The 108839-nt window shown below is 72.6% G+C and carries 108 protein-coding genes, 1 tRNA gene, 1 pseudogene and 2 riboswitches (2 of these 112 running past the window's edge); of the genes and pseudogenes, 60 read left to right on the top strand and 50 right to left on the bottom strand.

Annotation, left to right across the window (positions count from 1 at the left end):
• From JJI54_RS21790 to JJI54_RS21760, 7 genes are all read left to right on the top strand, one after another.
• Positions 1–314, top strand: the 3' portion of a protein-coding gene (locus tag JJI54_RS21790; protein WP_203075171.1) for a 2-aminoethylphosphonate--pyruvate transaminase. The gene continues 802 nt to the left of window position 1, outside the view; the window shows 314 of its 1116 coding nt (coding positions 803–1116); the start codon falls outside the window, past its left edge; it ends in the stop codon at positions 312–314.
• A 140-nt stretch (positions 315–454) separates the two neighbouring features.
• The gene (locus JJI54_RS21785) at positions 455–1477 is read left to right on the top strand and encodes an extracellular solute-binding protein (protein WP_203075170.1); all 1023 of its coding nucleotides are present in this window, start codon (positions 455–457) and stop codon (positions 1475–1477) included.
• 5 nt (positions 1478–1482) lie between these two features.
• Positions 1483–2319, top strand: coding sequence for an ABC transporter permease (locus tag JJI54_RS21780; RefSeq protein WP_203075169.1), 837 nt, complete (start codon positions 1483–1485; stop codon positions 2317–2319).
• The gene (locus JJI54_RS21775) at positions 2316–3101 is read left to right on the top strand and encodes an ABC transporter permease (protein ID WP_164697240.1); all 786 of its coding nucleotides are present in this window, start codon (positions 2316–2318) and stop codon (positions 3099–3101) included. Before JJI54_RS21780 ends, JJI54_RS21775 begins: the two co-directional genes overlap by 4 nt.
• 145 nt (positions 3102–3246) lie before the next feature.
• Positions 3247–4284 carry an ABC transporter ATP-binding protein gene (locus tag JJI54_RS21770; RefSeq protein WP_318987551.1) on the top strand — a complete coding sequence of 346 codons (1038 nt, stop codon included), beginning with the start codon at positions 3247–3249 and terminating at the stop codon, positions 4282–4284.
• Positions 4284–5252, top strand: coding sequence for a succinylglutamate desuccinylase/aspartoacylase family protein (locus JJI54_RS21765; protein WP_203075167.1), 969 nt, complete (start codon positions 4284–4286; stop codon positions 5250–5252). Before JJI54_RS21770 ends, JJI54_RS21765 begins: the two co-directional genes overlap by 1 nt.
• A 144-nt stretch (positions 5253–5396) precedes the next feature.
• On the top strand, positions 5397–6374 hold the full coding sequence (locus JJI54_RS21760; protein WP_203075166.1) for a Bug family tripartite tricarboxylate transporter substrate binding protein: 978 nt from the start codon (positions 5397–5399) through the stop codon (positions 6372–6374).
• 71 nt (positions 6375–6445) lie between these two features.
• On the opposite strand, the gene JJI54_RS21755 is transcribed toward JJI54_RS21760, so the two are convergent.
• On the bottom strand, positions 6446–6922 hold the full coding sequence (locus tag JJI54_RS21755; RefSeq protein WP_203075165.1) for a DUF3830 family protein: 477 nt from the start codon (positions 6920–6922) through the stop codon (positions 6446–6448).
• Positions 6923–7050: 128 nt separating this feature from the next.
• Here JJI54_RS21755 and JJI54_RS21750 point away from each other — a divergent pair, with 128 nt between their 5' ends.
• Positions 7051–7929 carry a LysR family transcriptional regulator gene (locus JJI54_RS21750; protein ID WP_203075164.1) on the top strand — a complete coding sequence of 293 codons (879 nt, stop codon included), beginning with the start codon at positions 7051–7053 and terminating at the stop codon, positions 7927–7929.
• Between the two features lie 124 nt (positions 7930–8053).
• Positions 8054–8401 (top strand): hypothetical protein, encoded by a 348-nt coding sequence (locus JJI54_RS21745; protein WP_203075163.1) that lies wholly within the window; start codon positions 8054–8056, stop codon positions 8399–8401.
• 45 nt (positions 8402–8446) lie between these two features.
• On the opposite strand, the gene JJI54_RS21740 is transcribed toward JJI54_RS21745, so the two are convergent.
• Positions 8447–9082, bottom strand: a complete 636-nt coding sequence (locus JJI54_RS21740; RefSeq protein WP_226381980.1) for an OmpW/AlkL family protein — start codon at positions 9080–9082, stop codon at positions 8447–8449.
• Between the two features lie 110 nt (positions 9083–9192).
• Positions 9193–10170 (bottom strand): Bug family tripartite tricarboxylate transporter substrate binding protein, encoded by a 978-nt coding sequence (locus tag JJI54_RS21735; protein WP_203075161.1) that lies wholly within the window; start codon positions 10168–10170, stop codon positions 9193–9195.
• A gap of 173 nt (positions 10171–10343) precedes the next feature.
• Here JJI54_RS21735 and JJI54_RS21730 point away from each other — a divergent pair, with 173 nt between their 5' ends.
• Positions 10344–11333, top strand: coding sequence for a Bug family tripartite tricarboxylate transporter substrate binding protein (locus JJI54_RS21730; protein ID WP_203075160.1), 990 nt, complete (start codon positions 10344–10346; stop codon positions 11331–11333).
• Between the two features lie 4 nt (positions 11334–11337).
• Positions 11338–12489 carry a M24 family metallopeptidase gene (locus JJI54_RS21725; protein WP_203075159.1) on the top strand — a complete coding sequence of 384 codons (1152 nt, stop codon included), beginning with the start codon at positions 11338–11340 and terminating at the stop codon, positions 12487–12489.
• Between the two features lies 1 nt (position 12490).
• Here JJI54_RS21725 and JJI54_RS21720 read toward each other — a convergent pair whose 3' ends face one another.
• Positions 12491–12700, bottom strand: a complete 210-nt coding sequence (locus JJI54_RS21720) for a DUF1289 domain-containing protein (protein WP_203075158.1) — start codon at positions 12698–12700, stop codon at positions 12491–12493.
• Between the two features lie 91 nt (positions 12701–12791).
• Between JJI54_RS21720 and JJI54_RS21715 the strand changes: the two genes are divergently transcribed.
• A complete protein-coding gene (locus JJI54_RS21715) occupies positions 12792–14462 on the top strand; it encodes a formate--tetrahydrofolate ligase (protein ID WP_203075157.1) in 1671 nt (556 codons plus the stop codon).
• A 118-nt stretch (positions 14463–14580) separates the two neighbouring features.
• Positions 14581–15081, top strand: coding sequence for an RNA polymerase sigma factor (locus JJI54_RS21710; RefSeq protein ID WP_318987550.1), 501 nt, complete (start codon positions 14581–14583; stop codon positions 15079–15081).
• A 3-nt stretch (positions 15082–15084) separates the two neighbouring features.
• Here JJI54_RS21710 and JJI54_RS21705 read toward each other — a convergent pair whose 3' ends face one another.
• Genes JJI54_RS21705 through JJI54_RS21690 form a run of 4 tightly spaced genes read right to left on the bottom strand, consistent with a single transcriptional unit; the run spans position 15085 to position 18047 of the window.
• On the bottom strand, positions 15085–15267 hold the full coding sequence (locus tag JJI54_RS21705; protein WP_203075345.1) for a hypothetical protein: 183 nt from the start codon (positions 15265–15267) through the stop codon (positions 15085–15087).
• Positions 15268–15325: 58 nt separating this feature from the next.
• Positions 15326–16075 (bottom strand): sigma factor-like helix-turn-helix DNA-binding protein, encoded by a 750-nt coding sequence (locus JJI54_RS21700; RefSeq protein ID WP_203075156.1) that lies wholly within the window; start codon positions 16073–16075, stop codon positions 15326–15328.
• The gene (locus JJI54_RS21695) at positions 16072–16872 is read right to left on the bottom strand and encodes an SGNH/GDSL hydrolase family protein (RefSeq protein ID WP_226382004.1); all 801 of its coding nucleotides are present in this window, start codon (positions 16870–16872) and stop codon (positions 16072–16074) included. The genes JJI54_RS21700 and JJI54_RS21695 overlap by 4 nt, the downstream gene beginning before the upstream one ends.
• 5 nt (positions 16873–16877) lie before the next feature.
• Positions 16878–18047, bottom strand: coding sequence for an OpgC family protein (locus tag JJI54_RS21690; protein ID WP_203075154.1), 1170 nt, complete (start codon positions 18045–18047; stop codon positions 16878–16880).
• A gap of 29 nt (positions 18048–18076) precedes the next feature.
• Between JJI54_RS21690 and JJI54_RS21685 the strand changes: the two genes are divergently transcribed.
• Positions 18077–19273: a tetratricopeptide repeat protein gene (locus JJI54_RS21685; RefSeq protein WP_203075153.1), complete on the top strand. Its 1197-nt coding sequence runs from the start codon at positions 18077–18079 to the stop codon at positions 19271–19273.
• 215 nt (positions 19274–19488) lie between these two features.
• Positions 19489–21480, top strand: a complete 1992-nt coding sequence (locus JJI54_RS21680) for a TonB-dependent receptor domain-containing protein (protein WP_203075152.1) — start codon at positions 19489–19491, stop codon at positions 21478–21480.
• 16 nt (positions 21481–21496) lie between these two features.
• On the opposite strand, the gene JJI54_RS21675 is transcribed toward JJI54_RS21680, so the two are convergent.
• The 9 genes from JJI54_RS21675 to JJI54_RS21635 all read right to left on the bottom strand — a co-directional run bounded on the left by JJI54_RS21675 (position 21497) and on the right by JJI54_RS21635 (position 30897).
• Positions 21497–22249: a nucleotide-binding protein gene (locus JJI54_RS21675; protein ID WP_203075151.1), complete on the bottom strand. Its 753-nt coding sequence runs from the start codon at positions 22247–22249 to the stop codon at positions 21497–21499.
• Entirely contained in the window at positions 22246–23145 is a 900-nt protein-coding gene (locus JJI54_RS21670; protein WP_203075150.1) for a flagellar biosynthesis protein FlhF, read from the bottom strand. Before JJI54_RS21670 ends, JJI54_RS21675 begins: the two co-directional genes overlap by 4 nt.
• A complete protein-coding gene (gene flhA / locus JJI54_RS21665; RefSeq protein ID WP_318987549.1) occupies positions 23142–25220 on the bottom strand; it encodes a flagellar biosynthesis protein FlhA in 2079 nt (692 codons plus the stop codon). Before flhA ends, JJI54_RS21670 begins: the two co-directional genes overlap by 4 nt.
• 3 nt (positions 25221–25223) lie before the next feature.
• On the bottom strand, positions 25224–26627 hold the full coding sequence (locus JJI54_RS21660) for a sigma-54-dependent transcriptional regulator (RefSeq protein ID WP_203075149.1): 1404 nt from the start codon (positions 26625–26627) through the stop codon (positions 25224–25226).
• 4 nt (positions 26628–26631) lie between these two features.
• Positions 26632–26955: a flagellar motor switch protein FliN gene (fliN, locus tag JJI54_RS21655; protein WP_226381979.1), complete on the bottom strand. Its 324-nt coding sequence runs from the start codon at positions 26953–26955 to the stop codon at positions 26632–26634.
• On the bottom strand, positions 26952–27575 hold the full coding sequence (locus tag JJI54_RS21650; protein ID WP_203075148.1) for a FliH/SctL family protein: 624 nt from the start codon (positions 27573–27575) through the stop codon (positions 26952–26954). The genes fliN and JJI54_RS21650 overlap by 4 nt, the downstream gene beginning before the upstream one ends.
• Positions 27575–28561, bottom strand: coding sequence for a flagellar motor switch protein FliG (gene fliG, locus JJI54_RS21645; RefSeq protein ID WP_203075147.1), 987 nt, complete (start codon positions 28559–28561; stop codon positions 27575–27577). The genes JJI54_RS21650 and fliG overlap by 1 nt, the downstream gene beginning before the upstream one ends.
• A gap of 8 nt (positions 28562–28569) precedes the next feature.
• Positions 28570–30258: a flagellar basal-body MS-ring/collar protein FliF gene (gene fliF, locus JJI54_RS21640; RefSeq protein ID WP_203075146.1), complete on the bottom strand. Its 1689-nt coding sequence runs from the start codon at positions 30256–30258 to the stop codon at positions 28570–28572.
• Positions 30259–30501: 243 nt separating this feature from the next.
• Positions 30502–30897 carry a metallopeptidase family protein gene (locus JJI54_RS21635; protein ID WP_203075145.1) on the bottom strand — a complete coding sequence of 132 codons (396 nt, stop codon included), beginning with the start codon at positions 30895–30897 and terminating at the stop codon, positions 30502–30504.
• Between the two features lie 55 nt (positions 30898–30952).
• On the opposite strand from JJI54_RS21635, the gene JJI54_RS21630 reads away from it, so the two are divergent.
• Both JJI54_RS21630 and JJI54_RS21625 read left to right on the top strand, forming a co-directional pair.
• Complete coding sequence (locus tag JJI54_RS21630; RefSeq protein WP_203075144.1) at positions 30953–31270, top strand: 4a-hydroxytetrahydrobiopterin dehydratase; 318 nt, start codon at positions 30953–30955, stop codon at positions 31268–31270.
• A gap of 128 nt (positions 31271–31398) precedes the next feature.
• Positions 31399–32517: a branched-chain amino acid ABC transporter substrate-binding protein gene (locus JJI54_RS21625; RefSeq protein WP_203075143.1), complete on the top strand. Its 1119-nt coding sequence runs from the start codon at positions 31399–31401 to the stop codon at positions 32515–32517.
• A gap of 52 nt (positions 32518–32569) precedes the next feature.
• On the opposite strand, the gene JJI54_RS21620 is transcribed toward JJI54_RS21625, so the two are convergent.
• Genes JJI54_RS21620 through JJI54_RS21610 form a run of 3 tightly spaced genes read right to left on the bottom strand, consistent with a single transcriptional unit; the run spans position 32570 to position 35225 of the window.
• Positions 32570–33226, bottom strand: a complete 657-nt coding sequence (locus JJI54_RS21620) for a LysE family transporter (RefSeq protein ID WP_203075142.1) — start codon at positions 33224–33226, stop codon at positions 32570–32572.
• Positions 33223–34473 carry an MFS transporter gene (locus JJI54_RS21615; protein WP_203075141.1) on the bottom strand — a complete coding sequence of 417 codons (1251 nt, stop codon included), beginning with the start codon at positions 34471–34473 and terminating at the stop codon, positions 33223–33225. Before JJI54_RS21615 ends, JJI54_RS21620 begins: the two co-directional genes overlap by 4 nt.
• Complete coding sequence (locus tag JJI54_RS21610; RefSeq protein WP_203075140.1) at positions 34470–35225, bottom strand: hypothetical protein; 756 nt, start codon at positions 35223–35225, stop codon at positions 34470–34472. Before JJI54_RS21610 ends, JJI54_RS21615 begins: the two co-directional genes overlap by 4 nt.
• A gap of 208 nt (positions 35226–35433) precedes the next feature.
• On the opposite strand from JJI54_RS21610, the gene JJI54_RS21605 reads away from it, so the two are divergent.
• On the top strand, positions 35434–36810 hold the full coding sequence (locus JJI54_RS21605) for a winged helix-turn-helix domain-containing protein (RefSeq protein ID WP_203075139.1): 1377 nt from the start codon (positions 35434–35436) through the stop codon (positions 36808–36810).
• On the opposite strand, the gene JJI54_RS21600 is transcribed toward JJI54_RS21605, so the two are convergent.
• Positions 36811–37143, bottom strand: coding sequence for a hypothetical protein (locus tag JJI54_RS21600; RefSeq protein ID WP_203075138.1), 333 nt, complete (start codon positions 37141–37143; stop codon positions 36811–36813).
• A 138-nt stretch (positions 37144–37281) separates the two neighbouring features.
• Between JJI54_RS21600 and JJI54_RS21595 the strand changes: the two genes are divergently transcribed.
• Positions 37282–38844 carry a sulfatase-like hydrolase/transferase gene (locus JJI54_RS21595; protein WP_203075137.1) on the top strand — a complete coding sequence of 521 codons (1563 nt, stop codon included), beginning with the start codon at positions 37282–37284 and terminating at the stop codon, positions 38842–38844.
• Between the two features lie 63 nt (positions 38845–38907).
• Here JJI54_RS21595 and JJI54_RS21590 read toward each other — a convergent pair whose 3' ends face one another.
• A complete protein-coding gene (locus tag JJI54_RS21590) occupies positions 38908–41235 on the bottom strand; it encodes a xanthine dehydrogenase family protein molybdopterin-binding subunit (protein WP_203075136.1) in 2328 nt (775 codons plus the stop codon).
• A gap of 119 nt (positions 41236–41354) precedes the next feature.
• Here JJI54_RS21590 and JJI54_RS21585 point away from each other — a divergent pair, with 119 nt between their 5' ends.
• Positions 41355–41774, top strand: coding sequence for a hypothetical protein (locus tag JJI54_RS21585; RefSeq protein ID WP_203075135.1), 420 nt, complete (start codon positions 41355–41357; stop codon positions 41772–41774).
• A gap of 38 nt (positions 41775–41812) precedes the next feature.
• Positions 41813–42166 (top strand): hypothetical protein, encoded by a 354-nt coding sequence (locus JJI54_RS21580; protein WP_203075134.1) that lies wholly within the window; start codon positions 41813–41815, stop codon positions 42164–42166.
• Positions 42167–42578: 412 nt separating this feature from the next.
• Here the strand turns inward: JJI54_RS21580 and JJI54_RS21575 are convergent, their stop codons facing one another.
• Positions 42579–43088 (bottom strand): cupin domain-containing protein, encoded by a 510-nt coding sequence (locus JJI54_RS21575; RefSeq protein ID WP_203075133.1) that lies wholly within the window; start codon positions 43086–43088, stop codon positions 42579–42581.
• Between the two features lie 86 nt (positions 43089–43174).
• On the opposite strand from JJI54_RS21575, the gene JJI54_RS21570 reads away from it, so the two are divergent.
• Both JJI54_RS21570 and JJI54_RS21565 read left to right on the top strand, forming a co-directional pair.
• On the top strand, positions 43175–43810 hold the full coding sequence (locus JJI54_RS21570; RefSeq protein WP_203075132.1) for a ribonuclease HII: 636 nt from the start codon (positions 43175–43177) through the stop codon (positions 43808–43810).
• Positions 43811–43872: 62 nt separating this feature from the next.
• Entirely contained in the window at positions 43873–44961 is a 1089-nt protein-coding gene (locus JJI54_RS21565) for a site-specific DNA-methyltransferase (protein WP_203075131.1), read from the top strand.
• A 73-nt stretch (positions 44962–45034) separates the two neighbouring features.
• Here JJI54_RS21565 and JJI54_RS21560 read toward each other — a convergent pair whose 3' ends face one another.
• On the bottom strand, positions 45035–46903 hold the full coding sequence (locus JJI54_RS21560) for an ABC transporter ATP-binding protein (RefSeq protein WP_203075130.1): 1869 nt from the start codon (positions 46901–46903) through the stop codon (positions 45035–45037).
• Positions 46904–47099: 196 nt separating this feature from the next.
• Between JJI54_RS21560 and nhaA the strand changes: the two genes are divergently transcribed.
• On the top strand, positions 47100–48278 hold the full coding sequence (gene nhaA, locus JJI54_RS21555; RefSeq protein ID WP_203075129.1) for a Na+/H+ antiporter NhaA: 1179 nt from the start codon (positions 47100–47102) through the stop codon (positions 48276–48278).
• A 61-nt stretch (positions 48279–48339) separates the two neighbouring features.
• On the opposite strand, the gene JJI54_RS21550 is transcribed toward nhaA, so the two are convergent.
• The 5 genes from JJI54_RS21550 to JJI54_RS21530 form a co-directional block, all read right to left on the bottom strand.
• Positions 48340–50418: a methyl-accepting chemotaxis protein gene (locus JJI54_RS21550; protein ID WP_203075128.1), complete on the bottom strand. Its 2079-nt coding sequence runs from the start codon at positions 50416–50418 to the stop codon at positions 48340–48342.
• A gap of 110 nt (positions 50419–50528) precedes the next feature.
• Complete coding sequence (locus JJI54_RS21545) at positions 50529–50981, bottom strand: VOC family protein (protein WP_203075127.1); 453 nt, start codon at positions 50979–50981, stop codon at positions 50529–50531.
• Positions 50982–51059: 78 nt separating this feature from the next.
• Positions 51060–55157: a chromosome segregation SMC family protein gene (locus JJI54_RS21540; protein WP_203075126.1), complete on the bottom strand. Its 4098-nt coding sequence runs from the start codon at positions 55155–55157 to the stop codon at positions 51060–51062.
• 21 nt (positions 55158–55178) lie between these two features.
• Positions 55179–55817 (bottom strand): DsbA family protein, encoded by a 639-nt coding sequence (locus tag JJI54_RS21535; RefSeq protein ID WP_203075125.1) that lies wholly within the window; start codon positions 55815–55817, stop codon positions 55179–55181.
• A gap of 61 nt (positions 55818–55878) precedes the next feature.
• Complete coding sequence (locus JJI54_RS21530; RefSeq protein WP_203075124.1) at positions 55879–56340, bottom strand: DUF721 domain-containing protein; 462 nt, start codon at positions 56338–56340, stop codon at positions 55879–55881.
• 2 nt (positions 56341–56342) lie between these two features.
• Here JJI54_RS21530 and JJI54_RS21525 point away from each other — a divergent pair, with 2 nt between their 5' ends.
• From JJI54_RS21525 to JJI54_RS21500, 6 genes are all read left to right on the top strand, one after another.
• Positions 56343–57389: an A/G-specific adenine glycosylase gene (locus tag JJI54_RS21525; RefSeq protein ID WP_203075123.1), complete on the top strand. Its 1047-nt coding sequence runs from the start codon at positions 56343–56345 to the stop codon at positions 57387–57389.
• Between the two features lie 167 nt (positions 57390–57556).
• Entirely contained in the window at positions 57557–57853 is a 297-nt protein-coding gene (locus tag JJI54_RS21520; RefSeq protein WP_318987548.1) for an AtpZ/AtpI family protein, read from the top strand.
• A gap of 60 nt (positions 57854–57913) precedes the next feature.
• Complete coding sequence (locus tag JJI54_RS21515; protein ID WP_203075122.1) at positions 57914–58669, top strand: F0F1 ATP synthase subunit A; 756 nt, start codon at positions 57914–57916, stop codon at positions 58667–58669.
• A gap of 65 nt (positions 58670–58734) precedes the next feature.
• Positions 58735–58959, top strand: a complete 225-nt coding sequence (locus tag JJI54_RS21510) for an ATP synthase subunit C family protein (RefSeq protein ID WP_092955773.1) — start codon at positions 58735–58737, stop codon at positions 58957–58959.
• 117 nt (positions 58960–59076) lie between these two features.
• Entirely contained in the window at positions 59077–59577 is a 501-nt protein-coding gene (locus JJI54_RS21505; protein ID WP_203075121.1) for a F0F1 ATP synthase subunit B family protein, read from the top strand.
• A 13-nt stretch (positions 59578–59590) separates the two neighbouring features.
• Positions 59591–60100, top strand: coding sequence for a F0F1 ATP synthase subunit B family protein (locus tag JJI54_RS21500; RefSeq protein ID WP_203075120.1), 510 nt, complete (start codon positions 59591–59593; stop codon positions 60098–60100).
• A gap of 152 nt (positions 60101–60252) precedes the next feature.
• Here the strand turns inward: JJI54_RS21500 and JJI54_RS21495 are convergent, their stop codons facing one another.
• Positions 60253–61821, bottom strand: a complete 1569-nt coding sequence (locus tag JJI54_RS21495; protein ID WP_203075119.1) for an FG-GAP-like repeat-containing protein — start codon at positions 61819–61821, stop codon at positions 60253–60255.
• 132 nt (positions 61822–61953) lie between these two features.
• Here JJI54_RS21495 and JJI54_RS21490 point away from each other — a divergent pair, with 132 nt between their 5' ends.
• Entirely contained in the window at positions 61954–63534 is a 1581-nt protein-coding gene (locus JJI54_RS21490) for an ABC transporter substrate-binding protein (protein WP_318987547.1), read from the top strand.
• A gap of 61 nt (positions 63535–63595) precedes the next feature.
• Here the strand turns inward: JJI54_RS21490 and JJI54_RS21485 are convergent, their stop codons facing one another.
• Together JJI54_RS21485 and JJI54_RS21480 are read right to left on the bottom strand one after the other, a co-directional pair.
• Entirely contained in the window at positions 63596–64045 is a 450-nt protein-coding gene (locus tag JJI54_RS21485; RefSeq protein WP_203075118.1) for a GNAT family N-acetyltransferase, read from the bottom strand.
• Entirely contained in the window at positions 64045–64626 is a 582-nt protein-coding gene (locus tag JJI54_RS21480) for an NUDIX hydrolase (RefSeq protein ID WP_203075117.1), read from the bottom strand. Before JJI54_RS21480 ends, JJI54_RS21485 begins: the two co-directional genes overlap by 1 nt.
• A 100-nt stretch (positions 64627–64726) precedes the next feature.
• Between JJI54_RS21480 and JJI54_RS21475 the strand changes: the two genes are divergently transcribed.
• Genes JJI54_RS21475 through JJI54_RS21465 form a run of 3 tightly spaced genes read left to right on the top strand, consistent with a single transcriptional unit; the run spans position 64727 to position 66430 of the window.
• Complete coding sequence (locus tag JJI54_RS21475; RefSeq protein ID WP_203075116.1) at positions 64727–65173, top strand: YHS domain-containing (seleno)protein; 447 nt, start codon at positions 64727–64729, stop codon at positions 65171–65173.
• Position 65174: 1 nt separating this feature from the next.
• Entirely contained in the window at positions 65175–65786 is a 612-nt protein-coding gene (locus tag JJI54_RS21470; RefSeq protein WP_203075115.1) for an RNA polymerase sigma factor, read from the top strand.
• Positions 65786–66430: an NrsF family protein gene (locus JJI54_RS21465; protein ID WP_203075114.1), complete on the top strand. Its 645-nt coding sequence runs from the start codon at positions 65786–65788 to the stop codon at positions 66428–66430. Before JJI54_RS21470 ends, JJI54_RS21465 begins: the two co-directional genes overlap by 1 nt.
• Positions 66431–66657: 227 nt before the next feature.
• Here JJI54_RS21465 and gcvP read toward each other — a convergent pair whose 3' ends face one another.
• The 4 genes from gcvP to JJI54_RS21445 all read right to left on the bottom strand — a co-directional run bounded on the left by gcvP (position 66658) and on the right by JJI54_RS21445 (position 71897).
• Positions 66658–69564, bottom strand: coding sequence for an aminomethyl-transferring glycine dehydrogenase (gcvP, locus tag JJI54_RS21460; protein ID WP_203075113.1), 2907 nt, complete (start codon positions 69562–69564; stop codon positions 66658–66660).
• Positions 69561–69938, bottom strand: coding sequence for a glycine cleavage system protein GcvH (gcvH, locus tag JJI54_RS21455; RefSeq protein WP_164697294.1), 378 nt, complete (start codon positions 69936–69938; stop codon positions 69561–69563). The genes gcvP and gcvH overlap by 4 nt, the downstream gene beginning before the upstream one ends.
• 12 nt (positions 69939–69950) lie before the next feature.
• The gene (gene gcvT, locus JJI54_RS21450; RefSeq protein ID WP_203075112.1) at positions 69951–71042 is read right to left on the bottom strand and encodes a glycine cleavage system aminomethyltransferase GcvT; all 1092 of its coding nucleotides are present in this window, start codon (positions 71040–71042) and stop codon (positions 69951–69953) included.
• 79 nt (positions 71043–71121) lie between these two features.
• A riboswitch (glycine riboswitch) is annotated at positions 71122–71220 on the bottom strand.
• A 3-nt stretch (positions 71221–71223) separates the two neighbouring features.
• A riboswitch (glycine riboswitch) is annotated at positions 71224–71346 on the bottom strand.
• 50 nt (positions 71347–71396) lie between these two features.
• Complete coding sequence (locus JJI54_RS21445; protein WP_203075111.1) at positions 71397–71897, bottom strand: MarR family winged helix-turn-helix transcriptional regulator; 501 nt, start codon at positions 71895–71897, stop codon at positions 71397–71399.
• Between the two features lie 105 nt (positions 71898–72002).
• Between JJI54_RS21445 and JJI54_RS21440 the strand changes: the two genes are divergently transcribed.
• Genes JJI54_RS21440 through JJI54_RS21430 form a run of 3 tightly spaced genes read left to right on the top strand, consistent with a single transcriptional unit; the run spans position 72003 to position 73778 of the window.
• Complete coding sequence (locus tag JJI54_RS21440; protein WP_203075110.1) at positions 72003–72464, top strand: RidA family protein; 462 nt, start codon at positions 72003–72005, stop codon at positions 72462–72464.
• The gene (locus JJI54_RS21435; RefSeq protein ID WP_203075109.1) at positions 72461–72784 is read left to right on the top strand and encodes a DoxX family protein; all 324 of its coding nucleotides are present in this window, start codon (positions 72461–72463) and stop codon (positions 72782–72784) included. The genes JJI54_RS21440 and JJI54_RS21435 overlap by 4 nt, the downstream gene beginning before the upstream one ends.
• 22 nt (positions 72785–72806) lie before the next feature.
• Complete coding sequence (locus tag JJI54_RS21430; RefSeq protein WP_203075108.1) at positions 72807–73778, top strand: tripartite tricarboxylate transporter substrate-binding protein; 972 nt, start codon at positions 72807–72809, stop codon at positions 73776–73778.
• A gap of 7 nt (positions 73779–73785) precedes the next feature.
• On the opposite strand, the gene apaG is transcribed toward JJI54_RS21430, so the two are convergent.
• From apaG to metZ, 3 genes and pseudogenes are all read right to left on the bottom strand, one after another.
• Complete coding sequence (gene apaG, locus JJI54_RS21425) at positions 73786–74193, bottom strand: Co2+/Mg2+ efflux protein ApaG (RefSeq protein ID WP_203075107.1); 408 nt, start codon at positions 74191–74193, stop codon at positions 73786–73788.
• A 67-nt stretch (positions 74194–74260) separates the two neighbouring features.
• The gene (locus JJI54_RS21420) at positions 74261–74869 is read right to left on the bottom strand and encodes a LysE family translocator (RefSeq protein ID WP_203075106.1); all 609 of its coding nucleotides are present in this window, start codon (positions 74867–74869) and stop codon (positions 74261–74263) included.
• A gap of 213 nt (positions 74870–75082) precedes the next feature.
• Positions 75083–76264, bottom strand: a pseudogene (gene metZ, locus JJI54_RS21415) (O-succinylhomoserine sulfhydrylase); the annotation flags it as partial.
• A 279-nt stretch (positions 76265–76543) separates the two neighbouring features.
• On the opposite strand from metZ, the gene JJI54_RS21410 reads away from it, so the two are divergent.
• A tRNA-Gly gene (locus JJI54_RS21410) sits at positions 76544–76618 on the top strand.
• Positions 76619–76653: 35 nt separating this feature from the next.
• Here the strand turns inward: JJI54_RS21410 and JJI54_RS21405 are convergent.
• Genes JJI54_RS21405 through JJI54_RS21395 form a run of 3 tightly spaced genes read right to left on the bottom strand, consistent with a single transcriptional unit; the run spans position 76654 to position 79750 of the window.
• On the bottom strand, positions 76654–77733 hold the full coding sequence (locus tag JJI54_RS21405; protein ID WP_203075104.1) for a hypothetical protein: 1080 nt from the start codon (positions 77731–77733) through the stop codon (positions 76654–76656).
• Positions 77730–78851, bottom strand: a complete 1122-nt coding sequence (locus JJI54_RS33000; RefSeq protein WP_203075103.1) for a glycosyltransferase family 4 protein — start codon at positions 78849–78851, stop codon at positions 77730–77732. The genes JJI54_RS21405 and JJI54_RS33000 overlap by 4 nt, the downstream gene beginning before the upstream one ends.
• A 5-nt stretch (positions 78852–78856) precedes the next feature.
• The gene (locus JJI54_RS21395; protein ID WP_203075102.1) at positions 78857–79750 is read right to left on the bottom strand and encodes a hypothetical protein; all 894 of its coding nucleotides are present in this window, start codon (positions 79748–79750) and stop codon (positions 78857–78859) included.
• A gap of 232 nt (positions 79751–79982) precedes the next feature.
• On the opposite strand from JJI54_RS21395, the gene JJI54_RS21390 reads away from it, so the two are divergent.
• The 7 genes from JJI54_RS21390 (at position 79983) to JJI54_RS21360 (ending at position 86080) form a co-directional block, all read left to right on the top strand.
• Positions 79983–80969, top strand: coding sequence for an isopenicillin N synthase family dioxygenase (locus tag JJI54_RS21390; RefSeq protein WP_203075101.1), 987 nt, complete (start codon positions 79983–79985; stop codon positions 80967–80969).
• A gap of 35 nt (positions 80970–81004) precedes the next feature.
• Entirely contained in the window at positions 81005–82036 is a 1032-nt protein-coding gene (locus tag JJI54_RS21385; RefSeq protein ID WP_203075100.1) for an extracellular solute-binding protein, read from the top strand.
• Positions 82037–82061: 25 nt separating this feature from the next.
• The gene (locus tag JJI54_RS21380) at positions 82062–83129 is read left to right on the top strand and encodes an ABC transporter ATP-binding protein (RefSeq protein WP_203075099.1); all 1068 of its coding nucleotides are present in this window, start codon (positions 82062–82064) and stop codon (positions 83127–83129) included.
• Complete coding sequence (locus JJI54_RS32995) at positions 83126–83980, top strand: ABC transporter permease (RefSeq protein WP_203075098.1); 855 nt, start codon at positions 83126–83128, stop codon at positions 83978–83980. The genes JJI54_RS21380 and JJI54_RS32995 overlap by 4 nt, the downstream gene beginning before the upstream one ends.
• An 11-nt stretch (positions 83981–83991) precedes the next feature.
• Positions 83992–84768, top strand: coding sequence for an ABC transporter permease (locus JJI54_RS21370; RefSeq protein ID WP_203075097.1), 777 nt, complete (start codon positions 83992–83994; stop codon positions 84766–84768).
• A gap of 111 nt (positions 84769–84879) precedes the next feature.
• Positions 84880–85581, top strand: coding sequence for an isochorismatase family protein (locus tag JJI54_RS21365; RefSeq protein ID WP_203075096.1), 702 nt, complete (start codon positions 84880–84882; stop codon positions 85579–85581).
• Between the two features lie 34 nt (positions 85582–85615).
• Positions 85616–86080 (top strand): BLUF domain-containing protein, encoded by a 465-nt coding sequence (locus tag JJI54_RS21360; protein WP_203075095.1) that lies wholly within the window; start codon positions 85616–85618, stop codon positions 86078–86080.
• Positions 86081–86083: 3 nt separating this feature from the next.
• On the opposite strand, the gene JJI54_RS21355 is transcribed toward JJI54_RS21360, so the two are convergent.
• Positions 86084–87088 carry a nitrile hydratase subunit alpha gene (locus JJI54_RS21355; RefSeq protein ID WP_203075094.1) on the bottom strand — a complete coding sequence of 335 codons (1005 nt, stop codon included), beginning with the start codon at positions 87086–87088 and terminating at the stop codon, positions 86084–86086.
• A 116-nt stretch (positions 87089–87204) separates the two neighbouring features.
• Between JJI54_RS21355 and JJI54_RS21350 the strand changes: the two genes are divergently transcribed.
• From JJI54_RS21350 to JJI54_RS21340, 3 genes are all read left to right on the top strand, one after another.
• Positions 87205–88182: a Bug family tripartite tricarboxylate transporter substrate binding protein gene (locus tag JJI54_RS21350; protein ID WP_203075093.1), complete on the top strand. Its 978-nt coding sequence runs from the start codon at positions 87205–87207 to the stop codon at positions 88180–88182.
• 54 nt (positions 88183–88236) lie between these two features.
• Positions 88237–88563 (top strand): hypothetical protein, encoded by a 327-nt coding sequence (locus JJI54_RS21345; protein WP_203075092.1) that lies wholly within the window; start codon positions 88237–88239, stop codon positions 88561–88563.
• A gap of 97 nt (positions 88564–88660) precedes the next feature.
• Complete coding sequence (locus tag JJI54_RS21340) at positions 88661–88909, top strand: DUF3126 family protein (RefSeq protein WP_092955850.1); 249 nt, start codon at positions 88661–88663, stop codon at positions 88907–88909.
• Positions 88910–88915: 6 nt separating this feature from the next.
• Here the strand turns inward: JJI54_RS21340 and JJI54_RS21335 are convergent, their stop codons facing one another.
• From JJI54_RS21335 to JJI54_RS21320, 4 genes are all read right to left on the bottom strand, one after another.
• The gene (locus JJI54_RS21335) at positions 88916–90148 is read right to left on the bottom strand and encodes an MFS transporter (protein ID WP_203075091.1); all 1233 of its coding nucleotides are present in this window, start codon (positions 90146–90148) and stop codon (positions 88916–88918) included.
• 39 nt (positions 90149–90187) lie between these two features.
• Positions 90188–90511, bottom strand: coding sequence for a hypothetical protein (locus JJI54_RS21330; protein WP_203075090.1), 324 nt, complete (start codon positions 90509–90511; stop codon positions 90188–90190).
• Between the two features lie 36 nt (positions 90512–90547).
• A complete protein-coding gene (locus JJI54_RS21325; protein WP_203075089.1) occupies positions 90548–92626 on the bottom strand; it encodes a protein-disulfide reductase DsbD family protein in 2079 nt (692 codons plus the stop codon).
• Positions 92627–92750: 124 nt separating this feature from the next.
• Positions 92751–93425 carry a DUF4189 domain-containing protein gene (locus tag JJI54_RS21320; protein WP_203075088.1) on the bottom strand — a complete coding sequence of 225 codons (675 nt, stop codon included), beginning with the start codon at positions 93423–93425 and terminating at the stop codon, positions 92751–92753.
• A 167-nt stretch (positions 93426–93592) separates the two neighbouring features.
• On the opposite strand from JJI54_RS21320, the gene hrpB reads away from it, so the two are divergent.
• The 12 genes from hrpB to JJI54_RS21260 all read left to right on the top strand — a co-directional run bounded on the left by hrpB (position 93593) and on the right by JJI54_RS21260 (position 106605).
• The gene (gene hrpB, locus JJI54_RS21315; RefSeq protein ID WP_203075087.1) at positions 93593–96076 is read left to right on the top strand and encodes an ATP-dependent helicase HrpB; all 2484 of its coding nucleotides are present in this window, start codon (positions 93593–93595) and stop codon (positions 96074–96076) included.
• Positions 96077–96159: 83 nt separating this feature from the next.
• Complete coding sequence (locus tag JJI54_RS21310) at positions 96160–97266, top strand: trypsin-like peptidase domain-containing protein (RefSeq protein WP_203075086.1); 1107 nt, start codon at positions 96160–96162, stop codon at positions 97264–97266.
• A 30-nt stretch (positions 97267–97296) separates the two neighbouring features.
• Positions 97297–98070, top strand: a complete 774-nt coding sequence (locus JJI54_RS21305; RefSeq protein WP_203075085.1) for a C13 family peptidase — start codon at positions 97297–97299, stop codon at positions 98068–98070.
• Between the two features lie 63 nt (positions 98071–98133).
• Positions 98134–98919 carry a C13 family peptidase gene (locus JJI54_RS21300; RefSeq protein ID WP_203075084.1) on the top strand — a complete coding sequence of 262 codons (786 nt, stop codon included), beginning with the start codon at positions 98134–98136 and terminating at the stop codon, positions 98917–98919.
• A 91-nt stretch (positions 98920–99010) separates the two neighbouring features.
• Positions 99011–99691 (top strand): winged helix-turn-helix domain-containing protein, encoded by a 681-nt coding sequence (locus JJI54_RS21295; protein ID WP_092955877.1) that lies wholly within the window; start codon positions 99011–99013, stop codon positions 99689–99691.
• Positions 99692–99728: 37 nt separating this feature from the next.
• Positions 99729–101129: a sensor histidine kinase gene (locus JJI54_RS21290; RefSeq protein WP_203075083.1), complete on the top strand. Its 1401-nt coding sequence runs from the start codon at positions 99729–99731 to the stop codon at positions 101127–101129.
• A 100-nt stretch (positions 101130–101229) separates the two neighbouring features.
• A complete protein-coding gene (locus tag JJI54_RS21285; RefSeq protein ID WP_203075082.1) occupies positions 101230–101484 on the top strand; it encodes a hypothetical protein in 255 nt (84 codons plus the stop codon).
• A gap of 15 nt (positions 101485–101499) precedes the next feature.
• On the top strand, positions 101500–102624 hold the full coding sequence (locus JJI54_RS21280) for a YbfB/YjiJ family MFS transporter (protein WP_203075081.1): 1125 nt from the start codon (positions 101500–101502) through the stop codon (positions 102622–102624).
• A gap of 268 nt (positions 102625–102892) precedes the next feature.
• Complete coding sequence (locus tag JJI54_RS21275; RefSeq protein WP_203075080.1) at positions 102893–104077, top strand: CaiB/BaiF CoA transferase family protein; 1185 nt, start codon at positions 102893–102895, stop codon at positions 104075–104077.
• Positions 104078–104081: 4 nt separating this feature from the next.
• Complete coding sequence (locus JJI54_RS21270) at positions 104082–104990, top strand: hydroxymethylglutaryl-CoA lyase (protein WP_203075079.1); 909 nt, start codon at positions 104082–104084, stop codon at positions 104988–104990.
• Positions 104991–105037: 47 nt separating this feature from the next.
• The gene (locus JJI54_RS21265) at positions 105038–105550 is read left to right on the top strand and encodes a CHAP domain-containing protein (protein WP_203075078.1); all 513 of its coding nucleotides are present in this window, start codon (positions 105038–105040) and stop codon (positions 105548–105550) included.
• Between the two features lie 77 nt (positions 105551–105627).
• Positions 105628–106605, top strand: a complete 978-nt coding sequence (locus tag JJI54_RS21260) for a Bug family tripartite tricarboxylate transporter substrate binding protein (protein ID WP_203075077.1) — start codon at positions 105628–105630, stop codon at positions 106603–106605.
• A gap of 18 nt (positions 106606–106623) precedes the next feature.
• Here the strand turns inward: JJI54_RS21260 and JJI54_RS21255 are convergent, their stop codons facing one another.
• From JJI54_RS21255 to JJI54_RS21245, 3 genes are all read right to left on the bottom strand, one after another.
• The gene (locus JJI54_RS21255; protein ID WP_203075076.1) at positions 106624–107688 is read right to left on the bottom strand and encodes a PAS domain-containing protein; all 1065 of its coding nucleotides are present in this window, start codon (positions 107686–107688) and stop codon (positions 106624–106626) included.
• A 1-nt stretch (position 107689) separates the two neighbouring features.
• The gene (locus JJI54_RS21250) at positions 107690–108103 is read right to left on the bottom strand and encodes a hypothetical protein (RefSeq protein WP_203075075.1); all 414 of its coding nucleotides are present in this window, start codon (positions 108101–108103) and stop codon (positions 107690–107692) included.
• 192 nt (positions 108104–108295) lie between these two features.
• Positions 108296–108839, bottom strand: partial view of a TerC family protein gene (locus JJI54_RS21245; protein ID WP_203075074.1) — the 3' portion only. The gene runs 464 nt beyond the window's last position; the window shows 544 of its 1008 coding nt (coding positions 465–1008); the start codon falls outside the window, past its right edge — the gene reads right to left on this strand; it ends in the stop codon at positions 108296–108298.

Raw genomic sequence — 108839 nt, 5'->3', positions numbered from 1 at the left:
GCTACATGCGCAACCGCGACGTGATGCGCGAAGGCCTGCAGGCGCTGGGCTTCACGCCCTATGTCGCGCCCGAACACCAGGGGCCGATCATCGTCAACGTCTTCCAGCCCGTCGATCCGAACTGGAATTTTACGAAGTTTCGCGTGGCGATGAAGAACAAGGGCGTCATCCTGTCCGACTTCTACACGACCAAGGTGCCGACGATGCGCTTCGGCTGCATCGGAGCGATCGCGGAATCGGATATCCGCTTTGCGCTGTCGAAAGTGGCGGAGGTGCTCGACGAGATGGGCGTCGGCAAGCGCGCCGCCGCGTGAGTGTCGGCGCCTGCGCCGCGGGCTGAGGGTTGCCGCCTGCGCCGCGGACCGAGTGTCGGCGCTTGCGCCGCGGACCGAGTATTGCCGCCCCGCGTTTCACTGCCGCATAGTCCCCGCTAGACGATCGAGGGATGCGGTCCATGCGGCGACGTTCGGTACTCGGTGCGGGTCTTGGGCTTGCGGCGCTGCCGCTGGCCGGCGCTTCCGCCCAGCAGCGTTTCGCGGGGCGGGAGGTCGTGGCCACGGCCTTTGGCGGGCCGAGCCAGGACATGCTCCAGCGCATGGTCTTCGACCGCGTGCAGCGGGAGACCGGCGCGCGCGGCACGCAGACGCCGCTGCTTTCCGCCAATGCCTTCGCCCGCATGCGGGCGGAGGCGCAGGCGCCTCAGATCGACCTCTTCATGTTCAGCGGCGGCCAGCATGTGCAGGCCAAGGCCGATGGGCTGACGCAGCCCATCCCGGCGCAGCCGCATTTCGCCAATGTGCCGGCGAATCTGAAGGATCCCGAGGGCCACTGGATCGCCTGGGGCCTGGTGACGGAGGGCATACTCTACCGCCCCGACAAGGTGCCGAACCCGCCGAAGAGCTACCGCGACTTCTTCCGCCCGGAATTCGCCGGCCACATCGCCTTCCCGCACATCACCAACGGCTACGGCACCGATTTCCTGGTGATGCTGGCCCGCGCGCATGGCGGCGGCGAGACGAATATCGGCCCCGGCTTCGACGCGCTGCGCCGCATCGCCCCGCGCGCCAACATCTTCCGCTCCGCGGCGGAGGTGCAGACGCTCTTCGCCTCCGGCGACATCTGGATCATGCCCTATGACGGCGCCTCGGCCATGCGCAGCACGAACATGGGCATCCCCGTCGCCTATGCGGTGCCGGAGGAAGGGGCGCCCTACGTCCTGCTGGTGGGCTGCGTCGCGCGGCGTAGCCGCAACGCCGATATCGCCGCCGCCATCCTGAATGGGCATCTGGAACCCGAGGTGCAGGCCGCCATCGCCAAGGATGTGGGCTGGGCGCCGGTGAACACCGCGACGCAACTGCCGGCCGATGTCGCGCCCTTCATGGCGCCGACGGATAAGCTGGCGCATCTCGACCGCGATGTGATCAACGCCAATCGCCCCGCCTGGACGGACCGCTTCAACCGGGAGATCAGCCGGTAGCAGGCATGCACGCTTCCGCCCGGCGGGGCCTGATCGCCGCCGGGCTGCTGGCCCCGGCGGCGCTGGTCTTCGCGCTGCTCTTCATCTGGCCGCAGCTCGGCCTGTTCCTGCAATCCATGCCGCCGGGCGCGCCGCTGGCGCAGTACGAACGCTTCCTCGGCGACAGCTACTATCTCGGCGTGCTGGGCAACAGCCTGCTGCTCGGCCTCTGCGTCACGCTGGTGACGCTGGTGCTGGGCTTCCCGCTGGCCTTCCTGCTGGCGCGGGCGGAGACGCGCTGGGCGGGGCTGCTGCTGCTGCTGACCAGCTTTCCGCTCTGGGTTTCGGCGGTGGTGCGCAGCTTCGCCTGGATGGTGCTGTTCTTCCGCAACGGCGTCGCCAGCCGGCTGCTGCAATCGACGGGGCTGGTCGAGTCCAACTTCCAGCTCATCGGCACCTTCGCCGGCGTCGTCATCGCGCTGGCGCAGGTGCTGCTGCCCATCATGATCGTGACGCTCTACGCCGTGATCCGCGGCATCGACCGGGATTTGGAACATGCGGCGATGAGCCTCGGCGCCTCGCCCATCGTGGCGCTGTGGCTGGTGACGATCAGGCTGGCGCGCGGCGGCATCCTGGCGGGATCGCTGCTGGTCTTCTCGCTCTCCGTCAGCGCCTTCGCGACGCCGTCGCTGGTGGGCGGCGCGCGGGCGCATTTCATGGCGGTGACCATCTACGAACAGACGCTGGAACTGCTGGACTGGCCCTTCGCCGCCGCCATCGCGGCCATCCTGCTGGCGATCTCCATCAGCGTCGCGCTGACCTATGGCAGGCTGCTGGGTGACGCGAAGGAGCAGGCGCGATGATCTCGCTCCGCAGCCCCTTCGGCTGGGTGCTCCGCCTGATGGCGGTGCTGACCTTCATCTATCTGCTGGGGCCGCTTTTCGTCATCGTGGCGGCGTCCTTCAGCGATACGGGCTACCTGGCCTTCCCGCCGCAGGGCTTGTCGCTGCGCTGGTACCGGCAGGCGCTGGGCGATGTTCGCTACCTCAACGGCTTCTTCGTCAGCCTGCGCCTGGCGGGCACCGTCGCGGTGCTGTCGCTGCTGATCGGCACGGCGGCGGCGGTGGCGCTGACGCGCTTCCGCTTCCCCGGCCGCGCGCTGCTGGAGGCGATCTTCCTCTCGCCCCTGGTGCTGCCCGGCCTGGTGCTGGCAGTGGCGCTGACGCTGTTCTACGCGGCCCATCCCGTGGCGCCGCCTGGCCTGCCGCGCCTCGTCATCTCCCACCTCCTGGTCGGCGTGCCGCTGGTGCTGCGCGTCATGCTGCCGGTGCTGAAGCGCGTCGATCCCGCGCTGGAGGAAGCGGCGCAGAATCTCGGTGCATCCCCGCTGCACGCCTTCTTCCTGGTGACGCTGCCGGCGCTGAAGCCGGGGTTGTTCGCCGCCGCGGCGCTGGCCTTCATCTTCTCCTTCGACGAGGTGGAGATGGCGCTCTTCCTCGGCTCCGCCCGCGATGCGCCGCTGACCGTCGTGCTCTACGGCGCCGCGCAGATGCAGATGGACCCGACCGTCGCCGCCGTCTCCGCCATGCTGATCCTGCTCGCCCTGATCCTGATGGTGGCACAACAGGCCTATGCAAACCGATGAGTGAGAGAGTCTTGCCAAGTGCCGTGCTCGCGCACGGCACCCCTCAGACGCCGGGCGGCCGCATCCGCGGCCTTGGCTTCGCGGCATGCGCCGCGGGCCGCCTTCGCGGCCTCGGCCGGCTACGCCGGCCGCAGGATGCATCAGCGTGACAACAGCCTCGCCCGAGCTGGTCCTGGAGGGGCTTGCCCGCCGCTACGGCAATACGACCGCCGTGGCGCGCATGGACCTGGCGGTGAAGCCGGGCGAGCTGGTCGCGCTGCTCGGCCCCTCCGGCTGCGGGAAGACGACGACCTTGCGCATGGTGGCGGGCTTCGTCGAACCCAGCGAGGGCCGCATCCTGCTGCGGGGCCGCGACATCACGACGATGCCGCCGCACAGGCGCGACACCGGCATGGTGTTCCAGTCCTATGCCCTCTTCCCGCACCTGACGGTCGCGGAGAACATCGCCTTCGGGCTGCAGCGCCGTGGCGTGCCGAAGCCCGAGGCGGCGGAGCGCGTGGCGCGCATGGTGGCGCTGCTGCAGCTCCAGGGGTTGGAGAAGCGCCTGCCGAAGCAGCTCTCCGGCGGCCAGCAGCAGCGCGTCGCGGTCGGCCGCGCGCTGGTCATCAATCCCGCAGTCGTCCTGCTAGATGAACCGTTCAGCAATCTCGACGCGCTGCTGCGGGAAGGCACGCGAATCGAGCTGCGGCGGCTGCAGACCGAACTCGGCCTGACGACCCTGTTCGTCACGCATGACCAGGCGGAGGCGATGGCCATCTCCGACCGCATCGCCGTGATGAACAAGGGCCGCCTCGAACAGCTCGGCACGCCGCGGGAGGTCTATGACCGGCCCGCCACCCGCTTCGTCGCCAGCTTCATCGGCCGCGCCAATCTTTTCGTCAGTGCCGATGGCCGGCACAGCGAGGATGGGATCGCGCTGGATGTGCCGAACCCCGGCACCTGGCTGCTGCGGCCGGAAAAGGTCACGCTGGACCAGGCGCCCGCCACCGGCCCCAACAGCGTGACCGGCACGGTGGAGGTGGTGAGTTTCCTCGGCACCGGCGCCCAGGCCGTGCTGCGCCTGCCCGGCGGCCGCGCGCTGCTGGTCGAAGGCCCCGCATCGCTCGCCGATCTCCGCCCCGGCGCGCACGCCACCGCGCGCTGGACCCGCCCTGACCTGACCCTGATCCCGGGAGAGAATTGATGCGCTTCGGCACCGCGGAGGCCGCGCCCGGCGAACTCGCCACCGGCGTGATCGAGCTTGGCCACGACAACATCCTGCCGCTCGTCTCCCCCGTCATGCTGGCGCGCGGCGCGCTGCCGGGGCCGCGGCTTTTCATCCAGTGCCTGATCCATGGCGGCGAGAATGTCGGGCCCATCGCGGCGGCGCGCTTCATCCGCTCGCTCGACCTCAAGACCTTCAAGGGCAGCATCGCCGCGCTGCTGGTGGCGAATCCGCTCGGCCAGCGCGCGCATAGCCGCCTGACGCCGCAGGACGGCACCAACCTCAACCGCATCTTCCCGGGCAGCCCCACGGGCAGCGTCGGCGAGCAGTTGGTGGACCGGCTGCTGGCCATCGCGGGCGAGCAGGGGGGCGATGCGATCCTCGACCTGCACAGCGGCGGGGAGCTGACCATCACCGCCTTCTACGTCATCCACGACGCCAAGTTCGACGGGCCGCAGCAGCGCGCCTCCAGGGCGCTCGCGGCGCAGGTGGGCAGCCGCTACCAGTGGGGTGCCTCGGAAGGCTGGATGGATGGCACCTACCTCGCCCATGTCAGCCGCACCCATGGCAAGACCGCGCTGATCATCGAAAGCGGCGGTGGCGCGCGGGTGCGGGAGGAAGACCTCGCCAATTTCTCCACCGCGCTGAACGGCGCCGCCCGCGCGCTGGGCATGATCCCGGGCGATCCGCCCGTCGCCACCGATGTGCGCCGCGGCGGCAACGCCGTGCATGTGAAATGCACCCGGGGCGGCTACTGGGACTGCCTGGTGGAGCCCGGCCAGGACATGGTGGCCGGCCAGGTCATGGGGCGGATGGTGGACCTCTACGGCCAGGTGGTGGAGGAGATCCGCTGCCCCACCGGCCAGGCCTGGGTCGGCTCCATCCGCCGCCCCTGGATGCCGCTCTACAGCGGCGACCAGGTGGTGGAGGTGGTGGAGCGGCTGTAGCCGCCCGGCCACGGAACAACCCTTCCCCATCCGCGCCCGGCGCCACTGGCTGCCGGGGATGGCCCGGCCGCGGACAAGGCTTGCATTGCCCATCCCCAACGAATAAACGAAAAGTAACGTTGCATACGAAATGGGGAGGACTTCATGCCGGGACGTCGTCGGTTGCTCGCCCTCGCCGGGGCCTCGCTCGCCTTGCCCATGGTGGCGCGCGCGCAGGGGGGCTGGCCGGACCGGCCGGTGCGGATCGTCGTGCCCTTCCCGCCGGGGCAGTCCACCGACATCGTCGCCCGCCTCGTCGCCGATGCGCTTTCCGCGCGCTGGCCGCAGCGCGTGGTGGTGGAGAATCGCGGCGGGGGTGCGGGCGTGCCGGGCATGGAATCCGTGGCACGCGCGGCGGCGGATGGCACCACGCTGGTCGCGGGCTCGATCGGGCCGATGGCGGTGAACGCCGCGGTGATGCCGCGCCTGCCCTATGATCCGGAACGCGACTTCGCGCCGGTCACCAACCTTTCCATGGTGCCGCTCTGCATCGTGGCGCATCCCTCCTTCCCGGCGAGCGACCCGGCCGCCTTCCTCGCCGCCGCGCGCGCCGCGGCGCAGCCGCTGGATGTCGCGACGGCGGGCCCGGCTTCCGGCGCGCATATGGCGGCCGAATTGCTGGCGCATCGCCTCGGCGTGCGGCTCAACATGGTGCATTACCGCGGCAGCGGCCCGGCGGTGACCGACCTGGTGGCGGGCAATGTCCGGCTGATGACGGACAGCCTCGCCTCCGCCCTGCCGCAGGTGCGCGCGGGGCGGCTGAAGCTGATCGGCGTCAGCACCGCGCAGCGCGTCTCCTGGGCGCCGGAGGTGCCGACCTTCGCCGAGACGGTGGCGCCGGGGCATGAGGCGGTGGGCTGGAACGGCCTTGCCGCGCCGGCCGGCACGCCGGCCGAGATCCTGCGGCGGATCAACGCCGATGTCGTCGCCGTGCTGCGCGACCCGGCCATCACGCGGCGCATCGAGGAGGCGGGGATGATCGCCGATCCGCAGACGCCGGAGCAGTTCGCCGCCTTCCTCCGCGCCGAGATCCTGCGCTGGCGCGAGGTGGCGCGGATCGCGAATGTGGTGCTGGAAGGGTAGGCGGCGCGGAGGCATGCCCGGGCGTGCCATGCCCCCGCGCCGCCGCCAGGGGCGTCAGCGCGGCGGGCGCATCAGCCCTCCCGCTTGATCTCCAGCATCTTCGCGCCGCGCAGGCGGATATCGGCGCATTCCTTGGCAAACTGAGGAAGATCCTCCGCCACCATGCGGCCGAACATCGTCACCGGGGTCCAGCCCAGCGGGCCGAAGACGCGGCCGCCATCGCCGTAGAACATGCCGATCTCCCAGAACTCGTCGGCCAGGCCCTTCATCATGTTCGGCGCCTGGTAGAACCACAGCACGTCGCCCGGCGTCGGGATCACCGTCTGGTTCTCGGGCGGCAGGCTGCGCGGGTCGAAATTCTGGTTCTCCGGCGGCAGGCCGATCATGATCTCCGGCCCCGCGAACATGGCGTGGAAGCTCAGCTGCCGGACCGGCGTGGCGAGCGCGCCCCAGATGGCATCGACGGTGCGGGCGGCGAGCGTCTCATGCAGCTCGACCCGGCCGGAGATCCCGGCATCGACGAAGGTGAAGCGCAGCTGGCGGGGCATTGTTCTCTCCTGACCTCGAAGGGCGTCAGGATCGGCCGCGATCCGCCCCGCGGTCAATCGCGGGGGCGGCGAAACCATCCGGCGGCGGCCGGCGAAGCGTGGTCCAGGCCCCCCACCGAGGCAGGACCATGGACCTCCGCGAGATGCGGTATTTCGTCGCCGTCTGCGAAACGCTGAACTTCACCCGCGCGGCGGAGCAATGCGGCGTGACGCAGCCGACGCTGACGCGCGGCATCCAGAAGCTGGAAGCGGAACTCGGCGCGCCGCTCTTCGCGCGCGAACGCGGGCATACGCACCTGACCTCGCTCGGCCGCCTGGTCCAGCCGCGGATCGCGGATATCGTCGCGCGCAGCGCGCATGTGCGGAAGCAGGCCAGCCTGCATCTGCGGCTGCAGGGGGCGGAGTTGCGGCTCGGCGTCATGTGCTCCATCGGCCCCGCGCGCTTCAGCCGATTCCTGCAATCCTTCCGCGCGGACCGGCCCGGCATCGACCTTTCCCTGGTGGATGCCACGCCGCAGCGCCTGTCGGAGATGCTGCTGGATGGCGACCTCGATGCCGCGCTGATGCCGCAGCCCGAGGAGTATGCGGAGCGGCTGAAGATCGAGCCGCTCTACGCCGAACGCTACGTCGTCGCCTGCGCGCCCTGCCACCCCTTCGCGGCGCGCGACGCGATCCGCATGCGCGACATGGATGGCCAGGCCTATCTCTCCCGCCTCAATTGCGAGCACCGGGAGGTGCTGGCGGAGCGGCTGGTGGAGGCGGGCGCCACGCTGGTGCGCGCCGCGTGCAGCGAGCGGGAGGACTGGATCCAGAGCCTGGTCGCGGCCGGCATGGGTGTCTGCTTCCTGCCCGAATACAGCGCGGTGCAGCCCGGCCTGGTGCTGCGGCCGGTGGCGGATGCGCCCATCGCCCGCCACGTCGCGCTGGTGACCGTCGCGGGGCGGCGCTGGTCGCCTTCCCTCGTCCCTTTCATGGAGGCGCTTCGCCGCAGCGACCTGGTGGCGTGACGGCGATACGCGCGGTGCATGGAATCGATCCGTGCAACGCATTGGCGGCGCGATGCGGCGCTGCCGGATAGTCCACCGGACGGCACGTCGCAACGGGATGTGCCGCCATCAACGGAGAAGAACGATGAAGGCTGTGCTGCCAACCCTGCTCGCCGCCGCGGCGATGACCCTCACGGTCTCCGCCGCTTCCGCGCAGAGCTATCCGCGCGTGACCGGTGCGGGCGAGAATTTCATGGTCGATTACGGCCCGATGCCCGGCAACGTCGTGGGTGGTGGCCGCGTCATGGTCACGCGCACCGATGCGATGGGCAACATGGACGTGCTGCACCTGGATGGCCTGTTCTCCCAGCAGGCGCGGCCGGGCCTGGTGCCGCTGACCATCGGCACGGGGGAGAGCGCGGAGACGGTGTGGGTGCCGGCGATGATGGCCTCGGCGCTGCGCCAGGCGCGGCAGAGCATGCCGGCGCGCTGACGCGGCTGCGCCCGGGGCATCGCTGCCCCGGGCGCCACGCGATGCTCAGAAGCGGTAGCGGACGCTGGCGCCGACGATCCAGGGATCGAGGTCCGCCTGGCCGCGCACGGCGCCGCCATTGACGCGCACATCGGGGCTGAGCCAGAGGCGCTTCACGTCGATATTCGCCATCCAATTCGGCGCGACTTCGTAGTCCACGCCGGCATTGACGGCGTAGCCCCAGGCATTCTCGACATCCACGCGGGTGATGCCGGCGGAACGGCTGCCGCCTTCGCCATAGAACACCGTGTAGTTCAGCCCGACGCCGAGATAGGGGCTGATGCGGCTGGCCGGCAGCGGGTGGTACTGGAAGGTCACGGTCGGCGGCAGCGCCCAGACGCGGCCGAGGTCGATCGTGCCGGCGCCCGGCACGTTGCGCACCGTGACGTCATGGCGCGACGTCGCGGCGATGACGTTCACCGCGAAGTTCGGGGTCAGGAAATAGGTCAGGTCCAGCTGCGGCGTCACCGTGTCGCTCGCATGCGGGGTGCCGCCGATGGAGGTGCTGCCGCCATTGCTCGGCAGCACGCCGATCAGCCCGGCGCCCAGCACGATGTCGCCCGCCTGCTTGCCGCGCACATCCTGCGCCATGGCAGGGGCGGCGGCGATCGCGCATGCCATCGCGGCCGCGATCATCTTCATGGTCATAGCCTTGCCTCATCATCCGCGGCGCGCCCCAAGCGCGGCCGCCGCGGCAGTTATCGGCGCGGCACGCCATGCCATCCTTGATTCAGATCATGCGGATGTGTCGTTCACTCCGCGCGGATATTCGCGGTGCGCACCACCTGGCGCCAGCGCTCGATCTCCGCCTGTTGGAAGCTCCTGTATTCAGCGGGGGAGTTGCCGACCACGTCGAAGCCGATGGCGTTCAGCCGCTGCACGTTCTCGGGATGCTTCAGCGCCTCCACCACCGCGCCATGCACGCGCGCCAGCAGCGCCTCCGGCATGGCCGCCGGCGCCATCACCGCCTGCCAGGAGGTGACGACGAAGTCGGCGAGCCCCGCCTCCGCCGCCGTCGGCACATCGGGCAGGATGCGGTTGCGCGCCTCGCTGGTCACGCAGATCGCGCGCAGCCGCCCGCCCTGGATATGCGCGGCGACGGTGCCGAGGTTCTGGAAGGAAAGCTGGACATTGCCCGCGATCAGGTCCGTCGCCGCCGCGGCGCCGCCCTGGTAGGGGACGTGCACGGGATCCGTGCCCGTGCGCTGCTTGAACAATTCCATCGTCAGATGGTCCGACGATCCGACGCCGGAGGTGGAGTAGCTGGTGCGGCCCACATTGGCGCGCAGCCAGGCCACCAGCTCCGGCAGCGTCCGCACCGGCACGCGCTCGGCATTCACCACCAGCACGTTCGGCGTGGTGACGGCCAGCGTCACCGGCGCCAGTTCGCGGATCGGGTCGTAGCCGAGGTTGGGGCGCAGCGCCGTGTTGATGGCGAAGACGCCGATCGAGCCCACGAACAGCGTGTGCCCGTCCGGCGCCGCGCGCACCACCTGGCGCGCCGCGACCTCGCCATTCGCGCCCGGCCGGTTCTCCGCCACCACGGGCTGGCCGAGCGACTGGGCCATGCGGTTGGCGATGGATCGCGCGACGATGTCGGAAGGCCCGCCGGCCACGAAGGGGACGACCACGGTCACGGGCCGGGTCGGCCATTCCGCGCCCTGGGCGCGGGCGGGGGCCGGCAGCAGGGGCGTGGCGGCCAGGCCGGCCAGCAGCGAACGACGGCGCATGGATGTCTCTCCCGGTTGGTCTTGGCCGCAGCTTGGCGTGCCCGGGGCGCCGCGCAAAGGCCGCCGTGGCATCGCGGGGTCCGCTTGCGAAGATGTTCGCATCATGGTGCAGTGTTCACGATCCGGAAACACCAGGACCGCGCGGCAGAACCGCCATCCGACAGGGACCTGCCATGACCGACACCGACCGCACCCTCCTTCCCCGCCGCGCGCTGCTCGGCACCGCCGGCGCGCTTCTGGCGGCGCCCGCGCTGGCCCAGGCGCCCTGGCCGAACCGGCCGATCCGCCTGATCGTCCCCTTCGGCCCGGGCGGCTCCACGGACGTGCTGGCGCGGCTGCTGACGGAGCAGATGGCGCCCCGCCTCGGCCAGCCCTTCGTGCTGGAGAACCGGCCCGGCGCCGGCGCCACGCTCGGCACCGGCGTCGTCGCGGATGCGGCGCCGGATGGCTACACCGTGCTGCTGTCGGCCATCAGCGCCTTCTCGGTCGGCAGCACGCTCTATCGCGGCCGCATCACCTGGGACCCCGTGCGCAGCTTCGCGCATGTCGGCATGATCCAGTCCGGCTACTACGCGCTGATGGCGAACAACAACGCGCCCTTCGCCAATCCCGGGGATTTGGCCGCCGCCGCCCGCGCGCGGCCGGGCATCGCCTATGCGACGTCGGGCGTCGGCTCCCTGCCGCATCTCTTCATGCTGCGCTTCGCGCAGGTCGCGAACATCGAATTGCAGCACATCCCCTATCGCGGCGGCGCCCAGGCGGTGAACGACGTGGTGGCGGGCGTGGTGCCCGTGACGCTGGATGGCATCGCGGCCTCCGTCGGGCTGATGCGCAACGGCCAGATCAAGGGCATCGGCATCACCGGCCCGACGCGCCAGCCCCTGTTCCCGGACATGCCGACCTTCGTGGAGCATGGCTTCCCTGGCCTGGTGGCCGAAGGCTGGGCCGGCATGGCCATGCCCGCCGCGACGCCCAAGCCCATCCAGGACCGCTTCGCCGCCGTGCTGAAGGAGGTGCTGGAACTGCCGCAGATCATCGAGCGCTACCGCCAGCTCGCCATCGATCCCGGCACGCGCTTCGGGGCGGAGGCGCAGGCCTTCGTGGCGCAGGAGGTCGAGACCTGGCGGCCCCTCGTCATCGCTTCCGGCGCGACGGTGGACTGACACGATGCCCGTTGCCGCAGACCGCGTGCCGGCCTTCCAGGATTTGCTGGGGGGCCGCGCGGACCTCGCCTTCATCCCGCTGAGCACCGACCTCCACTATCTCTTCGGCATCGCCCGCGACATCCCGAAGTATGGCGTCACGCTGCATCCCGGCGACTGGCTGGAAGGCGCCTGGGTGGCGCCGGGCCATCCGCCGGTGCTGGCCCTGCCGCGCATGACGGCGGAGTTCGGCGGCCGCGGCGCGCCCCCCGGCACGGAGCTTCGCGTGCTGGGCGATTGGGACGATCCGGCCGCCCTGGTGCGGGAACTGATCGACCGCTTCAAGCTGCCCGCGCGCCCGCGCATCGCGGTCAGCGACCGCGCCCATGCCGACAGCGTCGTGCACATCCAGCAGCTGCTGCCCGACGCCGTCTTCTGCTCCGCCACCGCCATCATCCGCGAACTCCGCCTCATCAAGTCGGATGAGGAGATCGCGCTGATGCGGGAGGCCGGTCGGCGCACCGAGGCGGCCTTCGCGGAAATGCTGCCTAAACTGCGCTTCGGCATGACCGAACTCGATGTGGTCGCCGAGATCGACTACCAGATGAAGCGGCAGGACAGCCTCGGCCCCACCTTCACGACGACGCTCTACAACAGCGGGCCGAACCACCCGCTGATGCTCGGCCGGCGGCTCGATTCCTGGAAGCGCCGGATCGAGAGCCCGGTCTCCGTCCTGTTCGATTTCGGCGCCTCCCATGGCGGGCTCTGCTACGATTACGGCCGCACCGTGCATTTCGGCGAGCCCTCCGCCGAGCAGGTCAAGGTGCATGCGCTGGTGATCGAGGCGCAGCGCGCCGGCATCGCCGCGCTGAAGGTGGGGGAGGCCACCTGCGAACAGGTGGACGCCATCGCGCGGAAGGTGATCGAGGATGCGGGCTACGGCCCCAATTTCCGCCACCGCCTGGGCCATGGCATCGGCTGGGACGTGCATGAGCCGCCCTTCCTGACCAAGGGCGACACGACCGTGCTGCGGGAGGGCATGATGTTCACGGTGGAGCCCAGCATCCTGCAGCCCACCAGCTTCAGCGCCCGGACGGAGGATGTGGTGGTGGCCCGCCCCGGCGGCGGCGAACGCCTGACCGCCGGCTTCCAGGACCTGCTGGTGGTGGACCGCTAGCCTAGCGCTTCTTCTTCTTCCGCGCCGCTTCCCCCACGGGGTTGCCCGAAGCCGCCAGCAGGGACAGGCGGCCGGGCAGGGCGGCGCGGATCTCTGCGCGCCGCTCCTTCTCCCGCTTCCAATGCTTGCGGTCCTTGCGGGTCATCCCGCAGCCCAGGCAGAAGCCGGTTTCCTCGTCATGGCGGCAGGCATCGATGCAGGGGCTGGACATGCCCGCGGAGATGGGCGGCCGCCGTCTTGCAGGCAATCAACCTTCGCGTCATGAGGCGCGGACCGTCACCGCCAGGGGGAATCGCCAGGCCATGGCCACCGACCTCGAGATCGCCCGCAAGGCGACGCTCCGCCCGATCCAGGAGATCGCGGCCCGCGCCGGCATCCCGGATGAGGCGCTGGAACCCTATGGCAAGTACAAGGCGAAGATCGGCACGGCCTTCGTTGCCGAAGCCTCCGCACGCCCACCCGGCGCCCTCGTCCTCGTCACCGGCATCAGCCCGACGCCGGCGGGGGAGGGCAAGACGACCACGACGGTCGGCCTCGGCGATGCGCTGAACAGCCTCGGCACCAAGACGATGATCTGCCTGCGGGAGCCCTCGCTCGGCCCCTGCTTCGGGGTCAAGGGCGGCGCGACGGGCGGCGGCTATGCCCAGGTGCTGCCGATGGAGGACATCAACCTCCATTTCACCGGCGACTTCCACGCCATCACCAGCGCCAACAACCTGCTCTCCGCCATGGTGGACAACCACCTCTATTGGGGGAACGAACTCGGCCTCGACCCGCGCCGCGTCACCTGGCGCCGCGCCATGGACATGAACGACCGCAACCTGCGCGATTGCGTCGTCGGCATGGGCGGCGCGAGCCAGGGCGTGTTGCGGGAGGATGGCTTCGACATCACCGTGGCCAGCGAGGTCATGGCCGTCTTCTGCCTGGCGCGGGACCTGCAGGATCTGCAGGAACGCCTGGGCCGCATGATCGTCGGCCGGCGCCGCGACGGCACGGCGGTGACGGCGCGGGACGTGAAGGCGGATGGCGCCATGGCCGCGCTGCTGCGCGATGCGCTCTCCCCCAACCTGGTGCAGACCATCGAGGGCTCGCCCGCCCTGGTGCATGGCGGGCCCTTCGCGAACATCGCGCATGGCTGCAACAGCCTGGTCGCGACGCGGCTCGGCCTCGGCCTCTCGGACGTCGTCGTCACGGAAGCGGGCTTCGGCGCCGACCTCGGCGCGGAGAAGTTCTTCGACATCAAGGCCCGCATGGCCGGCCTCAGCCCCGCCTGCTGCGTCATCGTCGCCACCGTGCGCGCGCTGAAGATGCATGGCGGCGTGGCCAAGTCCGACCTGGGGCGGGAGGATGTGGCGGCGGTGGAGCGCGGCGTGGTGAACCTCGCCCGCCATGTCGAGAACGTCCACAAATTCGGCGTGCCCGTCGTCGTCGCGCTGAACCGCTTCACCAGCGACACGCCGGCGGAGATCGAGGCCATCCGCGCCGCCATGGCGCGGCTCGACACCCAGGCCATCCTCTGCACGCATTGGGGCGATGGCGCGGCGGGCGCGCAGGAGCTGGCGCGGGCGGTGCAGGCGCGCATCGCCTCCGGCGCTGCGCGCTTCCAGCCGCTCTACCCCGATGCCATGCCACTGGCCGACAAGCTCCGGACGATTGCGAAGGAGGTCTATCGCGCCGCCGATGTCTCCTTCCCCGCGCCGGTGCTGCAGAAGCTCGCGCGCTGGGAACAGGAGGGTTTCGGCAACCTGCCGGTCTGCGTGGCGAAGACGCAGTATTCCTTCAGCGCGGATCCGACCGCGCTCGGCGCGCCCACGGGCCATGTGCTGCCGGTGCGCGACGTGCGGCTTTCCGCCGGCGCCGGCTTCGTCGTCGCGGTGTGCGGGGAGATCATGACCATGCCCGGCCTGCCGCGCCGCCCTGCGGCGGAGACCATCGGCCTCGATCCCGACGGCAGGATCGAAGGTCTTTTCTGACGTTACGCGTTGATTCGGTTTGCGGTGACAAAACGTTGTTCAAGCGCACGCATCCGTTGATCGCCCGCCGGCCCGCTTCCCGCGTTCATCGCGGGAACCGAGGAGACGGGAACGCCGCGTGGCTGAGCAACAGGGGTGTGGAACGGCGGCCGATGCCTTCGCCGCGGCCGTGGCCGCCGAGATACCGCGGCTGCGGCGTTTCGCGCGCGTCCTGATCCGTCCCGCGGACGCGGCCGACGACCTGGTGCAGGAAACGGTGCTGCGCGCCATCGGCGCCAGGGCCCAGTTCTCGCCGGGGACGAATCTGCGCGCCTGGCTCTTCGTCATCCTCCGCAATGCGCGGAACGCGGAGCTGCGGCGCCTGCGCCGCTTCTCGCCGCTGGATGACGAGGCCGGGCAGGCCATCCCCGTCTCCGGCGGGCAGGAGGAGCGGCACGCCATGACCGATGTCGCCGCCGCCTTCCTCCGCCTGCCGCCGATGCAGCGGGAGGCGCTGTGGCTCGTGGTGGTGGAGGGGATGGACTATGCGGCGGCGGCGCAGGTGCTGGGCATTCCGGTCGGCACCGTGCGGTCCCGCCTCTCCCGCGCGCGGGATGCGCTGCGCGCGGCGCTGGACTGACGCCTACCGGGGCTTCTCGCCCTCCTCCAGCAGCCGCAGCAATTCCGGCGGCACCGGCTCCGACAGCGCGGAATCATAGAGGCGGGAGAGCTCCTGCCGCAGCCAGCGGTCGAACGCGGCATCCGGGCCCGCCATGGCGGGCGCCGGCGGCGCGGACGCGGCGGGGCTGTGAAGATGGGCGCTCATGTCGCTGCAAGCGTCCGGGGGGCGTTCGGGTTCCGCCCCCGGCCCGGCGACGCCGCCCTTACCCCGCCCGCCCATGTCGTCCCCTCAATGCCCGTCCGATCGCGTGGCGCAGCGCCTCCGCCCGCCAGGGCCGGCGCAGCAGCGGGAAGCCATGCGCCGCCAGCGCATCCTCCCCCACCAGCACCACCGGCACGGCGTCATTCGCGGCGATGCGCTGCACGGCCGCCAGCCCGCAGCCGCCATCCGGCAGGGCGGCTTCCGCCAGCACCAGGTCGGGCCGGGTGCGGGCGGCGGCCTGCCAGGCCGCATCCTCATTCGCCACCTGGGCGCAGACCGCATGGCCCAGGCCCTGGACGAGTTGCGCCAGCGTGCCGCGCCCATCCCCGATGATGAGGATCCGCGCCGGCCGCAGCGGCGCCAGCGCGCCGCGCGCCTGGGCCAGCGCCTCCGCCACCTCACCGGGCGTCACGCCCAGCAGCAGGGCGGCATGGTCGGCCGGCAGCTGTTCCAGCAGCGTCAGCAGCAGCGCGTGGCGGGGCAGGGGCGGCAGGCGGGCGATGGCGCCGGGCAGGTCGCCCGGGGCGGCCATGCGCGCCAGGCTGCCGCCATCCAGCGCGGCGATCAGGCCCCGCAGCAGGCCATCCCGGTCCCGCGCTTCCCGCGCCAGGCGGGGCAGGCAGCCCGCCAGCACGGCATCGCCGAGGCGGCTGCTGCCCATGGCAGCCCTGGCATAGCGGCGCAGCGCAGGCAGGTGCGGTTCGATCGCCATGGCGCCGGCAGGATAGGGCAGCCGGCGCGGTGGCGTCACGGCCTTTCGCCGGCCGGCCTCTCTCCCGGCGGCCGGTCCCGCGGCCCGCGCAGCGTGCCCTGCAGGATGAACTGCGTCAGCGCCCGCGCCAGGCAGTCATGCAGCTGGTCCGCCGTCGCCACGCGGTCGGCGCGCGCGGCGCGTTCCAGGTCCAGCCGGTCCGTCTCCGCCCAGTGCTTCATGATGGTCCAGCGGCTGAACAGCTGGGCGCCGGAGGCCGCGGCCGCCAGGCGCATGCGGTCGCGATAGGTCTCGACATCCGCATTGGCGCGGAAGAAGCGGCTGAATTGCGGGTCCACCAGCACCACGTCGGTGCGTTCGCCCCGGCTGGCGCGCAGCCGCGCCACGCTGTCCTGCACCGCCTCCACCATCTCGTCCGGCGGCAGGCCGCGCGCGGCCTCCACCGTGCCGAGCTGCCAGATGATGAGGTGCGGCCGCAGCCGCGGCGCCTGGTCGGCGATGATGCGGGCGTGGTCCGCCGCCGTGGTGCCGCGGCCGCCATAGACGGAAACCTGCACCGTGGCCGGCGCGACCCGGGCGCCCAGCACCTTGTCCAGCCTCTCCGGCCAAGTGGCGGCGGGGCCGGAGGTGCCGCCCCCCTGGGTGGAGGCGCTGCCCACCACCATCACCCGCAGCGTGCCGCGGGACAGGGCGGCGACGGAACCGGGCAGGGGCGCGGCCTCCATCGCCTCCGGCGGCGCGGAACAGCCGGCGGGTTCCGCCCCGGCCATGCCGGGCGGAAGCAGGATCGCGGCCAGGACCAGCGCCGGCCGCAGCAGGGTGCGCATGCGGGCCATGGGGCTCAAGGCGTAGCCGCCTGCGCCGTGGCCGGCAAGGCGGCGGCGGGCTTCCGGCGCTTGCCCTCCCCGCCATACCAGGCGGAGACGACGGCGACGACGACCAGCGCCGCCAGCCCGGCCAGGTTCACCGCCGCCTGCACCCAGCCGCCGGAGGCGAGTTCCAGCGCCAGCCGGCCGAGGAAGGACAGGAAGATGCCGGCGCAGAACACCGCCAGCCCCTGCTGCCCCATCAGCACGAAGGGCGCGGCCGGCGGCCCGTTCAGCCAGCGCGCGCCGGCCGGCAACCAATGCGCCACCAGCCAGGCCATCAGCAGCACGGAGGCGACGCGCACCGGGTGCAACCCGGTCTTGTCCACGCCCGCGAGCCAGGCGGCGAGCCATTCCGGCGGCTCCCACCCCCGCGCCGGGCCATGCCAGGTCAGGTTCAGCAGCACCGCCGCCGCCAGCAGCAGCAGCACCGCCAGCACCGCCAGCCAGCGGTTCCAGGGGAAGCGCCGGGCGAGCGCCTGCGGGTCCGCCCGCCCCAGCACCACGCCGATGGCGAACAGCAGCTGCCAGGCCAGCGGGTTGAAGAACCAGCCCGACCCGGTCCAGGACGGCGGCGCCCATTCCAGCAGCCGCGCGGCGGCGTAGAGCGCGACGGAGGCCGCCAGCAGCCAGGCGGGGCGGTTGATCAGCGGCAGCGCCACCGCGAACATCGCCAGCACGACGATGTAGAGCGGCAGGATGTCGAGGAAGGCGGGCTGGTAGCGCAGCAGCAGCGCCTCCAGCATCGCGCGGTAGGGCTCGGCCCCGAAGGGGTCGAGCTGCAGTTCGTCGAGATAGGCGGCCTGGTCCAGCGCCGCGGCGGAAAAGCCGACCTGCGCCGTGAACACCACGAACAGGAAGATATGCGCGACATAGAGCGTGCCGACCCGCCCCGCGACCCGCGCCGCGGCATGCGCCCAGCCCTCCCGCTCCAGCAGCCGGCCATAGGCGATGCCGGCGGCGTAGCCCGCCAGCAGGACGAATCCCTCGGTCGCGTCGCAGAAGGCCACGTTGCGCAATGTCATCTGGCCCAGCAGATTGCCAGGGGTGTGGTCAATGAAGATGAACCACAGGGCGAGGCCGCGGATGAAATCCACCCGAAGGTCCCGTCCCGGCCGCACGAGCGAATGGATGGATGTGAACATGTGCCCACAGCATCGCGGGGGACGGGGCCTTGGCGCAAGCATCGCCCGATGACCTGCTGCGCGAAGGCGCCGCCCGCCATGCGAAGGGGGAGATCGCGATGGCGGAGCGGCTGTATCGCCGCGTCCTCAAGCTCCGCCCGGATGACGCCAATGCGCTGAATCTGCTGGGCGTGGCCGCGCGGCAGCGGGGCGACCTGCCGGCCGCCCTGGCCCTGTCCGCCCAGGCCCTGGCCCGCCAGCCCCGCAGCCCCGTCTTCCTGGCCAGCCGCGGCGGCGCGCTGGCGGAGGCCGGGCGCCTGGCGGAGGCGGCGGAGACGCTGCGCGCCGCCCTCGCCCTGCGGCCGGCGGACCCGGTGGCGTTGCGCAACCTCGGCCAGGTGCTCTGCGCCATGGGCGATGCCGCCGGCGCCATCGCGCCGCTGCGCCGCGCCGCGGAGCTGGCCCCCGCCACGCCGGAGCCCTGGATCGCGCTGGCCCATGCGCTGCGGGAGGCCGGGCAGGATGGCGCGGCGGAAGCCGCGCGGCGGGCGCTGGCCATCCCCGGCCTCGACCCCGCCCTTGCCGCCCAGGCGCGCTTCCTGCTGGCGGCGCTGGGGGCGGAGGCGGTGCCCGACCGCGCCCCGGCCGCCTATGTGCGGGACCTCTTCGACCTCTACGCCCCCCGCTTCGACCAGGACCTGGAAGGGCGGCTCGGCTACCGCACCCCGGGGCTGCTGGCGGCGCTGGTGGCGCGGGCGGGCTCCGGCCCCGGCCGGGTGCTCGACCTCGGCTGCGGCACGGGCCTCTCGGGCATCCCCCTCAAGCCCATGGCGACGCGGCTGGAGGGGCTGGACCTGTCCCCGCGCATGCTGGCGGAGGCCAGGCAGCGGGGCCTCTACGACGCGCTGCACGAGGCCGACCTGCTGGCCTGGCTGCCCGGCCATCGCGGGGCCTTCGACCTGGTGGCGGCGGCGGATGTGCTGAACTACCTGGGCGACCTCGGCCCCGCGCTCGCCGGCATCGCCGCAGCGCTCCGCCCGCGGGGCCTGGCCGCCTTCAGCATCGAGAAGGGGGAGGGCGCGGCCTATGCGCTGGGCCAGGGCCTCCGCTACCGCCACGACCCCGCGCATGTGGAGGCCCTGGCCCGCGACGCCGGCCTGGTGCCGCTGGCGCGGGAGGAGACGGTGCTGCGGGAGGAGAAGGGCGCGCCGGTGGCGGGCGTGCTGTTCCTGTTCCGCCGGCCGTGACGCTGCCCGGCGGCCGAGGCCGCCCGCGCCGGCGGTTGCAGTTCGTCACGGATTGCCATGCGCCCGTCAAGTAATGCGATTGCGAGTCATTCGCATTTGCATTAGAGCCGCCGGCGCTACCCAGCCCGCGCCGTGGCCCTTGGCCGCGACCAGCCAGGGACGCCCCTGATGGATCAGCCGCTGGGCCCCGCCCAGGGCAGGACGGAGATCGCGACATGCCATCCTTCACCCAGTCGCTCATGGCGGGCACCGCCATGGGCCTCGTGCTTGCCCTCGTGCCGGGCGCCAGGGCGCAGGAGGCCGGGGCCTTCCAGCTCAGCCCCGTCGTCGTCACGGAACCGGACCCCGCCGCCAATACCAGCAGCGTGGGCCGGGATCGCCTCAACCTCGAAGGCGCGGCCAACCTCGATGACCTGCTGCGCACGCTGCCCGGCGTCTTCACCCGCGACTCCGCGCAGCAGCCCGGCTTCGCGATGAACATCCGCGGCTTCGAGGGTTCCGGCCCCGTCAACATGTCGATCGACGGCGTGCGGCAGAGCTTCCGCTTCACGAGCCATGAGGCCGCCGGCTTCACCTATGTGGATCCGAACCTGCTGGCCGATGTGGACGTCTCGCGCGGCGCCGTCCCCGGCATCGGCGGCGGCGCCCTGGCGGGGCGGGTGAATTTCCGCACCCTCGATGTGGACGATGTCGTGGCCGCCGGCCATGCCCGTGGCGCCCTGGCGCGCCTGTCCTGGGGCAGCAACGGCGTCGGCTTCCAGGAGATGCTGGCCGCCGGCGCGCGGGCGGAGAATATCGGCATCGTCGGCGCCATCAGCCGCCGCAACTCCGACAACTATCATGACGGCGATGGCCGCAGCGTCGCCGGCTCGGGGCAGGACCTGCTCTCCGGCCTGCTGCGCACCACCATCGATTTCGGTGGCGGCCACACCCTCTCGCTCGGCGGTGTCTTCTACGACAACGACTTCTTCGCCAACTCCTACCGCCAGACGGTGGAGAACCGCACGCTGACCGCGAACTACCGCTACAACCCCGGCAACCCGCTGGTCGACCTGCGCATCAACGCCTACCGCAACGACCTGTCCATGAAGTACACCGGCGGCAGCGGCACCGCGATCGGCCGCGTCATCGAGGATGCCGGCACGGGCTTCGATGCCAGCAACGTCGCGCGCTTCAACCTCGGCCCCGTGCGCGTGCGCAGCACGACCGGCATCGAGTACTTCCACGACGACGTCACCTCCCGCAATGGCGGCGTCAATCCGGGGGAGGGCAGCAGCTCGCTCCTCGGCCTCTTCACCGAGAACACCTTCAGCTACGGCATCGTCGATCTGACGCCGGCGCTGCGCTACAACCACTATGCGCTCAGCGGCTCCGGCGTGCTCAGCACCCGCTACGGCGCCTATGACGTGGACATCTCCCAGGGTTCCGTCGATCCGAAGCTGACGCTCGCGGTCAATGTCACGGACTGGCTGCAGCCCTACGTCACCTGGTCGCGGTCCATGCGCGCGCCGACGCTGCAGGAGACGATGCTGGGCGGCGACCATCCCGGCACCGTCTCCAGCTCCTACATCCCCAATCCGAACCTGCGGCCGGAAACGCAGCAGGGCTGGGAATTCGGCGTGAACATCCGCCAGCGCGGGCTGCTGCGGCCGAACGACCTGTTCAGCGCGCGGCTCAACTACTTCATGATGGATGTCGAGGACTACATCGCCGCCGCCTATGTCAGCGCCAGCCGCGTCTACCAGTTCCAGAACGTCGCCGGCACCGCCAAGGTCGATGGGTTCGAGGCCGAGATCAGCTACGATCCGCGCATCGTCTTCGCCAGCCTGAGCTACACCCACACCAATTCCCGCCTGCCGAGCCAGCTCCCGGGGCTCGGCGCCAGCCAGTACACGCCGGATGACGTGGTCTCGCTGCGCGGCGGCGCGCGCTTCCTGGATGAGAAGCTGACGCTCGGCGCGCGCTGGGACCATGTCTCCGCGGGCCTCGTCGCCGGCTCCAACGCCAGCTTCACCGCCGCGCAGGCGCGGGAGGGGGGCAAGTCCTACAACCTGCTCGGCCTGTTCGCGACCTACCAGGTGACCCCGGCGGTCGAGGTCAATGCCCGCGTCACCAACCTGCTGGACGAGGCCTATACGCCCTTCCTCAGCACCAACGGCAACGGCCAGGGCCGCACCGTCTATGTGGGGACGCAGATCCGGTTCTGACCGGGGCGCCCGCCCCTCAGCCCAGCCCCCGCGCCAGCGCCGCCACGTCCTTCGCCGCCGCGCTGCCGGGATGGCGCGTCAGCAGGGGCGTCTGGTGGCGGATGGCATCCGGCACCTTGGCATCCCGCCGGATGACGCCCGCCAGCGGCACGGCGCGGCCCAGGAAGCGCCGTGCGGCGGCATCCAGCGTCGCATGCGTCGCCTGGCCGGATGCCGCGCCGGCGGCGAGGTTCACCACCAGCCGCGCCTCCGCCCGCGGCGCATCCTGCGCGTGCAGCTTCAGCACGGCATAGGCGTCGGTCAGGCTGGTCGGCTCCTCGGTCGCCACCACCAGCAGCAGGTCCGCCTGCGCGGCCAGGCGGCGCTGCGGCGCCTCCACCCCCGCGCCGATATCCACCACCACCTCCTGCCACCCGGCTGCGAGCCGCCGCGGCAGGCTGGTCGCCGCCTCCAGCGCCGCGCCCGAGAGGCCGGCCAGGGCGCCGGTGCCGGACCGCCCCGGCAACAGGTGGAAGCCGGCGGGCAGGGGGATGGCCGCCTGCTCCGGCGGCGCACCCGCCACCACGCTGCCGAGGTCCATCCCCGCCTTCAGGCCAAGCTGCACATCGACATTGGCCAGGCCCAGATCCGCATCCATCAGCACCACCCGCCGCCCCGCCTGCGCCAGCGCCTGGGCGAGCGTGATGGCCAGCCAGGTCTTGCCCACGCCCCCCTTGCCGGAGGCGATGGCGATCACGCGGCCGGGCTTCGTCATCGGCGCCGCACTCATGGCGCAGTCTCCCTGTCGGCCGGCGCGGCGAGGCGCGCGGCAAGTCGTTCGGGCGTCAGCGTCTCCAGCCCCCCCACCGCATCCGGGCCGATCCCGGCCTCGGTCAGCGCCAGCCCGGCCGCCGCCGCGGCCAGCACGCCCCCCAGCCGCCGCGCGGCATCGAGGCGCGTCGGCAGCAGATGCCGGCAGCCCAACAGCCGGAAGGCATGGGCGGTTTCCGCCGCTTCCTCCGCATCCATCCCCGCCGGCAGCACCAGCACCGGCGTGCCCTGCGCCGCCGCCAGCAGCGCCGCCAGGCCGCGTGCGGCGGCCGGGCTGAAGGGATCGCAGCCCGGCATGTCCACCAGCGCCGCCTGGCCCTCCGCCCGCCGCCCCACCGCCTTGCCCAGCGCCGCCGGCCCGCTGGCCACCGCCAGCGGCAGGCCGAGCACCCGGGCGAAGGCGGCGATCTGTTCCGTGGCGCCGGCGCGCCGCCCATCCGCCGTCACCAGCAGCGGCGGCGTGCCCGCCATCACCAGCCGCGTCGCCAGCTTGGCGACGCTCAGCGTCTTGCCCGCGCCCGGCGGCCCGACGAAGAGCAGCGGCCCCCCATGGGCCGGCAGCGGCAGGAAGGACAGCACCTGCGCCAGCGCGCCGGCCAGCCGCCCCTCCGCCAGCCGCGCCGCGAGCTCCGCCGGCAGGTTGTGCCGCGCGAGTTCCGCCGGGATGGCGCGGGACGGGGCCGCGGCTTCCGGCGCGATGACCAGCGGTTCGTCATCCTGTTCCTGCGCCGCGGTGATCTCCACCCCGCCATTGACGCGGCGGGTGGAGAGCAGCACGGCATCCTCCCCCATCTCCGCGCGCAGCTGCGCCATGGCATCCGACATCCGCGCGGCGCGGATCACGCGCAGCCTCATGCCGTCACCGCCGCCTGCACCGTGCCGATGGTGCGGATGCGCGCGCGGGCGTGGATTTCCGTATGCGCCAGCACGCTGGTCGAGGGCCGGAAGCGTTCCACCACGGCGCGGACATGCGCGCGGATGGTGCCGGAACACACCAGCACCGCCGGTTCGCCCGCATTGCTGGCCGCGTCGAAGGCCGCGCGCAGCGCGCCCATGAAGGCCGAGAGCTTCGACGGCGCCATGGCGAGCTGCTTCTCCTCCCCGGGCCCGATCAGCGCTTCCTGGAAGGCCTGTTCCCATTCATTCGCCAGCGCGATGATCGGGATGTAGCCATTGGGCCCGCGCGCCGCGTCGCTGATCTGCCGCGCGAGGCGCGTGCGCACCATCGCCAGCATGGGGCCCAGGCTGCGCGCGCCGCCCGCCACCGCTTCCTGCATCCCTTCCAGGATCGTCGGCAGGTCGCGGATGGAAACGCGTTCCGCCAGCAGCGCCTGCAGCACGCGCTGCACGGTGCCGAGGCTCGCCTGGCCGGGGATGAGGTCGGAGACCAGGCGCTTGTGCTCCACCGCCAGCTCGTCGATCAGCTTCTGCGTCTCCGCGAAGGACAGCATCTCCGCCATGTTCTCGCGCGTCACCTCGGTCAGGTGCGTCGCCAGCACGCCGGCGGCATCCACCACCGTGCAGCCCATCGCCAGCGCTTCCTCCCGCCGCACTTCCTCGATCCAGGCGGCGGGCAGGCCGAAGGTGGGTTCCTGCACGCGTTCGCCGGGCAGCGCGGGCGGGTTGCCGGAAGGGTCGATCGCCAGGTGCAGCGGCGGCTTCAGCGCGCCGCGCCCGGCCTCGATCTCCTTCACCCGGATCACATAGGTATCGGGCGGCAGTTGCAGGTTGTCCTGGATGCGCACGCTGGGCAGCACGAAGCCCAGTTCCTGCGCCGTGGTCTTGCGCAGCGTGCGGATCTGCTCCGACAGCCGCGGCGCATCGCCGGCGGCGAGCGACAGCAGCCCGTAGCCGAGTTCGAGGCGCAGCAGGTCCATCTTCAGCGCGTCGCTCGCCGGCGGTTCCCCGGGCGGCGGCGGCGGCGCATTGGCGCGCGCGGCGGCGGCGCGCTCCGCGTCCCATTGCGCCTTCGCGCCCCAGGCCGCGGCGCCGGCCAGCGCCAGGAAGGGGATCATCGGCATGCCCGGCATCAGCGCCATCAGCACCGCCGCCCCGGCCGCGAGCGCGAGCGGCTTGGCGCCGCCCAGCTGCAGCGCCAGCGCCTGGTCCGCGCGCCCCTCGACGCCGCCCTTGGTGACGACGATGCCGGCGGCGATGGAGACCAGCAGGGACGGGATCTGCCCCACCAGCCCGTCGCCGACCGTCAGGATGGAGAAGGTGGAGACCGCCTCCCCGAAGGGCAGGCCCTGGCGCAGCGTGCCGATGGCGATGCCGGCCAGCAGGTTGATGAGCGTGGTGATGAGGCCCGCGATGGCATCGCCGCGGACGAACTTCGCCGCGCCATCCATGGCGCCGTAGAAGCCGCTCTCCTCCTCCAGCTCCTTGCGGCGGATGCGGGCCTGTTCCTCCGTGATCACGCCGGCCGAGAGATCGGCATCGATCGCCATCTGCTTGCCCGGCATGGCGTCCAGGCTGAAGCGCGCCGCCACTTCCGCGATGCGGCCGGAACCCTTGGTGACGACGACGAAGTTCACCACCAGCAGGATGGCGAAGACGATCAGGCCCACCAGCACGTCGCCGCCCATCAGGAAGCCGCCGAAGGCGGAGACGACATGCCCCGCGGCCTGCGGACCCTCATGCCCATGGGTCAGGATCGCGCGCGTCGTCGCGACGTTCAGCGACAGGCGCAGCAGCGTCGTCAGCAGCAGCACGGTCGGGAAGCTGGTGAAGTCCAGCGGCCGCTGCATGAACAGCGACACCATCAGCACCAGGACCGAGGCGGTGATGGAGATGGCGAGCCCCGCATCCAGCAGCCAGGTGGGCAGCGGCACCACCAGCACCGCCACCAGCATGACGACGCCAAGGCCCAGCGCCACGTCGCCCGAAGGCCGCGCGCGCCCCATCCAGGAAGGCAGCGTGATTCCGGCCAAGGGTCAGACCGCGACCGGCAGGGGGGGCGCCGGCTGGCCCGGCAGCATCTGGCCCGGCGCCGGCGGCACCGGCAGCCCCGCCGCGCGGTAGTCCTGCAGCTTGTTGCGCAGCGTGCGGATGGAGATGCCGAGGATCTCCGCCGCCCGCGTGCGGTTGCCGAGGCAGTGGGACAGCGTCTCCAGGATCAGGTCGCGCTCCACATCCTCCATCCGCCGCCCGACCAGGGGCGCGATGCGGTTGGCCGGGGCGGCGGCGGCGGGGGTGGCGGCCGGCATGGCCGGCGGGGCTTCCGCCACCACGGCGCGGCGCGTCAGCTCGATCGCCTCCGGCCCGATCTCATGCCCCTCCGCCAGCAGCACGGCGCGGTGGATCGTGTTCTCCAGCTCCCGCACATTGCCGTGCCAGGCATGGGACAGCAGCGCCTCCCTCGCCACCGGCGACAGCGCGCGTTCCGGCAGCCCGTTGGCGCGGGCGTAGTGCAGGGCGAAATGCTCGGCCAGCGGCAGGATGTCCGCGGGGCGCTCGCGCAGCGGCGGGATGCGCAGCGCGATGACGTTGAGGCGGAAATAGAGGTCCTCCCGGAACCGCCCCTTCGCCACTTCCTGCGCCAGGTCGCGATGCGTCGCCGCCAGCAGCCGCACATCCACCTTGATGGGCGCGCCGCCGCCGAGGCGATCCACCTCCCGCTCCTGGATCACGCGCAGGATCTTGGCCTGCAGGCGCGGGTCCATCTCCCCGATCTCGTCCAGCAGCAGTGTGCCGCCTTCGGCCTGTTCGAACTTGCCCTTGCGCATGGCGACGGCGCCGCTGAAGGCGCCCTTCTCATGGCCGAACAGCTCGCTCTCCAGCAGCGCCTCCGGCAGCGCGGCGCAGTTCAGCGCCACGAAGGGGCCGCGCGCGCGGCGCGACGTCGCGTGCAGGTGGCGCGCCAGCACCTCCTTCCCCGTGCCGGATTCGCCCGTCAGCAGCACGGAAGCCTCCGCGCGGGCCACCTGCGCGACGCGCGCCAGCAGCGTGGTCATCGCCGGGTCGCGCGCGATGGGCCCGTCCCGCGACGGCGCCGCGCCGGCGGCCTGCAGCATGGCGATGATGAGGTCCGCATCCGGCGGCAGCGGCAGGAAGTCCCGCGCGCCCGCCTCGATCGCGCGCACCGCGGCGTCGCCATCCTCGGCGCGGCCGCAGGCCACCACGGGGCAGGCGATGCGTTCCGCCGCCATGGCCTGCACCAGCCAGGCCACGTCGTGCCGCAGGTCCACCAGCGCCAGGTCGGCGCCTTCCGCGCGCAGCCGCTCCAGCCCCGCCGCGACGCCCTCGGCATGGCCGAGCTTGGCGCCCCGCGCGATGGCCACGCGGGCGGCGGCGCCAAGCTCCCCTTCCAGCGAACCGATGATCAGGAGGCGGGCCATGGCCTCAGCCGCCCCGGTCCGACTTGACGATCTCGGTCATGGTCACGCCCAGCCGGTTGTCGTCCACCATCACGACCTCCCCGCGCGCGACGAGGCGGTTGTTGACGTAGATGTCCACGGCCTCCCCCAGCTTGCGGTCCAGCTCCACCACGGCGCCGCGGCCGAGCTTCAGCAATTGCGAGACCTGCATGGTCGCGCGGCCGAGCACGGCGCTGACCTGCACCGGGATGTCATAGACCGCGTCCAGGTCACGCGGCCCGCCGACATTGCCGGCCCCCTGCTGCGCCTCGGTCGCGGGTACGGCCTCGAACCCATCATCGGCGCTCATGCGCTCTCTCCCTGCTCATCGTCCCAGACGCCCGCCGCGCGCAGCGCCTCCACCACCGCGGCGCGGCGCATCGCGAGGTCGGCCAGCTGTTCGCCATCCCGCCACGCCAGGCGCGCATCCCCGGGCGCCAGCGCCGCATCCGCCACCACGGCCGGCCCGCCCGGCGGCATGCGGGCGGCAAGCTGCTCCACCAGCGGCGGCGCCACATGCAGCACCGCCTCCGGCCGGTCCGCGATCGCGGGCAGCAGCGGCACCACCAGCCGCGCCACGATGTCGGCGCCCGCGCGTTCGCAGGCCCCCGGCAGCAGGTGGTCGAGCATGCGGGCCAGCAGCGAGGCCAGCGCCGCCGCGGATTCCTCCGCCACGCGGCGCCCGGCCTCCGCCGCGCCATCCATCGCGCGCGCCATCGCCTCCAGCGCCCGCTGCATCGCGGCCTCCTGCGCGGCGGCCTGCATCGCGCGCCCCTCCGCCAGCCCCTCCGCATGGCCGATGGCGCGGCCCGCCTCCTCCGCCTCCGCGCGGATCGCCTCCAGCAGCGCCGGGTCGGGCGGCGGCGGCGGGGGCGGGGGCGCCGGTGGCGGCGGCGGCTTGGACAGGTCCGGCAGGCGCAGCGCGAGCATCAGGCCACCATCTCGTCATCGCGCCCGTCGGCGATCTGGATCTGGCCCTGCGCCGCCAGGTCCTTCGCCATGGCGACGATCGCGGCCTGTGCCTCGTCCACGTCGCGCAGCTTGACGGGGCCGAGCGCGGCCAGGTCGTCCTTCAGCAGCTTGGAGGCGCGTTCGGAGAGGTTGCGGAAGAACAGGTCGCGCAGCGTCTCCGACGCGCCCTTCAGCGCCAGCGTCAGCTTGTCCTTCGGCACGGCGCGCAGCAGCGCCTGGATGCCCTGCTGGTCCAGGCGCTGGAGGTCGTCGAAGGTGAACATCAGCGCGCGGATCTTCTCCGCGCTTTCGCGCGACCGTTCCTCCAGCGCCGACAGGATGCGCCCTTCCGCGGCGCGGTCGAGGTTGTTGAAGATCTCCGCCATGACCTCATGCGCATCCCGCCGCGACCCGCGCGCCAGGTTCGACATGAACTCCATGCGCAGCGTGCGCTCCACGCCCTCCAGCGCCTCCTTCTGCACCGTCTCCATGCGCAGCATGCGCATCACCACTTCCATGGCGAAGCCTTCCGGCAGCAGCGCCAGCACGCGCGCGGCATGGTCGGGCCGGACCTTGGAGAGCACGACGGAGACGGTCTGCGGGTATTCGTTCTTCAGGTAGTTCGCGAGCACCGCCTCGTTCACGTTGCCGAGCTTGTCCCACATGGTGCGGCCCGCGGGGCCGCGGATCTCCTCCATGATCTGCATGACGCGCTCCTTCGGCAGCGTCTTCAGCAGCAGGCGCTCGGTGCTCTCGTAGGAACCGACGAGGTGCCCGGCCTGGCCGAGCTGGGTGCGGAACTGCCGCACCACCTCCTCCACCGTCTCGGCCTCCACATTGCCGAGCGCGGCCATGGCCAGCGACAGGTCGCGGATCTCATCCTCGTGCAGCCGGCCGAAGATCTTGGCCGCCTGCTCCTCCCCCAGCGCCAGCATCAGCGTCGCGGCCTTCTGGGGCCCGGTCATTCCGCCCGTCATGATGCATCCTCCGGCGCCAGCCAGCGGCGGATCACCTGCACGCTGGCATCGGTGTTCTGGTCGATCAGCTGCGCGAGCGCGGCGAGGGCGGAGGCCTTCATCTGCCCTTCGATGCGCGCGACATCCACCATGCCGTCCGCATCGGGCTCCCCGGTCCCGGCCGCCTGGCCGGGCAGCAGGGGCGTGCCGTCAGGCGCGGTGCCGCCGGCGCCCGCGGGCAGCGGGATGGGCGCGCCATCGGGGCCGATCGCGACGGCACCCTCCCCGGCCCCGGCGCCGGCCAGCGCGGGCTGGGGCATCAGCGCGAGCGTCAGGCGGTTGGCCATCGGGCGGCCCACCAGCAGGATCGCCGCCAGCGCCACCAGCGCCAGGATCGCCGTCTCCGCCAGCCGCCCGAGCAGCGCGGGCGGGATGGTCTGGCCGAGGATGCTGAAGCCCTCCGGCAGCGCGTCCAGCGGCGGCGGCTCGGCGAAGCGCAGGTTCACCACATCCACGCGGTCGCCGCGCTGTTCGCTGAAGCCGACGGCGGAGCGGACGAGGGAGGCGATGCGCTGCAGCTCCTCGGCCGAGCGTTCGCGGAACTGCGGCGGGCTATTCGCCTGCGGCTCCCACACCCCGTCCACCAGCACGGCGACGGACAGGCGGCGCACCGCCGGCTGTTCGCGCAGCGTGTTGCGCGTGGTCCGCCCGATCTCAAAATTCGTCGTCTCCTCCGACCGGGAGGACTGGGTCTGGCTGCCGCCGGCCTGCGCTTCGGCGCCCGGCAGCTGGTTGGCGACGGAGACGTTGCCGGATTCGCCGCTGCGGCTGTTCTCGCTGGTGGATTGCGTGCTGCGCGGCACCTGGTTCTCGGGGTCGAAGCGTTCCTCGGTGGTCTGCACGCGGTCGAAATCCATCTCGACCGAGGCCTCCGCCCGCACCCGCCCGGGGCCGAGCGTGCGCTCCAGCAGGTCCTCCACCGCCCGCGCCAGGCGGAGCTCGGCGGTGCGGCGCAGTTCCTCCCCGGTCTGGGCCGCGGCCGGGCCGGTCAGTGCCTGGCCGCCGCGGGCCATCAGCTCCCCCCGGCTGTCCACGATGGAGATGTTCTGCGGCCGCAGCCCCGGCACGGCGGCGGCGACGAGGTGCAGCACCGCCTGCACGCCTTCGCGGTCCAGCCGCTGCGCGCCCTGCATGGCGATGACGACGCTCGCCTGCGCCTCCCCCCTCTCGCGCGAGAAGGGCTCCCGCCGCGGCAGCACCAGGTGGACGCGCGCGGTGCGCACGCCGGCCAGGCCGCGGATGGTGCGGGACAATTCGCCTTCCAGCGCGCGGACGCGGTTGATGTCCTGCTGGAAGGGGGTGGTGGTCAGGCTCTCGCCACGGTCGAAGATCTCATAGCCGACGGAGCCGCCGGCCGGCAGGCCATCCCGCGCCAGCATCAGCCGCACGCGCGGCACCTCCGCCTCCGGCACCAGCACCTGCGCGCCGCCGGCCGCCAGGCGATAGGGGATGCGCGCGCGGTCCAGCGCCTGCACCACCTGGCCGGCATCGCGCGGGTCGAGGTCGCCATAGAGCAGCGCCATGGGCGGTTCCGCCGCGCGGAGCGCGAGCCAGGCGACCAGGCCCAGCACCGCCAGCCCCACCCCCGCCATGGCGGCGAGGCGCATGGCGCCCAGCGCACGAAGCTGGTCGATCACCCCGCCCATGCGCCACCCTGCGGCGCATCATGCCGGGCCCATCGGCCCGGCCCGGCGCATCCTGCACCCGAACCCCAGCGAGACATCCTGCCATCCCCATGCCGATGCAGTCGGTCGGCTCCATGCCGACCATGTCGGCTGGGCAGGTTCTGCCGGGTCCCGGGTAACGGCGCGGTTAATGCCGGGGCGCCGATCGCGCCAAACGCGGAAAATCGCGGCGGGACAGCCCGTTAACGCCCGCCTGCGGGATGCTCAGTCGCCGCTTTCCAGCCGGTCGATATCCTCGTCGGAGAAGCCGAAATGGTGCGCGATCTCATGGATCAGCACGTTGCGGACCAGGCGGAACAGGTCCTCCCCGGTCTCCACCCATTCCAGCAGGATCGGCTCCCGGTACAGCGTGATGCTGTCGGGCTCGGCCGGGGTGTCGAAGACGCTCTTCTGCGTCATCGGCGTGCCGCGGTAGAGGCCGGTCAGCGCCCAGGGGCTTTCGAAGCCCAGCTCCTGCGCCGTCTCCTCATCCGCCACTTCCTCCACCACGATGGCGGCGCCGCGCACGAGGTCGCGCAGTTCCTTGGGGATGGCGGAAAATGCCTGTTCGGCCATCTCCACGATGTCTTCGATGGTCGGCGGGTGGCTGAATCGGGTCATGCCGCCTTGCAGCCCGCCCCGCCTTCCCCGTCAAGCCAAACCAGGAGTCACCCCCATGGCCGATCCCACCCCCCTGTCCCCCGCGGCGCGCGCCGCCCTGGCCGCGGAGCTGCCGCACTGGCAGCCGGCGGAGGGCCGCGACGCCATCACGCGGCGCTTCCGCTTCCGCGACTTCAACGAGGCCTGGGGCTTCATGGCGCGCGTCGCGCTGCTGGCCGAACGCCAGGACCACCACCCCGAATGGAGCAATGTGTGGAACCGGGTGGAGATCCTGCTGACGACGCATGATGCCGGCGGGCTGTCCGACCGCGATGTCGCGCTGGCGCGGGCGATCGACGCGCTGCTGCCGCCCGCCGGCGCGGCCGCCCCGTGACCCGTTGCGTGATCGGTCGCGTGATCGGGCGCGCCCGCCCCCGCGAAGGATGCTGGTCTTCCCCCGCCCGGCTCGCCTAGGTTGTATCCGCGCGCCGCGGGCGCCGGGTGAGGAAGGGAGAGACGGGGATGCTGAAGCGCAGGACGATGCTGGGTGGCGCGCTGGCCGCGCCGGCGGTCTTCGCCGGGACGGGCGGTGCCTTCGCGCAGAGCGGGCCGATCCGCATCGCGACGGCGGGGCCGATGACGGGCCAGTACGCGGCCTTCGGCGGGCAGATGCGCGCCGGCGCGGAACAGGCGGTGGCGGACATCAACGGCCGGGGCGGCGTGCTCGGCCGGCAGCTGGCGCTCGAGGTCGGCGACGATGCCTGCGACCCGCGCCAGGCCGTCTCCGTCGCCAACCAGCTGGCGTCGCGCCGCGTGGCGCTGGTGGCCGGGCATTTCTGCTCCGGCAGCTCCATCCCCGCCAGCAAGGTCTATGCGGAGGAAGGCGTGCTGCAGATCAGCCCCGCCTCCACCAACCCGCGCTACACGGATGAGGGCAGCTGGAACACCTTCCGCGTCTGCGGCCGCGACGACCAGCAGGGCCAGGTCGCCGGGCGCTACATCGCGCAGAACATGCGCGGCCAGCGCATCGCGATCCTGCACGACAATTCCGCCTATGGCCGCGGCCTGGCGGAGGAGACGAAGAAGGCGCTGAACGGCGCCGGCGTCACGGAAGCGCTGTTCAGCGCCTATACGCCCGGGGAGCGTGACTACTCCGCCATCGTCTCCCGCCTCCAGCAGGCGAACATCCAGGTCGTCTATGTCGGCGGCTACCACACCGAATCCGGCCTGATCCTGCGCCAGGCGAAGGAGCGGGGGCTGAACATCACGCTGATCGGCGGCGATGCGCTGGTGACCAACGAGTTCTGGCAGATCACCGGCGCGGCGGGGGAGGGCACGCTGATGACCTTCAGCAGCGACCCGCGCAAGCGCCCGACGGCGGCTTCCGTCGTGCAGGCCTTCCGCGCCCGGAACATCGATCCGGAGGGCTATGTCCTCTACACCTACGCCGCCATCCAGATCTGGGCCGCGGCCGCCACGCGCAGCAACGGCACGGATCCCCGCCGCATCGCGGCGCTGCTGAAGTCCGGCGGCCCCTGGCAGACGGTGCTGGGCGATATCGGCTTCACCGACAAGGGCGACGTGACGGTGCCGGACTACGTCTTCTACGTCTGGCGCAACGGCAGCTACGCGGAGATGTGACCCGCGGGGCCGGGCGGGGCCGCGGGGCATGTCCCGCGGCCCCGCGCGACCCTTATCCGAACAGCGGCCGCAGCATCGCGACCGCCATCGCCGCGAGCGCGAGGCCGGACGCCGCGCAGACCATCCGGTGCCGCGCCAGCGCCGCGCGCTGGATGGCGGGGCGGGAGAAGAGGGCGGCGACCAGCACGCCCCAGGCCATGGCCTGCGCCGGCACGATCAGCACCGCGATCCAGGACGCGATGCCATCCGCCAGCGGGCCCAGGAACTGCGCCGCCATGTAGGCGGCGGTGATCGGGTTGGTGGCCGCGGTCAGCGCGCCGGCCAGGAAGGCCATGCCCGCGGCGCGGCGCGACAGGGGCTGGCGCGCCGGGCGGGCGGGCCCGACCGGCGGTGGCGCCGCCGTCATGGCCTGCAGGGCGAGCAGCAGCAGCAGCACGGCGCCCGCGGAACGCCCCGCCACCTCCAGCGGCAGCGCGGCCGGCAGGCGGGACGCCATCTCCTGCGCCAGGGCGAAGGCCAGCCGCAGCGTGGCCGCCAGCAGCCCCGCCCCCACCGCGAGGCCGAGGCAGAAGGGCAGCACGCCCCGCAAGCCGCGCAGCGCGGCCAGCGTCGCGGTGGCAAGCATGTTGGGCCCCGGCACCGCATTCACCGCCAGGTAGCCCAGCGCGAAATGCAGCAGCAGCCAGCCCAGGCCCGCCTGGCCGCTCATCGCGGCGCATCCCGCACGGCGGCCAGCAGGGCCACGCCGGCCAGCCCCGCCAGCGCGACCAGGGCGATGGGCAGCGGCCCCGCCACCACCGCCTGCGCCGCCGCCATCAGCGGCGGGGCGAGGAGCAGCGCCAGGCCGCGGCCGGTGTAGAGCAGCCCGATGGCGGCGCCGAGCGAGCGGCCGCCGAAGCTGTCCGCCGTGAAGGCCGGCAGCAGCGCCACGAAGCCGCCCTGCAGCGCGCCGAAGGCCAGGGCGAAGGCCTGGAGCGCGACCATGCCCTCCGCGAAGGCCCAGACCGCCATGCTGCCCGCCATGCCCGCGCAGCAGCCGAGGAAGGTGGCCCGCCGCCCCAGCCCATCCGCCAGCGCCGCCAGCAGGAAGCGCCCGGCGATGGTGCCAAGCCCGATCAGCCCCAGCAGGGAGACGGCATCATGCCAGGCATGGCCGAGGTCCCGCGCCGTGCCGACCAGCAGCGCCTGCGGCAGCGTCGCGGGGATGGAGACCAGCAGCGTGCCGAGATAGGCCGCGGCGAAGCGCCGCGTGGCCCAGGGGAAGGCAGGCGCGCGCGCGGGGGCCGGCGCTTCCGCCGCCGGGCCCGGCCCACGCGCGGCGGGGCGCCGCAGCAGCAGCGCCCCCGCGCCGCCCACCAGCAGGGAGGCCGCGCCGAAGGCCAGGAAGGCGCCGCGCCAGTCGCCGGCCGCGAGCATCGCATCCGCCCCCGCCGGCACCAGCGCGGTGCCGACGCCGATGCCGCTGGCCGCGATGCCGGAGGCGAGGCCGCGATGGGCGCTGAACCAGCCCTGCACCGCCGCCATGGCGGGCACATAGGCGAAGCCGGTGCCGAGCCCGATCAGCAGCCCGTAGCCGGCCATCACCTCCGCCAGGCTGCGCGCCGTGGCGGCCACCATCAGGCCGAGCCCGACCAGCCCCATGCCCACCATCGCCGGCACGCGCGGGCCGATGCGGTCGGCGATCCGGCCCGACAGCGCGCTGACGAAGAAGCAGGTGCTGCCGCTCAGCGCATAGACCAGCGCGACGGAATCGCGCGGGGCGCCGAAGCTGGCGGCGATCTGCTCCGCGAAGGCGGCGTAGGAGTAGATGGCGCCGAAGCCCACCAGCAGCACCAGGAAGGCCCCGGCCACCACCAGCCAGCCGGGGAAGCCATCGGTTTCCGCCGGCGGCGCCGCGCCGCGCCGAGGCACGTCCTGGTGCCGGCCCGGCGGGGCGTGGGGCGCGGCCGCCGTCATCGCGCGGCGCTCCGCCCCGCATCCCGCGGCGGCGTCAGCTGCTGGAACAGCCAGGACGCCGTGGCCTGGGCGGCCAGCGCCGTCGCCGCCAGGTCCGGCCGGGCGCGCTGCCGCCCCTCGCCGCTGGGGGAGGGCACCAGCGCGCCGCCGGGGGCGAGGGCGGGGGGCAGGTCCCAGGCATGGCTGGCGCCGGGCAGGGCGAGCATCGCGGTCCCGGCAGGTTCCGGCAGCGCGCTGCAGGCGGCGGCGTCCGACGCCGCGCCCCCATGCACCAGCAGCACCGGGCTGTAGGAGGGCAGGGCAAGCCCCTCGCAGCCCGGATCCAGCGCCACGACCGGCGCGCCATCCGCGGCGGCCAGCGCGGCGCGCGCGCCGGTGCCGAAGCCGACCAGCCCGACGAGGTCCGGGTTCACCGCCGGCAGGTGCCCCGCCGCCCAGTTCCGCGCCACGGCGGCGGCAAGCTTCGTCCGCGCCACGTCGCCGCCGGGCCCCGCGGCATCGAGGCCGACGACGAGGCTCGCGATGCCGCGCGCGGCCAGCGCCTCCACATAGGGGTCGGACCGGCCCTGGTCGCCCAGCGCATCGGGCAGCAGGATGACCAGCGGGATCGGCGCGCCATCCTGCGCCGGCAGGGTCAGCCGCGTGGTGCCGGCGGGGGCGGGCAGGCTGTGGTCGATGGGACGCGGTTGGGCGTGGCCGCCGGCCGGCAGGGCCAGCGCGGCGGCGAGGAGGCAGGCGCGGGTGGTGCGCATCGGGGTTGCTCCCTGGTGAGGCCCGGCCGATCCGGGCGGCGGCAGGGCAGCAGGGGCGGGGGCTTTCGGTCCCGAAGCCGGGCCGAAGGGGGGGGCGAAGCTTTGGCGAAACACGCGCAATGCTGCGGCGCGGGAACGGACTCGGCGCTGCGCGGCACGCTCGCTATGGTGGTTGCGGGACCAGGGCCAGGAGGGGCTGTACAGGCGGATGGACCCGGCTGCCGACACGGTGCCTGTCGGAAGCGCGTCGCTCGACCCCGAGCGGGGCGTGCTGCGGCGCGCCGATGGCGAGGAGACAACGCTCCGCCCCAAGACGCTCGACCTGCTGCTGCTGCTGCTGCGCAGCCGCGGGCGGCTGGTGACGCGGGCGGAGATCCTCGACACCGTCTGGGCCGACGTCACCGTCACCGATGACAGCATCACGCAATGTATCGTCGAACTGCGCCGCGCGATGGGCGCGGAGGGCATGGCGCTGCTAAAGACGGTGCCGCGGCGGGGCTACATCCTGGAAGCGGCGGCGGTGATACCCGTCCCCGTCGCCGCGCCGGATGGCGCGCCACCGCCACGCCCCGTTTTCGCAGCCGAGGGTTTGCCGGCGGTCGCGCCCCGCCCCGCCCTGTCGCGCATCGCCTTTCTGGCCGCGATCCCGGCCGTTCTGGCGCTGGCCTGGCTGGGACTGGCACCGGGGACGCCGCCAGCACCGCCGGTGGTGGCCGCCGCCGCTCCGCCGCCCCAGCCCGCGCCGCCGGTGGCCACGGTGCCGGCACCGCCGGTGGCCGTGCCCGCGCCCTCGGCCCGCGAACAGGCGATCGAACTGATCGAGGCCGCGCGCCGCCGGAACATCGCCCCCGGCGACCGCCGCGCGAACTGGGTCGCGGCGCGTGGCCTTCTGCAGCAGGCGCTGGCGCTGGACCCTGAGAACCCCCGTGCCCATGCGGAGATCGTCTTCACCTACAGCAACACGGTCCTGAACGGCTTCAGCCTGAACCCCGCCGCCGACCTGCGCATCGCGGAGGATCATGCCGAGCGTGCCATCGCGCTCGGCCCGAACCTGCCGGCCACCCACGCCGCCCGCGCCGCGGTCATGCGCCAGCAGCGCCGGTGGGAGGAAGCGCTGGCTTCCTACCGCCGCGGCGTGGAACTGGACCCGACGCAGCATTCGTCCCGCGCCAATGGCGGGCTCATGCTGCTGTTCCTCGGCCAGCCCGAAGCGGCGGAGGCGCAGATCCGTACCACCATGGCACTGGCTCCGCCGGGACATGGCTTTCGCCTCACCTGGCTCACCTACCTCTCGCTGGCGCTGGCGCACCAGCAACGCTGGGCGGAGGCGGTGGAGGCGATGCGCGCCTCCCTCGATGGCCAGGCCTTCATGCCGGTCCCGGTCCGCCTGGCGTTGCTGTCCGGCCTGCTGGCCCGCCTGGGGGAGTGGGAGGCGGCGCGGATCGCCGCCACCCAGGCCATGGCGCAGAATGCCGAGGTCACCATCGGCTGGTTCCGCGCCCAACCGCTATCCGACCACCCCGGCTTCCTGGCGCGGCAGGAGCCGATCCTGGTCGCGATGCGGGAAGCCGGGCTGGCGGAATAGTCAGCCGCCGTTGCTGCCGTCATCGCCGGACAGGCGCAGCTGGTCGGCGAGTTCGTAGAAGCGGTCGCTCATCGCCTTAATCTCGTCGGGATGGAACGGCGTCGCCAGCTCCTTCTCCCGGATCGCCAGCGCCAGCTTCTTCGAGAGGTAGGCGAGGCCGCGCAACTGGTCCCCCACCAGGCGTGCCGCGATGGGCGACAGGGTGATGGGCGTGGTGCTGGCCTGGTCGCTCGTCGCTTCCGTCTTCGCAGCCTTCGTCTTTGGCGCCTTGGGCTTTTCGGCTTTCGTCTTGGACGCCTTGGCCTTGCCGCCATCCGCTGTTGGTTTCGCCATCCCGTTCTCCTTCCCTGCTGATGTCCCATCGCCGTCGCGCTGTCGTGGCTGGCACGACATGGCAACGATCCGCGAGGCGGCCTTCATCGGTCAAGCGGTGACGGGCTAGGCTGGGGCGCGAAATGCCGGGCAGGACAGATGGCCATCCGCAACGTGCTCTTCATCATGGTGGACCAGCTGCGCTGGGATCATCTCGGCTGCGCGGGGCATCCCTTCCTGCGGACGCCGAACCTGGATGCGCTGGCGGCGCGGGGCGTGCGCTTCTCCCAGGCCTATGTGCAGTCCGGCATCTGCGGGCCGTCCCGCATGTCCTACTACACCGGCCGCTACGTCTCCTCCCACGGTGCCACGCATAACCGCGTGCCGCTTTCGGTGGGGGAGGTCACGCTGGGCTGGCACCTGCGGGAGGCGGGACGGGCGCTGGCGCTGGCGGGCAAGACGCATGTGCTGCCGGATGCGCATGGGATGCGGCGCCTGCAGCTGGACGGGCAGCACGACCTGGCCGCGCTGCTGAAGGAGGGCTGGTTCACGCTGGTCGATCGCCATGACGGCCACCATGCGGAGCCCGACAGCGCCTATGCCCATTGGCTGCGATCGAAGGGCTATGACAGCGCCGATCCCTGGACCGACTACGTCATCGCCGTGGAGGACGAACAGGGGCAGGTCCGCAGCGGCTGGAAGATGCGCAATGCCCGCCTGCCCGCCCGCGTGAGGGAGGAGCATAGCGAGACCGCCTACACCACCGACCAGGCCATCGGCTTCATGGACCGCCAGGGCGATGATCCCTGGGTCCTGCACCTCTCCTATGTGAAGCCGCACTGGCCCTACATCGCGCCCGCGCCCTACCACGCGATGTATTCGCCGAACCAATGCCTGCCCGTCTCCCGCCACCCGGCGGAGCGGGGGGAGGGCGCGCATCCGCTGCTGCGCGAATGGCAGAAGGAGGAGGTGAGCGAGAGCTTCCAGATCGATGACTGCATCGCGACGGTGCGGCCCGCCTATCAGGGGCTGATCACGCAGCTCGACGACCATCTCGGCCGGCTATGGGCGGCGATGGAGCGGCTCGGGCGCTGGCGCGACACGATGGTCGTCTTCTGCTCCGACCATGGCGACTACCTCGGCGACCATTTCCTTGGTGAGAAGGAGTTGTTCCACGACTGCGTCCAGCGCGTGCCCTTCCTGCTGTTCGATCCCTCGGCGGCGGCGGACGGCACGCGCGGCCGCGTCGATGACCGCTTCGTGGAGGCGATCGACGTGGTGCCCACCATCCTCGACGCGCTCGGCCTGCCGGCCGCGGAGCATGTGGTGGAAGGGCGGTCGCTGCTGCCGCTGACGCGCGGCACCGCGCCTCCCTGGCGGGATGCGGTGGTGAGCGAGCTGGACTGGACCTTCCGCGGCGCGCGGCGGCGGCTCGGCCATCCCACGGGGCAGCACCATGCCTGGATGCTGCGGGATGCGCGGTGGAAGTATGTGCACTGGACGAGCGGGCACCGGCCGCAGCTGTTCGACCTTCAGTCGGACCCGGAGGAGTTCCACGACCTCGGCGCCGATCCGGCGCTGGAAGGGGTGCGGGCGGCGGCGCGGGAAAGGCTGCTCGCCTGGTTCACGCGGCTGAAGCGGCGGACGACGCTGAGCTGGGCGGAGGCGGAGTTGCGTACCGACCGGCACAAGGCGGCGGGGGTGTTCTACGGGGAGTGGTGAACCGGGAAAGGCGCTGCCTTTCCCGGACCCTATCCGCCAGGCCCGAGACGGGCCTGGACCGTCTCAAGCGGCCTTTGCGGCCTGGATCGCCTTCCACACCGTCTCGGGCGTGGCGGGCATGTCCATGTGGGTGATGCCGACGGGCGTCAGCGCATCGACCAGCGCATTCATCGCGGCGGGCGGGGAGCCCACCGCACCGGCTTCGCCCGCGCCCTTCACGCCGAGCGGATTGGTCTCGCAGGTCACCTCGATCAGATCCACGTCGATGTCCGGCAGGTCATCGGCCCGCGGCAGCGTGTAGTCCATGAAGGAGGCCGAGAGCAGCTGGCCGCTGGCATTGTCATAGGCCGTGCGCTCATGCAGCGCCTGGCCGAGGCCCTGCGCCACGCCGCCATGCACCTGGCCGCGCACGATCAGCGGGTTCAGCGCATGGCCCACATCGTCCACCACGATGTAGCGGGGGACGGAGACGATGCCCGTCTCGGGGTCCACCTCCACCTCCGCCACATGGCAGCCATTGGGGAAGGTGTGGGCCTCGATCTTCGCGGTCTCCATGGCATCGAGCAGCAGCGTGGACTGCCCCGCCGCGACGCGCTTCCGCTGGATGGCGGCGAGTTCCAGGATGCCCACGCCACGGTCGGTGCCGGCCACGTCGAAGCGCCCCGCCGCCGGGGTGAATTCGATGTCCGCGACCGAGGTTTCCAGGTGCTCCGCCGCCGCCTGCTTGCCCTTCTCGATCACGCTGGCGGTGGTGACGAGGATGGCCTGGCCCTCGGAATAGAGGCTGCGCGCGCCGCCGGTGCCGCCGCCGGCGGGCAGCGTCTCGCTATCCCCCTGCTGGACCCGGATCTTCTCCAGCGGCACGCCAAGTTCGTGCTGGGTGAGCATGGCATAGGCCGTCTCATGGCCCTGGCCGGTGGATTGCGTGCCGACATAGACATCGACGAAGCCATCCTCCGCGAAGACGACCTTGGCGTTCTCCGTGGGGCCACCGCCGGTCGCTTCCAGGTAGTAGGCGAGGCCGATGCCGCGGCGCTTGCCGCGGCGCTCGGCCTCCGCCCGCCGCGCCGGGAAGCCCGCCCAGTCGATCTTCGACAGGGCGCTGTCCATCAGCTGGAGAAAATCGCCGCTGTCGTAGCGCTGGCCCATGGCGGAGACGAAGGGCATCGCGGCCTGCGTCACCATGTTGCGGCGGCGCAGCTCGATGCGGTCGATCTTCAGCTCGCGGGCGGCGGCGTCGATCAGCCGCTCCACCAGGTAGTTGCTCTCCGGCCGGCCGGCGCCGCGATAGGCATCGACCGGCACGGTGTGGGTCAGCACGCCGATGACGTTGGCGTAGATCGCCTCGAACCCATAGACGCTGGCCAGCACCTTGGTGCCGGCGCCGGTCGGGATGAAGGGCGCGAAGGTGGAGAGGTAGGCGCCCATGTTCGCGTAGTTGCGCGTGCGCAGCGCCAGGAACTTGCCGTTGGCGTCGGTCGCCAGCTCACCGAGGGTGATGTTGTCGCGGCCATGGGTGTCGGACTGGAAGGCTTCCGACCTCTCGCTGGTCCACTTCACCGGGCGGCCGACCTGCTTCGCCGCGAAGGCGACCAGCACGTGCTCGGCATAGAGGTAGAGCTTCATGCCGAAGCCGCCGCCGACATCGGGGGTGATGACGCGGACATTGTCGGCCGGGATGTTGAAGACGTTGCCGGCCAGCAGGTTCTTCACCAGCCAGGAGCCCTGGGTGTTGGTGTGCAGCGTCAGCTTGTCGCCGTCCCAGGCAGCGACGGCGGCGCGGGTTTCCATGCTGGCGACGACGACGCGGTTGTTCACGACCGTCAGGCGCGTGACATGCGCGGCGCGGGCGAAGGCTTCCTCCGTCTTCGCCTTGTCGCCGGCTTCCCAGTCGAAGGCGATGTTGCTCGCCGCCCCGTCCCAGACCTGCGGCTGGCCGGCTTCCCAGGCGGTGGCGAGGTCCGTCGCCGCGGGCAGCACCTCATACTCCACCATCACCGCTTCCGCGCCGTCCCGCGCGGCCTGGGCGGTCTCCGCCACGATGAAGGCGACGGGATCGCCGACATGGCGGACCGTGTCGGTGGCCAGCGCCAGGCGCGGCGTATTGGCGCGCGGGCTGCCATCCCGGTTCTTCAGCGGGATCACGCAGGGCACTTCGCCGAGGCCCGCGGCCTGCAGATCCGCGCCCGTGATCACCGCCAGCACGCCCGGCACGGCCAGGGCGGCGCTGGTGTCGAGGCTCGTGATCTTCGCATGGGCATGCGGACTGCGGAGCACGACGCCCACGGCCTCGCCAGGCATGGCGATGTCGTCGGTGTAGCGGCCACGCCCCGTCAGCAGGCGGGGATCCTCCACGCGCCGCACCGATTGGCTCAACCCGAACTTCGCCATGGCCTTCGTTCCCCAGATCTTCTCCGCACCATCATCTGCGATCTTTGGGGGGATCGAAAAGGGGGGCGGCAACCGGGCGGGGTGCCCGGCGTTCGCAGCCCGGAAGGAGTGCAAGCCCCATGCACCGATCGATTGCGCTTGCGCTGGCCGTCACGCTGGCCGCCGCGCCCGCCCTGGCCCAGGCGCCGCCCGCCCCTGGCAGCAGCTCCGCCGCCACGGTGGAGGCGATGCGCACGCTGCGCGAGGCGGAGGAAGGCCTGCGCGACGTGCTGAAGCGGCTGGAGGAGGGCACGATTCCCGCCACCGGCGCGACGTCGCGCCTCCGCCAGGCGCTGAACGAGGTGGAGCGCGCCATGCTGCGCCTGCCCGCCGATGCCCGCCGCGGCGCGCCCTGGCAGACCGCCGTGAAGGAGGTGGCGGAGGCGATGGCGATGGTGCGGGAGGAGGGCGGCGACATCGCCGCCGCCCGCGCCGCGGCCGGGGAGGCGCTGGCGACGCTGCCCGCGCTGGCGGGCGCGGAGAGCGGCACGGGCGGATAGTCACGATCCCTTCATCCCTGGCGGCGCAGGCTTCGGGGATGACCGAAGCCGAAGCGCGCCAGGCCATCGCCCGTCACCTGGCGGACCTCCATCGCCTGCACATCCAGCTGGCCACCGACAGCCGGGCGCTGAAGGCGCTGACGGCCGAGGGCCGGCCGCAGGCGGAGATCGAGATCGCCGCCGAGATGCTGGAGCAGTACATGGCGGCGACCGGCGCCTTCCTGGAGAACATGCGCGGCCGCTACGAGGCGCGGCTCGGCCTGCTGCGGCGGGGCGACCCGGTGGGGGCGGAGGCGGTGCCGGGCCAGGGGGCGCCGGGGCATGGCGCCTTCTGGTACGTCTTCTCCCGCCTCACGGCCGCGCTGCGCATGGCCGAGCGGCGGTCGGGCTAGCGGCCCGGCCCCATGCCTTGGGCCAGTACTGTGGCTTTAGCCGATTAGGCCGATTTAGTGCCTTTAGCACCGACTTCGCGGGGTGCGGGCGCGGGATGGCGCCCGGCAGGGGGCCCGTCCCATGCCTTGGGGCAGTACTATGGTTTTAGCCGATTAGGCCGATTTAGGGCCTTTAGCACCGTTTTCGCGGGGTGCGGGCGCGGGATGGCGCCCGGCAGGGGCCCCGTCCCATGCCTTGGGCCAGTACGATGGTTTTAGCCGATTAGGCCGATTTAGTGCCTTTAGCACCGTTTTCGCGGGGTGCCGGCGCCCGCGCGCGGCGGCGGGTGCGGGGTGGTGCTGGACAGGGCTCGGGCCGATGATGACGGGACCATAACAGGAACATCGGCGGGAATCCAGCGCCTTTGGCGGGTCAGCTATAGCCCTTGCCCTCCGGAGCGGCGGCTTCCTCCCGCGCGGCCTGCTGGGCGCCCTCATCCACCTTCCGCAGGCCGCCCTCCGGCAGCTTGCCGTCCTGCATCTCGCCGGTCGGGGTGGCTTCCGTCGCCTCGGCGGCGGGTTCGAAATCGAAATCGCCGTCGCTGGATTGCCAGGACTGCACCGTCAGCACCCGGGCGCCGCCGCGGCTTTCATGCGGGCCATGCACCACGCCGGCGGCCTGGGTGGTGAAGCCGCCGGGCGGCAGCGCCTGCCCGCCATCGGTCAGGTCGCCATCCAGCAGGAAGTGCATCTCCGCCCCCGCGCGGTGGCAATGGGCGGGGATGCGGCCGCCGGCGGGGATGTGGACGATGCTGGTCACGATGCCGCGGCCACTATCCTCGTTCAGGATCTGGATGCGGAAGGTGCCGCCGGTGGCGCCCGGGATCACGAAGGGCGCGGGCTCCACGCTCTCCGCCGCCAGCCTCAGGCTGCGCTGGTCCATCGTCGTTCTCCCGTTCCTGCCCGTCATTGCTTCCGGGCGAACGCGGCGTGATGGCGCGGGGTTGCGGCGGGCGGTATGCAGGGGCGATGCCGGATTATGCGCTGGAATCGGAAGCGGGGGGGCTGGTCGCGGGGCTCGACGAGGTCGGGCGCGGGCCGCTGGCCGGCCCGGTGCTGGCCGCCGCCGCGCTATTCCGCGGCCCGCCCGCGCCCGCGCTGGCCGCGCTGCTGGATGACAGCAAGAAGCTGACCGCGGCGCGGCGGGAAGCGGCCTTCGCCGCGCTGGTGGCGGCGCGGGGGCGGGGGGAGGTGGCCTTCGCCATCGCCGGGGCCTCCGCCGCCGAGATCGGGCGCCTCAACATCCTGCGCGCCAGCCACCTGGCGATGGCCCGCGCGCTGGCGCGGCTTGGCGTGGTGCCGGACCTGGCGCTGGTGGATGGCCATCTGGCGCCGCCGCTGCCCTGCCCGGTGCGCTGCGTGGTTGGGGGGGATGGGGTGAGCCTGTCGATCGCCGCGGCCTCCATCCTGGCGAAGGTCACGCGGGACCGGGCGATGGCGCGGCTGGATGCGCGCCACCCCGGCTGGGGCTTCGCCCGCAACCAGGGCTACCCGACCGCGGCGCATCGGGCGCGGCTGGCGGAGGTGGGGCCCACGCGCCACCATCGGCGGGGATTTTCCCCGGTGGACCAGGCATCGCTGCTGCTGCCGGTGCGGGTCGGTTGACGGCGCGACTCGGCGCCGCGCATGGTGGGGGCTCGATTCGCATAGGGGTTGCTGGCGTAACGATGGGCACCGGTCTCGACCTGCCGCTGGACGAGGTGATGGTCGGCGACTGCATCGCGATGCTGCGGCGCCTGCCGCCGGCTTCCGTGCACGCCGTCTTCGCCGACCCGCCCTACAACCTCCAGCTCCGGGGCGAGCTGCGCCGGCCGGATGACAGCATCGTGGACGGCGTCGATGACGCCTGGGACCAGTTCAGCGATTTCGCGGCCTATGACGCCTTCACGCGGGAATGGCTGACGGAATGCCGCCGCGTGCTGCGCAAGGACGGCACGCTGTGGGTGGTGGGCAGCTACCACAACGTCTTCCGCCTCGGCACGGCGATGCAGGACCTCGGCTTCTGGATCCTGAACGACGTGATCTGGCGCAAGGCGAACCCGATGCCGAATTTCCGGGGCCGGCGCTTCACCAATGCGCATGAGACGCTGATCTGGGCGGCGCGGGGGGCGGAAAGCCGCTACCGCTTCAACTACGCCGCCATGAAGTCCCTGAACGACGACGTGCAGATGCGGAGCGACTGGTATTTTCCGCTCTGCACCGGGGCGGAGCGGCTGCGGGGGGAGGATGGCAAGAAGCTGCACCCGACCCAGAAGCCGGAGGCGCTGCTGCACCGCGTGCTGGTGAGCTGCACCCAGCCCGGGGAGGTGGTGCTGGATCCCTTCCTCGGCACCGGGACCACGGCGGCGGTCGCCAAGCGGCTGGGGCGCCGTTTCATCGGGATCGAGCGGGACGAGGGCTATGCCGCCGCCGCCCGCGCCCGGATCGAGGCGGTGGAGGCGATGCCGGAGAGTGCCGCGCTCGCCCTGCCGAACAAGCGGGAACAGCCGCGGGTTGCCTTCGGGCTGCTGGTGGAACGCGGCCTGGTGCCGGCGGGGACCACGCTGACGGACCGGCACAAGCGCTGGCGGGCGGTGGTCGGCGCCGATGGCACGCTGCGCTGCGGCCAGGCGACGGGGTCCATCCACAAGGTGGGGGCGGAGTTGCAGCAGGCGCCGTCCTGCAATGGCTGGACCTTCTGGCACATCGAGGGCCGCGACGGGCGGTTGCGCCTGATCGACGAGATCCGGACGGAGATCGCCTCGCAGGGGCTTTGACTGACGATGGTCCAGGAGGCTCTGCCTCCTGGCGGATGGGGTCTGGGGAAGGCAGCGCCTTCCCCAGGGCGCCCTACTCCCCGATGAACCCGCCCGACTGCCGCTTCCAGAGCTTCGCATAGACCCCGTCGCGGGCCAGCAGCTCCGCATGGGTGCCGGCCTCCGCGACCCGGCCTTCCGACAGCACCACCAGCCGGTCCATGCGCGCGAGCGTCGAGAGGCGGTGCGCCACGGCGATCACGGTCTTGCCGGCCATGAGCCGTTCGAGGCTTTCCTGGATCGCGGCCTCCACTTCGGAATCGAGGGCGCTCGTCGCCTCGTCCAGCACCAGGATGGGCGCGTCCTTCAGCAGCACGCGGGCGATGGCGATGCGCTGGCGCTGGCCGCCGGAGAGCTTCACGCCGCGCTCCCCCACATGCGCGTCATAGCCCGTGCGGCCGCGCCAATCCGCGAGGTCCATGATGAAGTCATGCGCCTCGGCGCGGCGGGCGGCTTCCTCGACCTCCGCCAGCGTCGCGTCCGGGCGGCCGTAGCGGATGTTCTCCAGGATGGAGCGGTGCAGCAGCGCCGTGTCCTGGGTGACGACGCCGATGGCGGCGCGCAGGCTTTCCTGCGTGACATCAGCGATGTCCTGCCCATCGACGCGGATGCGGCCATCCTCCGGCGTGAAGAAGCGCAGCAGCAGGTTGATGGCGGTGGTCTTGCCCGCGCCGGAATGGCCGACCAGGCCGACACGCTCCCCGGGCGCGACGGTCAGGTCGAAGCCGTCCAGCACGCCGGCCTCGCGCCCATAGCCGAAGCGGACGCGGTCGAAGCGGATCTCGCCGCGCGGCACCGCCAGCGCCGTGGCGCCGGGCGGGTCGGGGGCGGTGGGGGGCACGGCGATGCTGCCCATCGCTTCCTGCACGGTGCCGATATTCTCGAAGATGCCGGCGACGTTGAAGGCGACCCAGCCGGAGATGTTGGCGATCTGCCAGGCCATGGGCAGGGCCGCCGCCACCATGGCCAGCGGGATCTCCCCGGCCGACCAGAGCCAGATGGCCAGCGCCGCCGTGGCCGTGAGCATGGAGGCGTTGAGGGTGGAGAGCAGCAGGCCGTTGAGCGTGACGAGGCGCGTCTGCGCGGCGAAACGCTCATTCAGCCCCTGCACGGCTTCCCGCACCCAGGCATCCTCCTGCGCCGCGCGGGCGAAGAGCTTCACGGTGACGATGTTGGTGTAGCTGTCCACGACGCGGCCGGTCAGCAGGGACCGCGCCTCGCTGGCCTTGCGGGCGCGGTCGCGCATGCGGGGCACGATCAGGCGCAGCAGCGTGGCGTAGAGCGCGAACCACACCAGGATGGGGATGGCGAGGCGCCAGTCGGTGGAGCCCAGCACCAGCACGGCGCCGGTGCCATAGACCAGGATGTACCAGACGGCGTTGACGGACTGGACGACGCTTTCGCGCAGCGCCGGGCCCGCCTGCATGACGCGGTTGGCGATGCGGCCGGCGAAATCCTCCTGGAAGAAGGACCAGCCCTGGCGGATGACCTGCCAGTGGGATTGCCAGCGGATCATGCCCGTCACGGCGGGGATGATGGCCTGCTGTGTGACCAGGTTCTGCGCCAGGATGGCGAGCGGGCGGCAGAGCAGCAGCACCGCCGCCATGCCGGCCAGCGTCCATCCCGCATCGGCCCAGATGCGATCCGGCCCGTGCTGTTCCAGCAGGCCGACGACGCGGCCGACGAAGACGGGGATCAGCAGGTCGAGAAGGGCAACCGTAAGGCCGGCGCCGAAGAGCAGGAGAAACAGCGCGCGGGCCTGGCGGGCGAAGTACCAGTAGAAGCCGAGGAGCGAGCGGGGCGGCGGCTCCTCCGGCACCTTCACGCCGAGCCAGCGCGCGGCGCGGCTGCCAGGGGGGGTGACGGGGTCGATCGCGGTCTCGAACAGCCGGAAGGGGAGCATGGGGGCAGAACGCGCCGATGCGCCGCTGGCGTCAACGATTCCCTCCGTGACGGTCCTGGCGGGGAGTTGAGGCGGGCCGTAACCTGCTGGGCTTATTGGGGATTCGGTGGGAATCGGGCCGCGGCGGGGCGCCCCCGCATGGCTATTCGTGAAAATTCCTTCATACAGCGCGCGAACCCCGCCGGAGACGACCCGCATGGCCGAGGCCCGACCGACCTCCCTGTTCCGCCGCTTCCTCGACAGCGAGGCCTCGGGCGGCCTGGTGCTGATGGCGGCGGCGGCGCTGGCGCTGGTGGTGGCGAATTCGGCGCTGGGCCCGGCCTATGTCAGCGCGCTGTCGGCCTATCTCGGCCCGCTGAGCGTGCTGCACTGGATCAATGACGGGCTGATGGCGGTGTTCTTCCTGTTCGTCGGGCTCGAGATCAAGCGGGAGATGCTGGACGGGCAGCTCGCCACCTGGTCCCGCCGCGCGCTGCCGGGGCTGGGGGCGGTGGGCGGCATGGCGGTGCCGGCGGCGATCTACCTGGCCTTCACCTGGCAGGACCCGGTGCTGCGGGCGGGCTGGGCGATCCCGGCGGCGACCGACATCGCCTTCGCGCTCGGCGTGCTGTCGCTGCTGGGGAACCGGGTGCCGGCCTCGCTGAAGGTGTTCCTGGCGGCGCTGGCGATCATCGACGACCTGGGCGCGGTGGTGATCATCGCGGTGTTCTACACCGCCTCGATCTCGGTGCTGGACCTCGGCCTGGCGGCGGCGGTGCTGGCGGGGCTGGTGGTGATGAACCGGATGGGGGTGCTGCGGCTGCTGCCCTATCTGCTGCTGGGCGCCGTGCTGTGGTTCTTCGTGCTGCGGTCGGGGGTGCATGCCACCATCGCGGGCGTGCTGCTGGCGCTCACCATCCCGCTGCGCATGAAGCCCGGCGGCACCGACGATGTGGAGAATTCGCCGCTGCACCGGCTGGAGCACGGGCTGCACCATGCCGTCGCCTTCGTCATCGTGCCGGTCTTCGGCTTCGCCAATGCGGGCGTGTCGCTGACCGGGCTGGGCTGGGGCGTGCTGGCGGATCCGCTGACGCTCGGCGTTTCGCTGGGCCTGGTGCTGGGCAAGCTGGTGGGGGTGATGGGGGCGTCGGTGATCGCGATCCGGCTGGGCCTGGCGGCGCTGCCGGCGGGGGCGAGCTGGGTTCAGCTGGGCGGCGTGGCGCTGCTCTGCGGCATCGGCTTCACCATGAGCCTCTTCATCGGGATGCTGGCCTTCCCCGGCAATGCGGCGCTGCAGGATGGCGTGAAGATCGGCATCCTGGCGGGGTCGCTGGTGGCGGGGCTGCTGGGCTGGCTGGTGCTGCGGCTCGCGCCCCGCAGGGCGCGCGGGGCGTGACCTTGCCCCGCCGGGCGCTGACCGGGCCCCAAAGGGCCCGGCGGCGGCCCGGCGCCGGGCCTCAGGCGGCCCGGCGGATTTCCGCCAGGAAGCCATCCACCTTGGCGCGCAGCACATCGGCCTGGCGGGACAGGCCCGCGGAGGCGTCGCGCAGCCCGGCGCTGGCGGCGTAGGTCGTCTCCGCCCCTTCCCGCGCCTGGGCGGTCTGGGCGGTGAGTTCCTGGGTGCTGGCCGCCGTCTGCGCGATGGCGCGGCCGATTTCCTGGGTGGCGGCGGATTGCTGCTCGGCGGCGGCGGCCACCTGCGTCGCGATGGAGGACAGCTCCTCGATCGTCTGGCCGATGCCGCGGATGGCGGCGACGGCGCGGCTGGTTTCCGCCTGCATGGCGGCGATCTGGGTGCTGATCTGCTCCGTCGCCGTCGCGGTCTGGGCGGCCAGGGCCTTCACCTCCCCGGCCACCACGGCGAAGCCCTTGCCGGCGTCGCCGGCGCGCGCGGCCTCGATCGTCGCGTTCAGGGCCAGCAGGTTGGTCTGGCCGGCGATGGAGTTGATCAGGCCGATCACGTCGCCGATGCGGCTGGCGACATCGGCCAGGCCCGCGACGGCCTGGTTGCTTTCCTGCGCGTCGCGGGAGGCCTGCTGGGCGAGGCGCGCGGATTGCGTCACCTGCTGCGCGACCTCCGCGATGGAGGCGGCGAGTTCCTCCGCCGAATTGGCGACGGTCTGGGTATGGCTGGCGGTGGTGTCCACCGCGCGGGTCATGGCATCCGCCTGGGCGCGGGCGCCGGAGGCCGCATCGCCCATGCGGCTGGCGGTTTCATCGAGCGGCGCGGCGGCGCCGGCGACGGCGCCGAGCACGTCGGCCACCTCCGCCTCGAACCGCCGGACCAGGGCCTGGGTGGCGTCGGCGCGGGCGGCCTTGGCCTGCTGTTCGGCGGCGGCTTCCGCGGCCACCTTCGCGGCCTGCACGGCGTTGCGGCGCAGCACCTCCACCGCATCGGCCATGGCGCCGATCTCGTCCTGCCGGGCCTGGTCGGGCACGGCGACGGCGTTGTCCCCCTGCGCCAGGCGCTGCACCACGCCGGTCAGGCGCACCACCGGCACCACGACGCGGCGGACCAGCAGCCAGCCGAGCCCCGCCAGCACCAGGCCGACGACGAGGGCGGCGGCGAGGACGATGGCGAGCAGCGCCGCGGCGCGGGATTCGGCCATGGCGGCATGGGCGGCGGCCTCGGCCAGCGCGGCGTCGCGCACCTGCAGGAGCACCTGCAGGCCCGGCGTGGCGAAGGCGGTGAAGGCGTTGCTGCTGAGGGGATAGGTGGAGCCGGCGCGGCCGGCATCGATCAGCGCCTGGGTCTGGCGGGTGATGTCGCCGAAATAGCGGTCCTCCACCTCCGCGATGGCGGCGGAGAGGCGGGGCGTGTCGTCGATCAGCCCGGCCACCATCTTCACCCGCGCCCAGGTCGCCTCCACGAGGCGGGAGGCGCCATTGGCGGTGTCGAGTTCCGCAGGGGTCATGGCGCGGCCGCTGTTCAGCGCGGTGGCGATGGCGACGATGCGGCGGCTGGCCTGGTCCCGCAGGTCCCAGGTGAGGCGCGCGACGAGCATGAGGTCGCCGAGCGGGCCATCGGCGCGGGTCAGGATGCGGTGGCTGTCGTTCAGCGCGGCGGTGACATGGCCGAGCACCTGGTCATAGACCGCCTGCGGCCGGCCGCGGATGGCGGGGTCCCGCTGCGCCAGGGGCAGCACCGCGGCCGGGTCCATGGCGCGGCGCAGCTCCGCCAGCACGGGGATGGCGGCCTGCAGCCTTTCGGCATGCGCGCGCCCGGCGCCGGAGGCGCGGAGGCTGGCGATGGCGGGCGCCAGCGCGGCATCCGTATCCGCCTTGATGGCCGTCAGGCGGCCCACCGTATCGGCCTCCGCGGCGCCGGAGGCGTTCATGCGGATGACGTAGTTGCCGCGCTCGATCACCAGCCGCTCGGTCAGGCGCATCAGGGTGGCGGCGGCTTCCGTGGTGCGGACCGCATCGGCCGCCTCGCGCCGGTTCTGCCACTGGTCCAGCCCCGCCACGGTGGCGATCGTGCCGCCGAGGCCGGCGATGCCCGCCATGACGAGGGTGAAGAGAACCTTGATGCGCATGGAGGATCCGTCGGCAAGCCAGGCGCAGAGCCTAGCCCGGGCCGCCTTGCCGGATTGATAACCGCCGCCGGGCGTCCCCCAAGGGCCGGCCCCCGGGGTCGGAAGCCGGGTCAGCCGCCCGACATGCGGCGGATGATCTCCGCCGGCGGCACCTCCTCCACCCGGCTCGACAGGTGCCAGCGATGGCCGAAGGGGTCGAGCAGCGTGCCCATCCGGTCGCCGAAGGGCTGGTCGGCGGGGGGCCTTTCCTCGCGCGCCCCGGCGGCGAGCGCGCGGGCGAAGGCGGCGTCCACATCCGCGACATAGAGCACGAGGGAGAGGGCGGTGCCGCCGAAATGGCCGGGGGCGAAGGCGCCATGGGCCGGCGCTTCCTCCCCCACCATCACCACGCTGTCGCCGATCCGCACCTCCCCATGCATGACGGTGCCGTCGGGGGCCGGGATGCGCATCACCTCGGTGGCGCCCAGCGCCTCCTGGTACCAGGCCAGGGCGGCCCTGGCGTCGCGGACGCAGAGATAGGGGGAGAGGCGGGGATAATCGGCGGGGATGGGGCTGACGGCCATGGCGGGTTCCTCCTGCGGCGTGGAGGATGCGCGGCCGGGGCGTGGGCGATCAAGAACATTTAGTGAACATTTCTGCGATCAGGCGGGGGCGGCGCCGTCCACCAGCTCCACCGCCCGCTGCAGATCGACGCTCAGCAGGCGGGAGACGCCGCGTTCCTGCATGGTGACGCCGTAGAGGCGGTGCATCCGCGCCATGGTGAGCGGATGGTGCGTGACGATCAGGAAGCGCGTGCCGCCGCCGCCTTCCTCCGCCGGCCTGGCCATGATCTCGAGCAGGTCGCAGAGGCGCTCCACATTGGCGTCGTCGAGCGGCGCATCGACCTCGTCCAGCACGCAGACCGGGGCGGGGTTGCAGCGGAAGACGGCGAAGACGAGGGAGAGCGCCGTCAGCGCCTGTTCGCCGCCCGAGAGCAGGTTGAGCGAGGCGAGCTTCTTGCCCGGCGGCTCCGCATAGATCTCGAGCCCCGCCTCCAGCGGATCGTCGGAGCCGACCAGGGCGAGGTGGGCGCGGCCGCCGCCGAAGAGCCGGGTGAAGAGGCCGCGGAACTCCGCATCCACCTTGTCGAAGACGATGCGCAGGCGTTCCCGGCCTTCCCGGTTCAGATGGCCGATGGAGCCGCGCAGCTTGGCGATGGCGGTGGCGACTTCCTGCCGGTCCTGCTCGATCTTCGCGCGGGCGGCGTCCAGCTCGTTCAGCTCCACCTCGGCCCGCAGGTTCACGGGGCCCATCTCCTCCCGCTCCTTGGTCAGGCGGTCCACCTTGCGGCGGGCCTTCTCCTCCGCCTGGTCGGTCAGCTCGCCCACCTCCTCCGGCAGGTCGGGATGGCCCTCGCCCAGGCGCTCGACGATGCGTTCCTCCACCGCCAGCGCCGCGGCCTCCGCCTGGGCGGCCGCGCCTTCGGTGCGGAGCTGGGCCTCCCGCGCCTGGGCGAAGGCAGCGTCGGCGGTGCGGCGGGCCAGCGCGGCTTCGCGATCCTCCCGCTCCGCGGCGGCGAGGGCGGCGGCGGCGGCGGCGTGGGTGGCCTCGGCCTCCGCGAGCAGGCGGCCGGCGGCGGCGCGGCGGGCGGCGGCGGCTTCCGGCGCGTCGGAGAGGGCTTCGCGCTCGACGGCGGCCTCCCCCGCGCGGGTGGCGAGTTCGGCGCGGCGGGCGGCGGCTTCCGCGCGGCGGCGGGCCCATTCCTCCCGCTCCGGCCCGATGGCGGCCTGGCGGGTGGCGATGCGGGTCGCCTCCGCGGCCAGCATGGCGCGGGTGTCGCGGCAGCCGGCCTCGTTGGCGCGCGCCTCGGCCAGGGCGGCGCGGGCCTGGTCCACGGCGGCGCGGAGCGCGGCGAGGTCGGGGGCGGCGGCGCGGGCTGCCCGCGCGGCGGCCAGGGCCTGGTCGGCGGCCTCCCGCTCCGCCGTCACGCGGGCGGATTCGGGCTCCAGCGCCGCCAGGCGGGCCGCGGCTTCCGCGGCGCGGGCTTCCAGGCGCCGGCCAGCGTCGCGGGCGGCGGCGAGGCGCCCTTCGGCGGCGCGGCGGGCCTCGCGGGCGGCCGATTCGGCGCGGATGCGGGCCTGCTCCTCATTGGCGGCCAGCGTCCGGGCCTGGCGGGCGGCGGCGGCATCGGGGGCGGCGGCGCGGGCTTCCCGCGCGGCGGTCAGCGCGGCATTCGCGGCCTCGCGCTCCCGGTCCAGGCGCTCGATCTCAGGCGCGAGGGCGGCCAGGCGCTGCTCCGCCTGCTGGGCGCGGGCGGCGATGCGGTCCAGCGCCGTGGCGGCGGCGGCCTGGGCGCGTTCGGCCTGGGCGCGGCGTTCCCGCCGCTCCGCTTCCTCGGCCCGGGCGTGGGATTCGTCGGTGGCGGCCTGCTTGCGGGCCTCGGCGGCGGCGGCGGCGGCGGCCTCCGCCCGGTCCTGCCTGATGCCGGCGGCGCGCAGCGCGTTGCGCTGGGCCAGGCGCACGGCCCCCGGCGTGGGCGCGCCGGCGCGCAGGCAATGGCCATCCCAGCGCCAGACCGCGCCTTCCTCCGTCACCAGCGCCTGGCCTGGCTTCAGCAGCGCCATCAGCGCCGCGCCGTCCAGCCCCTTGGGCAGCAGGCCGACCTGCGACAGGGCCCGGCCGAGCGCCGCCGGCGCCTCCACCAGGCGGGAGAGGGGGGTGGCGCCGGCGGGCAGGGCGGGCAGGGGATCGAGCGGCGGGAGGGCGCGCCAATGCTTCGGCGCCTCCGCCTCCAGCGCCGAATCCAGCGTCTCCCCCATCGCGGCGCCGAGCGCGGCCTCCAGCCCGGGGGGGACGGTGATGCTGTCCAGCACCGGCGGCAGGGAGCTGCCGGCCTCCCGCGCGCGGAGCACTTCCGTCAGCGCGGCGGTCTCGGCGGCGGCGCGGGCGCGGGCGCCCTCGGCCTCGCTGGCCGCGGCGCGGGCCTGTTCGTGGCGGGACTGGGCCGCGGCGCGGGCGGCTTCCGCCCCTTCCAGCGCGCGGCGGGCTTCCGTGAGCGCGGCGGCGGCCTGGGCGGCCTGGGCGCGGGCGGCATCGAGCTCCGCGGGCGGCACGGCGCTGGCGCGGGCCTGGTCGCGCTCCGCGGAGAGGCGGGCGTGCTGGTCGGCGGTGCGGCGCGCGGTCTGTTCCGCCGCCTGGAGCGCGTTGGTGGCGCGGGATTCCGCCGTCTCGGCCTCGCCGGCCGCGCGGCGGGCGGCCTCATGCGCGGCCTGGGCGGAAGCGCGGGCGGCCTCGGCGGCGGAGAGCGCCTGCTCGGCCTCCGCCAGGGCCGATTCGGCCGCGCTGACGGCGGTGGCGGCGGCGGCGCGCTCGGCATCCGGCACCATCGCGGCGCGGGCCGCGCGGAGGTCCTGGTCGAGCTTGGCCTGGGCCTGGGCGAGGCGGCTGGCCCGCGTCGCGGCTTCCTGCTCCGCGGTCGCGAGCGCGCCGGCGGCGGCGGCGGCCTCCGCGGCCGCTTCGGTGGCGCGGTCGGCGGCTTCGGCCGCGGCGGCGACGGCGGCGCTGGCCTGGGCTTCCAGGCTCTCCGCTTCCGCCACGCGGCCGGGCAGGGCGGCCAGCATGGCGGCCAGTTCCTCGGCCTCCGCCAGCAGCCGGCTCTCGGCCGCGCCGGCATCGGCATCGACGCGGGCGGCGTGGTCGAGGTCCCGGGCGAGCGCGGCGTGGCGGGCTTCCGCCGCCGCGAGGGCCTCCCGCGCGCGGGCTTCCTCGGCGCCCAGCGTCTCGGCCTCCACGCGGCGGCGCTCCAGGGCGGTGCGGGCGGCGCCCTCGGCCTCCCGCGGCCCGGGCAGGCCCTGTTCGGCGGCGAAGGCGCGGCGGGCGGCGGCTTCGGCGGCGGCCTCGGCATCGCCGGTCGCGCGCCTGGCGTTGGCGAAGGCGTCGCGGGCATGGGTGAGGGCGGCCTGGGCGCGGGCGCGGAGAATCGCCAGCCACTCCACCTCCGCCTGCCGCACCAGGCCGGAGATGTTGCGGTAGCGCGCGGCCTGGCGGGCCTGGCGCTGCAGGTTCTGCCGCCCGGATTCCATCTGGGCGATCAGGTCTTCCGCCCGGCCGAGGTTGTTCTCCGCCTGGCGGAGCTTGAGCTCGGCCTCATGCTTGCGGGCGCGCAGCCCGGCGATGCCGGCCGCTTCCTCCAGCACCGCGCGCCGGTCCTCCGGCTTCGCCTGGATCAGGGCGGCGACGCGGCCCTGGCTGACCATGGCGGAGGAGCGGGCGCCGGAGCCGATATCGGCGAACATCGTCTGCACGTCGCGGGCGCGGAGTTCGCGGCCATTGACGCGGAAGGAGGAGCCTTCGCCGCGGGCGATCTTGCGGACGATCTCGAGCTCCGCGGCCTCGGCATTGGGCGGGGGCGCGAGGCCGGCGGCTTCCTCCAGCTGCAGCGTCACCTCGGCCAGGTTGCGGCCGGGGCGGGTGGCGGTGCCGGCGAAGATGACGTCATCCATCTCGCCGCCGCGCATGGAGCGGGCATTGGTCTCGCCCATCGCCCAGCGCAGCGCCTCGACGACGTTGGACTTGCCGCAGCCATTGGGGCCGACGATGCCGGTCAGGCCCGGCATCACCTCCACGATCGTGGGCTCCGCGAAGGATTTGAAGCCGGCGATGCGAAGCCTTGTCAGCTTCGCATGGCGCGCGGCCTCGGCCTGCGCCTCGGTGCGCGCGGGCTCCTCGGCGGGCGTGCCTTCGGGGGTGACGGCCTCCATGCGACGCGCCCGCGCGCTGCCTTACCGGATCTCGGCGACCAGGGCGGCGAAGCGGTCGAAGGGCATGTTGCCGGGGACGGACCGCGTGCCGAAGACGAAGGTGGGCGTGGAGTTCACGTTGTGCTGCTGCTGGCCGGCGACGCGCTGTTCCAGGATGGCGCGGGCCAGGGCCTGGTCGCCGATCGCGGCATCGAACTGGGCGCGGGACATGCCGGCCAGGGCGGCGATCTTGAACAGCTCCTCCTGCGGGTTGGCGCCGCGGGCGAAGGCCCAGCGATCCTGGCTCTGGAACAGGGTGGAGACGAAGGGCTCGTAGCGCTCGGCCGGCAGGCTGCGGGCCACCTGGGCGGCGGCGAGCGCCACGGCATCCAGCGGGAAGTCGCGGAAGACGATGCGGACGCGGCCGGTCTCCACCAGGTCCCGCTTCACGCGCGGCATCGTCTCCCGGTGGAAGCCGGCGCAATGGCCGCAGGTGAGGGAGAAGTATTCGATGACGGTGGGCGCGCCGGCGCGGCCGATGCTGCGCTCCGTCATGCGCGGGTCGTCGGCGGCGAGGGGCGCGGGGGCGGGGGCCTGGGCGAGGGCGGGGCGCGCGCCCAGCAGGGGCACGCCAAGCGGGAGGCCAGCGGCGAGGGCGAGCAGCGAACGGCGGTCGGTCATCCGGGCAGACTCCGAAATCGGCCCCCTCTCGGGGGGCAGGGGGCCGGGAAGTCCCCGGCCGTCACCGCTTCCGATAGACGCCAAGCGCCAGCTTTGCCAGTGCATCCCGCAGCTCCCCCTCCGGCATGGCGGCGATCCGGGCCTCCAGCTCCGGCGGCAGGGTGACGGGCCTGGGCTTCGGCCGGGCGGGGGGCGCGCCGGCCGGGGCCTGCTGGACGAAGCGCAGGCGTTCCACCACGGCGCGGCCGAGATGGGCGTTGATGCGGCCGACGAGTTCGGGGGCCAGGTGCTGCAATTCCATGGCGACGGGGCCGGAACAGGCCAGCGTCAGCGTGCCGGCGGAAAGCCGCAGCGGCTGGGTGACGGCGGAGAGGGCGGGGCCGACCACATCGGGCCAATCCGCCATGAGCTGCGCGCCGGCCGGGCTGCGCTTGCGGAAGACCGGGCGGGCGAGGCGCGCGATCATCGACCCCACGGGCAGGGGGCCTGTCGGGAATCGGCGCTCGCCCCCATCCTTCGCCATGCATGACCCCCCCACCCGATGCCACCCTATTGCTGGCCTGGTACGACCGGCACAAGCGGACCCTGCCCTGGCGGATGCCGTCAGGTGCCGCCGATCCTTACCGCGTCTGGCTGTCGGAGGTCATGCTCCAGCAGACCACGGTGGCCACGGTGGGGCCGCGCTATGCCCGGTTCCTGGCGCGCTTCCCGGATGTGGGGGCACTCGCCGCCGCGTCCTGGGAGGAGGTGGCGGAGGAATGGGCGGGGCTCGGCTACTACGCAAGGGCGCGGAACCTGCATGCGGGGGCCAGGGCGCTGGCGGCGGGGGGGTTCCCGAGCACGGTCGAGGAACTGAGGAAGATCCCCGGAATCGGCGCCTATACGGCGGCGGCGGTGGCGGCGATCGCCTTCGACCGGCCCGTGGTGCCGCTGGATGGGAATGTGGAGCGGGTGACAGCCCGGCTCCATGCGGTGGAGCAGCCGCTGCCCGCCGCCAAGGCCCGCCTGGCCGCGCTGGCGCAAGGCTGGATGGAACAGGAGGCCGCCCGCGCCCGGCCCGGGGATTTCGCGCAGGCGCTGTTCGACCTGGGCGCCACCATCTGCACGCCGCGCAACCCGGCCTGCGCGCTCTGCCCCTGGCGGGAGGGCTGCGCGGCGCGGCGGGCGGGGATCCAGGCCGGGCTGCCCCGCAAGGCCGCGAAGAAGGCGCGGCCGACCCGGCTTGGGGTGCATTTCCTGGTGGCGGACCCGGCCGGGCGGCTGCTGCTGCGGCGGCGGCCGGATTCCGGGCTGCTGGGCGGCATGCTGGAAGTGCCGGGGACGCCCTGGCGGGAGGAGGGGTGGGGTAGCGCGGAAGCGCAGGGGCATGCGCCGCTGCCGGGCCTTGCCTGGGCGGTGCTGAACGGGGAGGCCGTGCATGGCTTCACCCATTTCGAGCTGCGCATGGCGCTGTGGCGGGCGGGCGTGCCGGCCATGGCGGCGCCGGAGGGCTTCGCCTGGTGGGAGCCGGCGGCGGCGCGGGCGGCGATGCCCACCGCGATGAAGCGGCTGCTGGACCTGGCGGGGGCCTGAAACCCGGACCGTGACGGGGGCGTTCCAGGGGTGCCGGTTTGCTGGCGCGCGCGTCACGAATCCTTCATCCCGGCCATGCTGCACCGCAGCCATCGCCTTGACACTGCTAACCCCGCATCGTAGGGAGCGCGCGCCTTCCGGGCGGGGCACCGCGGGGGAGAGCAAGCGTGACGGAAACAGGCGGTTTCGAGGATCGGCTCCGGCAGGCCCGGTCGCGGCGAGGGATGGATCCCGAGCCCGGCGCGAAGGGTTCCCTGCCCGGCGGCGGCACCTGGGGCGTCGGTTTTCGCGCGGGGGTCGAGGTTGTCTCGGCCCTCGTCGTCGGTGTGGCGGTCGGCTGGTTCCTGGACCGCTGGCTTGGCACCTGGCCGTGGCTCTTCCTGCTGTTCTTCGTCTTCGGCAGCGTTGCTGGCGTGCTGAACGTCTACCGACTGTTCAAGCCACGCGGCGCCGCACGGGATTAGGCCCAGGGAACTGGGTTAGGGACGAGGCTGCCGCGCTTGCGGCGACCGGGGGAATCGAGAGTGGCCGCCGAAGGTAAGACGATCGACGCGCTGAGCCAGTTCGAGCTCGCGACCGTGCTGGGCCCGATCGGCTCCTCGGTCGGGTTCTCGCAGTCCAACGCGCATATGCTGCTGGCGGCGGGTCTGATCACGGCGCTCATCATGGTCGGCATGTCCGCCCGCGCGGTGGTGCCGGGCCGGCTGCAGAGCCTGGCGGAATCCTCCTACGAATTCGTGCATGACCTGGTGCTCGGCCAGGTGGGGGATGAGGGCAAGCGCTTCTTCCCCTTCGTCTTCACGCTGTTCATGTTCGTGCTGTTCGGCAACCTGCTCGGCCTGCTGCCCTACGCCTTCACCTTCACGAGCCACATCGCGGTGACCTTCGCGCTGGCCGCGGTGGTGTTCGTGCTGATCACGGTCGTGGCGCTGGTGCTGCACGGCAAGAAGTTCTTCGGATACTTCTTCCCGGAAGGCGCGCCGATCTGGCTGGCGCCGATCATCATCCCGGTGGAGATCGTGTCCTACCTCTCGCGTCCGGTCAGCCTCTCCATCCGACTGTTCGCGAACATGGTCGCCGGCCACGTGATGCTGAAGGTGTTCGCCACCTTCATCGTCCTGCTCGGCGGCCTGGGCGCCGTGGGTCCCTTCGTGGCGGTGCTGCCGCTCGGGGTGAACATCGCCCTCGTTGGCTTCGAAGTGCTGGTGGCGTTCCTGCAGGCCTATGTCTTCGCCATCCTCACCAGCATCTACCTGCACGACGCCGTGCACCTGCACTGACCCGCAGGCCAGCGTCCGTTCAGACCAATCCCCATCCCAGTTCACACAGACGGAAGGATACTCAGATGGAAGTGGCTGCCGCGAAGGCCCTCGGGGCTGGCATCGCCGTGATCGCGCTGTTCGGCGTGGGCCTCGGCATCGGCAACATCTTCTCCGCGATGATCACCAGCGTGGCCCGCAACCCGGCCGCCCGCGACGCGGTGTTCCCGATCGGCATCCTGGGCTTCGCGCTCACGGAAGCCGTCGCGCTCTTCGCGCTGCTGATCGCGTTCCTCATCCTGTTCACCTGATCCCGCCCGCCGCGGCGCGGGGCCTGAGCGCCCCGCAACCGCGGCCGAGGGGATCACAGCGCGCCGCCGCCTGACGGGCGGCGCGCCGGCGGACAGACCGAGGAGACCCGACGTACCATGCCGCAGCTCGAGTTCGGCAATCCGCTGATCATCGCCCAGATCGTCTGGCTGCTGATCATCTTCGGGGTGCTCTACTTCGTGCTTTCCACCTACGCGCTGCCGCGCGTGGCGGAAGTGCTGGAGGATCGCCGCCGGCGGATCGAGGGGGACCTCGAAGCCGCGCAGGCCGCCAAGGCGGAAGCCGATGCGGCCATCGCCGCCTATCGCGAAGCCTCGGCCAAGGCCCGGGCGGAAGCGCAGGCCGCGATCGCGGAAGCGATGCAGTCGGCCCAGGCGGAAACCACCGCCCGCGCCGATGCGCTGGCCGCCCGGCTGGCCAAGCAGATCGATGAGGCGGAAGCCCGCATCGGCCGTGCCCGCGACGCCGCCATGGGCGCGCTTCGCCAGGTCTCGACCGAGACGGCGGATGCGCTGCTGGTGCGCCTGACCGGGCGCAGCGACCAGGCGGCGCTGGGTGCCGCCGTGGACCGGGCGCTCGCCGTCCGTGGCCAGGGCTGAGGGGACCGCCGCCATGGATCATCACTACGCCCATTTCTGGCTCGACCCGAAGTTCTGGGTCGCCGTGTCCTTCGTGCTGTTCGTCCTGCTGGTCGCCAAGACCGCCTGGACGCAGCTGACCGCGCGCCTCGATGGCCGCGGCGAGCGGATCCGGAACGAGCTGGCGGAAGCCGCGCAGCTGCGCGCGGAAGCCGAGGCGATGCGCCAGCAGGCCATCGCCGACCGCGCCGCCGCGCTGGCGGAAGCGGAGGACCTGATCGCCCGCGCCCGGGCCGAGGCCGAGCGCCTGGCCCAGGCCGCGGCGGCGGAGGCCGAGACGGCCGCCAAGCGCCGCGAGCGCATGGCGATGGACCGGATCGCGGCCGCCGAGGCCGGTGCCGTGGCCGAAGTCCGCAACGCCGCCGCCGAGATTGCGGTGGTGGCGGCGCGGGAGGTGCTGGCGCAGACCGTGGATGCCGCGGCCGATGCCGCGCTGATCGACGCTGCCGTGGCGGACCTGCCGAGGGCGCTGAAGGCGGCCTGACGGGCGCCACCATGTGGGATTGAGGAAGGGGGCCGAAAGGCCCCCTTTTTCGTGCCCGCTTTTTCTGCCCGCGCGGACGCGGCCGGCCTGCCTCAGCAGGCATGAAAAAAGGGGGCGCCTTGCGGCCCCCCCCTGTCGGACCGCCTGGGCGGTCAGACCAGCTGCCAGTCCGGGCTGACATCCAGCACCACGCCGCCGCCCAGCACCGTCGATCCATCCATGAACCAGTTCACGACGGTGCCGCCGCCGCTGCGCCAGATCAGGTCGGCGCGGCCATCGCCGTTCACGTCGCCCAGCGCGCGGATGTTCCAGGACGTCTCCACCTGGCCAAGGCTGCCACCGCCGATGATGGAGGTGCCGTTCATCAGCCAGACCACCACGTCGCCGGTGGTGCCGTTGCGCCAGACCATGTCCGCGCGGCCATCGGCGTTGAGGTCGGCCAGGCCCCGCAGTTGCCAGTCCAGCCCCACCTGCGCGACCACGCCGCCGCCGACGACGCTGTTGCCATCCATGGCCCAGGCCACGACCTGGCCGGCGGCGCCGCGCCAGACGATGTCCGCACGGCCATCGCCGGTGAGGTCGCCGAGCGCCGCGATGGACCAGTCCGTCGTCACCGTGCCGACGCTGCGTGTCGGGCCGATGCCATAGACGCCGTCGAGGCGCTGCATGCTGACCGCGCCCGACGACAGGTCGCGCCACAGCAGGTCGGCATTGCCGTCGCCCGTCAGGTCCGCCATGCCCTGGAAGGTGGTGCCGGTCGGGCGGGAGCCCGGGACATTGGCGAGGCCGACGCTGGTGCCGTTCATGCTCCAGACCTGGATGGCGCCGGCGTTCGACAGCCACACCAGGTCCGCGCGGCCATTGCCGTCCGTCTCCGCCACGCCGAGCAGTTGCCAGTCATTGCCGACGCGCGCGACCATGCCGCCGCCGGTGATGGACAGGTTGCTCATGGTCCAGAGCGCGACGGTGCCATCCAGGCCACGCCAGGCGAGGTCCGCGAGGCCGTCGCCATTCACGTCCCGCGGCCGCGTGACGACATCGAGCATGACGGAGGTGCCGATGAAGTCGATGCGCTCGATGCCGCTGATGACGTCGGTGCCGTCGGAGGAGGTGGTGACGCGCCAGGACCCATCCGCCAGGCGCGACCATTCGGCATTGGCGCGGCTGACCAGGAACCGCGCCACGTCGAAGCCGGCCTCCCCCAGCAGCAGGTCATTGCCGGTGCCGCCCGTCAGCACATCGTCGCCATCGCCGCCCCAGATGCTGTCGTTTTCGGAATCGCCCGACAGCGAGTCGTTGCCGCCATAGCCGAACATGATGTCATTGCCTTCGCGGCCGCCCTGCGCCTCGCTGAAGTCCGACAGGCGAACTTCCGAAGCGCCGTTCATGATGGCCGCGTCGAAGGCGTTGCCGTCGCCCAGCGCCAGCCAGCGATACAGGTTGGTGCCGTTGATGCTCACCTCGCTGACGTCGACGATCCGCACCCCGTCCAGCACGACATAGACCCGGGTGACGATGGCGCCGCCGTTCAGCTGGATGAGGCTCTGGCCGTTGACCCCGAAGCCGATGCCGTAGAGCTCGATGCTCGCGGGACGTCCCCCGATCGAGCCGTCGACGATGAAGGTGCCGGCATTCGCCGTGCGGAGCGACGTGTTCCCGAGGCTGTTGAGCGCGGTCAGCGGGTCGATACCGGTGTTGCGGGCGAGGATGAGGCGACCCATGGTGATGCCTTTACGTAACGTTAACGTCCGCCCGCCACATGCCCGTCCCGACCGACATGTTCAAGCGCCGAGTGCTGGTCGCCGGTCCGGCACCGGGCTAGGCTCGGCGCAACAACATGTCGGAGTGACAACGTGAAGCGCAGTTTCCTGGCCGCCACCCTGCTTGCGGCGACCGCTTTCGCCGCCCCCTCCGCCCAGGCGAATCTGTTCCGCTGGGCCAATGACGGGGATGTGAACTCCATGGATCCCTATGCCCGGCAGGAAACCTTCCTGCTGAGCTTCATGCAGAACGTCTATGAGCCGCTGGTGCGCCGCAATCGGCAGTTGCAGGTCGAGGCGTCGCTCGCCGAGCGCTGGGAGCAGACCTCCCCTTCCGTCTGGCGCTTCCATCTGCGCCGCGGCGTGACCTTCACGGATGGCACGCCCTTCACGGCGGATGACGTCGTCTTCTCCATCGGGCGCGCCAAGGCGCAGGGATCGAATGTGGGCGGCTCGCTCGCCAGCGTGAAGGAGGCGCGGCGCATCGACGACCACACGGTGGATGTGGAGACGCATGCGCCGAACCCGATCTTCCTGGAGGAGATCACCGGCATCGGCATGATGTCCCGCCGCTGGGCGGAGGCGAACAACGCGACGCGCAGCGCGGACCTGACCACGGGCGCCGAGAATTTCGCGACCCGCAACGCCATGGGCACGGGGCCCTTCCGCCTCGTCTCCCGCGAACCGGACCGCCGCACGGTGCTGGCGCCGAACCCCGGCTGGTGGGACCGGCCGGAGCACAACCTGACCCGCGTCGAGTTCAACGTCATCGCCAATGACGCGACGCGCATCGCGGCGCTGCTGAGCGGCGAGGTGGACATGGTCTATACCGTGCCGCCGCAGGATACCGACCGCCTGTCCCGCACGCCCAACATCCGCATCCACCAGCAGGCGGAGCTGCGGACCATCTATCTCGGCTTCGACCAGCTGCGGCCGGAACTGCTGAAGTCCGATGTGCGCGGCCGCAACCCGTTCCAGGACCTGCGCGTGCGCCAGGCCTTCAACCACGCCATCGACCGCGCGGCGATCGTGCGCACCGTGATGCGCGGCCAGGCGCGGGCGACGGGGCTGATGATCGGCCCGGGGGTGAACGGCCACACCACGGCCGGCGACCAGGTGGCGGCCTACAACCCCGACCTGGCGCGCCGCCTGCTGGCGGAGGCGGGCTATCCGCAGGGCTTCGGCGTCACGCTCGATTGCCCGAACGACCGCTACGTGAATGACGAGGCGATCTGCACCGCCGTCGTCTCCATGCTCGCGCGCGTCGGCGTGCGCGTCACGCTGAACGCGCAGACCCGGGCGCGCTACTTCGCGGAGATCCTGGGCCCGCGCTACAACACCAGCTTCTACATGCTGGGCTGGACGCCCAACACCTATGACGCCCACAACGCCTTCTTCAACCTGATGGCGTCGCGCCAGGGCGACCGCGGGCTGTTCAACGTGGGCGGCTTCAGCAATGCGCGCTTCGACCAGCTGGTCTCGGCCATGGCGGTGGAGACCAACCCGCAGGCGCGCCAGGCGATGATCGAGGAGGCGCTGAAGATCCACACCGATGCGGTGGGCCACCTGCCGCTGCACCAGCAGACCGTGATCTGGGCCGCCCGGTCCAACATCCAGCTGCAGCAGCTGGCGGACAACTATTTCCCGCTGCGCTTCGTGCGCGTGGGGAACTGAGGGGCGGGGGGCGGCAAGGCCCCCCTCACCCAACCCTCTCCCCCCTCGGGGGAGAGGGCTTTCAGAGCTTCTTGTCGTAGGTGATCCACATGGTGCGGGTCGCCAGGCGGTCATAGACGCCGCGGCCGCGGTAATTGTCATCGGCCGTGATCCAGCGGATCACCGACCAGCCCCGCTTGCGGCCCTCCGCCGCCACCGCCTCGATCAGCGCATCGGCCACGCGCTGCCCGCGCGCCGCGGGATCGACGAAGAGATCGTCGAGGAAGCCGCCGGTGCTGGCGGAGAGCGGCCGCGCGAAGGGGCGGTAATGGGCGAGGCCGAGCGGCTTGCCGGCCGCGTCCACCGCCACGAAGGCCTTCACCTCATGCGCCGGGTCCATGATCCAGCCCCAGACGCGCGCGCGCATCTCCGGCGTCTGCGTCACGCGGTAGAAATCCGCGTAGCCGGCATAGAGGCGCTCCCACGCCTCCCGGTGCCCGGGCGCCAGGGGAATGACGGTCACGCTGCTCATCACGCGATCTCCTGCCGGATTCGCCCGGCGGCGGCCAGGGCGACGAGGATGCCGCCCACATGCATGGACTGGCCGATGCCGCCCCCGGCCACCGCGGCCAGCACCTCCTCCACCGTCATCAGCACCACGGCGATATCCTCGGTCGGCTCCGGCGTCGCGGCCGCGACGGGCACGGCGCCGAGGCCGAGCACGATGTGCAGCCGGTTGGTCTGGATGGCGGGGTTGGCATGGGCGGCGTAGAGGAAGCGCCATTCGGGGGCGTCATAGCCCGTCTCCTCCCGCAGCTCCCGCCGCGCGGCGGCGATGGCATCCGCATCCCCGGGGTCCATGACGCCGCCCGGCAGTTCCAGCGACCAGGACTGCGCGCCATGGCGCCATTGCCGCACCATCACCACGCGGCCCTCCGGCGTGATGGCGACGGCGCAGCACCAATCCGCGTAGTCCAGCACGTACCAGGGCGCGATCTCCGCGCCGTCCCGCGTGCGCAGCCGGTCCGCGCGCAGCTTGATCCAGCGATCCTCCACCAGGACGGTCGATGCCGTGGTGGTCCAGGGGGGCGGCGGAGAGGGCGTTTCGTCCATGCGGCACGGTGGCGCCGCGACGCGCCTGCATCAAGGGGCGTAACCATCCCGCGCGGGCCGGCGAAGCGCCCGGCATCCCCGTCATCGGAAGACCCCCGCCATGCTGCGCCGCAGCTTCTTCACCCTGGCCGCCATCCCCTTCGCCACGCCGGCGCTGGCCATGCCGCGCATCCGCGCCGTCAACAACGCCGCCGGCATCGCGCTGCGCGGGTTCGACACCGTCGTCTGGTTCACCGAAGGCGCGCCGCGCCGCGGCAGCGCGGCCTTCGCGGCGGACCATGCCGGCGCCACCTGGCACTTCGCCTCCGCCGCGCATCGCGCGATGTTCGAGGCCAACCCCACCGCCTTCGCCCCCGCCTTCGGCGGCTTCTGCGCCTTCGGCGTGGCGCGCGGCTACAAGGTGGATATCGACCCGGAGGCCTGGCACATCGAGGCCGGCACCCTCTACCTCAACTACGACCGCGGCGTGCAGCGGCAATGGCGCCGCGACATCCCCGGCCATATCGCGCGCGCCACGGCCAACTGGCCGCGCCTGGCCGAGGCGTGACATGCTCGCCGCCAGCCTTCCGGCCGGCCTCTCCCCCATGACGGACACCACCACGACCCGCGCGACGCAGGAAACCCGCTGGGGCGGGCTGCTGGCGGCCGCGCAGGCCGGCGACGCGCGCGCCTACGACACGCTGCTGCGGGAGATCACGCCGCGGCTGCGCAGCCTGTGCCGCGCCCGCATCCGCGATGCCGCGGAAGCCGAGGACGCGGTGCAGGACGCGCTGATGACCATCCACGCGCTGCGCCACACCTACGACCCCGCCCGCCCCTTCGGCCCCTGGCTGACCACCATCGCGACCCGCCGCGCGGTGGACCGGCTGCGCCGGCGCGGCCGCGGGGCGGGGCGCGAATCGAACATCGACGACCTGCCGGAAGGCGCGGCCTCCGTCGCGCCGGTGGCGGAGGAACGCATCGCCGCGCGCAACCTGCGCGACGCGGTGTCCGCACTGCCGGAAAGCCAGCGCACCGCGCTGCGCCTGGCGAAGCTGGAGGACCTGCCGCTGGCGGAAGCCTCCGCGCGATCGGGCCTCAGCATCGGTGCCTTGAAGGTCGCGACCCACCGCGCCATGCATTCGCTGCGCCGACGCTTCGGCGTGAAGGGGGATGAGTGATGCGGACGGATGACCTGATCAGCCGGCTCTCCGCCGGGCTGACGCCGGTGCGCCGCGTGCCGCCGCCCCTGCTCGCGGCGCTGGGCTGGCTGGCCATGGCGACGGCGATCGTCGCCCTCGGCGTCGCCGTGTCCGGCTTCCGGCACGATATCGAACAACGCCTGATGCTGATGCATGAACAGGTGAACCTGGCGGCGGCCCTGCTGACCGGCACGGCCGCCGCCATCGCCGCCTTCCACCTGGCCCTGCCGGACCGCAGCGACAAATGGGCGCTGCTGCCACTGCCCTTCGCGGCCTTCTGGATCTCCGGCCTCGGCTGGGGCTGCGTGCAGGAATTCGTCGAACAAGGCTTCCCGGCCCTGTCCACCAGCTTCGGCTGCATGCGCTTCATCATCGGCTTCGGCATCCCGCTGACGCTCGGCATGCTGTGGATGACGCGCCACGCCGCCCCCCTGCGACCCGCCCCCGTCGCCGCCCTGTCCGGCCTGGCCGCCGCGGCCATCGCCTCCGTCGGCCTGACCCTGGTGCACCACCTGGACGCGGCCGCCATGGTGCTGATCTGGCACGGCGGATCAGTGCTGCTGGTCACCATCCTGGCCCGCCGCTGGGGTGCCCGCGCGATGCGGGCGATGGGGGCGCCGTAGGGCGGCGCGGGTGGCCCGCGGGGAGGGCCTTGCCCTCCCCACACCCCACCCACCAAGGGCCAGCGGGCCCTTGGAACCCATGAGATACAACGACGAAGGGGGAGGGGGCACTTCGGCCCCCTCCCCCTTCGTCGTTATGCCCGCGGTCCAGGGTCCCGCTGGACCCTGGCGGGGGGTGCAGGGGGGCAGCGCCCCCCTGCGGGGCGACCGGCGCGCCCCGCGTGCCCCTATTCCGCCGCCTGCGCGTAGGCTTCCAGGGGCGCGCAGGTGCAGACCAGGTTGCGGTCGCCGTGGACGTTGTCCACGCGCTTGACGGGCGGCCAGTATTTCTGGCGGGCGACGTAGGGCAGGGGGAAGGCGGCCTGTTGGCGGCTGTAGGGGTGCGTCCACGCTTCGGCCGTGACTTCGGCGGCGGTGTGGGGTGCGTTCTTCAGCGGGTTGTCCTTCGCGTCCATCCGGCCTTGTTCGATGGCGCGGATTTCGGCGCGGATCGAGATCATGGCGTCGATGAAGCGGTCGAGTTCGCCCTTGGTCTCGGATTCCGTGGGTTCCACCATGAGGGTGCCGGTGACGGGCCAGGACATGGTGGGGGCGTGGAAGCCGTAATCCTGCAGGCGCTTGGCGATGTCCTCGACCGAGGCGCCGCCATTCTGCTGGAAGCCGCGGCAATCCAGGATGCATTCATGCGCCACCATGCCTTGCCGGCCGCGGTAGAGGACCGGGAAGTGGTCGGCCAGCTTCACCGCCATGTAGTTGGCGTTGAGGATGGCGACTTCCGTGGCGCGCTTCAGCCCTTCGGGGCCCATCATGCGGATATAGGCGTAGGAGATCGGCAGGATGGAGGCGCTGCCGAAGGGCGCGGCGCTGACCGGGCCGTGGGAGGTGGCCTGCGGCCCCGCTTCCGCGAGCAGCGGGTGGGAGGGCAGGTAGGGGGCCAGGTGCGCCGCGACGCCGATCGGGCCGACGCCGGGGCCGCCGCCGCCATGGGGGATGCAGAAGGTCTTGTGCAGGTTGAGGTGGCAGACATCGGCGCCGATCGCGGCGGGCGAGGTCAGGCCCACCTGCGCGTTCATGTTGGCGCCGTCCATGTAGACCTGGCCGCCCTTCTCATGGATCAGGGCGCAGATTTCCCGGATGGCTTCCTCGAAGACGCCGTGGGTGGACGGATACGTCACCATGAGGGCCGCAAGCTTGTCCGCGTGCTGGTCGGCCTTGGCGCGGAGGTCGTCGAGATCGACGTTGCCGTCGCGGTCGCAGCCGACCACCACCACCTTCATGCCGGCCATCACCGCGGAGGCGGGGTTGGTGCCGTGCGCGGAGGAGGGGATGAGGCAGACATCCCGCTGCGTATCGCCGCGGGCGCGGTGATAGGCGCGGATGGCGAGCAGCCCGGCATATTCACCCGCGCTGCCGGCATTGGGCTGGAGCGAGACGGCGGCGAAGCCGGTGACGGCGCAGAGCCATCCTTCCAGCCGCTTGATCATCTCGATGTAGCCCGTCGCCTGGTCCACGGGGGCGAAGGGGTGGATGGCGCCGAAGCCGGGGAAGGTCACGGGGATCATCTCCGCCGTGGCGTTCAGCTTCATGGTGCAGGACCCCAGCGGGATCATGCTGCGGTTCAGCGCGACGTCCTTGTCCTCCAGCTTCTTGAGGTAGCGGAGCATCGCGTGTTCGGCGTGGTGGCTGCGGAAGACCTCGGCCGTCAGGAAGGTGCTGGCGCGGGTGAGGGAGCCGGGGATGCCGCCTTCGGCGTCGATGGCATCGAGCCTGGGGGCGGCGGCGCCGGCGGCTTCCGCGAGGGCGGCGACCAGCGCCAGCAGGTCGTCGCGCGTGACGGTTTCGTCGAGCGCGATGCCGATGCCCTGGTCCGCGTGGCGGGCCAGGTTGAAGCCGCGCTTGAGGGCGGCGGCCATCAGCGCATCGGCCTTGGCGCCGGCTTCGATCGTGATGGTGTCGAAGAAGTCGCCATGGCGGAGCTTGAAGCCGCAGCGCTTGGCGGCGCCGGCCAGGATGCGCGCCTGCAGCGCGACGCGCTTCGCGATGCGGGCCAGGCCTTCGGGGCCGTGCCACACGGCGTACATGGAGGCCATGACGGCCAGCAGCACCTGCGCCGTGCAGATGTTGGAGGTCGCCTTCTCACGCCGGATGTGCTGTTCGCGCGTCTGGAGGGCCAGGCGCATGGCGGGCTGGCCGGCGGCATCGACGGAGACGCCGACCAGGCGGCCCGGCATCAGGCGCTTATGCGCGTCCTTCACGGCCATGTAGGCGGCGTGCGGGCCGCCATAGCCCATCGGCACGCCGAAGCGCTGGGTGGAGCCGATGACGACATCGGCGCCCATCTCCCCGGGCGGCTTCAGCAGGACGAGGGAGAGCGGATCGGCGGCCACGATGGCGAGGCCGCCGGCGCCATGCACCGCCGCGATCTCCCGCGTCAGGTCGCGGACCTCGCCGGTGGTGCCGGGGTATTGCAGCAGCAGGGCGAAAGGCTTCTTCGCCGCGGCCGTCGCGACGATGTCGGAAGGCGCGGCGATGACGATCTCGAAGCCCAGCGGCTCCGCGCGCGCTTCCACCACCGCGCGGGTCTGCGGGTGGACGTCGGAGGCGATCAGCAGCGTGTCGGACTTGCCCTTGGTCGCGGCATGGGCGAGCGCCATGGCTTCCGCGGCCGCCGTCGCCTCATCCAGCAGCGAGGCATTGGCGACGGGCAGCCCGGCGAGGTCCGTCACCATGGTCTGGAAGTTCAGCAGCGCTTCCAGGCGGCCCTGGGCGAGTTCGGCCTGGTAGGGCGTATAGGCGGTGTACCAGCCCGGATTCTCCAGCACGTTGCGGAGGATGACGGGCGGCGTCAGCGTGCCGTGATAGCCCATGCCGATCAGGGACTTGATGTCGGCGCGGTTCTTCGCGGCCAGGCCACGCAGTTCCGCGATCACCTCGGCTTCCGTCGCCGGGGGCGGCAGCGGCAGGGCGGTGGTGCTGCGGATGGCGGCGGGGACGGTGCGGGCGGCCAGCGCCTCCAGGCTCTCCGCGCCGACGACGCTGAGCATGGCGGCGATCTCGGCCTCGGAGGGGCCGATATGGCGGCGCGCGAATTCGCCCTTGTCTTCCAGCGCGGTGAGGTCGGTGAGGAGGCTCATGCCAGCGTCTCCAGGAAGGCGGCATAGGCCGCTTCGTCCATCAGGGCGGCGATCGCGGCTTCATCCACCGCGGTCAGCTTGAAGAACCAGCCATCGCCGGTCGGGTCGCTGTTGATGAGCGCGGGGTTCTCGGCGACGGCGGCATTGGCCTCCACGACGCGGCCCGCGACGGGGGCATAGACGTCGGAGGCGGCCTTCACGCTTTCCACCACGGCGCAGGCCTCGCCTTCCGTGACCTCGCGGCCCGCTTCCGGCAGGTCCACGAAGACGACGTCGCCCAGCGCGTTCTGCGCGTGGTCGGTGATGCCGATGGTGGCGACATCGCCCTCCAGCCGCACCCATTCATGGTCCTTGGTGAAGCGCAGTTCGGCCATTGGATGTGCTCCTCAGCGGGCGTAGCGGTGGGGGGTGAAGGGCAGGGCGGCGACGCGGCCGGGCAGGGCCTTGCCGCGCACCATCAGGTCGAGCGGCGCGTTGTCCGCGGCCGCGTGGCGGGCCAGGTAGCCCATGGCGACGGGGCCATTGACGGAGGGGCCGAAGCCGCCGGAGGTGATCTCTCCGACAGGCTCGCCGCCCCGCGCATGCACGGGCGTGTGGCCGCGGGCGGGCTGGCGGCCTTCCGGCAGGATGCCGACGCGGAGCCGCTTCGGGCCGTTGTCGAGTTCGTCCCGCACGCGGTCGGCGCCGAGGAAGTCGAAGGCCATCCGGCGGCGCTTGCCGATGGTCCAGACCAGGTTCGCCTCGACCGGGCTCGTCGTCTCATCGAGGTCGTTGCCGTAGAGGCAGAGGCCGGCCTCCAGCCGCAGCGAATCCCGCGCGCCGAGGCCGGCGGGCTGCACGCCGGGCAGGGCGAGCAGGGCGCGGGCGAAACGCTCGGCGTCCTCGGCAGGCACGGACACCTCGACGCCATCCTCGCCGGTATAGCCGCTGCGGCTGACGATGGCGGGGACGCCGGCGATGTCGAAGCGCCCGACGCCCATGAAGGAGAGCTGCGCGATGCCCGGCGCCAGCGTCGCGATGGCGGCGACGGCGGCGGGGCCCTGCAGGGCGATCAGCGCGCGGTCGGGCAGGGGGTTGAGCTTCACGCCCGCGGGCAGCACGGCCTCGATCGCCGGGATGTCGAGATGCTTGCGCGACGCGTTCAGCACCAGGAAGAGCCGGTCGCCGAGATTGGTGACCATGAAGTCGTCGAGGATGCCGCCCGCTTCCGTCATCAGCAGGCCGTAGCGCTGGCGGCCGGGCTTCAGCGCCTGGACATCGGCCGGCGTCAGCTTCTCCAGCGCCGCCGCCGCGCCTTCCCCGACGAGTTCGGCCTGGCCCATGTGCGACACGTCGAAGAGGCCCGCGGCTGCGCGGGTGTGCAGATGCTCCCCCATGATGCCGAGGGGATACTGCACCGGCATGGCGTAGCCGGCGAAGGGGACCATGCGGCCGCCCAGCTCCCGGTGAAGCGATGCCAACGGAGTCTCGAGCAGCATTTCGCTGCCAGTCTGATCGGCCACGGTGCCCCCACAGGCGTTGCCCCCGCCGGCGTGGCGAAGGTTGATCCGTGGCCCCCCTCTGTCCCGTGACCTGAGAGATTCGGCCCCGCCCGTTGAGGGGGGTGCCTTACTCCGTCGGTGCCACACCCCGTTCGGGCTGCGGGCTTTCCAGAGGTCCCTTCTCCGCGCGGTTCCTTCTGCCTGAGCGTTTCCGGGGGCCGGTTGCGCCTTCGGCGGCGGGGATGATCGCGTCCGGGCAAGGGCCCGGGGCGACTCGCCCGCTCTCTCCCGCGCGGTATCGACGGGATGGGCTGCGTATGCCTGAGCGGGGGGCGGGGCGCAACCGGCGGATCAGGCCGGAACGGACTCCGCCTCCAGCGCCGTGAGCAGGCGGCGAGACAGCGCCTCCATCGCGCGGCGTTCCTCGGGCGACAGGGCGGCGAGCGCGGCCTGGGCGGCGGCGAAATGCACGGGCACGGCGCGTTCCGCCAGCGCCAGGCCTTCGGGCGTGAGGCGCACCAGCAGGGCGCGGCGATCCGCGGGGTCTGTCGCGCGGGTGATGAAGCCCGCACGCTCCAGCCGGTCCAGCCGCTTGGTCATGGCGCCGGTGGAGAGCAGGCACCAGCGGGAGAGTTCGCCCGGCCGCATCGTGTGGTCCGGCGCGCGCAGCAGCGTCGCCATCAGGTCGAACATGTCCCAGCTCAGGCCGAGCGGCGCCAGCCAGGCCTCCGCCCGGCGGCGCAGCTGCGTCTCGATGCGGGGGATCCGGCCGAAGAGATGGAGGTGGCTGGGGTCGATGCCCGGCCGCGCGGTGCGCCAGGCCTCGACCAGCTCATCCACGCTGTCTGTCATCAGGTGTCTCACCACGAAATATCTTGACGGAAAGATATTGCCTCTCCAGGCTCACCCCAAGCACGAGGAACGCCGGCCGACAACGGCCGATGGAGACAGAGACGAATGTCCGCACCGCCGCCTTTCCGCACCTCGCCCACCAATCCGCGCCTGGGCGAGATCCAGACCAACCCCGCCCGGCAGGCGGACATGCCCTATGCCCCCGCCATGCGCGTGCGGGGCGGGGGGGACACGCTCTACATCTCCGGCGCCACGCCATCGCCGCTCTATCACCACCACCCCCACCGGCCGGAGGAGCATGAGCATCCCGTCCGGATCGAGGACCAGTGCACCCGCGTCTTCGACACGCTGGGCGCCATCCTGGCGCATGAGGGGCTGAGCTGGACCGACGTCATCAAGGTGACGCGCTACCTGACGGACATGCGCGACCAGGACGGGCTGAACCAGGTGCAGGGGCGCTATTTCGGCGATTGGCGGCCGGTCAGCACGACGGTCTGCGTGAACCAGCTTTCCACCCCCGGCGCGCGGGTGGAGGTGGACATCGTCGCGGCCTACCGCCCGGCATGACGGCCGCGGCCATCCTGCCGCTGGTGCTGGCGGCCGCCATGGCGGTGGGCGCGGGGCTGAACCTGGCGGCCCCCGGCTTCATCCGCGCCGAATTCGACCGCTGGGGCTACCCCGCCTGGCTGCGCATCGCGGTCGGGCTGGCGGAGGCGCTGGCCGCGGTGCTGCTGCTGGTGCCGGCCGCGCGCGGTGCCGGCGCCGCGCTGGCGCTGGCGGTGCTGGCCGGCGTGGTGGGCACGCTGGCGCGGGACCGCGCCTGGCTGCGGCTGGAGTACCCGATCGTCCTCGTGATCCTCGCCCTTCTCATCCTCAGGGGCGTGTGACCCTTTCGAAGGAGGCCTGCTGATGCTGCGTCGAACCCTGATGGCCGCGCTGGCGGCCTTGCCCTTCGCCACCCCGGCCGCCGCGCAGCCGGCCTGGCCGACGCAGCCCATCACCATGATCATCCCCTTCGCGCCCGGCCCGATCGACGGCGTGGCGCGCATCATCGGCGATGCGATGGGCCGCGACCTCGGCCAGCCCGTGGTGATCGAGAACATCCCCGGCGCCGGCGGCACCATCGGCGTGGGGCGCGCGGCGCAGGCGCGGCCGGATGGCTACCGCATCCTGATGCACAACATCGGCATGTCCACGGCGCCGACGCTCTATCGCCGCCTGGCCTGGGACCCGGTGCGGGATTTCGAGCCGATCGGCATCATGAACCGCAACCCCATGGTCTGGATCGGCCGGCCGAGCTTCCCCGGCACGACGCTGGCGGAGATGACGGCCTTCCTGCAGCGCCAGGGCACGGCGGCGAACCTGGCGCATGCGGGGCTCGGCTCCTCCTCCCAGCTCTGCGCCATGCTGATGCAGGCGGCGCTGCGCAGCCAGGCGACGACGGTGCCCTTCCGCAGCTCGGGCGAGGTATTCCCGGAGCTGAATTCGGGGCGCATCGACCTCTATTGCGACCAGACAACCAGCGCGCTGGGGCAGGTGCAGGGCCGCACGGTGAAGGCCTTCGCGCTGGCCGCCCCCGCCCGCCTGCCGATGATGCCGGAGGTGCCGACGACGGCGGAGGCGGGCATGCCCGATTTCCAGCTCTCCATCTGGCAGGCGCTGTTCGCCCCCGCCGGCACGCCGCGGGCCGTGGTGGAACGCCTGAACCGCGCGCTGCGGGTGGCGCTGGCCGATCCGCGCGTGGTGGCGCGGCTGAACGAGCTGGGCACCGCGCCGGAGCCGGAGGCGACGGGTTCGCCGGAAGCGCTGCGCGCGCTCCTGGCCAGCGAGGTCGCGCGCTGGAAGCCGATCATCGAGGCCGCGGGCGAATTCGCGGATTGACCGGGGCTCAATGCACCCGGCTGGTCGGCTGGTGCGGGCTGTCCAGGCTGAAGGGGGGGATGGCCACGTCGAAGGCCTCCCCCGTCGCGGTCACCACCATGTGGTAGGCGCCGCGCATGAAGCCCGATGGCGTGGAGAGCGGCGTGCCGGAGGTGTATTCGAAGTTCTGCCCCGGCTCGAGCACCGGCTGTTCGCCGACCACGCCTTCGCCATGCACCTGCTGCGTGCGGCCCAGCGCATCGGTGATGCGCCAGCTGCGCTTCAGCAGCTGCACGGTGTGGCGGCCGCGATTCTCGATGGTGACGCGATAGGCCCAGACGAAGTGGCTGCGCTCGGGCTCCGACTGGTCCGCGAGGTAGAAGCTGCGGACGGAGACGCGGATGTCCCGCGTGGTTTCGCTGTAGTCTTCAGCCATGGCGTTGCTCCCCGCGCAGAATGCTGGACGCGGCGCCGGGCGCTGTCCAGCCTCGGTGTTCCCGGCCTCAGGCGCGGCGCAGCGCCACCGCGAGCCCCGCCGCCACCAGCACCGACCCGCCCGCGCGGTTCAGCGCCTGCCGCACGGAAGGCCGCCGCACGGCGCCGGAGAGCTTGCCTGCCAGCAGCGCGTAGGAAGCCGCGTTGATGGCGGCGATGGTCACGAAGGTGGCGACCAGGATCGCCGCCTGCGTCACGAAGCTGCCCCGCGCATCGATGAATTGCGGCACGAAGGCCACGAAGAAGACGATGCCCTTCGGGTTCAGCGCGGTCACGATGAAGGCCTGGCGCATGGCGCGGGCGGGCGGCAGGGGCGGCGTTGCCTCCGCCGTCACCGGCGCGCGCCACATCTTCACGCCGAGCCAGATGAGGTAGGCCGCGCCCACCCATTTCACCGCGGTGAAGAGCGTGGCGGAGGCGGCGAGGATGGCGCCGAGGCCGGCCAGCGACAGCACCATGGCGACGAAATCGCCCAGCGCCACGCCGGCCGCCAGCGGCAGCGCGTTGCGGAGCCCGCCACCCAGGCTCTGGCCAATGACCAGCAGGATGGTGGGGCCGGGGATCAGCACCATCACCCCCGCCGCGGCGCAGAAGGCGAGCCAGGTGGAAAGCTCCATGGCGCGTCAGCCGCCCTTGCGCTTCGGGGCTTCCGGCAGCGGGGCCGTCAGCTCGAACAGCGAGGCCTCGGCCACGGGCTCGGCCTTCGGCGCGGGCTTGGGCTTGGCGGCCTTCTTCGGCTTGGGCGCGGGCTCCGGCGCCGCTTCCGGCAGCGGCTCGACCTCCACGATCGGGACGCGGCGCGTGGGCGCCGGCGCGGGGGCGATGGTGTCCAGCGCTTCCGACACATCGGCGATCAGGTCGGCCACATCCTCCAGCCCCACCGAGAAGCGGATGGTGCCGTCGGTGATGCCGAGGCGGCCGCGTTCCTCCGCGCCGACCCGCATATGCGTGGTGGTGGCGGGATGCGTCACCAGCGACTTGGCGTCGCCGAGGTTGTTGGAGACGTCGATCAGCTTCAGCGCGTCGAGGAACTTGAACGCCGCTTCCTTGCCGCCCTTCACGTCGAAGGTGACGAGGCTGCCGCCCGCCGCCATCTGCGCCTTGGCCAAGGCGTGCTGGGGGTGATCCACGCGGAAGGGGTAGAGGACGCGGGAAATCTCGCTGCGCTCCGCCAGGAAATCGGCGATGGCGGCGGCGCTGCGGCACATCGCGGGCAGGCGGAGGTGCAGCGTCTCCAGACCCTTCAGGATGACCCAGGCGTTGAAGGGGCTGATGGAGGGGCCGGTGTTGCGGATGAAGGGCTGCAGCACCTCATCCACCCACTTCTTGCGGCCGAGCACGGCGCCGCCGAGCACGCGGCCCTGGCCATCCATGTGCTTGGTGCAGGAATAGACGACGACATCGGCGCCGAACTGCATGGGCTTCTGCAGCAGCGGTGTCGCGAAGACGTTGTCGGCCACGACGATGGCGCCGGCGGCATGCGCGAGGTCGCAGACCGCGGCGAGGTCCACCATCTCCAGCATCGGGTTGGACGGCGTTTCCAGCAGCACGAGCTGCGCGGGCTTGGAGAGCGCGGCCTTCCACTGGTCGAGGTCGCCGCAATCCACGAAGTCGCAGGCGATGTTGTAGCGCGGCAGCAGGGTGGAGCAGATCCAATGGCAGGACCCGAACAGCGCGCGGGAGGCGACGACGCGGTCGCCCGCCTTGAGGTGCGAGAGCATCGCGGCATGCACGGCCGCCATGCCGGTCGCCGTCAGGCGGCAGGCTTCCGCGCCCTCCAGCGCCGCCAGCCGGTCTTCCAGCATGGTGCTGGTGGGGTTGCCGAAGCGGGAATACTGGTAGTGCTGGACGCCGCCGAGGAAGGTCTGTTCCGCCTGGCCGGCGCTTTCATAGACGAAGCCGGAGGTGAGGTAGAGCGCCTCCGACGTCTCGTCATGGTTGGAGCGCATCTGCCCGCCGCGGACCAGCAGCGTTGCGGGGCGGAGCGGGCGGTCGGGCAGGGACTTGGCCATTCGGGACACCTTCCGGGCAGCATGGCTGCCAATACGCGGCGTCCGGCCCCCCTTGGGGCACGTCGGGCGGCGCACGGCCGGCCCGGCGGCCCTTTAGCGCGCTTGTTTTCGGCGGAACGCCCGCCGCCCGTGTCACCGGGACCTCGCCGCAATCAGGCCGGACAAATCGCGAGGGGCGCCAGGGCGCCGGGATGACGGATAGGCGTGGGCGCGATGGGGGTCAAGGCACGGCTTGCGGGGTGGGCGGCGGGCGGGGTATGGAGGGGGGCACCTCCGGCTGCGGGCGTAGTTCAGAGGTAGAACGTCAGCTTCCCAAGCTGAATGTCGTGGGTTCGATTCCCATCGCCCGCTCCATCCCCCTCCCGCGCGCGACCCGTGGAACGGTTCCGTCAGGCGATGCCGGCGGCGACGCGCTGCGTGACCTCGTTGAAGCCCCAGAAGCTGCGCAGCGAGAGCCGGACCTTGCTGGGGCCGAGGAAGCCGCGCGGAACCGCCCCGCCGGGCGGATGGCCGGCGAAGAGGCGCTGCCAGAAGGCGACATGCAGGTATTCATGCGCCAGGGGGACATAGGCGCCGCCGCCCTGCGAGCCGGGCCAGAATTCATAGGGGAAGCGGCCGAGATGGGTGCCGCGCTTGCCGAAATACCGCGCCTCCACCGAGACGCTGGAGGTGACGGAGACGATCTCGGCGATCTGCTCGCTCGACACGATCCGGTAGAAATTCTCCTCCACCGGGACGACGCGGTGGAAGGGCACCCGGGCGAAGATGCCGAAATCGTCGCGGTTGAAGGGGTGGGGCTTGAAGCCTGCGCGTTCGAAGGTCTGGAAGCGCCTGGTGTCATAGGGCAGGGGCGCGGTGGCGAGGTCCACCAGCGCCCCGTCATGGATCAGCACCTTGTCGTCGGCCGTCTGGCCGAAGAAGACCACGCGCACATCCTTCGGGATGCTCGTCGTGTCCTTCATCAGGCCCCCGCGCAGCAGCGCGGCCTCGCGGAAGAACACCTCCTCCGCGATGGCGAATTCCGTCAGGCGGTGCTGCACATCGGGGTCGGAACTGCGGAAGCCCAGCACCACGTCGTCCAGGAAGCGCACGGGGTGCAGCACCACGTCGATGAAGGGGATGCCGAGGAGATCGAGGCTGCGCAGCAGCAGCTGGTTGCCCTCGAACAGCACGACGAAATCGGCATCGCCGTAGATCGCCTGAACGTAGTCGAGGAAGGCGGGCGTCGGTTCCGCGTGATACAGCGCGGCCCAGCTTCGCACGCTGCATTCCCGGTCGAAGCGCGAATAGGCGTCCCAGAGGGAGAAGTGCTCGGGCTGGCCGAGGATGGGCTCGACCGGCGCGCCCACGGCTTCCGCGATCGCCCAGCCGGCGATGGTGTGCAGCCAGCGGATGTTGCCGTTCTGCTTGGCGGCGTTCCCGCCATGGTCATAGGGGCGGAGCACGTCGCCGGAGATCGCGATCCTCATGCCGCGACGCCGGTGACGCAGGCGACGAGGCGCTGGATGGTCGCGGCGTGGCGCGTGCTGTAGCGCGCCTCGATGAAGGCGGGCGCGCGTTCCGCCAGTTCCAGCCGCGCGGCCGGGTCATGCAGCAGGCGGCGCAGATGCAGCACGAATTCCTCCCGCGTCCGGGCCAGCAGGAAGGGCGCGGTGGCGGGATCGTGGGGCACACCGCGCAGGGCTTCGCCGGTGACGACGGACGGGATGCCGAACCCCGCATATTCGATCGTCTTCACCTTGAGCCCGCCGCCGTAATAGACGGGGTTGATGGCGATGTCGGCGTCCAGATAGGCGGCTTCCAGCGCTTCCCGCTGCAGGCGCCCGTGCCGCACCACGCCCTGCGCCTCCGCGGGGATGGAGGCGCCGACGGCGCCGACCACGTCGAGCCGCAGGTCGCCCTGCCGGACGAGGGGCCAGACCTCGCGGCAGAACCAGCGCATGCCGTCCGCATTCATCGGGCTGTTGCCGCCGACGAACAGGATGGAAACCGGGCGGCTGCGATAGCGGCGTGGCGGCGGCGGCGCGACCATGAGGGGAAGGTAGAGCACGCGGGCCCGCCCCAGCGCGCGGCCGAGATGCTCCAGATCCTCGCCCTGGATGGCCAGGATGCAGTCGAAGCGGTGCAGGATGCGGAGTTCGTCCTGGCTGGTGATGGCGATGTGGTGCTTCTTGCCGAAGCGCGCGAAGGTCCTGGCGCGCTGGGACATCACGTCATGCGTATCCAGCACCTTGAAGGGCGGCGCGCCGGCGCAGAGCGCGAGATAGGCGGTGGTGACGTATTCGTAGATGCCGATCTGCGGGCGGTGTTCCTGGCAGAAGGCGGCGAAGGCGGCCGCGGTGGCGGCATCGAAGCCGAAGTCGATCCCCTTCGGCTGCTCCGGCTTCTGGCCGGCCGGGACCTCGATCGCGGTGGAGGAGAAGACCGGCACGGGCGTGCCCTTCGGCACTTCCCGCTGCGTCCTGTTGATGAAGAAGACGCCGACCCTGGCGGAAGGGGCGAGGGCGGTGACGAGCTGGTGGATCCGCTCCTCGCTGCCCAGCGAGCGTTCCCAGAAGGCGACATCCGTGACGAAGACCACATCCACGGCGGTCAGGCCCTCGCGATCTCGATCCTGGACATCGCGATGCCGAGCTTGCGCGTATCGGCGCCCGTGCCCATCGAGGCCGGGGATTCCATCATCTTCAGGGTGAAGGAGAGGACGTCGTATTCCTCATCCGCCGTCTGCGGCAGATCGGCCACGGCTTCCCACAGCCCATCCTCCGGCCCCCGCGCCAGGTCGAGCGCGACGCGGCCCATGCGGATGGCGAGGTGGAAGCGGATATCGATCCAGGGCGGCGACCACATCTGGAAGGTGAAGCGCAGGCGCCCGCCGCGGAGATTCGGCACCAGCACGGTGGAGACCGGGCCGGGGCCGGACCAGCGCAGCGTGACGGCGCCCTGCTGTTCCCGCGGGTGCCAGTTGCGGCCGATGAACTGGCGGTCGGAGGCGAAGAGCACGGCCAGCGGCTCCGGCTTCGCCGCCGTCTCCTCGCCCGGCAGATGCGCCATGGGCAGGGGGTCGATGCGCAGCACCTCGTGCAGCGGGCGCTGATGGGCGTTCAGCTGCCGGTCGAGCAGGTAGACGAGGCCCGTGAGGCTGGCGATTCGGCGGTTCTGCAGGTCGATCACGGCGCGCATGGCGTCGAGCATGGCGGCGGGTTCGCCCGTGGCGGCCGCGGAGAGCCGGGCGAGGGCCGGGGCGGCGGCCTGCTCGATCTCCGCCAGGGCGCGGGCGCCGGCATGGGCCAGCAGGACGGAATCGAAGCTCGCCTCCGGCGGCTCCGCGCCCTGCGCGGCGAGTTCGGCGAGGGAGACGTTGCGGAAACGCCCCGGGGCGGGCCGCGCATCCGCGCCTTCCGGCGCGGCCGGCGCGACGGCGCCCGTTCCTTCCGGCCGCTCCATGGCGTGGAGTTCGCTGGCGTGGTCGCGGAGAGGTCGCATCATGGCTCGCCCAGGCCGTTGCCGGGCCTGTTTACCATTCTCCCCGCTGGTTGCGGAAGGCGGCGCCTGGTCGCGCCACGGATGAGCGGGCGAGGGCGGCGGTGCCACCTTCCCCCTTGGTCAATGAATGCATGACGGCATGGCGTTTGCTGACAATCGCCCCGCTTGAGGCATGGTCCACTGGGATGCATGCTGCGCATCGCATCACGCGCTGACGGGACCGAAAGGGTTGCACATGACGACGGCAGAAGCTGCCCTGCTTCCGGACAGGCTTCCCGTGGTGGACCTCGCGGGCCTCGGCACGCCGGAGGGCGACCAGGCCATCGCGCGGGAACTGGACGCGGCCTTCGGCGGCATCGGCTTCGCCTATTTCGCCAATACGCCCATCAGCCTGGCGCAGCAGGACGCGATCTTCGCCGCGTCCCGCGCCTTCCACGCCCTGCCCGATGCCGCCAAGCGCGCCATCGACATGAACGAATTCCACCGCGGCTACATGGCGCCCAAGACCTCCGTCATCCAGACATCGTCGGTCGCGAAGGTGACGAAGCCCAACTACTCCGAGAGCTTCATGTTCATGCATGAGGTGCCGGCCGGCGACCCGCGCTTCGGCCTGCCGCTGCAGGGGCCGAACCAGTGGCCGGCGGCGCTGCCGGAATTCCGCACGGCGGTCCTGGCCTACCAGGCGGCGATGGAGGCCTTCTGCCGCACCCTGCTGCGCCCGGTGGCGCTGGCGCTCGGCCTGCCCGCCGACACGCTGCTGCCCTTCTTCGAGAAGCCGACCACCTTCCTGCGCCTGCTGCACTACCCGCCGCAGGCGCCGGACAGCGCGGATGACGAATTCGGATCGGCGCCGCATACCGACTACGGCTTCCTGACCATCCTGCTGCAGGACATGTCGGGCGGGCTGGAGGTGCGGCGGAAGGATGGCGCCTGGCTGAAGGCGACGCCGATCCGCGGCACCTATGTGGTGAACGTGGCGGACATGCTGGCGCGCTGGACCAATGGGCGCTGGCAGTCCACGCCGCACCGCGTGAAGAACCTCTCGGGCGGGGATCGCTATTCCTGCCCCTATTTCTTCGACATGGACATGGATGCGCGGGTGGAATGCCTGCCCAGCTGCACCGATGCGGCGAACCCGCCGCGCTTCCCGCCCGTGCTCTATGGCGACTACCTGCTGGAGAGGCTGAACAAGAATTACGCCTACCGCCAGCCCGCCGCCTGATGCCCGACCGCCCCGCTGCCCAAGGATCGCCTGCCATGACCCTCACCCGCCGCGCTGCCCTCGGCGCCGCCGCCGCCCTTGCCGCCGCCGGCACGGCGCAGGCACAATCCGGCGCGCCCTTCGTCATCAACACCTATGGCGGGCGCTGGGAGCAGTTCTGGCGCAGCGCCATCGTGCCGCGGCTCAGCCAGGCGATCGGGCGGCCGGTGCGGCTCGACATCGGCGTCGGCAGCGGCTGGGTGACGAATTTCCGCGCCGCCGGCCGAAGCGCGCCGCCCTTCCCGGGGCTGATGACGAATGAGCGCTTCGCCGTGCTGCTGCGGCAGGAGGAGTTCTTCGCGCCCCTGCCGGAAGCGCGCATCCCGAACCTGGCGAACCTGCTGCCCGTGGCGCGCAGCGCCGGGGAGCGGGGCGTGATCGGCATGATCTCCCCCATCGGGATCGCCTATCGCACGGACATGGTGCGCGTGCCGCCGAAGAGCTGGCGGGAGCTGTGGGACCCGCGCTACCGCGGGCAGCTCGGCCTCTATTCCATCACCAACTCGGCGGCGATCATGCTGCTGATGCAGGCGGGCACGATGTTCGGCCGCGGGCCCGATGACCTGGATACGGGCATCGCCAAGATGGCGGAGCTGAAGCCCTTCCCGCAGGTCGCCTTCTCCGGCCAGATCGCGCCGCTGCTGGCGCAGGGCCAGGTGGCGATCGCGCCGCTGGACTATGGGGAGGTGATCCCGCTGAAGCGCCGCGGCGTGCCGATCGAGATCGTGCAGCCCGAGGACGGGCTGATGATGTTCGACCAGACCTTCAGCATCGCCGCCAGCGCGAATGCCGCGGACCAGGAGGCGATGGCCCGCTACATCGACCTGATCCTGTCGCCCGACCTGCAGCTGCAGCTGGCGCGGGAATTCTTCGTGGCGCCGGTCAACACCACCGTCGCCATCCCGCAGGACCTGGCCGATGCGCTGCCCATCACGCAGGACGCGCTGCGCCGCACGCTGACCTTCGACTGGGCGCTGGCCGCGCGGATGGCGACGCAGATGAACGAGCGCTGGGCGCGGGCGATCTGAGAGCCCGGCGCAGGGGGGCGCCGGCGTGACCCAGATCGACATCGTCGGGCTCACCAAGCGCTACGGCACGACGCTGGCGCTGGATGGCGTGACCCTGCAGGCGCGGGAGGGGGAGCTCGTCTCCCTGCTCGGCCCCTCCGGCTGCGGGAAGACGACGACGCTGCGCTGCGTCGCGGGCTTCATGCAGCCGGATGGCGGGGACATCCTGGTGGATGGCGGCAGCGTCACCGGCCTGCCGCCGCAGAAGCGCGATTTCGGCGTGGTGTTCCAGAACTACGCGCTGTTCCCGCACCTGACGGTGTTCGAGAACGTGGCCTATGGCCTTGGCGTGCGGCGCGTGCCGAAGGCGGAACAGCGCGCCAGGGTGGCCGATGCGCTTGCCATGGTGCGGCTGCAGGGGCTGGAGGAGAGGCTGCCGCGCGCGCTCTCCGGCGGGCAGCAGCAGCGCGTGGCGCTGGCGCGCGCGCTGGTGATCCGCCCGCGCCTGCTGCTGCTGGACGAGCCGCTGGCGAACCTGGATGCCAGGCTGCGGGAGGAGGTGCGCTGGCTGATCCGGGACGTGCAGCAGCGCGCGCGCATCACCGCCTTCTACGTCACGCATGACCAGGCGGAGGCGATGGCGCTGTCCGACCGCATTGCCGTGATGAAGGCCGGGCGCGTGGCGCAATTCGCGACGCCGCGGGAGATCTACCAGCGCCCGGCGGAGGCCTATGTCGCCCGCTTCACGGGGGAGGCCAACCTGATCCCCGCCCGCCCGCGCGACCGCACGGCGGAGGGCTGGTTCCACCTGCCCTTCGGCGGCGTGGTCCTGCCGGTGCCGGGGGCGGAGGGCATCCGCCCCGGCGACCCCGCCATGCTGATGCTGCGCCCGGAGGCGCTTTCGCTGATGGATCCCGGCGCGCCGGGCGCCATTCCGGCGCTGGTGCTGGGCGCCGCCTTCCTGGGCGCCGCGCTGGCCTGCGAGGTCTCCCTGGCCGATGGCACGCGGCTGCGGATGCAGGCCAGCCCCCATGCGACGGTGCAGCCGGGGATGACGATCGGGCTCGCGGTGGATACGGCGCATGCCTGGCTGATGCCGGATATCCCGCAGTGAGGCGCGCGCTGCCCCGCCTGCTGCTGGGCCTGCCGGCGGTGGCGCTGCTGACGCTGTTCTTCGTGCTGCCCTATGTCGAGATGGTGGCGATGAGCTTCCGGGCGCCGGCCTTCGGCCAGCCCTTCGGCAGCGGCCACACGCTGATGCATTACGGGCGGGCGCTGGGCGATCCGCTCTACACCGGCGCGCTGGTCCGCAGCCTGCTGACGGGGGCGCTGATCACGGCGCTCTGCCTGCTCATCTCCTTCCCGCTGGCGCTGCACCTCTCCCGCCTCCAGGGGCGGTGGCATGTGGTGTTCTATGCCTGCATCGTCTCTCCGCTGCTGATCGGCGTGCTGGTGCGCAACTTCGGCTGGATGGTGCTGGTGGCGGTGGATGGGCCGTTCAACCGCTGGGCGATGGCGGCGGGGCTGATCGAGCGGCCGCTGCGCGTGCTGTTCACCCAGGGGCTGGTGGTGATGGCGCTGGTGCATGTCTTCACGCCCTTCATGGTGCTGCCCATCGCGACCGCGCTGCGCAACGTGCGGCCGGAATTGCGCGATGCCTCCGCCTCGCTCGGCGCGGGGGGGTGGGAGACCTTCCGGCGGGTGACGCTGCCGCTGTCCTTCCCCGGCGTGCAGGCGGGTGTCACGCTGGTCTTCGTGCTCTCCGTCGCGGCCTATGTGACGCCGGCGCTGCTGGGCGGGCAGGGGATCGCCTACATGCCCGCCGTCGTGGTGCGGGAACTCATCGGGTCCTTCGCCTGGCCCTTCGGCGCGGCGCTGGCCGTCATCATGGCGGCTTCCACGCTCGCCGTCGTCATCCTGTTCACGCTGGCCACGCACCGGCTGGCGGAGCGCACCCGGGCATGAAAGGCGGGGGCATGACCCGCGCGCTTTCCGCCATGCTGCTCGGCGTGATCTACGCCTTCCTGCTGCTTCCGCTGGTGGCGGTGGTGGCGGCATCGCTGACGGCAGGGGAGTTGATGCGCGTGCCGCCGGAGGGGCTGTCGCTGAAGTGGTTCGCGCGCTTCCTGGCCAGCGAGACCTTCCGGGAGGCGCTGCTGCTCTCCCTCCAGGTGGCGGCGACGACGGTGGTGGCGACGGTGGTGCTGGCGACGCTGGCGGCGCTGTGCCACCGGGCGCTGTCGCGGCGGATCGGCAGCGCCTTCCGCGTGGCGATGACGCTGCCGCTGCTGCTGCCCGAATTGCTGACGGCGATCGGGCTGCTGTTCTTCCTGAACGGCATCGGGCTGGGCAAGACGCTGGCGGGGCTGCAGGTCGCGCATGTCGTCATCGCCTTCCCCTTCGCCTTCCTGGCGATCGTGGCGGCGCTGGAGCAGGTGGACCCGGCGATGGAGGAGGCCTCCGCGAGCCTCGGCGCCGGGGGGTTCCAGACCTTCCGCCGCGTGCTGCTGCCGCTGGTGCTGCCGGGGATGCTGACGGGCGGGCTTTTCGCCTTCATCGTCAGCTTCGACATGTTCACGATTTCACTTCTGCTGAAGCCGGTCGGCGGGAATACACTGCCGCTCGCGCTGTTCGACTTCCTGACCTATGATTTCGACCCCACGGCGGCCGCGGCGGCGACGCTGTCCGTGATCGCGGCCGTCATCGGGGTGCTGGTGATCGAGCGCATGGTGGGGCTGAAGCGCGCCTTCTGATCCGCCGCCCCGGCAGGGGTCATTGCCGGGGGCGGAGGCCGGATCGCGAAAGACTTCACAGGCCATGGCAGCGCGCTATCCTGGCGCCAACAAGCATCAGGGGAACGTGCCATGGCAGTTGACATGGAGAAGCTCGAGAAATGGCGAGGCTTCGTGCCCGATGAGGAGCTCGAGACCTATCGCAAGGGCGGTTTCGCCCGCCGCATCGGCATCGGCCGCCGACCTGCGCTGCTGAACATCGACACGACTTACATGTTTGTCGATCCCGCCTATTCGCAATGCGGGCGGGAGATGCCGGAATTGCTGGCGGCGCTGACGCGGCTGACGGCGCTGTTCCGCCGGCTGGACCTGCCGATCTACTACTCCCGCCGCGACGACCGGACGCATCCGAGCTATCGCGGCATCTGGAACCTGAAGCTCGGCACCGCCGGGGACTACCAGTACAGCCGCGATCCCCGCGCCGATGAATGGCCGGAGGCCTATGCGCCGCGGGAGCAGGACCGCGTGGTGATGAAGAACAAGCCTTCCTGCTTCTTCGCGACGCCGCTCGAGGCCTTCCTGCGCTACGACGAGGTCGATACCGTCATCATCTGCGGCATCAGCACCTCCGGCTGCGTGCGGGCGGGCGCCATGGACGCCTTCTCCCACAATTTCCGCACGGTGCTGGTGGAGGATGCCTGCGGGGACCGGAGCCCGAGCGCGCATCGCGCCAACCTCTTCGACCTCGACATGAAGTTCGCCGATGTGGAGAGCCTCGACCATGTGGAGCGGGAGCTGACGGCACGCTTCGCGCTGCCCCGCGCGGCGGAATGACGGCGATGCGCCGCCACGGGGCGCGGCGCGGCTGATGGCCGCCGACGGGGGCGGCGGCAGGCAGCACGGCCTTTTCGCCCTGTCCTATGTCAGCCGCGCGGTGGAACCCGACATGGAGAGCCTGCTGCGCGTGGCGCGGGCGGTGGCGGTGGATGCCGGCGTGCGCAACGGGCTTGCCTCCATCACCGGGGCGCTGTGCGTCGGCGATGGCTGCTTCGCGCAGGTGCTGGAAGGGCCCGGCGCCGCGGTGCTGGATACCTTCGACCGCATCCTGGCCGATCCGCGGCACCAGGAGGTGCGGCTGCTGGAGTTCATCCCCATCGCCTGCCGGCGCTTCGCGGGCTGGTCCATGGCCTTCTCGGGCGAGCTGGCGCCGGGCATCCTGGCCGGGGCGGCGGTGGAGCACCGGCTGCTGGAACGGCTCGGCCGCGGCAGCGTCGCGCACAAGGCGCAGGTCATCGCCGCGGCGATGGAAGTGAACCTGCGCCCCTTCCCCTGACGGTCAGGGCTGGCGCGCGGTGGTGACGCCGATCATCGAATCCCGCGTGACGAGGGTGGCGAGCCGCGCCTCCTCCCAGCCTTCCGTCCCGGCGGGACGCGCGGGGATGACGAGGTAGCGCAGCTCCGCATTGCTGTCGTGCACGCGCAACTCCACGCCGGGCGGCAGCTCCGTGCCGAATTCGCGCAGGATGCCGCGGGGGTCGCGCACCGCGCGGGCGCGGTAGGCGCGGCTTTTGTACCAGGCGGGCGGGCGGCCGATGATGATGCGCGGGTAGCAGGAACAGAGCGTGCAGACGACGAGGTGATGGCGCGTCTCCGTGTTGAACAGCGCCGCCAGCTTCGTGCCCGCGGCATCGAGGCCGAGTTCCTTCACCGCCGCCGGCGCATCGGCGGCGAGCCGCGCGGCGAAGTCGGGATCGACCCAGGCGCGCGCCACCACCGCGGCGCCATGATGCGGGCTGCGCGCATCCATCCGCTCGATCTCCGCCCGGATTTCCTCTGGTGTCAGCACGCCTTTCGCGACGAGGAGGTTGCGCACGGCCAGGCCGCGGAGGCGGAGCGGGGAGAGCACCATCTCCCCGGCGTCGTGATCCTCCTGGTACGGGTGGTCGTCATGGTCGTGGTCGTGGTCGTGGTCATCGTCATCGTGGTGGTGATGGGCCGACGCCTCGCCCTCCACGCGGTCGAGGCCTTCGGCGCGCAGCCTGGCCTCCTCCGCCTCCAGCGCCGCTTTCGTCAGCGTGCCTTTCTCCAGCAGCAGGGATGAGAAGGCGAGGATCCAGCGTTCGTAGTAGGGCATCGCCCAATAGGTGGCGTCGTCCAGCTGTTCCTGCACGCGCCGGCTTTCATCGGTGGTGAAGAGCCGCCGCTTGCCGTCCGCCAGCAGCATGCGGATGGCATCGGCCTCGCGCTCCCACTGCGCGGCGTCATGCTCCTCCCGCATCACGGGGCCGTCGTAGCGGCCGCCGGCGTCGTGGGGCGGGTGCGTGGGGGGCAGGTCGTGCATGGCGGCGATCCTCGGTGTTGGCGGCAGGCTATCGGCGCGCGCGCGGCATCGGAAGCCTCGACAGGCCGCGCGGCGCAAGCGACGATCCGCGCAACGACAATCGGGAGAACGAACCCATGCTCCGCCGCGCGCTGCTCGCCGCCCCCGCCCTGCTGGCCCTGCCGGGCCTTGCCCGTGCGCAATCCTGGCCGCAGCGGGATCTCCGCCTGGTCGTGCCCTTCCCGCCCGGCGGCACCACGGATGTGGTCGCGCGCATGCTGGCCGGCGCGATGCGGGAGAGGATCGGCCGCGCGGTGGTGGTGGAGAACCAGCCCGGCGCGGGCAGCACCACGGCCGCCGGGCGCTTCGCGCGGGAAGCGGATGACCATGCGCTGTTCCTGTCGCAGATCGCGTCCCACGCCATCGGCCCGGCGCTGTTCCCCAACCTGCCCTACGACCCGGAGCGCGATTTCCGCGCGGTGACGCTGGTGGTGACGGTGCCCAATGTCTGGGTCGCGAATGCCCGCAACGTGCCGGGCGGCGATGTGCGCGCGCTGCTGCGCGATGCCCGCGCGCGGCCGATGATCCGCACCTTCGCCTCCGCCGGCAACGGCACCTCCACGCACCTGACCGGGGAGCTGATCGCCCAGCTGGCGCGCGCGCCGATGCAGCACGTGCCCTATCGCGGCGCCGGCCCCGGCATGGCGGCGGTGATGGGGGGAGAGGTCGATACCTTCATCGACAACCTGCCGACCGCCATCCCGCAGATCCGCGCCGGCACGGTGGTGGCGCTGGCGGTCACCTCCCGGGCCCGGCTGCCGGACCTGCCCGATGTGCCGGCGCTGTCGGAGCTGGGCGAGGAGTTCGGCCTGGCGGGGTTCGAGGCGGAGGCCTGGTTCGGCCTGCACGCGCATCGCAGCGCGCCGGATGCGGTGGTGGACCGCATGGCGGATGCCGCCCGCGCGGCGCTGGCCGATCCGGGCTTCGTGCGCCAGCTGGCGGAACGCGGCACCCAGGCCCGGGGCGGCCCGCCCGCCGACTACGCGGCGCTGGTGGGCGCGGAGCGGGTGCGGTGGCGGGAGGTGGTGCGCCAGGGGAACATCCGCGCCGATTGACCCCCCGCCCCGGCGGGGCCCATAGCGGGGACCGCAGAGAGAAAGACCCGGGCCATGACCAAGGAAGAACTCACGGCCTGGGCGCTGTCCCATGGCTGGCAGATGATCGGCGGCATGCCGAGCCTGACCAAGCCCCGGTCGCCGAAGGAGGCGATCGTGCGCCTGGTGCTGAAGGCGACGGTCGTGCATGTCGAGGTGAAGAAGCCGGCGGGGAAGTGGGAGAAGATGACGGGCGCCGCCTATGGCGACGTGCAGCCGGACCCCGATACGGGCCTGCCGCGGGGCCTCGGCCTGGATACCATCACCGGCTTCACCATGCTGATGCAGGAGAACCGGGACCGGATGGTCTTCGCGAGAATGACCGGCAAGCCCGCTTTCTGAACGGCCCTTAATCTTCACCGGGCCGTGTGCGCCTCGACCGGCGGCGCCCGGCGGTGCATAGGGGCGCCCGTTCGACGATATGGGGAGAGTTGCCGGGATGAAGCCGACCGAAATCGCGCGCGTGCAGGCCTATCTGCGCCGCATCCTGGGTTCGGACCGGATCACGCTGATCGCCCCTCCCCGTGCCGGGCTGACGGTGGAGGTCGCGGTGGAGGGCGAGGTGATCGGCACCGTCCACCGGGATGACGAGGAGGGCGAGGTCTCCTACGCCGTCACGCTGAGCATCCTGGAGGAAGACCTGCCGCCGGCCCCCGCCGCCGCGCCGGCACCGCGCGGGCGGAAGTAAGGGTCGCTACGCGGTGGCCTTCGCCGGCCACCGCCGCAGCGACCAGAAGCAGGCCGCGCCCGTCGCATAGGCGGCGATGGAGAGCAGGAAGGCCGGGCGGTAGCTGCCGGAAAGGTCGAAGGCCAGGCCGGCGCCCCAGGACCCCAGCGCCGCCCCCAGCCCCGACCCCACGGTGATGACGCCGAGGATGGTGCCGAGCCGGGGGCCCGGGAACAGGTCCGCCGTCTTCGCCGTGATGGCGGGGCCCCGCGCGCCCCAGGTCAGGCCGAACAGGATGCCGTGCAGCCACAGCAGGACGTGGTCGCCCGGGCCGGTGATGGCCAGCGCGCAGCCGCAGCCGATGATGGAAATGCCATAGGCCAGCAGGGCCGAACGCTCCCGCCCGATATGGTCGGACAGCGTGCCGGTCAGGATCACGCCCGGCAGGGCCAGGAAGCTGCCCGCCCCCAGGACGCCGGCGGCATAGAGCGGGTCGAACCCCGCATCCACCGCGAAGGCGATCTGGTGGAGGGAGACGAGGAAGCTGCCGACGCTGGTCAGCATGTAGACCAGGAACAGCACCCAGAAGCGCCGCGTGCGCACCGCGGCGGCCAGCGTCCATTGCGGGCCGGTGGCGGGGGCGGCGGCCGGGGCGGGGCCTTCCGCCCGCGGCGGCTTGCGGCGGAACAGGGCCGCCAGCGGCAGCGTGACGGCGGCCAGCGCGGCGGCTTCCACCAGCGTGGCCATCCGCCAGCCGACGCCGCTGATCAGCAGCTGCGCGACGGGGGCGGAGACGGCGCGGCCGAAGGCGTTGGCGGATTGCAGGATGGAGATCGACATCCCCCGCCGCCCCGGGAACAGCCCCGCCACTAGCGGCACGAAGACCAGCAGGCCGAGGCAATTGGCCCCCACCGTCATCACCACGCCATACAGCAGCACCACCTGCCACAGCGCCCCTGCCTGGGAGGTGCCGATGAGGCCCGCCAGCAGCAGGCCCGATCCCAGCAGCACCATCCGCGACGGCCCGATCCGGTCCACCAGGTAGCCGACGAGCGGCGAGCTCAGCCCGGCGACCAGCTGCGCGACGGAATAGGCGAGGGAGGCTTCCGCCCGCGTCCAGCCGAATTCCGCGATGAAGGCCAGCAGGAAGACGGTGTAGGCGTGCATCAGGCTGGCGCCGATGCTGAAGGCGAGGAAGGCGCCCCCCAGCATGATCCACGCGTGGTTGGTCGGCCGGTCGCGCGCTTCGGGGGGGTGCATCGGCCGGGATGCTACGGGCACCCCGGCGCGGCGTGCAATTCAGCGGTACGGGTAGCCGCCCCGCGGCTGGCGCGGGTCGATCAGGATCTGCGGATCGAAGGGCATGGGCGTCATGCCCTGGTTCGGGATGGTCGGCGATGCCAGGGCTTCCCCGCAGGAGGGGCGGAGGATGCCGCAATCCCAGCGATGGCCGGAAGGGACGCCGGTGATGCTGCCGCCGCGTTCATACCGGCATTCGCAGAGCTTGCCCGACATGCAGGCGACAGTGCCCGCCCGCGCCGGCCCGCAGGCCGGCGGCTGCTGCGCCAGGGCGGGCCAGGACGACGCGGCGATCGCCACGGCCAGGAACATTGCGCGGATCATGCCCCGCACCCTGCGCGGGATGCATGACCGGAGTGTTTACGACCCGCCCAGCGCGTCGAGGACCAGGCCCTCGGTCAGGATCTGCGGCAGCAGCACCGGCGCGGCGGCGCCCGGCGCCCAGAACAGGTAGAGCGGCACGCCTTCCCGCCCCTGGTCGCGCAGCAGGGCCGTGATGGCGGGGTCGCCGCGCGTCCAATCGGCCTTGAGGTAGGCGACGTTGCGCGCGGCGAAGGCTTCCCGCACCGCGGGGCCGCGCAGCGCCACGCGTTCATTCACCTGGCAGGTGATGCACCAGGCGGCGGTGGCGTTGACGAAGACGGGGCGGCCCTCGGCGCGGAGTTGCTCGACCCGGGCGGCGGACCAGGGCTCCGCCCCCGGATCGGCGGCGGCGGCCGCGGCGGGGGCGGCGGAAAGGCGCGGCAGCAGGGCGATGGCGACCACCACCGCGATCCCCATGCCGATGGCGCCCGCGATCCGCCCGCGGCCCGCGCCCCCTTCCGAGGAACCGGCGCGCTGCGCCAGGCCCAATCCCCAGAGGCCCGCGGCCAGCACCACGGCACCGCCGAGGCCGAACAGCACGCCATCCGGCCCCGCCTGCTGCGCCAGCACCCAGACCAGCCAGGCGGCCGCGCCATACATCGGGAAGGCGAGGCCCTGGCGCAGCCGCTCCATCCAGGCGCCGGGTCGGGGCAGCAGCCGCGCCGCGGCGGGGAACACGCCGAGCAGCGCATAGGGCAGCGCGAGGCCGAGGCCGAGCGCCAGGAACACCGCCATGGTCCCGGCCGGCGGCATGACCAGCGCCGCGCCGAGCGCGGCGGCCATGAAGGGCGCCGTGCAGGGGGTGGCGAGCAGCACGGCCAGCCCGCCCGTGGCGAAGGCGCCGAGATGGCCGCCCCGCCCGGCCACCGACTGGCCGGCGCCGACCGTGGCCCCCATGGCGAAGACGCCCGAGAGGTTCAGCCCCACCGCCAGCATCAGCCAGGCCATGGCGGCGACGAAGGCGGGCTCCGTGAACTGGAAGCCCCAGCCCACCGCGCTGCCCCCCGCCCTGAGCGCGATCAGCGCGCCGCCGACCAGCGCGAAGCAGGCCAGCACGCCGGCCGTGTAGCTGGCCGCATGCCACCGGACCTCCCGCGCCGCGCCGCCGGACAGGCGCGCGAGGCCGATCGCCTTCATGGCCAGCACGGGGAAGACGCAGGGCATGAGGTTGAGGATGAGGCCGCCGGCCAGCGCCAGCAGCATGGCGTGCCACAGCGCGAGGCCGCCCGCGGCCTCCGGCGGCCCGCCCACGCCGGTCGCGACATCGAAGCCCGCGCGCTGGCCGCCGCCATCGCGCAGCACCACCGTGCCCTCCAGCGACGCCGGCGTCGCGACGCCCTGGGCCAGCGTCAGGCCGATGGTCAGCGACCCGTCCCGCACCACCACCGCCTGGGGCGCGGTGTTGTCCAGCACGCCGGGCTCCGCCGGGAAGAACAGCGCGTCCTTCACCGCGGCGGGGGCGATGCCGGCGCCGGTGAGGGTCAGGCTGGCGCGGCCCGCCCCGGCGCCCGCCCGGGCCTGCCAGGGGGAGGGCCGGGCGAGGCGCGCCTCCGCGGCCTCGAACCACGGCGCCGCGATGGGGGAGGGGACGGCGCGGGGGGCGAGCGGCAGGGTGAGGGTGAAGACCCCTTCCTCCGGGATGCAGACATCGGCGCAGACCAGCCAGGTCGCCTCCGCCCGGATGGAGAGGCTGTCGCCCGTGAAGCCGGCGGGGACGGCCACCGGCAGGGGCAGCAGCACCTCGTTCTTGTAGCCGTAGTTCACCAGCGGGCCGTAGGGGATGCGGTCCGGGATCGGCCACTGGATCGCGCCGGCGGCGACGCCCTCGGGCAGCGCCAGCGTCACCTCCGGCGGCGCGCCCGCATCGCCGGCATTGCGCCAGTAGCTGTGCCAGCCCTCCGCCAGGCGAAGCCGGAGGCCGAGCCGGAAGGACTCGCCGGGCGCGACGGCGGCGACATCGGCGGCGAGGCTGACCGTCGCGCGGGGGGAGCGCACCGGCGTGCTCTCCACCGCCTGGGCGGCGAGGGGCAGGGCAGCCAGGGTCAGGCCGAGCAGGAGGGCCGGGAAGCGCGACATGGAGTGGGTGTAGCACGGAACGGGCCCGCGGCAGCGCCAGGGACAGTTGCGGCGTGTAACGAGGCGGGGGGCGCTGCCCCCCGCACCCCCTGCCAGCGGCGTGACGCCCCTGGACCGTCGGCCGTCAGCCGCGCTGGCCGGCGCAGGCGGCGGCGACGACGCGGCAGTTGGCCTGGGGGTCGCGGGAACGGCACTCGGCCAGCGCGGCACGCTCCGCCTGGTCCTGCCGCGGGCCCGCGCCGGCGGAGAGGCTGGTGACGACATAGGAATTGGGGTCGCTGCTGATGAACAGCGCCCATTGGCTGCGCTTGTAGCCCTGCGCCACCGCGCCACAGGCCTCCGTGAACTCGGCCAGCACCCGGCAGCCCGGGCCGGCGGTGGTGCAGGCGCGCTCCGCACCGCGATGCGCGGCCAGGCGGTCCGCCTCCCCCACAACCATGCCGAAGGCCGTGGAGGGGGTTCGCGCGCCATAGATCACGCCATGCGTCGCCGCCGGGCGGGCGATCCGGGCGGTCGCCACGGGCTGCACCAGCGCATCCCGCCCGCGGCCCGTCGCCTCCGCCGTGCCCCGCTCCCCCTGGCTGCGCAGGTAGGAGACGGCGGCATCGCAGCGCACCGAACAGGCCTGGGCGGCATTCGGCGCGGCGCCGCCGGGGCGCGAGGCGGCGGTCGCCAGGCACTCCGCCCGGCACAGCGCGGCGGTGTCCCGGTGCGGCCCGGGCGTGCGGCTGGACTGCTGGGAGGCGAGGGCCGGCAGGGCCATCAGGCAGAAGGCGGCGGCGAGGCTGGCGATACGCATGGTCCGGGTGTTCCTGGCGGTGCGGCGGTCACGACCGCCTTCGTCGCCGCCCTTCTGCACCAGGCCGCGCCTCGGGCGACTTCGCGCCATGCCGCCGGGTTGCACCGCCGCTTCGTGCGTTTCATGGCATGTGACATCTGTTTCGCGGGGCGTTACGCCACGCCGCCATGACCAAGCCCAAGCCCCCCTTGGCCGATCTCCCCGTCACCGAGGCCCTGCCCCGCCTGGCCGAGGCGCTGCGCGCCGGCAGCAACGCCGTGCTCGTGGCGCCCCCCGGCGCTGGCAAGACGACGCTGGTGCCGATCGCGCTGATGGCGGAGCCCTGGGCGGAGGGGGCGAAGATCCTGGTGCTGGAGCCCCGCCGCGTCGCCGCCCGCGCCGCCGCGCGCCGCATGGCGGACCTGGTGGGGGAAGGCCAGCCCGGCGGGACCATCGGGCTCGCGACCCGGCTGGACCGGCTGGTCTCCGACCGCACGCGGGTGGAGGTGGTGACGGAGGGGCTGCTGGTGCGGCGCCTGCAATCGGACCCGGGCCTCGATGGCGTGGCCGCGGTGCTGTTCGACGAGGCGCATGAGCGGAACCTCGACACCGACCTGGCGCTGGCCTTCTGCCTCGATCTGCAGCGCGAACTCCGCCCGGAACTGCGGCTGCTGGCGATGTCCGCGACGCTCGATGTCGGGCGCTTCGCGGCGCTGCTGGGCGATTGCCCCGTGGTGGAGAGCCTGGGCCGCGCCTTCCCCGTCACGGTCGAGCACCGGATGCGGGATTTCCAGGACCCGCGCGACCTGCCGGAGGCGATGGCGAGCGCGATCCGGGGCGCGCTGGCGGACCACCCCGGCGACGTGCTGGCCTTCCTGCCGGGCTGGGGGGAGATCCGCCGCACGGCGGAGCGGCTTTCCGGCATCGCGGCGGAGGTGCTGCCCCTGCATGGGGAGATGCCGCCGGCGGAGCAGGACCGGGCGCTCAACCCCTCCGACCGCCGCAAGGTGGTGCTGGCGACCTCGATCGCCGAGACCTCGCTGACCGTGCCGGGGGTGCGGATCGTGGTGGATGGGGGGTTCCGGCGGACGCCGCGGCTCGACCCGGCCTCGGGCCTCGCGCGGCTCGTCACCACGCGGATCAGCCGCGCGGCGGCGGACCAGCGGGCGGGGCGCGCGGGGCGCACGGCGCCCGGCGTCGCGATCCGGCTCTGGACGGAGGCGCTGCATCGCGGCCTGCCGCTGCAGGACCGGCCGGAGATCCTGGAGGCGGAGCTGTCGGGCCTGGCGCTGGATTGCGCGGCCTGGGGGGCGGAGCCGGCGCAGCTTTCCTTCCCGGACCCGCCGCCGGCGGGCGCGCTGGCGGCGGGGCGGGCGCTGCTGCGGGACCTCGACGCGGTCGACGAGGAAGGGCGCATCACCGCCATGGGCCGCGCCATGGCGCGCATGGGCACCCACCCGCGGCTCGCCCGCATGCTGCTGGCCGCGGCTGACGAAGGGGAGAAGGCGCTGGCCGCGGACCTCGCCGCGCTGCTGGAGGAGCGCGACCCCATAAGGGGGCGGGAGGCGCCGGCGGACATCAACCTCCGCCTCGAATTGCTGCATGGCGGCGACCATCGGGATGCGGACCGCGCCACCATCCACCGCATCGCCCGCGCCGCGGCGCTGCACCGGCGGCGGCTTCGCCTGCACGGCAATGCCCTGCCGGGGGGGGAGGCCGGGCCGCTGCTGGCGGCGGGGTTTCCGGACCGGATCGCGGCCCGGCGCGGCACGATGGAGGGCGCGTTCCGCCTGGCCTCCGGCCAGGGGGCGCGGCTGCCGGCGACGGATCGGCTGGGCAAGGCGCCGCTGCTGGCGGTGGCGGACCTCGAACTCCAGGGCACGGAGGCGCGCATCCGCATGGCGGCGCCACTCGATCGCGCGGCGCTGGAGGCGCGCTTCCCCGACCGGCTGCGGTGGCGGGAGGAGGCGGCCTTCGACGCCCGCGCCGGTGCCGTGCTGGCCCGGCGCCGCCTGACCTTCGGGCCGCTGGTGCTGGAGGAACACATCCTCGCGAGCCCGGATGCGGAAACCGTGGCGAAGGCGCTGGCCGCCGCCATCGCGGAGCGGGGGTTCCGGGACCTCGACTGGACGGAGGCCGCGAAGCAGTGGCGCGCGCGCATCGGCTGGATGGCGAAGGTGGAGCCGGGCGAATGGCCGGACCTGTCGGATGCCGCGCTGGCGGCGACGGCGGCGGCGTGGCTGGCGCCGCACCTGCATGGCCGCACGAAGCTCAGCGAGGCCAAGGGGCTGGACCTGCTCGCCATCCTGCGGGGCATGGTCCCGCATGCGCAGGCCCGGCGGCTGGATTCGGCGCTGCCCGCGCGGCTCGACCTGCCGGCGGGCCGCAGCGCCGCCATCGACTATGACCGGGAAACGCCGACGCTGGAGGCGCGGGCGCAGCACCTGTTCGGCGTCGCCTCGCTCCGCCCGCTGGCGGAGGGCCGCGTGAAGCTGAATGTCGCGCTGCTGTCCCCGGCCGGGCGGCCGGTGGCGGTGACGGCGGATCTCGCGGGCTTCTGGCGCGGCGGCTGGGCGGATGTGCGCAAGGACATGCGCGGCCGCTATCCGAAGCATCCCTGGCCGGAGGAGCCCTGGGCCGCGGCGCCCCCGCCGCCGCGGCACCCCGCGTGAATCGAAGACCCGGCTTTGCCAGCATGGCGTGCGGGGCCGAACGGACTATATCCGCCCTGGTTGCCCCTGATCCCGGAGCCCGCATGTCACAGCGTCTCAGCCGTCGTGCCCTGGCCGGCCTTGTCCTGGTTCCCGTCGTCGGCTGCGCCGCCCCGCCGGCACGGGCCCAGCGGGGCGGGCTGGCCTCGCTGCCCGATTTCGCGGACCTGGCGGAGCGCGTGCTGCCGGCGGTGGTGAACATCGCCGTCACCTCCGAACAGCGGGGGGAGATCCCGCCCGAGCTGCGCGGCACGCCCTTCGAGCGCTATTTCCGCGACCGGTTCCGCGGCCGCGGCCAGCCGGTCTCCGGCGCCGGGTCGGGCTTCATCATCGATCCCTCCGGCCTGGTGGTCACCAACAACCACGTGATCGGCAATGCCACGCGCGTCGTCGTCGCGCTGCAGAACGGGCAGGAATACCAGGCGCGGCTGGTGGGGGTGGATGATCTGACGGATCTGGCGCTGCTGCGGGTGGAAGCGCGGGGCGCGCTGCCTGCCGTGCCCTGGGGCAGCTCGGCCTCGCTGCGGGTGGGCAACTGGGTGCTGGCGGCGGGCAATCCCTTCGGCCTCGGGGGGTCCATCACCTCCGGCATCGTCTCCGCCCGGGGGCGGGAGATCGGGGCGGGGCCCTTCGACGACTTCATCCAGACCGATGCGCCGATCAACCCGGGCAATTCCGGCGGGCCGCTGTTCAACACGGCGGGCGAGGTGATCGGCATCAACACGGCGATCTACTCGCCCTCCGGCGCCTCCGCCGGCATCGGCTTCGCGGTGCCCTCCGACCTGGCGCGGGGCGTGATCGACCAGCTGCGCAGCAGCGGGCGGGTGGAGCGCGGCTGGCTCGGCGTGTCGGTGCAGGATGTGGGCGGGCCGGAGGATGGGCCGCGCCGGGGCCCGGCGGCGCCGGCCGCGCCACGGGGCGTGCTGGTGGCGGGGGTGGAGCGCGGCAGCCCGGCGGCACGGGCGGGGCTGCGGCCCGGCGACCAGGTCGTTGCGATCAATGGCGACAAGGTGGAGACTTCCCGCGCCCTGGTGCGCGGCATCGCCGCCATCGCGCCGGGGCAGACCGTGCGGCTGTCCATCCTGCGGGAGGGGCGGCCGAGCGAGTTGCCCGTGCAGGTCGGAAGGCGGCCGGCCCAGCCCCAGGGGTAGCGCAGCCCGGCGGCGATCGGAGTGCGTGCCGTGCGTCGATTCGCCCCTCTGCTTGCCGTCCTGCTGGTGGCGGCCTGCGCCGCGCCGCCGCCCCCACCCTATGCCGGGCCGGTGCATGAGGCCTCGGCGCTGGCGGCGACGAAGTGGCGGGCGGTGCTGGTCGCCGGCAACCCGACCCTGCCGGTCTGGGACAATGCGACGCGGCGGCTGGCCGCCGGGCTATCGGCCGCCGATGCCGGCGTGCCCGGGCACGTGACGCGGCTGACGGTGCGGCGCGACGGGCAGGCGAGCGGCGCGCGCCGGGGCGGCCATGACGCAACACTCGCGGCGATCCGGCAGCTGCGCCCGGGCCCCGGCGAGGGCTGCCTCGTCTTCCTCACCATGCATGGATCGCCTTCCGGCACGCTGGTGTTCCAGCCCGGGGGGCAGGAATTGGCGCCGGCGGCGCTGGACGCCGCGCTGGTGGAGGGGTGTGGCGATGCGCCGACGATGGTCGTCGCCTCCGGGTGTTACAGCGGGCGCTTCGCGGAGGGGACGATGGCGCGGGCGAACCGCGTGGTGATGACGGCGGCGCGACCGGACCGGCCCTCCTTCGGCTGTGACGCGGGGTTCGAGCTGACGGTCTTCGACGATTGCCTGCTGCGCGCCCTGGCGGCGGGCGGGCCGGTGCCGGCGGTCTGGGGCAGCACCACGGGCTGCGTGCAGGCGGAGGAACGGCGCCGCGGCCTGGCGCCGCCCTCGGAGCCGGTGCTGCATCTCGGCCCGGCGATCCGCGACCTGCGCCTGCCGCCGCTGCGCGGCTGACGACGGATTTGAACGAGCCCCCGGGCCCTGGCAGGCTATCGTCGCCGGGATGAGAGGTGCCGCATGAGAATCCCCCGCCTGCTTGCCGCCCTGGCCGCGCTGGTCACGCTGAGCCTGCCCGCCGCCGCGCAGCAGCCCGGCATCCGCTGGCGCGCGGTGCTGGTGGCGGGCGATCCCTCCCTGCCCGTCTGGGACAATGCGGCGCGCGCGATGGCGGAGCGGCTGACGGCCGCGGGCATCACCGTGCCCGGCCAGGTGACGCGGCTGTCCGCCCGGCCGCAGGAGGCAGCCTCCGGCGCCCGGCCCGGCGGGCTGATGCAGGCGATCGAGGCGATCCAGGGCCTGCGCCCGGCGGCGGGGGAGGGGTGCCTGGTGTTCCTGACCATGCATGGCGCGCAGAATGCGGGGCTGGTCTTCGTACCGGGGAACCAGGTGCTGACGCCCAACCTGCTGGACAAGGTGCTGCAGCTCGGCTGCGGGAATGCGCCGACGCTGGTGGTGGCGTCCGGCTGCTACACCGGCGACTTCGCCACCGGGACCATGGCGCGGGACAACCGGGTGGTGCTGACGGCGGCGCGGCCGGACCGGTCCTCCTTCGGCTGCGGGGCGGGGTTCGAGCTGACGGTCTTCGACGATTGCCTGCTGCAATCCCTTGTCCAGGGCGGGCCGGTGCTGGGGATCCGGGAGCGCACGCGGGATTGCGTGCAGGCGGAGGAGACGCGCCGGCGCGTGGCCCCGCCCTCGGAGCCCGCGGCGCATCTGGGCGCGGGGCTGCGGGACCTGGTGCTGCCGCCGATGCCGGCGCCCGCCGCCGCGCCGGCCCCGCCGCGACGTTCCAAGACGGGGTGACAGCGTCCTGTAAGCTCTTGCTTTCGGGGGCGTTGCCGCTGGGCCGCCCCAGGATTACTGTCCGCAATCTCTCTGGATTGGTGCGAACGGCATGAGAATCCTTCTGGTGGAGGACGACGCCGAGGTGGCCCGCTTCGTGAAGAAGGGGCTGCAGGAGGCGGGGCATACGGTGGAGCATGCGCCGAATGGCCGGGACGGGCTGTTCATGGCGGCCTCCGAAAGCTTCGACGTGCTGGTGCTCGACCGCATGCTGCCCGGCGGCGTGGATGGCGTGCGCCTGGTGGAGACGCTGCGCGGCCAGGGCAACCGGACGCCCGTGCTGTTCCTCTCCGCCCTCAACGCCGTCGATGAACGGGTGAAGGGGCTGAAGGCCGGCGGCGACGACTACCTGACGAAGCCCTTCGCCTTCGCCGAGCTGCTGGCGCGGGTGGAGGCGCTGGGCCGCCGCCCGGCGGCGGAGGTGCCGACCACGCGGCTGAAGGTGGCGGACCTCGAGCTCGACCTGCTGTCGCGCACCGTGACGCGGGGCGGGCGGAAGGTGGATGTGCAGCCGCGGGAATTCCGGCTGCTGGAGCACCTGATGCGCCATGCCGGCCAGGTGGTGACGCGCACCATGCTGCTGGAGAAGGTCTGGGACTATCATTTCGACCCGCAGACCAACGTCATCGACGTGCATGTCAGCCGCCTGCGGCACAAGCTGGACAAGGGCTTCGACAAGCCGCTGATCCACACGGTGCGCAACGCCGGCTACATGATCCGGGCCGAAGCCTGAAGCGCCGCAAGGCGCGGATGCGGCCGGGGATGGCGTGATGCCGAATACGTCGCCGGCCAACCTGCCGCTGATCGGCCTGCTGCGCAGCGCCTCGGGCCGCTTCGCGCTGCTGTTCACCGCCATGTTCGCCGCCGCCGCCACCGCGGCCGCGGTGGTGCTGTGGTGGAACACCGCCGGCGCGCTGGACCGGCAGACGGATGCGGCGATCCGCGCCGATGCCACCGCGCTGGTGGAACGGCAGCGGGATGCGGGGCTGACCGGCCTGGTCGCGGCCATCGAGGATCGCCTCGCGCTCGATGTGCAGAATGAGAGCCTCTACCTGCTGCTCTCCCCCGATCGCCGCGTGCTGGCGGGCAACCTCGCGGTCTGGCCGGCGGAGGCCGAGGCCGATGCCGCCTGGATCCGCATGCCGCTGCTGCGCGACGGGACGGAGAGCGAGGCGCGGATGCTGCGGGTGGAGCTGGCGGGGCAGCTCCGGCTGCTGGTCGGGCGCGACGTGGCGGAGAAGCTGCGGCTGCGCGGCCTGCTGAGCGAGGGCATCGCCTGGGCGGCCTCCTCCTCCGCCGCCATCGCGCTGCTGGGGGCCTGGCTGCTGCGGCGGTCGCTGGAGCGGCGGCTGATGCCGGTCTATGGCACGGCGGCGGCGATCGCGGCTGGCGACCTCTCCCGCCGCGTGCCGCTTTCCGAACGGCAGGACGAATTCGACCGGCTCGGCATGACGATGAACGCCATGCTGGATCGCATCGCCACGCTGATGGAGGGCGTGCGCGGCGTGTCCGACGCCATCGCGCATGACCTTCGCACCCCCATCGCCCGCGCGCGGGCGAAGCTGGAGGAGGCGCTGGGCGACGCGGCGGATGAGGAGGCGCTGCGCGCCGCGGTGGAGCAGGGGATCGCGGATCTCGATGGCATCGCGCGCGTCTTCAAGGCGGTGCTGCGCATCGCGGAGGTGGAGGCGGGCGCCCGCCGCGCCGCCTTCGCGCCGGTGGACATGGCGCCGACGCTGGCGGATGCGGCCGACCTGTATGGCGCGGCGGCGGAGGCGCGGGAGCAGGTGCTGGCGGTGGACCTGCCGGAGGCGCTGAACCTGGTGGGGGACCGCGACCTGCTGCTGCAGGCCGTGGCCAACCTGCTCGACAATGCCTTGAAGTTCACGCCGGATGGCGGGCGCGTGGCGCTGTCGGCGCAGGTGCTGGAGGGATCGGTCGAGATCGCGGTGGCGGATGACGGGCCGGGCCTGGCGCCGGAGGACCGGGCGCGGGCCGGGGAGCGGTTCTTCCGGGCCGATACCTCCCGCAACACGCCGGGCTCGGGGCTTGGCCTGTCGCTGGTGCGGGCGGTGGTGGCGCTGCATGGCGGGGAGGTGGTGCTGGAGGATACGGTGCGCGGGCGCCAGCCGCCGGGGCTGACCGTCCGGCTGCGCCTGCCGGCGGGATGAGGCGCGGGCGCATGGTCGTTGCGCCGGCGGCGTGCCGGATGACGGCACTTTCACGGGAAGGCCACCGCCATGTCCGGGTGCGGTTTGCGATGATCCGGGCATGCGGTTGCCCTCCCTCCTCTTCGGTGTCGCCCTGGCTGCCCCCGCCATCGCGGACCAGCCGCTGCGCGTCACCACCGACAGCCCGGAGTATTGCGGCTTCCTCGCCGCCCGGCTTTCCGCGCAGCAGGGGGCGGACCAGCAGGCCATGGCGCTGGCGGCGGAGGGGCTGCGGCTGTGCGACAGCGGCCATATCCGGACCGGCATCGCGAAGCTGCGCCGGGCCTTGCGCGCGGCCCGCGCCCAGGGGGGATAGGGCGCACCCGTTTCGATGAGCTGGTGGCGGCCGGCGGTGGCGGGCTGGGGGGCGATCTGCGCCAGCATCGGCCTGGCCCGCTTCGCCTATGTGCCGCTGTTCCCGGCGATGGTGGCGGCCGGCTGGGTGGATGGCGGGGGCGGCGGCTTGCTCGGCGCCGCCAACCTGGCGGGCTACCTGGGTGGCGTCATGGCGGGGCGGCGGCTGGCGCGGCGCGTCGGCGTGCCGCGGGCGCTGGATGCCGGCATGGCGCTGGCGGCGCTGTCCTTCGCCGCCTGTGCGCTGCAGGGGGGGCTGGCCTGGTTCTGCCTGTGGCGGGGGCTGGCGGGCGTGGCGGGCGGGTTCCTGATGGCGCTGTCCGGCCCTTCCGTCCAGGCGAGCGTGCCGGCGGAGGCGCGGGGGCTCGCTGGCGGCATGGTCATGGCCGGGGCGGGCACGGGGGTGATGCTGGCGGGGCTGCTGGTCCCGGCCCTGCTGGGGGGCGGGCTGGCGGTGGCGTGGCTCGGCCTGGCGGTCGCGGTGCTGGCGATCTGGCTGGCGGTGCGCCCGTGGTGGCCGGACCCAGCCGCGGTGCCGGCGCCGGGGCCGGGGGAATCGGTGCCGCGCGCGGTGCGGCTGCTGCTGGCCTATGGGCTGTCCGGCGCCGGGATGGTGGCGCCGATGGTCTATCTGGCGGACCTGGCGGTGCGGGGCCGGGGCATGGCGGTGACGTCGGGCAGCCTGGTCTGGGTGCTGTTCGGCGCGGGGGCGGTGGCGGGCACCTTGCTCGGCGGGCGGATCGCGGGGCGGATCGGCGGGCGGCGGGCCCTGCCGGCCTGGATGGTGGTGCAGGTGGCGGCGCTGTCGGCCGCGCTGGTGCCGTGGTGGGGGGCGCTGCTGCTGGCGGCGCCGCTGGGGGGCTTTGCGGGGGTCGGCGCCACGGCGGTGACGCTGGTGGCGGCGCGGGAGGTGGCGGGGGTGCAGGCCTCCGTCGTCTGGGTCCGGGCCACGGCGGGCTATGCCATCGCCCAGGCCGGCACGGCCTTCGCGCTGGCGGGGCTTTTCGCGGCCACGGCGGAGAGCCATGCGGCGGTCTTCGGCGCGGGCCTGGTGCTGTCGGCGGCGGCGCTGCTGGTGGCGTGGCGGGGCCGGGGCGGCTGAAAAAAATCGGCCGGAGCTTCCAGGGGAAGCCCCGGCCCAGTTGGAGGGTGCCGGCGAGATCGGGGGGAAGTGGCCGGCACCCGGGAGGGAGAGACGGGCTGCGAAGATCGGCAACCCGAGGGTGTTATCGCGCGGCGTGGTTTCCCGATCCTTTCCGGGGGGCCAACTTTTCGGCTTCCGCCATCGAATCCGCGTGAGGAGGCCCCGGCTGGCGATGCGCGCGCTTTGGGGTAAGGGAGGCGGGGACGACGCCGGGACGGGACAGAGCATGACGACGCCGCGGAACCTGCCGCTCAAGGGGCTGAAGGTGGTGGAACTCGGCCACTACATCGCCGGGCCCTTCGCGACCCGGCTGCTGGCCGACCTGGGTGCCGAGGTCATCAAGGTGGAGCCGCCGGAGGGCGACCCGATCCGCGGCTGGGGCAGCCGGCACAATGGCCATCCCGTCTGGTTCAGCATCCATGGGCGCAACAAGCTCTCCGTCACGCTCGACCTGAAGAAGCCGGAGGGGCGGGAGCGGCTGCGGAAGCTGTGTGCCCGCGCCGATGCGCTGGTGGAGAATTTCCGGCCCGGCTACCTGGAGCGCATCGGGCTGGGGCCGGAGGCGCTGCACCAGGCGAATCCGCGGCTGATCATCGCCCGCGTCTCCGGCTATGGGCAGGACGGGCCCTATCGCGACAAGCCGGCCTTCGGCGCGATCGGGGAGGCGATGGGCGGGCTTCGCCACCTGACGGCGACGCCGGGGGTGACGGAGCATGCGCCGCCGCGCTGCGGCGTTTCCATCAGCGACGACCTGGCGGGGATGTACGCGGCGCTGGCCGTCGCTTCCGCCTGCTGGGGGGTGAAGGGCGACCCGGCGGCGAGGGGGCGGGTGATCGATGTCGATCTCGTCTCCTCCGTGTTCAGCCTGATGGAGGGGATGCTGCCGGAATACGGGCTGACGGGGGCGATCCGGCAGCCCGCGGGATCGGCGATCCTGACGGCGGCGCCGACCAACACCTATCTCTGCGCGGATGGGAAGTGGCTCTGCGTCGCGGGCAATTCGGACCTGATCTACCACCGGCTGATGACGCTGATCGGGCGGGAGGACCTGCGCGACGATCCGCGCATGGCCGATAATCGCGGCCGCTGCGCGCATGCGCCGGAACTGGATGCCGCGATCGGCGAATGGACGCGCACCCTGCCGGCGGCGGAGGCGCAGGAGAGGCTGGAGGCGGTGGATGTGCCGTGCTCCCGCCTTTTCGACATGCGCGACTGCGCGGAGGACCCGCATTTCCGCGCGCGGCAGACGGTGATGGAGGTCAAGGACCCGGTGATCGGCGCGACGCTGCTGCACCCCGCGGCCCCCTTCCGCTTCGATGGCATTGAGCCGCGGGAGATGGTGCGCTGGACGGGACCTGAAGCGGGCGCCCACAACGACCATGTGTTCCGCGAATTGCTGGGAGAGGAATGACGCCATGGATGCCGTGATTTCCGAGGTCGCGCCGCGCGACGGGCTGCAATCCATCGGCCCCTTCGTGGCGACGGAGACGAAGATCGAACTGGTGCGGAAGCTCCATGCCGCGGGGCTGCGGCGGATGGAGGTGGGCAGCTTCGTCAACCCGAAGGCCGTGCCGCAGATGGCGGATACCGCGGCCGTGCTGAAGGCGGCGCTCGCCCTGCCGGGGCTGGAGAGCACGGTGCTCGCGCCGAACCGGAAGGGGTTCGAGATGGCGCGGGACGCGGGGGCGCATCGCGTCGGCGTCTTCATGTCGGTGACGGAAAGCCACAACAAGGCCAATGTGAACCGCACGCGGGAGGAGAGTTTTCTCGATCTGTCAGGCATCGTGCGGGACGCGGTGGCGTCCGGCATGAAGGTGCGATTCAACCTCTCCTGCGCCTTCCATTGCCCCTTCGAGGGCGTGGTGCCGGAGCATGACGCGCTGGACTGGGTGGAGCGCGTCGTGGCGCTCGACCCCACCATCGAGATCGCGATCTGCGACACCACCGGCAATGCGGCGCCGGACCAGGTGGGGCGCGTCTTCGACCATGCGATCCGGTCCTGGCCTGGCGCGGATGGCAAGCCGCGCATGGCCTTCCACGGGCATGACACCTACGGCATGGGCGTCGCCAATTGCGCGGCGGCGTGGGAGGCCGGGTGCCGGGTGATCGACAGCGCGGCGGGCGGCCTCGGCGGCTGCCCCTTCGCGCCGGGGGCGACGGGCAATGTGGCGACGGAGGACGTGGCCTGGCTGATGCGCCGCATGGGGGTCGGCACGGGGATCGACTGGGCGAGGCTGCTGGAGGCCGCCGACTATGCCGCCGCCATCCCGGGCGCGCTGCCGGGCGGGCGGATGCGGGCGGTGCCGGCGGCGCGGGCGGCGTAGCGCGCTTCGCCGTGGCGCCGCCGTGATTGCGGCGCTAGAACAAGCGCATGCGCGCCGTCCTTGCCATGCTGCTGCTGCTCGGCCTGGCGGCCTGCGGGTCCTCCCGCCAGGCCGGCCCGGCGACGGGCGCGCCGGCGCCACACCGGGCGGAGCTGGGCGAGCCGATCTCCTGCGTGCCCTATGCCCGCGCGCGGTCGGGCATCAGCCTGGCGGGCGATGCCTGGCAATGGTGGGACGCGGCGGCCGGGCGGTATGAACGGGGGCGGGCGCCGCAGGCGGGCAGCGTGCTCGTCATCAACCGCACCGCGCGCATGCCGTCGGGGCATGTCGCCGTCGTCTCCCGCGTGCTGAACAGCCGGGAGGTGCTGGTGGACCACGCCAATTGGGCGTCCGGCGCCGCGCGGGGCCGCATCGCGACCGACCAGCGCGTGGTCGATGTCTCCCCGCGCAATGACTGGTCGCTGGTGCGCGTCTGGTATCCCCGGATCAACGACCTTGGCACCACCGCCTTCCCGGCGCGCGGCTTCGTGCATTCGCGGATGGCGATGGCGGGTCGATAGCGCCGCTTCCCGGCGGGGCGCTGACAGCGGAGGCGTGGCAAGGCATTCTCCGGCGCAACGTCCTGGGAGGATTCCGCATGCGCCTGACCCGCCGTGGCCTGGTCGCCACCACCGCCGCCCTTGCCGCCGCGCCGCGATGGTCCGCGGCCCAGCCCGCCTGGCCGGACCGGCCGGTGCGCGTCATCGTCGCCTTCCCCGGGGGATCGACGCCGGACATGGCGGCGCGCGCCGTCACCGGCCATTTCGCGACCGCCTTCGGCCAGCCCTTCGTCGTGGACAACCGCGCGGGCGGCGGCGGGGCGATCGGGACGGAGGCGGTGGCGCGGGCGACGGATGGCCACACCATCGGCGTGACCATCGGCGGGCCGGGCAGCACGGCCAAGGTGCTGAACCCGGCGCTCGGCTACGATCCGGCCGTGGACCTCGCCCCGATCTCCCTGCTCGCGCGGCTGCCCTTCGTGCTGGTGGTGCATCCCTCCGTCCCCGCGCGGACGGTGCGCGAGCTGTTCGACCATGCCCGCGCCAATCCGGGCGTGCTGAACTACGGCTCCACCGGCCCCGGCACGCTGTCCCACCTGGCGACGGAGGATCTGGCGGCGGCGGAGCGGTTCCAGGCGGTGCATGTCTCCTACCGCGGCGTCGCCCAGGCGGTGCTGGACCTGGTGGCGGGGCGCATCCAGGTCTTCATGGCACCGCTGGCCGGCGTGGCGGGCCAGGTGCGGGAGGGGACGCTGCGGGCGCTGGCCGTCACCGGCCCCACCCGCATCCCGCAACTGCCGGAGGTGCCGACCCTGCGGGAGGCCGGCGCGCCCGGGGAGCCGGTGGTGGCCTGGATCGGGCTGTTCGGCCCGGCGGGGATGGCCCCCGACCGCATCGCCCGCCTGGCCACGGAAGCCCGCGTGGCGCTGCAGAACCCGGAGCAGCGCCGGGTGCTGGAAGCCGCGGGGTTCGAGCCGGTGGGCAGCAGCCCGGCCGATTTCGCCGCGCTGCAGAAGGCGGAGATCGAGCGCTGGGGCGGGCTGATCCGCCGGCTTGGCGTGCGGCCGGATAGCTGAGCGGCGGCGCCTGGCGCCTCAGGCCGCGATGCCGGTGGCGATGGCCTGGGCGACGCGGCGGCCGAATTCGGTGACGAAGACGCGCCTGATGGCCTGGGCGGCGCGAACCAGGGCCGCGTTGTGCCGGGGTTCGTCGTCATCGGCGAACCAGACGATGAAGCTGTCGTCGCGGCCGCGCTTCAGGATATCGGCCGGGCCGAGCAGCGGGCGCACCGCGTCCTCCACCAGGGTCGCCGCGCGCTGGGCGATGCGGGGCCAGTCATCCGGCAGCGCGTCGCGGTAGCGGTGCAGGCTGATGGTGCGCACCTGGGCCACGGCGGCTTCGGGGCCGCCGCGCCGGCTGCCGCAGACCGGCAGCAGGGTGATGACGCGCAGCTGGCGGTCGCTGGCGCCGTTCAGGATGGCGGCGTGCTTCACGGCCTGGAAGCGCGTGCCGTCGCGGGCGATGGCGGTGATCTCCATCTGGAAGGGCTTGCCGTCCACCGCCTGCTGCAGCCGCGCCGCCTTGACGGCGCCGGCGGGATCGGGCGGCAGCAGCGCGTCGAGGTGCAGGCCCTGGAGGTTGCCGGTGTCGTAGCCCATGGCCTTCTGGAAGGCGGCATTGGCCAGCAGGATGAAGCCGTCCTGCCGCACCACCACGACCGGCGTGCTGAGATGCATGAAGACGGAGGCGAGCATGCGCTGCGCCTCGGTGCGGCGCATCACCTCCCGCCGCGCCTCCGTCAGCTCGCTGACGTTCTGCACCACCGCCATGAAGGTGTCGGCGTTGATCTTGCTGATGTCGAGCATCAGCGTGACGCGGGGCTTTTCCAGGCTGACCGTCACCTGGTCCAGGATCCGCCCGGCCGGTTCGGCGAAGCGCTGCACATGGTGGCGCAGATCCGGCGCGGCGGCGGCCAGCAGGGTGAAGATGCTGGTCATGTCGCCCTGCGGGGCCAGCGGCATCAGCAGCGACGCCGCCGCCGGGTTGGCCATGGCGATGGCGCCGTCCGGGCCGAACTTCACGATTCCGATCGGCACCAGGTAGAGGAACTCGATCAGCGTCTCGTAGCTGGGGTCGCCGGCGGCGGTCGGTGCCGCCATGTCAGACCCGCCTTTCGATGACGAGGTACATGCGCGGCGCCGCCGCGCGCCGCAGCAGGCGGAGCTTCACCTTGCAGGGCGCCATCCGCAGCGTGAGGACGTAGTCCACCACGGCGTCGAGCTCCGGCTCCGTCGCGTAGCGGTGGGCGACGAGGAAGTTGTTCATGCAGGGGGCGACGGTGCCGAAGAAGTCCCGCCCCAGCACGCGGTCCTGGCTGAGGCCGCTGAGGCGCGATTCGGTGGCGCCGTAATGCAGCACCTGCCCATCGGGGGAGAGGGTGACGACGCCGTAGGGCAGGGCGTCGATCGCCGCCGGCGCCGCGGCCAGGAGCCAGTCGAAGAGGCCGGGGGCGAAGGCATCGGGGGGCGGGGGCGCGGCATCGGCATCCGCCGCGGTGTCGATCGCGTCACTCATGGGGCCGTCCTTGCTCGCAGCGCCTTCCCAGGCGGGAGGGGATAGGGCGGGCCCGGTGATTATTCGCTTAAGGCCGCCGGCCTTCCGCCCAGGGACGGGCTGGCTGGCGGGCGGGCGGCATGAAAAAGGGCTGGCCGGCATCGCTGCCGGCCAGCCCCCCGTTCCGCCTGCGCCCTGACGGGCGGGCGCGTGTCAGGCCGTCGCTTCGCCCGGCGGGTCGTTGCGGGTCTTCCACAGGCTGTAGAAGACGCCGCCCGCGATCAGCGCCAGGGTGACGCCGAGCGAGATGGCCGGGTCCACCTTCCCGAAGATCTGGTTCCAGAAGATCTTGGCGCCGATGAAGACCAGCACCATGGCCAGCGCGTACTTCAGGTAGTGGAAGCGGTGCACCATGGCGGCCAGCGCGAAGTAGAGGGCGCGCAGGCCGAGGATGGCCATGATGTTCGCTGTGTAGACCACGAAGGTATCCGTGGTGATGGCGAAGATCGCCGGCACGCTGTCCACCGCGAAGACCAGGTCGGCGATGTTGATGACGACGAGGGCGAGGAACAGCGGCGTGGCCCAGGCGACCACCTTGCCGGTCTTGGGGTCCGGCGCGCGGATGAAGAACTTCTCGCCATGCAGCTCGTCCGTCACGCGCATCCGCTTCTTCAGGAAGCGCACGACGGGGTTCTTCGAGACGTCCTGGTCGCCTTCCGGCACCACCAGCATCTTGATGCCGGTGGCGATCAGGAAG

It is taken from the genome of Falsiroseomonas ponticola (assembly GCF_016805305.1).
Lineage (GTDB): Bacteria > Pseudomonadota > Alphaproteobacteria > Acetobacterales > Acetobacteraceae > Falsiroseomonas > Falsiroseomonas ponticola.
The sequence above is the reverse complement of the archived record's forward strand: the minus strand, read 5'-3'. Positions and strand labels throughout refer to the sequence as shown.

What these genes read in the sequence shown, in the direction of transcription:
- JJI54_RS21785 (WP_203075170.1), top strand. Translation starts at nt 455, where the DNA reads ATGCGGCGACGTTCGGTACTCGGTGCGGGTCTTGGGCTTGCGGCGCTG.
- JJI54_RS21780 (WP_203075169.1), top strand. Translation starts at nt 1,483, where the DNA reads ATGCACGCTTCCGCCCGGCGGGGCCTGATCGCCGCCGGGCTGCTGGCC.
- JJI54_RS21775 (WP_164697240.1), top strand. Translation starts at nt 2,316, where the DNA reads ATGATCTCGCTCCGCAGCCCCTTCGGCTGGGTGCTCCGCCTGATGGCG.
- JJI54_RS21765 (WP_203075167.1), top strand. Translation starts at nt 4,284, where the DNA reads ATGCGCTTCGGCACCGCGGAGGCCGCGCCCGGCGAACTCGCCACCGGC.
- JJI54_RS21760 (WP_203075166.1), top strand. Translation starts at nt 5,397, where the DNA reads ATGCCGGGACGTCGTCGGTTGCTCGCCCTCGCCGGGGCCTCGCTCGCC.
- JJI54_RS21755 (WP_203075165.1), bottom strand. Translation starts at nt 6,922, where the DNA reads ATGCCCCGCCAGCTGCGCTTCACCTTCGTCGATGCCGGGATCTCCGGC.
- JJI54_RS21750 (WP_203075164.1), top strand. Translation starts at nt 7,051, where the DNA reads ATGGACCTCCGCGAGATGCGGTATTTCGTCGCCGTCTGCGAAACGCTG.
- JJI54_RS21745 (WP_203075163.1), top strand. Translation starts at nt 8,054, where the DNA reads ATGAAGGCTGTGCTGCCAACCCTGCTCGCCGCCGCGGCGATGACCCTC.
- JJI54_RS21740 (WP_226381980.1), bottom strand. Translation starts at nt 9,082, where the DNA reads ATGAAGATGATCGCGGCCGCGATGGCATGCGCGATCGCCGCCGCCCCT.
- JJI54_RS21735 (WP_203075161.1), bottom strand. Translation starts at nt 10,170, where the DNA reads ATGCGCCGTCGTTCGCTGCTGGCCGGCCTGGCCGCCACGCCCCTGCTG.
- JJI54_RS21730 (WP_203075160.1), top strand. Translation starts at nt 10,344, where the DNA reads ATGACCGACACCGACCGCACCCTCCTTCCCCGCCGCGCGCTGCTCGGC.
- JJI54_RS21725 (WP_203075159.1), top strand. Translation starts at nt 11,338, where the DNA reads ATGCCCGTTGCCGCAGACCGCGTGCCGGCCTTCCAGGATTTGCTGGGG.
- JJI54_RS21720 (WP_203075158.1), bottom strand. Translation starts at nt 12,700, where the DNA reads ATGTCCAGCCCCTGCATCGATGCCTGCCGCCATGACGAGGAAACCGGC.
- JJI54_RS21715 (WP_203075157.1), top strand. Translation starts at nt 12,792, where the DNA reads ATGGCCACCGACCTCGAGATCGCCCGCAAGGCGACGCTCCGCCCGATC.
- JJI54_RS21705 (WP_203075345.1), bottom strand. Translation starts at nt 15,267, where the DNA reads ATGAGCGCCCATCTTCACAGCCCCGCCGCGTCCGCGCCGCCGGCGCCC.
- JJI54_RS21695 (WP_226382004.1), bottom strand. Translation starts at nt 16,872, where the DNA reads ATGGCCCGCATGCGCACCCTGCTGCGGCCGGCGCTGGTCCTGGCCGCG.
- JJI54_RS21690 (WP_203075154.1), bottom strand. Translation starts at nt 18,047, where the DNA reads ATGTTCACATCCATCCATTCGCTCGTGCGGCCGGGACGGGACCTTCGG.
- JJI54_RS21680 (WP_203075152.1), top strand. Translation starts at nt 19,489, where the DNA reads ATGCCATCCTTCACCCAGTCGCTCATGGCGGGCACCGCCATGGGCCTC.
- JJI54_RS21675 (WP_203075151.1), bottom strand. Translation starts at nt 22,249, where the DNA reads ATGAGTGCGGCGCCGATGACGAAGCCCGGCCGCGTGATCGCCATCGCC.
- JJI54_RS21670 (WP_203075150.1), bottom strand. Translation starts at nt 23,145, where the DNA reads ATGAGGCTGCGCGTGATCCGCGCCGCGCGGATGTCGGATGCCATGGCG.
- JJI54_RS21660 (WP_203075149.1), bottom strand. Translation starts at nt 26,627, where the DNA reads ATGGCCCGCCTCCTGATCATCGGTTCGCTGGAAGGGGAGCTTGGCGCC.
- fliN (WP_226381979.1), bottom strand. Translation starts at nt 26,955, where the DNA reads ATGAGCGCCGATGATGGGTTCGAGGCCGTACCCGCGACCGAGGCGCAG.
- JJI54_RS21650 (WP_203075148.1), bottom strand. Translation starts at nt 27,575, where the DNA reads ATGCTCGCGCTGCGCCTGCCGGACCTGTCCAAGCCGCCGCCGCCACCG.
- fliG (WP_203075147.1), bottom strand. Translation starts at nt 28,561, where the DNA reads ATGACCGGGCCCCAGAAGGCCGCGACGCTGATGCTGGCGCTGGGGGAG.
- fliF (WP_203075146.1), bottom strand. Translation starts at nt 30,258, where the DNA reads ATGGGCGGGGTGATCGACCAGCTTCGTGCGCTGGGCGCCATGCGCCTC.
- JJI54_RS21635 (WP_203075145.1), bottom strand. Translation starts at nt 30,897, where the DNA reads ATGACCCGATTCAGCCACCCGCCGACCATCGAAGACATCGTGGAGATG.
- JJI54_RS21630 (WP_203075144.1), top strand. Translation starts at nt 30,953, where the DNA reads ATGGCCGATCCCACCCCCCTGTCCCCCGCGGCGCGCGCCGCCCTGGCC.
- JJI54_RS21625 (WP_203075143.1), top strand. Translation starts at nt 31,399, where the DNA reads ATGCTGAAGCGCAGGACGATGCTGGGTGGCGCGCTGGCCGCGCCGGCG.
- JJI54_RS21620 (WP_203075142.1), bottom strand. Translation starts at nt 33,226, where the DNA reads ATGAGCGGCCAGGCGGGCCTGGGCTGGCTGCTGCTGCATTTCGCGCTG.
- JJI54_RS21615 (WP_203075141.1), bottom strand. Translation starts at nt 34,473, where the DNA reads ATGACGGCGGCCGCGCCCCACGCCCCGCCGGGCCGGCACCAGGACGTG.
- JJI54_RS21610 (WP_203075140.1), bottom strand. Translation starts at nt 35,225, where the DNA reads ATGCGCACCACCCGCGCCTGCCTCCTCGCCGCCGCGCTGGCCCTGCCG.
- JJI54_RS21605 (WP_203075139.1), top strand. Translation starts at nt 35,434, where the DNA reads ATGGACCCGGCTGCCGACACGGTGCCTGTCGGAAGCGCGTCGCTCGAC.
- JJI54_RS21600 (WP_203075138.1), bottom strand. Translation starts at nt 37,143, where the DNA reads ATGGCGAAACCAACAGCGGATGGCGGCAAGGCCAAGGCGTCCAAGACG.
- JJI54_RS21595 (WP_203075137.1), top strand. Translation starts at nt 37,282, where the DNA reads ATGGCCATCCGCAACGTGCTCTTCATCATGGTGGACCAGCTGCGCTGG.
- JJI54_RS21590 (WP_203075136.1), bottom strand. Translation starts at nt 41,235, where the DNA reads ATGGCGAAGTTCGGGTTGAGCCAATCGGTGCGGCGCGTGGAGGATCCC.
- JJI54_RS21585 (WP_203075135.1), top strand. Translation starts at nt 41,355, where the DNA reads ATGCACCGATCGATTGCGCTTGCGCTGGCCGTCACGCTGGCCGCCGCG.
- JJI54_RS21580 (WP_203075134.1), top strand. Translation starts at nt 41,813, where the DNA reads ATGACCGAAGCCGAAGCGCGCCAGGCCATCGCCCGTCACCTGGCGGAC.
- JJI54_RS21575 (WP_203075133.1), bottom strand. Translation starts at nt 43,088, where the DNA reads ATGGACCAGCGCAGCCTGAGGCTGGCGGCGGAGAGCGTGGAGCCCGCG.
- JJI54_RS21570 (WP_203075132.1), top strand. Translation starts at nt 43,175, where the DNA reads ATGCCGGATTATGCGCTGGAATCGGAAGCGGGGGGGCTGGTCGCGGGG.
- JJI54_RS21565 (WP_203075131.1), top strand. Translation starts at nt 43,873, where the DNA reads ATGGGCACCGGTCTCGACCTGCCGCTGGACGAGGTGATGGTCGGCGAC.
- JJI54_RS21560 (WP_203075130.1), bottom strand. Translation starts at nt 46,903, where the DNA reads ATGCTCCCCTTCCGGCTGTTCGAGACCGCGATCGACCCCGTCACCCCC.
- nhaA (WP_203075129.1), top strand. Translation starts at nt 47,100, where the DNA reads ATGGCCGAGGCCCGACCGACCTCCCTGTTCCGCCGCTTCCTCGACAGC.
- JJI54_RS21550 (WP_203075128.1), bottom strand. Translation starts at nt 50,418, where the DNA reads ATGCGCATCAAGGTTCTCTTCACCCTCGTCATGGCGGGCATCGCCGGC.
- JJI54_RS21545 (WP_203075127.1), bottom strand. Translation starts at nt 50,981, where the DNA reads ATGGCCGTCAGCCCCATCCCCGCCGATTATCCCCGCCTCTCCCCCTAT.
- JJI54_RS21540 (WP_203075126.1), bottom strand. Translation starts at nt 55,157, where the DNA reads ATGGAGGCCGTCACCCCCGAAGGCACGCCCGCCGAGGAGCCCGCGCGC.
- JJI54_RS21535 (WP_203075125.1), bottom strand. Translation starts at nt 55,817, where the DNA reads ATGACCGACCGCCGTTCGCTGCTCGCCCTCGCCGCTGGCCTCCCGCTT.
- JJI54_RS21530 (WP_203075124.1), bottom strand. Translation starts at nt 56,340, where the DNA reads ATGGCGAAGGATGGGGGCGAGCGCCGATTCCCGACAGGCCCCCTGCCC.
- JJI54_RS21525 (WP_203075123.1), top strand. Translation starts at nt 56,343, where the DNA reads ATGACCCCCCCACCCGATGCCACCCTATTGCTGGCCTGGTACGACCGG.
- JJI54_RS21510 (WP_092955773.1), top strand. Translation starts at nt 58,735, where the DNA reads ATGGAAGTGGCTGCCGCGAAGGCCCTCGGGGCTGGCATCGCCGTGATC.
- JJI54_RS21505 (WP_203075121.1), top strand. Translation starts at nt 59,077, where the DNA reads ATGCCGCAGCTCGAGTTCGGCAATCCGCTGATCATCGCCCAGATCGTC.
- JJI54_RS21500 (WP_203075120.1), top strand. Translation starts at nt 59,591, where the DNA reads ATGGATCATCACTACGCCCATTTCTGGCTCGACCCGAAGTTCTGGGTC.
- JJI54_RS21495 (WP_203075119.1), bottom strand. Translation starts at nt 61,821, where the DNA reads ATGGGTCGCCTCATCCTCGCCCGCAACACCGGTATCGACCCGCTGACC.
- JJI54_RS21485 (WP_203075118.1), bottom strand. Translation starts at nt 64,045, where the DNA reads ATGAGCAGCGTGACCGTCATTCCCCTGGCGCCCGGGCACCGGGAGGCG.
- JJI54_RS21480 (WP_203075117.1), bottom strand. Translation starts at nt 64,626, where the DNA reads ATGGACGAAACGCCCTCTCCGCCGCCCCCCTGGACCACCACGGCATCG.
- JJI54_RS21475 (WP_203075116.1), top strand. Translation starts at nt 64,727, where the DNA reads ATGCTGCGCCGCAGCTTCTTCACCCTGGCCGCCATCCCCTTCGCCACG.
- JJI54_RS21470 (WP_203075115.1), top strand. Translation starts at nt 65,175, where the DNA reads ATGCTCGCCGCCAGCCTTCCGGCCGGCCTCTCCCCCATGACGGACACC.
- JJI54_RS21465 (WP_203075114.1), top strand. Translation starts at nt 65,786, where the DNA reads ATGCGGACGGATGACCTGATCAGCCGGCTCTCCGCCGGGCTGACGCCG.
- gcvP (WP_203075113.1), bottom strand. Translation starts at nt 69,564, where the DNA reads ATGAGCCTCCTCACCGACCTCACCGCGCTGGAAGACAAGGGCGAATTC.
- gcvH (WP_164697294.1), bottom strand. Translation starts at nt 69,938, where the DNA reads ATGGCCGAACTGCGCTTCACCAAGGACCATGAATGGGTGCGGCTGGAG.
- gcvT (WP_203075112.1), bottom strand. Translation starts at nt 71,042, where the DNA reads ATGCTGCTCGAGACTCCGTTGGCATCGCTTCACCGGGAGCTGGGCGGC.
- JJI54_RS21445 (WP_203075111.1), bottom strand. Translation starts at nt 71,897, where the DNA reads ATGACAGACAGCGTGGATGAGCTGGTCGAGGCCTGGCGCACCGCGCGG.
- JJI54_RS21440 (WP_203075110.1), top strand. Translation starts at nt 72,003, where the DNA reads ATGTCCGCACCGCCGCCTTTCCGCACCTCGCCCACCAATCCGCGCCTG.
- JJI54_RS21435 (WP_203075109.1), top strand. Translation starts at nt 72,461, where the DNA reads ATGACGGCCGCGGCCATCCTGCCGCTGGTGCTGGCGGCCGCCATGGCG.
- JJI54_RS21430 (WP_203075108.1), top strand. Translation starts at nt 72,807, where the DNA reads ATGCTGCGTCGAACCCTGATGGCCGCGCTGGCGGCCTTGCCCTTCGCC.
- apaG (WP_203075107.1), bottom strand. Translation starts at nt 74,193, where the DNA reads ATGGCTGAAGACTACAGCGAAACCACGCGGGACATCCGCGTCTCCGTC.
- JJI54_RS21420 (WP_203075106.1), bottom strand. Translation starts at nt 74,869, where the DNA reads ATGGAGCTTTCCACCTGGCTCGCCTTCTGCGCCGCGGCGGGGGTGATG.
- JJI54_RS21405 (WP_203075104.1), bottom strand. Translation starts at nt 77,733, where the DNA reads ATGAGGATCGCGATCTCCGGCGACGTGCTCCGCCCCTATGACCATGGC.
- JJI54_RS21395 (WP_203075102.1), bottom strand. Translation starts at nt 79,750, where the DNA reads ATGATGCGACCTCTCCGCGACCACGCCAGCGAACTCCACGCCATGGAG.
- JJI54_RS21390 (WP_203075101.1), top strand. Translation starts at nt 79,983, where the DNA reads ATGACGACGGCAGAAGCTGCCCTGCTTCCGGACAGGCTTCCCGTGGTG.
- JJI54_RS21385 (WP_203075100.1), top strand. Translation starts at nt 81,005, where the DNA reads ATGACCCTCACCCGCCGCGCTGCCCTCGGCGCCGCCGCCGCCCTTGCC.
- JJI54_RS21370 (WP_203075097.1), top strand. Translation starts at nt 83,992, where the DNA reads ATGACCCGCGCGCTTTCCGCCATGCTGCTCGGCGTGATCTACGCCTTC.
- JJI54_RS21365 (WP_203075096.1), top strand. Translation starts at nt 84,880, where the DNA reads ATGGCAGTTGACATGGAGAAGCTCGAGAAATGGCGAGGCTTCGTGCCC.
- JJI54_RS21360 (WP_203075095.1), top strand. Translation starts at nt 85,616, where the DNA reads ATGGCCGCCGACGGGGGCGGCGGCAGGCAGCACGGCCTTTTCGCCCTG.
- JJI54_RS21355 (WP_203075094.1), bottom strand. Translation starts at nt 87,088, where the DNA reads ATGCACGACCTGCCCCCCACGCACCCGCCCCACGACGCCGGCGGCCGC.
- JJI54_RS21350 (WP_203075093.1), top strand. Translation starts at nt 87,205, where the DNA reads ATGCTCCGCCGCGCGCTGCTCGCCGCCCCCGCCCTGCTGGCCCTGCCG.
- JJI54_RS21345 (WP_203075092.1), top strand. Translation starts at nt 88,237, where the DNA reads ATGACCAAGGAAGAACTCACGGCCTGGGCGCTGTCCCATGGCTGGCAG.
- JJI54_RS21340 (WP_092955850.1), top strand. Translation starts at nt 88,661, where the DNA reads ATGAAGCCGACCGAAATCGCGCGCGTGCAGGCCTATCTGCGCCGCATC.
- JJI54_RS21335 (WP_203075091.1), bottom strand. Translation starts at nt 90,148, where the DNA reads ATGCACCCCCCCGAAGCGCGCGACCGGCCGACCAACCACGCGTGGATC.
- JJI54_RS21330 (WP_203075090.1), bottom strand. Translation starts at nt 90,511, where the DNA reads ATGATCCGCGCAATGTTCCTGGCCGTGGCGATCGCCGCGTCGTCCTGG.
- JJI54_RS21325 (WP_203075089.1), bottom strand. Translation starts at nt 92,626, where the DNA reads ATGTCGCGCTTCCCGGCCCTCCTGCTCGGCCTGACCCTGGCTGCCCTG.
- JJI54_RS21320 (WP_203075088.1), bottom strand. Translation starts at nt 93,425, where the DNA reads ATGCGTATCGCCAGCCTCGCCGCCGCCTTCTGCCTGATGGCCCTGCCG.
- hrpB (WP_203075087.1), top strand. Translation starts at nt 93,593, where the DNA reads ATGACCAAGCCCAAGCCCCCCTTGGCCGATCTCCCCGTCACCGAGGCC.
- JJI54_RS21310 (WP_203075086.1), top strand. Translation starts at nt 96,160, where the DNA reads ATGTCACAGCGTCTCAGCCGTCGTGCCCTGGCCGGCCTTGTCCTGGTT.
- JJI54_RS21300 (WP_203075084.1), top strand. Translation starts at nt 98,134, where the DNA reads ATGAGAATCCCCCGCCTGCTTGCCGCCCTGGCCGCGCTGGTCACGCTG.
- JJI54_RS21295 (WP_092955877.1), top strand. Translation starts at nt 99,011, where the DNA reads ATGAGAATCCTTCTGGTGGAGGACGACGCCGAGGTGGCCCGCTTCGTG.
- JJI54_RS21290 (WP_203075083.1), top strand. Translation starts at nt 99,729, where the DNA reads ATGCCGAATACGTCGCCGGCCAACCTGCCGCTGATCGGCCTGCTGCGC.
- JJI54_RS21285 (WP_203075082.1), top strand. Translation starts at nt 101,230, where the DNA reads ATGCGGTTGCCCTCCCTCCTCTTCGGTGTCGCCCTGGCTGCCCCCGCC.
- JJI54_RS21280 (WP_203075081.1), top strand. Translation starts at nt 101,500, where the DNA reads ATGAGCTGGTGGCGGCCGGCGGTGGCGGGCTGGGGGGCGATCTGCGCC.
- JJI54_RS21275 (WP_203075080.1), top strand. Translation starts at nt 102,893, where the DNA reads ATGACGACGCCGCGGAACCTGCCGCTCAAGGGGCTGAAGGTGGTGGAA.
- JJI54_RS21270 (WP_203075079.1), top strand. Translation starts at nt 104,082, where the DNA reads ATGGATGCCGTGATTTCCGAGGTCGCGCCGCGCGACGGGCTGCAATCC.
- JJI54_RS21265 (WP_203075078.1), top strand. Translation starts at nt 105,038, where the DNA reads ATGCGCGCCGTCCTTGCCATGCTGCTGCTGCTCGGCCTGGCGGCCTGC.
- JJI54_RS21260 (WP_203075077.1), top strand. Translation starts at nt 105,628, where the DNA reads ATGCGCCTGACCCGCCGTGGCCTGGTCGCCACCACCGCCGCCCTTGCC.
- JJI54_RS21255 (WP_203075076.1), bottom strand. Translation starts at nt 107,688, where the DNA reads ATGGCGGCACCGACCGCCGCCGGCGACCCCAGCTACGAGACGCTGATC.
- JJI54_RS21250 (WP_203075075.1), bottom strand. Translation starts at nt 108,103, where the DNA reads ATGAGTGACGCGATCGACACCGCGGCGGATGCCGATGCCGCGCCCCCG.